Consider the following 102,454-nt stretch of genomic DNA (forward strand, 5'->3'; position numbering starts at 1 on the left):
TGGTCGAACTGGGGATTCACCCCGTGGCCGGGGCGTGCGAAGTCGGGCTTGTTGACGGTGTCGGCATACTTTTCGTCGGTCTCGGTGTAGAAGTCCAGTGCCTTGGTATCGGCGCCGACACAGAACTGATTACCGCCGCCGGTGAGGACCACGGCCCGAACGGCGGGATCCGCATCGAGGGTTGCCATGGTCCAGCGGAGCTCAGCATTCATGCGGGACGTCCAGGAGTTGCCACGGCCAGGGCGGTCGAGCCACACCGTGGCGACACCATTCTCGCGGATTTCGTAGCGGGTGACCTTGAGGTCCATCGCGCTGTCCTCTCGTGGGTGGAAGTGGTCGATCCGGGGCCCTGGTGTGGTGCAGGCTTGACAGGTTTGCCCACGTCACGTGTACACCGGCCAGGCCAGGAACGATCAGGGTTCGTATACTTCGGCGTCGGCGAGCCACATACGGTGGACCCGACGTGTGTTCAGTTCAAGCGCGGCGGCGACGTCGCGGCATCGAATGTGTCGAGCAAGGTGCGAGGGCTGCGCGGGTCACCGGTGTGCTCACCCCGGGACGAGCACTGCCTTCACGATTTTGCCGGTCTCGGCGTCGTCGATGGCTTGATTGATCTCGTCGAGGGTGTACGTGGTGATCAGCCGGTCCGCTGGAAATCGTCCCTGCCGATGGAGGTCGAGCAGAACAGGGATGAACTCCTCAGGGCGGGTATCACCCATTGCCACGCCCGTGATGGTGCGACCGGTGGAAAGAAGGCGCGTCATATCTGTCGAAAGCTCTGTTCCCCTGGGGCCTACACCCAGAATTGCGCAGGTCCCCGTGGGCGCCAGACAGTCGATCGCTTGTGCCGCCACCGCTGGTACCGCGCTCGTCTCCACGCTGTAGTTCACACCCGACGGTGCGACAGACCGGAGGGCCTGCATGACGTCCCTTCCATCCGAGGCGTCGATCGTGTGTGTAGCACCTAGTTCCTGCGCCAAGTCCAGCCGAGAAGGATGGACATCGACAGCGATGATGGTGGTACACCCGACGACCTTGGCTGCCATGACAGCCGCTAGTCCCACCGCTCCGGCACCGAAGACTGCGATGCTGGACCCCACTGGTGGAGCTAGTCTGTTCATGACGGTTCCGGCGCCTGTTTGAAGTCCGCACGCGAGCGGACCCGCCACAACGAGGTCCGCGTCCGCGCCGACCTTTACCACATTGCGTTCGGTCGCAACCGCATGAGTGGCGAAGGACGACTGCGCGAAGAAGAATCCGTGCACAGATCCGTCTCCGTGTAGAGCATTGGTTCCATCCGGTCTGCTCCCGCCCGTCGTCCACGTCGCGTGATCGACGCAGTAGGCCGGGTGCCCGCTTGCGCAGTAGTGGCATTCGCCACAGTGCCAGTAGGTCATTACGACGCGATCCCCGGGGGCAACCTTGGTGACCGATTTGCCCACGGCGCGGACGATGCCGGCACCCTCATGTCCGAGAACGATCGGCAAAGGCACAGGCATCCACTGGTTTCGGACTGCCACATCGGTGTGGCAGAGCCCGACGGCCGACACCTCGACGAGTACCTCATCGGATCGTGGGTCGTCGAGCGTCAGTTCCTCGAGTGATAACGGTGCCTCCTTCTCTCTCGCCACGGCGGCACGGATCCGCAACATGAATACTCCTTCCGATGAGGGGCAGAACCTGAAGTGGTGCCGACCTACTGCTTGTGTAACCAGCGATCGCTCGCGTAGATGGACTTGTATTCGGTGTAGGCCTCCAGTGCTTCGGGGCCGAACTCGCGGCCGAGGCCGCTGTCCTTCATCCCACCGAACGGCGCACCGGGGTCGAGGGTGTAGTAGTTGATCCCAAACGAGCCAGTCCGTACGCGTCGAGCGATCTCGAGCCCGCGGGTCTCATCTTGTGTCCAGACGGAGCCGCCCAGCCCGTAGCTGCTGTCGTTGGCGATCCGGACTGCGTCGTCGTCACCGTCATAGGGGATCACCACGATGACTGGACCGAAGACTTCCTCCCTGGCAATGGGATCCGAGTTCGAGACACCGGAAAACACGGTGGGTTCGACGAACCACCCACGCGCTTGATCAACTGGCCTACCACCCCCTGTCACGAGGACGGCACCTCCAGAACGTGCACCATCGATGTGTGCCAGCACCCGGGAGCGGTGCACTGCACTGACCATCGGCCCACAGGTCACTTTGGGATCCAACGGATTTCCGAGCACGAGGTTGCGGGCATGGTCGGCGACGACATCGACGATCTCGTCATATCGACTACGCGGAGCGAGGATTCGGGATTGAAGCGCGCAAATCTGACCGTTGTTGCGGAAACTCGAATCCGGCAGGCCGGCGGCGAAGACATTCAGGTCGGCATCGTCAAGGACGATCGATGCTGATTTGCCGCCGAGTTCCAATGTGCACGGTCGGATCAACCGACCGCATTCGGCACCGATTGCTCGCCCCGCCGCCGTGGAACCGGTGAAGGCTATCTTGTCGACGGCAGGGTGTGAGACGAGTGCCGCACCGGCGTCGCGATCGCCTGGCACAATGTTGAGCACTCCACCCGGAATCCCGGCCGCGCTCGCCGCTTCTCCGAACGCGAAGGCGTCCAGCGCGGTTTCGGGCGACGGCTTGAGGACGATGGTGCACCCCATCGCAAGTGCCGGCGCGATCTTCATGACCGCCAGCGTCTGCGGCGAGTTCCACGGCGTGATCGCACCCACCACACCAACAGGTTCTCGTCGGACGATGGTCGAACCGCGCAGACTGGCACGGACATCCTCGGTCTCCGCGTCCGCCACCAAGTTGGCGTACATCCGAAGCGTCGCCGCCGGGCCGGATCCATTGGCCACCCGCGACAGCGTGATCGGCATGCCGTTCTCTCGGCTGACCAGGGTGGCAGTGTCGTCGGCGCGGGCCTCGAGTTCGTCGGCGAAATCAAGCATCAGAGAGGCCCGCTCGGTCGCGCTCATGCGACCCCAGGGGCCGCGGTCCAGAGCGTTTCGTGCCGAATCCACTGCACGCCCGATGTCACGCCGGTTTCCCAGGGGAGCCCTACCGATCGTCTCCTCGGTGGCGGCCTCGATGACCTCCACCGAATCCGTGCTGTCGGCCGGCACCCACTCGCCGTCGACATAGAGAGATTTATGCTCGATCACCGGTAACCCTCCAGAAGCGTGCCGATCGGCATCGCATCGTCCCGGGTGAATCCGGCCTGACGGAACCAGGAGGCCTCGCGTTCGACCTGCCGCGCGGCGAGGCTCGCCATGAGGTCAGCCGCCGATGAATCTCCTCCGGCACGCCGGCCGCTCAGCTGCTGATAGAGACGCTCGGTGAGCACCTTCATCCGACGCGTCTTTTCGGTGATCACGTGAAGCGGGGTTGCTGCCTCCGTGGCACTCGGCCCGTCCTCATTCAGAATGTCGATGACGTCGCGCTCGTCCGACGCGATCATCTGGGCGAACGCGGTGAGGGTCGTCCGGTAATCCTGATACTCGACCACCGCGTATCGATACTCGTGTTCATGGCATTCGATCAGGGACCCGAGGGTGGCATCGATCAAGAGGACCTGCTCATGGGCGAAGTGCGCGCTTTCGGGCAGTGCGGGTACCACGGTCTCGGTGAGCCTGCGTCGAATCGCTTCAAGTTGCTGAGTAACGGTCGGAATCATGCGGAAACTCCAGATACGAGTCGGTTGAGTTCTTTCGAGAAATACGCGCCCAGACCTGGATAGATGAAGTTGTACATGACATCGAGCTGGGTCATCCGCAGGTCTGCATTGCGTGGGGCCGTTCCGATCAGCGAGATCACTGACCAGTAGAGCGCATAGACCATGTAGTAGTTCAGGCGTTCCCGGTCGACTGTGAGCCCCGAGATCCGCTCGTAGTCTGCGATGAATTGCTCCGTTTCAACCAGGCCCGAATTGAGGAACTCTCCTGATTCCCCCACCGAACCCCATGCGGGGAGCATGGCGTATGCAAGATCGGAATGGCGGTCACCCAGATAGCAGAGTTCCCAGTCGATTACGGACTTGATCTCGCCGCTGTGCTCATCGAAGAGGAAGTTCCCGTTTCGGTAGTCACCGTGCAGCAACGACACTTGATCGACAGGCGGCCGGTTTCGCCAGAGCCACTCCCGAGTAAGTGTGATCGTCGGATGGGGTTCGAAGGCATCCTCGTCCCACGCCCGGTCCCAGAAAGTCAACCGCCAGTCCAGGGCTTGGGTCGTCTGGGCACTCGGAATATCGAATCCCTCGAGATCTGCACCAGACCAGTCGTAGGCGTGCAGGTGGGCGAGGTGCTCGACGAACTGAGGGGCGAGCAATTTCTGCAGCCTCGGGCCGTACACCGTGCCCAGTCCGGTGGCGAGGGGAACGGCATCGGTTGGTGCAGAGACCCCCTCGGCGAAGCTGGTGATCATCGCAGGTGAGCCGAAGTCGTCCGAGCCGGGGGATATCCAGTATGCCGTCGGAACCGGCAGCGCCGACTTCACGGCGTTCAGCATGGAGAACTCACGCTGGACATTCGTCTCACAGCAAGCCCCGTGGGACTTGATCCGGAGTACGAGCCGCTCGGATCCTCCGCCACGGGACAGGCGGAACGAGTAGCACTCGTTTGCACCGCCACCGGACAGCTGAACGACGTCGGTGACCTCGAACTCCTCATCGAGGCGGTTGCGGAGGAAGCGAGTAATTCGTACCTCGGCCTCTTCGGGGGTGATCCCGGCTCGACTTCGTGAGCCCAGGGCGCGGCGGCGTGCCCGTTCGTCGAGTAACTCGTGCAGGTTCCTTTCGATTGCATCCTCACCGGGCGCTTCGTTGCCGTGACGAAGACCTGCCGGCAGTTCGGTCTCGAGTTTCACAGTTTTTCTCCTCATTGTGAAGGGGGTGCGGTCAGACTTCTTCCAAACTCCGATTCGACGTATTCATTCCGAAGAATCCCATCGTGATCGCGAATACCAGAGCGCAGACTGCCATGTAGGCGAAGACGGGAGCGAATCCGAAGCCGTTGTAGATACCGGCTACGAGGAACCCCTGGGCTAGGCCGGCAACGCGTCCCATTCCGTTTCCAATTCCTGCACCCAGGCCGCGAAGATTTGTCGGGAAAATCTCCGGAGCATAGGTGTAGAGAACCGACAGTGCGACGTACGAGAACGCCGTCAGCAGAAACCCTGAGATGACGATCAGAATGAGACTGTCCACGACAGCGAAGGCGAGAAGAAATACCGCGACGAGTACCATGCTGACCGCGCCCACTCTACGGCGTTCAAATTTGTCGATGATGGGGTACGCCAGGAAGGAGCCCGGGACGCTTGCCAGCGACATCATAAACGCTATGTGCAGGGCCTGCGTTTGGGGAAGCCCGCGCTCGACGAGGAGGGTCGCTACCCATCCGTTGAAGCCGTAGTTGATCAAAATGAAACAGATCATGCAGACGGAGAGAACGATCAGTCGGCCAATATACTTACGAGAGAACAACTCCGACACGCGGCCGGTGGGTACCGGTTCGGCTACGACAACCTCGGGGAGTTCCCCTCCAGTTTTGCGTCGCGCCTCGTCCTCGAGCTTGCCGATCAGCGTCTCGGCTTCGACCTCTCGCCCATTATCGATCTGCCATCGCACAGACTCGGGGAGGACGCGCATGCCGATCAGACTTCCGATGATTCCCAGACCTCCGACCACGAATACCCAACGCCACATTCCGGGACCCATTGATATAACGATGCTGGAGATTCCTGCAACGGCCGGAATTCCTACACAGCCAAAACCGAGGAGGAGGGCTTGATAGCGACCTCGCAGATGCTTTGGGTACATTTCACTGACAAACACAAGCAATACGCCGGTCATGGCCTGGAGCCCCACTCCCGTGAGGACACGGAAGGCACCGAGAAACATCACATTTGGCGAGAGGGCTGCCGCCAAGGAGAAAACCGAGTAGAAGACAACAGCCGATAGTATTATCTTCCGCCGACCTAGCCGGTCGGCCAGTCTCCCTCCTAGCACTGCACCGATCATCATGCCTACAAAGGTGACAGACGAGAGAAGCCCGATCGTAGAGATAGATAGTCCCCATTCGGCCCGTAGAGCAGGTGCCGTGTAGCCGAGCATTGCGGCATCTAATGTGTCGAAGAAGAAGAAGAAAGCAAGGAGAACCATCCACTTTTTGTGTGTGGCGGTCGCAAGCGGCAGTCGATCAATTCGGGCTTTGAGAATGGCAGTCGAGTCTTGCTGCCAGGAGGTCGAAGTAGTCATATCGCCTGCATGCATCCTTATCCGGTCCGATCTGGGTGATCCGTTCATCGGGTCCTCCTGATGGTTGGGGTCCCGGTTGTTCAGCAACACTTGTGGTTCCTGAACGTCACTTGACTGAGTAGTGACCTTCCCGTTGCGCGAAGGCGTTCTTGGTGCCGCTCCGGCTGCGCTCTCGCAGGAAGTTGAATTCGTCCTCTTCGAATCTGAGGTTCGTGCCCAGGGTGTGCCCGACATATCCGCGAGCGAACTGCTCGCTTCCGCCCAGACTCTCCATCGCCTGCTGCCACATGGCCCGTCCCGTCACCAAGGCATCTCTGGGATGCTGGGCGATCCGCTCGGCCCATGCTTGGACGGTGCCCTCGAGGTCGGCCTCCGGCACCGACCGGTTCACCGCCCCGAATCGCTCCGCATCCCGGCCATCGAATTCGTCTCCGAGCAGGAGGATCTCGCGGGCCCTCTTCGGCCCGTACTTGAGGATCTGGGTGTTCAGATGCCAAGTGTTACCGGCCAAGCCCAACCGTTGCTCGGCGTGACTGAATCGGGCAGTGTCTGCGGCGATGGCGAGGTCGACCAGTTCCACGAGGTACATGCCTGCACCGGTGCACACACCTTGGACCTGCGCGATGACCGGCTTGAGCGAGAAGTGGAATGCCTTGTAGTTCTCCCCCAGTTTGCGATCTCGCGAAAGCCGGGATCGTTGACTGGGGCGGCGCGGCTTCGTTCCGTCAGCGCCCGGTTCGAGTCCGTAGGACTTGGCGGCGTCGTTGTAGTCGTGTCCGGAGCAGAAGGACCGTCCGTTTCCTTTGAGGATGATGACCTTGACGTCGTCGTCGTCCTCCAACTCGTGCAGTTTCTCGACCAGCAGATCGAGATCGGCGAACCGGAGGGCGTTGTGCTTCTCGGGACGGTTCATGACGAGTTTGGCAACCGGTCCCTCGCGCTCTACCAGGATGGCATTGCTCATCGTTTGTATCCTTTCATCGGCGTGTTAGGAGACGGTTGTATTGATGTGAGGATCTCCGCCGCCTCGTCAACAATCCTGGGCAGGTATTCCGCGACCGTGACAACGTCGGAGATACCGCTGGCAACCTGCCCCATCAGCACGAGTCCGTTTTCGGTGTCGCCCTCGATTTGGGCGCGCCGCATTGCGGCGATCTTCTCGGCCTGGGGGGTGGTGCCGGTCCGCATCTTCTCCGCGGCGGGGTTACGTAGCATCCGGCACGGCCCGAAGACGCCGTCGATCAACAGGTCGTCACCTTCCTGTGCTGCGACGAGGGCGTCCCGGTAGGCGGGGTGCCATTCGGTGTTGTCGGTGGTCGCCGCGAATCGGGTACCGAGAGCGACGGCGTCGGCGCCGAGACAGAGCGCGGCGGCCAACCCGCGGCCGTCTCGCACGCCTCCGGTGAGCACGACTGGCACATCGACCGCGGCGGCGACGTTCGGAACGAGCACGAAGGTGTGCATACCGCTGGCCGGTGCGTGCCCGCCCATTTCCGAACCGGCGGCAATGACGACGTCGACGCCAGCTTCGACCGCCTTCACGGCATGCCGCGTGGCACCCACCTTGTGTTGGTGGATCATGCCCTCGTCGTGGATCCTCGCGGTCAGGCCGGCGGGGAATCCGGCAGAGGTGGTCAGAACGCGCAACCGGCTTGCGATCCCGGCATCGCCCCGTCGTGCCGCGAACACCGCGTCGAGATAAATGCGCGCGAATGTCGCGATCCCACCGTTACGGTCGTGGCCCACCGGGATGTTCACCGCGAACGGGGCGGAGGTGCGGGTCGCGCATTCCTCGATGCTGCGGCGCAGCTCGGCTGCGGCCGCATGAAGGTCGCCGTCCGTTCCAGGCACGCTCACCGTGCCCAGACCGCCCGCGTTCGACACCGCCGCGGCCAGTCTGGTGGTCCCGAACGGGCCCATCCCTTCCTGAACTACCGGGTGCCGGATACCGACCAGATCTGTGTAGCGGTTGGCGAGGGGACCGCGCACTTTGTCACTCATCATGTGCCTTTCGCGTCGGCGCAGCACCGGCAGAGGGTGTGGCGGCCCATGCCGGAAGAATTGATCCGCCCACTCCGCATCGCTGCCACTCACCAAGGGTAAATAACTTCGTGACACGAATCATAGTTCCCGTACTATTACTCTTGATGAGTTCGCTGTCAAGAGGTCATTCACGGACCCCCTGATGGATTTACCAACCTCGAGGAGACATACAGGTGACGCTGATGGATAGTGACCCCCACACCGAATCCGACCCTCTGTCCATTCCGGGCCTACTAGGCCGGAACCCCGCCGCCCTCGAGTCCACGGAGATCGCAGCAGCAAGTCGCCCCCCGCTGACCATGATCGGCAATCGGCTGCGGGAAACGAACGCCAATGCCCCCCTCGGCCCCGCGCAAAGTTTGGTGTTGAGCCAGCTCACGGCCGCTGATTCGATGCCGATCACCGAACTGGCGGCCGCCGATGGCCGCGCAATTTCGACCATGACCGAAATCGTCGGTCGACTGGCCAAGGCCGGATGGGTCGAGAAGCGCGAGGGCCTCGAGGACCGCCGCCAGGTCCGGGTCGCGATCACCGCGGCAGGCCGGCGCATCCTCGAGGAGAACCAGCAATTGCGCAACCAGACACTCGCCGAGCGCATCTCCACCCTGGCCGACCACGAACGCGTCGCACTCGCCGCCGCGCTCCCCGCCCTGTGGAAAATCGCCGACATCGATCCCGAACTGTGGCCCCGAGTTCATGGGCGCACCGTCAAGCGCCCCCGCCGACAGGCGGAACCCATTCACCAGGAGCGACCCGCCGACAGAATTTAGTTCGTCCCCCTTGACAGTTACGGCGATCACATTCACTCTTGAAAAATGGTTCGCGTAACGAAGCAACCCACTGAGGTTGCAACACCGCCCCGTCCACTTGATTGGCTGTCCGGCATCCGGGTCGTCGAAGTTTCGACCGGGGTCGCGGCACCGCTGACCGGCCGGATCCTCGCCGAACTCGGCGCCGAAGTGATCAAGGTCGAATCCCGCGCCAAGTTGGACGTCAACCGGGTGCGGGTGCCACGAGAGGAAATGTCGGGGCTCGCCGACCCCGAGACGTTGCGATTGGAAGGCTTCGGCCTACTCCACGAAGCGAGTGCCAGTAAGCGCAGTGTCACGCTGAACCTGAAGACCGAGGCCGGCCGCGACTTGTTCCTGCGACTGCTCCGCGAAGCGGACGTCTTCGTCCAGAACTTCGCACCCGGCTGGCTCGAACGACTCGGCCTGTCCATCGAAGACCTGTTGCATCAGTGCCCCCGCCTGGTGGTGTTGTCGGCCACGGGTTACGGCCAGACCGGTCCGCTGTGCCAGCAACGCGCATACGCACCGATCATGAGTTCGCTCGCCGGACTGGAGGGCGTGATCGGATATGAGGACGGCGCGGTCGTCGGAGCGTCGGCGACCGCGATGGCCGACCTCAACTGCTCATTCTACGGCGCCTTCCTCGTGCTCGCCGCCCTCAACGGACGCACCCGGACCGGTGGTGGACGGCATCTCGATCTCTCCCAGACCGAGGCATGCGTCGCACTGCTCGGTGAGGCCATGGTCGAGTACGCAACCACAGGAAAGGCGCCGGGACCCACCGGAAACACCACCTCCACCGGTCGCCGCGAAGTGGTGCCGTGCAGCGACGGCCGGTGGGTCGTCGTCGATGATGCACCCGAGGGCGATCTCGTCTCCACCCGCCCCGACGCGGTTTCCAGCGAGGAATTGGTTACCCAACTCCAGTCAACGGGAATCGCCGCGACGCCGGTACTGACCCCCCAGGAGGTATTGCAGGATCAGGCTTTCCGGGATCGTGGGCTCTTCCAGGAGGTCGAACATCCCGTCCTCGGCCCCTTGATTACGACCAGTATTCCGTGGCACCTCGACGGCGCTGTCCCGCGTGTTCGCTCGTCGTCACCGTTGCTCGGCTCGGACACCGAAGAGATCATGACCCAACTTCTCCGTGTCGCCTCCGAGGACTTCGATCGTCTGACCGCTGAAGGAGCGTTTCACTGATGTACGACTCAATGGCCGGAGTAACGGTCCTCGAGCTTTCCGGTACGCGGTCCGCGGCTTTTACCGGCAAACTTCTCGCCGATGTCGGCGCGACCGTTGTGCGCATCGATACCTCCGAGCCCGACCCGTATCTCGACATCCACAAGCTCGCCAGCACGAGCGCAGTCACCGACCTCCTTCCTGGTGCCGAGGTGTTCCTCACCGATCTCGACGACGAAGCATTGAAGGCCCAGGGTGTATCACTCGATACCCTCCGCCGCGACTACCCTGCGCTCGTCGTCACCGCCCTGTCACCGCTGGGCCGCACCGGTCACCGAGCCGACTGGCATGCCAACGAGATTGCGATGCAGGCGATGTCCGGTCTGATGCACGTCACCGGCTATCCGGACCGCGAGCCGCTCGCCGCCCCGTACGCGCTGGGGGCCTTGCAGTTGGGGATCAGCGGGGCGGGGGCCACCTGCGCGGCGGTGCTCCGTGCCCGCCGACAAGGCACTGGTGCCATGGTGGAAATCAGCGGCGCCGAAGTACTGGCCTCCTACGTACGCATCTACGGTGCCGTCGGCGAGTACTACGGAATCGAGCTCACCCGAGCCGGCTATCGAGCACCGGGATCCGGCGGGCGCTACCCCTTCGGAATCTTCCCGTGCAAGGACGGGCACGTCGCCCTCATCGCCCGAACCGCCCCCGAGTGGGACCGGTTCGTCGAGATGATGGGTTCACCGGAGTGGGCCTCTCTCCCCCGATACACCGACGCCCGGGCGATGGCTATGGACTACCCGGATGAAGTCGATGAACTTGTCATCCCGTGGTTGACGAGCCACACCCGCGACGAACTTCTGGATTTGGCTCAACAGCACAAGGTTCCGATGGCCCCCGTCCGCCGAGTGGACGAACTCACCGACGACATTCAGATGCAGCACCGGAACTTCTTCGAGACCATCACACTCGCCGACGGCACCCCCGCTACGGTGCCCGGCCGGCCCTGGGTCGAAACCTGCGCGCAAACACCCTGACCTTTGTAGACGGGTACCGAACCCGACCGGGCTTGCCCGACCAACCGCCTCTCTCACTACCGCCGACGCGTCGAGCCGACTCGGGTCCCCAAGAGGAAAACCCAGAGGAACAATGACTACTCCGCTCTCTTGGCAGCAAGACACTGCTGCAGTTCTCAAAGCCCGAATCGATCGACTGCCGATAGCGACAGCCACACACAAGAAGTGGATGACGCTTCTCGCCTTCTTCTTCTTCTTCGACACCATGGATGCCGCCATGCTCGGATACACGGCACCAGCGCTCCGAGCCGAGTGGGGACTGAGCATCTCCACCATCGGGCTCCTCTCGTCAACCACTTTCGTCGGCATGATGATCGGTGCCGTGGTGGGAGGGAGATTGGCTGATCGTGTGGGTCGGCGCCCGATAATCCTAGGCTCCGTTGTCTTCTACTCGGCGTTCTCGCTGGCTACAGGCCTCGCACCGAACGTGACCTCTCTCGGCGTCTACCGCGCGCTCACCGGACTGGGGCTCCAGGCGATGATCGGCGTTCTACTTGTCTTTGTCAGCGAAATGTATCCAAAGCATCTCCGAGGACGTTATCAAGCACTCCTACTTGGATTTGGATGCATCGGAATTCCTGTGGTTGCAGGCCTCGCTAGTTTTCTTATTCCGATGGGCCCTGGAATGTGGCGTTGGGTATTCGCAATCGGAAGTGTGGGAATCATCGGAACCTTGGTCGGGATGCGCACTCTTCCGGAGTCGGTGCGCTGGCAGGTCGATAACGGGCGAGCGGCCGAAGCCGAGGGGCTGGTCGACAAGTTGGAAGCCGAGGCTCGACAGAAAACCGGAAAGGAACTCCCTGAGGTAGTGGTCACCGAACCGGTCCCCGCCGGGCGAGTGTCCGACTTGTTCACCCGTAAATATTTGGGACGGCTGATCACGCTTTCCGTATGTATGAGCTGTTTCGTGCTGATCAATTACGGATTCAACGGCTGGGTCGCAACCCTTCTGATGGAACGCGGGCTTTCCCAAGAACAGTCAATGCACGCTGCCTTCATCATGTCACTGGCAAGCGCCCTGGGCGCCTTCCTGGTGTATCCGATCATCGACAGGTTTGAACGCCGCGTGGTGGGGTCAGTGTGCATGGCGCTTGTCGCGGCCCTTCTTACGCTCTTCGCCTTCTCGGACAATGCCACCGTTACCGTCCTATCAGGATTCCTGCTGACCGCATTACTTTTCGCTGCACTATCAGTTCTCTACACATACGCACCGGAGGTATTTCCGACCAACCTGCGTGGATTCGGCGCAGGAATCGCAAACGGAACGGGACGCGTCGCCGGCCTGGCCCAGGGGTTCGTCGTAGCGGCCATATTCACTAGCTTCGGCTTTTCGTCAGTATTTCTCTATTTGGCTGCTTGCGCCCTCGTATTCGCAAGTTCACTGGGATTATTCGGAGTGAAGACATCGAATCGAAGCCTAGAAGAAGTCTGACACGGTTCCCAAATCACCAGAGGTGATAATTCATAAAAGCGGCACGCCGCTTCCGGAGGAGTACCCGTGATCGAGCATAAATCTCTCTATGTCGACGGCGAGTGGGTGCCGGCCGACAGCACGGATTCGGTCGAGGTTATCGAGGCCGCCACCGAGGAGGCGATCGGTTGGGCTCCCCTGGGAAATCGGCGTGACATCGGGCGTGCGGTGGAGTCGGCACGAAACGCTCTGGACCGCGGCCCCTGGGGTCGCATGAGCGCGACCGATCGGGCCTCTCTGATGCTTGATTTCGCCGGAGTGTACGAACTGGCTCGTTTGGGATCAACTACTAAACCCTCGACCCCGGTGCGCCGTTCGGTGGGATGAAAAACAGGCCTAGTCCGCGAGTCGACCCCGAAGCACTGGAGGCATACACCGAATACAAGTCCATCTACGCGAGCGATCGCTGGCTACACAAGCCCTGGACTCGATTTGTGTAGCGAGCCCTAAGGGCTATGAAGATTGGTTCAGTTTCACTGTTGAATAGGAGAACGAAATGACCTCAAATGGACGGCTCGCGGGAAAGGTGGCGGTCATCACCGGAGCCGCGCGCGGCCAGGGGCGCAGTCATGCACTTCGCCTCGCAGGCGAAGGAGCGGACATCATCGCGGTGGACGTGTGCACCGATTACGGAACAACGGATTACCCGATGTCCACCGCGGAGGATCTGGAGCAGACCGTCAAGGAGGTGCAAGCTCTCGGAAGGCGGATCGTCAGCCACACCGCCGACGTCCGAGATCTCGAACAGCTCAGATCCGCTGTCGATCACGGCGTCGCCGAACTCGGGCGGCTCGACATAGTCGTCGCAAATGCCGGTATCTGCATACTCGCGACCTGGGACGAGGTCACCCCCGAGGCGTGGGAGGACGTCATCGATACGAACCTCACCGGCGCCTGGAACACAATGGTTGTCTCAGCACCACATCTGATCTCAAATGGCGGCGGATCAATCGTTTGCACGGGTTCTACCTGTGGAGTCAAGGGCCTGCCTTTCTTTGCCCCCTATGTAGCGTCCAAGCATGGGTTGGTCGGCCTCACGAAAACATTGGCCAACGAACTTGCCCAGCACAACATTCGGGTCAATATTGTGCACCCGGCGGGTGTCGCCACGGACCTCACGAGTGGGCTGGCACGCATAAGTGAGCTCATCGATTCCAACCCACGGTTCGGGGGAACCTTCATGAATGCGCTTCCAGTCGAACGACTCGCAGCAAATGACATCAGCAACGCGGTCCTTTTCCTCGCGTCCGACGATGCCCAGTTCGTGACCGGCACCGAGCTTACCGTGGACGCAGGGAATACCAACTTCTAACTCTCACTGCTCAGTTTTGGCGTAGTACCCCTGGTTCAGCTCGATGTAGACGACGTCCAGGCTCGCCGCACTCCCTGACTGCGCCGGTCCGGCACGTCGCCGTGCGGGCAGGGGGTAGGTGGCCGACGGTGCCGTCAGGGAATATTACGGGTTCGAGCTCACCCGCGCATGACATCGAGCACCCGGCTCGGCTCGTCGGATTGGCTCACCGGAGTGGACCACCTCCCCGGTACACCCACGCCCCGGCAATGGCCATAGGCAACGCGAGCCGAACCGCGCTCAGCCGATTGTCCGGCTGACCACCCTGATCTCGGTGCTCAGACAGCGGCCGGACATGACTGCTGCGGGTCCACAAGGTTCAAGATGCTGTCCGGCCACGGCGTCGCTCGAGAGTCGGTAGGGAGGACATGCACGGAGGTGAACGTTCCGTGGGCGGCACGAGCGCGAGGTTGTCCGTCGAATTCTTCTCCGTAGACGTCGAATTCGAATGTGATAGAGCTTCGTCCCACTGCGCGTATGCGGACTGTTGTGGTGACCTGCTGGCCGAACCAGAGCTTCGATGTGTAGTTCACAACTTGCTGAACTCTGGGCATGCTCGGGAAGTGCTCGAGCAAACCCACATGGCGGTACAAGCGGACCTCACAGGCCTCCACCCATCGCAAAATCGATGAATTGTGGTGATGCCCTGCAGCATCGGTGTCGGACCACTCGACCATCGTTGATAGTGTCGCCGATCGTGGCGGGAACTGTCTGTCGGTGCCGCTGCTGGTCACGGACGCTCCTCCGTTGCGGACAAGAATGTGCCTTGCCCTGAGGTCAGGACGCGGCCCGACAGGGTCTGCACGGCAGCGTTTACTGTGGTGATCCGTCGGCCCCGACGTTCGGCCGTGGCACGAAGAAGCACCGTGGCGTCAACGGCCGGAACGATGGGCCGCTGATAAGTCAGAGTGAGGTCGAGCAGTTCCGGAACCCCAGGTGCGCGTTGAGTCCCGGAGTGCCGACGAGGGCTCGCATGGCGTGGTCGATCAGGCTGATATGAAGCCCACCGTGGACGATGCCGTGCTTGTTACACAGCGCCGCGGGAAGTTCCGCGGTCAGTGTCGATGTTTCTTCGTGCCGGACCGACGCGGTGATGCCGAAGATCTCGTCCAGGGACGGTAAATCCGGGACCACATTGGTCCGGACGGCAGAGTCCCTCACGAGCGGGGCCGAGGGCCCAGGCGGGGGCTGTCCGGGAACAACGAGGAAGCGCGCAGTTCCCACAGCGATATCCATGCCATCGGGCCCGCGGAGGCGAACGCTGCTCAGACCGGTTCGGTGGTCGGACGAGATCGTCTCTCCGTGCGCCGTCACCACGGCCCCAGGCGCGGGAACCGCTCCCACAGCATCGAGACGCAGGTCAACTGTTCGCACGTCGAATCCCTGCGCGAACAGTCGGCCCAGAGCCTGCGCCGCAGCGGAATCCGCCAAGATGCCCAACCAGCCCAGCGGTATCTCCGGCGCCGAGTCGAACCGCGGAAGGACCATCGCAGCCGTAGCCCAGTCCTCGCCGCGGGCCGTCACTCGACAGCCGGTGAGAATTTCAGCTGGGTGCCGCGGTTCGTGTAGACCGATCTCGAAGTCACGCGGTTCGAGAGACAGCGACGTCACAACCGGTTCCTTTCAGAAGGGGGAGAGTGGTAGCGATCGGTTCGGCCACACGCCGCCCTTTTCTAATATTCTACAAATACCTTTCGTTAGTCAAGTTAAATGTAGAATTTTTACTCGCTGGCCACATCGCCGGCCGGAGCCGCCGCCCGGAGCACGGGTTGAACCCGATGGAAACCCGGCCGTCAGCCAGCTTCTTCCGCGGCCCAGGCCTCCCACTGAGCCTGGGCTGCGTCGTGCCAGCGCGCATGGCCTTCGATGAAGGCGTCGACCGCGCACGTCGCAGGCCAGTCCGAGGGCAATAGCGACGCGGGCAGGACAGGATCGAGGAAGGGAAAACGGCGCCACTCATGGACGAGTGCCACCTGAGCCACAAATGTCTCCGCCGGGGTCAAAGGCGCCATTCCCGCGACCCAAGTAGTGAAGTCGCGATATTGTGCCGCGAGCTCGTCGAGTGTCCAGGCCGCAGAGATCAGGCTTTGAACGTCCTCGACGGGAACCCAGCTGCCGATCCAAGCAAATGCGTTGGATCGAAGACCCAATTCTTCGAGGACCCCGAGGACGGCGCCTTCCTTGTCGGCGTCCGGGATCACCCAGAGACCAGGTGCCGGCGATCCCATGCCAAGCCATGTGAGCTGCGTCCGCAGACGGTGGCGCAGACTGCGTTGAACCTCGGGCACCGCGACGTTCACGACCAACCACCGGCCGTCCCAGCTCCGGTCTTCACGCAAGAATCCGTAGATTCGGTCTGCACCGTCGCGAAGCAATGTGGCACCCCGCTCGGTCAGAGACCACCGCACGCGTCGGCCCGAGCGCTCCGACTCGAGCAGACCCTCCTGCGCCATACGGGAAATCGCCTGACGAGCAGCTTTGTGCTCCACGCCTATTGCAGCGAGGGCGCGCAGCAGCGTCGAGGTCCAGACCGCTTGCCGTCGCGGACCGACGAACTCGCCCAGAATGGTGAGCAGAGCGGACCTCGCACTGGTCGAGGCAACTCCGAGCGGGCGAGCACCCACGGCAACGTCCAGGGGCGCCGCATCCGAATCGGGATACCGGACGTCAGTCATGCCTCACCTTCCCACGTTCCCAAGCCTTCAACTCAACCGCTCACCGCGCCAGTCGCCGAAGACAAGAGCCTCCTCGACCGGTCGACAGTTCCTAATGTACAAACCGACAAGCGCCATAGTCGCAGCTCGGCACGGTCGCGCGCTGTGATCCTGCCATGCACATCGAAGCATTCCAACGAGTACTTTCTACGTATCTATTACGTGTCGCAATGCTTATGTTGACTATCGGGCTCGTGCGGACTTACTGTGATTCACACAACTTCGGCCTACCTGGGTGACGTGACGCACCCCCGAGGTAGGCGCTCACACCTCGAGTACGTACACCGGTGTCGACCAGAACAGAGCTCTGCTCGACCAGGGTCCCCGAAAGGATCAGCGCCATGAGAAGCGACACCTCCATTGACATGGCAGAACGATTGACCGCCGCGTCTGCGCCGATCTCGCGGTACCGCTGGGTCGTCCTGGGTCTGTGCTGGCTGGCACTGGTACTGACCTCGGTCGACCGGTCAACATGGGGACCCGCATCAGTATTCGTCGGCGAGGACCTCGGGGTCCCCCTGGCAAGCCTGGGCACCTTCGCAACCGCCTACTACATCGGGTATGTCCTGTCGAACGCTGGCAACGGCTTCCTCACCGACTGGGTGGGTGGGCGCGCGATCGTCACCACCTCCCTGATCGGGGCCGGCATCTTCATGATGATCTTCGGATCGACGACCTCGGCGTCCGTCGGCATCGCGGTACAAGCAGCTGTCGGACTCTTCGCCGGCGCCGACTACGCTGCAGGCGTCAAACTGATCACCAGCTGGTTCCGCCCCGAAGAGCTCGGTAAAGCCATGGGCATATTCCTGTCCGCGACATCCATCGGCGTCGTGGTCGCGAACTCCACCGTCCCGATGCTGATCGAGCACTTCGCCTGGACGACGTCCTACCACGTCTTCGGCGCCCTCTCCGTCGTCGCCGGCGGCATCTGCTGGATGTTGCTCCGTCCCGGCCCGGTCGACTTGCGGGCCGAAGCCGCGGAGTCCAGCGCCACCGGCGCGGTCATCATGACGATCCTGCGCAACCGCAATCTCATGCTCGTCGCGGTAGCAGGCTTCGGCGGATGCTGGGGAACCTACGGCTTCATCACCTGGTCGAACACCCTGATGATCAAGGGACACTCGGTAACGCCCGCAACCGCAGGCTTCATCGTTGCGCTCTTTGCCGCACTCGGCGTATTCGGCAAACCCCTCATCGGCATTATCTCGGACCGTTTCAACGGCGCACGCAGAGTTCCCGCCATGATCGTCCTCGGATGCTTCGCGGTTACCCTGCTCATCTTCGGCATGCTCAGCACTCCGCTCGGCTTCCTGATCGCGGCCCCCTTCCTCGGACTGTCCGCGTACTGCTACCTGCCCTTACTCGTGGCACTGATCCCGCGACTCGTGTCAAGCCATGTCGTGGGTTCCTCCGCCGGCGTCTCCAATGCCTTCTGGAACATCGGCAGTGTGCTCGTCCCGATCACGGTCGGAGCCGTGTTCGCGGCATCGGGTAAGTCCTTCCTCGCCGCGTTCGCGACGCTCGCCGCCGGGCCACTCGTGGCAGTCGTCGCGTTGTGCTTCGTCAACGAACGACCTGGCTCGGTGTCCGTCGTCGTCAACCGCAACGCTTGACCGCAGGCCTGTCACAGGGTTCCGTCCACTGAATCGCGCAGACAACTATAGTTACGATGGCGACGGGTTGTATGCCGCCCGGATATGAGGGGCGCGTACAACTCTCATCGGGTCACAACTTATGCACCAGTGTCCGAAACAGGGCTTGGGGTGACGGCCCGGCTCCTTCCCGGCCGGCCCAGCAAGGCCCCCACCAGCGGTCCAGACTCAACGATGCAGTGCAAACCCGTCAGCACGCAACGAAGTCCGATCCTCAGCCGCTCCGCGTCGGTAACCGCAAAAGGAGACCGGGCGGTCGTTCCTACGTATTTCATGTGAGGACCCGTCCACGAGTCTCTGGCATCGGTCAGGAACTCGTGCAGGTCGATATCGTGGCAGTGGTCATCGCGTGGTCCTTCCTCGAGTGACTTTGGACGGTCTCTCACAGAGTCACTCGATGGCCGCCGTCATTAGGCTACGACACGCCGGTCAGAGCCGAATCTGATTATTACACCACTGTTTTGGACGCAACCCCGTCGCCTTCGCCTTCCTCATCCCTGGAATGCTCCCGCTCCGACGAGCGGTAGCGCCGTCGTCATGGCAGCGGCCCTGGGTGAGCACCATCCGATGAATGATTACCTTTAAGCTCCCGGTTCCCGGTGCGCGAGAGCCGATGTCGAGCACCGTTCGACGACCGCACCGGTAACGGTGCGGTCGCATTGCTCCGAGCGAACGCATCCTTCGTATGGAAGCGGTAAGGCCGGCGGTCTCGCCGACAAACTTGGATGCCGCGAGGGCGCCGCAGTCGGGTATTGCCAGCAACGACTATAGCGGCACGGTAGTCCCGCGGGGGGTGATCTCGGTGGCGATTTCGTCGGTCTCGACCGTGACGCCTCTACTGAATTCGCCGCGAGCACTTACCACCCGCCGCATCGCCGGCACCGACGACCCGGATCACCCGCTCCTTCGCAAACTCGTGCTGCCGACGCTCGAGTGCCGTTCCCGCACTCGACCCCGACCGCGCACTGGCTCGCCGACACACTGTGAAACGCGGGACCGAGAAACGGGCGGGATCAACTGGGCGTATGACCGACCCGCTGGCAATGGCGATGGCCGCGCATCTCATCGGCCAGCGCGAGTCGGCCGTGCCGCAGCGACCACGTGGGCCTCCGCAGCTATTGACATTGACGTCAACATCAACACATACTGTGACCGTGACCACAAGCGAGGCGCAGGAACGGGCGCGGTCGGCGCGTAAGGACAACGACGGCCCCCGCCGCCGCGAACTCCTCCGCGCCGCGAGCGCCTGCTTCGCCGAACTCGGCTACGACCGGACGACCGTCGAGGTGATCACCACCCAGGCCGAAGTGTCGCGGGCAACGTTCTACGCCTACTTCTCGTCGAAGGACGAGGCGTTCCACGCCGTCGCCGCCGACGTGTGCGAGGAGTTCCTCGAGTCGCAGCACGTGGAAGGACCGGCGAGCGAGGACCTGCGAGAGGTGCTGCGCACCACCACCAAAGCGTTCGTGGAGGCCGTGTATGCCAACGGACGCGTCCTCGAACTGATCAGGCACCGCGCCCGGCTCGACCCCGAGGTCGGCCGAAGCTGGACCACCGTGCAGACCCGGCTCATCCGCCGCTACACCCGGTTCATCGAGCGCATCATCGCCACGTGTGACGTCACGCCGTGCGCGCCGCCCGCCCGCATCGCGCAGACCCTCGCCGACGCCCAACTCGCGGGCGCCGCCCGACTGGTGGACGCGACGGCCCGCGAACAACGCCGGTACACCGCCGACCTGACCGCCATCTCCGAAAGACTCATCGGCTTCGCCTAGCAACGACCATCCGCACAGAATCGGGAGTTCGGTATGCCCACTTCGCCTTCGAGTGACCCCGCGGCCCTGGAATTGGCCCTCGCCGAGATACGCGAACTCCAGGACGCCGCGTGGCCACCGCAGGTACCGCGGACAGTCGAGTACCCGATCGAGGGCCGCACCGTGATCGACTACTTGCGGCACTGGGCGACGGCACGACCGGAGACGGTCGCGATCGACTTCTACGGGCGTGCCATCACCTACGCCGAACTCGACGAACTGTCGGACCGCTTCGCCGGCTGGCTCCTGCAGCGGGGCGCGGCCGCCGGCGACCGCGTCGGCGTCCATCTCACCAACTGTCCGCAGTTCCATGTCGCCTTGCTCGGGATCCTGAAGATCGGCGCCGTCCACGTCCCGATCAACCCGTTGTTCCGGGAGCACGAACTCGCGTACGAACTCGACGACGCCGGCGTGGAGATCCTGCTGACGCAGGATTCGTTCGCACCCATGGTCGACTCCGTGCGCGGCCAGACCGCGTTGCGGCACGTCGCGATCACCGCCCTGTCGGACCTGCTGCCCGCCGAACCCAGCGTCGCACCGCCGTTCCCCCTCACCTCCGCACCCACCGATTGGGTGGAGATCGTGAACTCCCCACGCGCCGAACCGATTCCGATGGAGCCCGACGCGTTGGCGGCACTGAACTACACCGGAGGCACCACCGGGATGCCGAAGGGCTGCGAACACACGCAGGCGCACATGGTCTACACCGCCGCCACCGCGACACTGGCCGGCGGCAGGCAGGTGGGCGAGGCTCCCCCGGTGGTCCTCGGGTTCCTGCCCGTCTTCTGGATCGCCGGCGAGGACTTCGGCATCCTGTATCCGCTGATCAACGGCGGCACCGTCGTGCTGCTCAACCGCTGGGATCCGGAGGCCGCGGCGACGCTCGTCGAAAGTCGTGGTGTGACGTCGATAATGGGGACGGTCGACAACTATGTGGAACTGATGGATCTGCCCGGCTTCACCGAACGGGACTTCTCCACCCTGGACAACGCGATGGCCGTGTCGTTCGTACTCAAGCTCGACCCCGCGATTCGCGGTCGTTGGCGCGACGCCACCGGTCACGTGCTGCGGGAGGCCAGTTACGGAATGACGGAGACGCACACCGCCGACACCATCACGCTCGGTTTCCAGACCGACGACGAGGATCTGCTCAGCGAGCCCGTGTTCTGCGGACTTCCGGTTCCGGGCACCGACGTGCTGATCGTCGACGAGGCCGGGGCACCGGTGCCGGTGGGGCAATCCGGACAGATCATCGTGCGCAGTCCGTCGCTGCTCACCGGTTACTACGGCAAACCCGACGCCACCGTTGCCGCGCTGCGCGACGGATGGCTTCAGACCGGCGACGTCGGCAAGCTGAACGACAAAGGCGCACTGCACTATCTGGCGCGCAACAAGGAAATGATCAAGACCAATGGAATGAGCGTGTTCCCCTCCGAGGTGGAGGCACTGCTCATGCTGCATCCCGACATTCAGTCGGCCGCGGTGGTTCCGAAGCCCGATCCGGGCAAGGGTCAGGTACCGTTCGCGTTCGTCCAGCTCCTCCCCGACCGTCAGGTCTCGGGTGAGGAACTGCGGGAGTGGGCGGCCCGGAACATGGCCACCTACAAGGTCCCCACCGTCGAGGTGCTCGACGCCCTACCCATGACGGCGACCGGGAAGGTCCGCAAGGCCGACCTGTTCGCTCTGGCCGAGGAGTACAAGTGATCCTGCTGGTCGCCAATCGTGGCGAGATCGCGCTCCGCATCATCCGCACCGCCGAGGAGATGTCGGTCGACACCGTCGCCGTCTACGCGGAGGACGACGCGGACAGTCCCCATGTGCGCGCGGCGACCGAAGCGGTCGCGCTCCGCGGTGCCGGCCCGTCCGCCTACCTGGATACTCCGGCCATTCTCGACGCGGCCGCGGAGTTCGGTGCCACCGCGGTGCATCCCGGCTACGGATTCCTCAGCGAGAACGCCGAATTCGCACGCGCCTGCGCCGAGGCCGGGCTTGCCTTCGTGGGTCCGAGCCCCGAAGTGCTCGACATCTTCGGCGACAAGTCGTCGGCACGCGAGGCCGCCGTGGCCGCGAAGGTGCCGGTGCTCGCCGCAACGAACGGTCCCACCGACCTGGACGGCGTCCGCGCGTTCTTCGCGGATCACCCGGGCGGGATCATGATCAAGGCGCTCGCGGGCGGCGGCGGTCGCGGCATCCGTGGCGTCCGCAGTGCGGACCGAATCGAGGAGGCGTACCGGCTGTGTGCGTCCGAGGCGCAACTCGGATTCGGCAACGCGGCACTGTTCGCCGAGGCACTTCTCGACGGCGCCCGGCACATCGAGGTGCAGGTGGTGGCGGCACCGCAGGCGGGCGTGACGCGGGCCCTGGCCGTCGGTGACCGCGACTGCAGCATGCAGCGCCGCCACCAGAAGCTCGTCGAGATCGCCCCCGCGCAGGGGCTCGACCCGGGACTGCGCAGCGAACTGCACGAGGCAGCGACCCGACTGTGTGCCAGTGTCGGGTACCGGGGACTCGCCACCGTCGAATTCCTGTTGTCCCGCAACGGCTTCGTCTTCCTGGAGGTCAATCCCCGAATCCAGGTGGAGCACACGGTCACCGAGGAAGTCACGGGCCTCGACCTCGTCGCCGTGCAGATCGACATCGCCCGGGGAGCCGACTACGGGGAACTGTCGCTGCCCGACGGGATCAGCGCCATGGGGCTCGACACGTCGGGCACACACGCTGCCGCGCGCGGAATCGCCATCCAGGCCCGGGTGAACATGGAGACGATGCGCCCCGACGGTCAGGCCGTCCCCGCCGCGGGCACCCTGTCCGTCTTCTCCCCGCCGACGGGACCGGGTGTCCGCGTAGACACCTACGGGCGGCCCGGACTGTCACCGAGCCCGCGGTACGACTCGCTCCTCGCGAAGGTGATCGTGCATTCGCGGGGCGCGTCGTTCTCGGCCGCGGTGCGCAAGGCGGATGCGGCGCTCGCCGAGTTCGTCGTCGAGGGCGTCCCCACCAATATCGGCTTCCTCCGGGCGATTCTGGCGGATCCGGGCTTCGCCGACGGCGTCGTCGGCACCGACCATCTCGCCGAGCGGATGAGTGCGCTCGTCGACGCCGCCCAGGTGCACCAGCCGGCGGAGGTGGCGTCGGAGGCGCTCGAGTTGCGGGCGGGTGAGGACGTGCTGCGCGCCCACCTGGCCGGGACCGTCGTGGAGTCGACCGGCGAAGGTGCGGCCGTCGAGTCCGGTGCCCAACTCGTGGTGCTCGAGGCCATGAAGATGCAGCACGTGATCGCCGCCCCCGCGGGCGCGGTGGTCGAGCGGAATCTGGTGTCGCCCGGGCAGACCGTCAACGCCGGCGACCCGCTGATCGTGATCCGCCGCACGGGGTCGGACGCCGGTGACGTCGCCGACAGTGCAACCGATCTGGATCGTGAGCGCGCGGACCTGGCAGAGATCCGGCAGCGACACGAGGTGACCCTCGACGCCGCCCGGCCCGCCGCGATCGCGAAGCGCACGAAGCTCGGGAGGCGCAGCGCACGAGCGAACATCGACGATCTGGTCGACCCCGGCAGCTTCGTCGAATACGGGCCCCTGGTCCTGGCCGCGCAGCGCAGCCGCCGCTCCGAGCAGGACCTGATCGAGAACACCCCCGCCGACGGTCTCGTCGCCGGGCTCGCCACCGTCAACGGTGACGTGTTCGGTCCGCACGACGCCCAGGCGGTGGTGCTGTCGTACGACTACACGGTGCTCGCCGGAACCCAGGGCATGCGCAACCACGCGAAGACGGATCGGGTGATCGAACTCGCCGGCCGCAAGCAGGTCCCGGTCGTCCTGTTCGCCGAGGGCGGCGGCGGACGGCCCGGCGACACCGACGCCGGCCCGGCAGCGGGATTGGACCTGAACACCTTCCGGTCGCTGGCGGCGCTGAACGGGAAGGTTCCGCTGGTGTCGGTCGTCTCCGGACGCTGCTTCGCGGGCAACGCCGCCCTCGCCGGAGTCTGCGACGTCCTCATCGCCACCCCCGACGCGAACATCGGCATGGGCGGCCCGGCGATGGTGGAGGGCGGCGGACTCGGTGTGTACCGGCCGGAGGACATCGGTCCCGTCGACGTGCAGCGGCGCAACGGCGTCATCGATCTGCTCGCCCGGGACGAGGTGCACGCGGTCGAACTGGCGAAGAAATACCTGTCGTACTTCCAGGGCGCGCTTCCCGAGTGGGAGGCACCCGACGAGCGGCTGGCACGCCACGTCGTCCCGGAGAACCGGTTGCGCGCCTACGACGTTCGCAGTGCCGTGGAGGCCATCGCCGATGTCGGCTCGGTCCTCGAACTGCGCCGCGACCACGGCGTCGGCATCGTCACCGCACTGATCCGGGTGGAGGGTGCGCCGTACGGGCTCGTCGCGAACAGCAGCCACCACCTCGGCGGCGCGATCGACGCGGTCGCGGCGGACAAGATGGCCCGCTTCCTGGAGCTGTGCGAATCGTTCGGCCTGCCGGTCGTCTCACTGTGTGACACACCGGGATTCATGGTCGGCCCCGACTCGGAGAAAGAAGCCACGGTTCGCCGGTTCGGCAAACTGTTCGTCGCGGGCGCGCGGATGACCGTCCCGTTCGGGACCATCATCCTGCGCAAGGGGTACGGCCTCGGCGCGATGGCCATGGCGGGCGGCTCCTTCCACGCGTCCGAGTTCACGGTCGCGTGGCCGACCGGCGAGATCGGGGCGATGGGACTGGAGGGCGCGGTGCGGCTCGGATTCCGGAAGGAACTCGAGGCCATCGACGACCCCGCCGAGCGCGACACCGCGTTCGCGCAACTCGTCGACGCCGCCTACCAGCACGGGAAGGCCCTGAACGCGGCGACGATCTTCGAACTCGACGACGTGATCGACCCGGCCGACTCCCGTGCCTGGATCGTGCGCCTCCGGCGCCCGTGAGTACTTATTAACCGCGGGACGTTAATAAGTACTCACGGGGGCGAAGCCCACAACGGCCCGGCCCGAGTAGGTGCCGGCTCGCACCTGGTCGATCACCGAGACGACGTCGGCGATCGGAACGTCGTGGGTGATCGATTCGAGCCGGGACGGTGCGAGGTCGGACGCGAGACGGCCCCACAGCCGACGTCGCTGCTCGATCGGGTACTGCACCGAGTCGATCCCGAGCAGGCTGACACCGCGCAGGATGAACGGCAGGACCGTGGTCTCCAACTTCGGTCCGCCCGTCAGCCCACTCGCCGCGACCGCGCCGCCGTACTCGATGGTGCTGAGCACATGTGCGAGAGTGGCGCCGCCGACGCAGTCGACTGCGGCGGCCCACTCGGCCTTGCCGAGCGGGCGCGGCTTCGTGTCGGGCTCCGGGAGGCGTCCGATCACCTTGCTCGCACCCAGTTCGGTGAGCAGTTCCGCCTTCTCCGGCTTTCCGCTCGACGCGACCACCTCGAAGCCCGCCGCCGACAGCAGGTCGACGGCGACGGTGCCGACGCCGCCACTCGCGCCGGTCACGAGCACCGGACCGTTGCCCGGCTCGACGCCACGGGACAGCAGTGCCTCCACGCTCATCGCGGCCGTGAAACCGGCGGTCCCGATCGCGGCGGCGGTGCGGGTGGACATGCCGTCGAGTTTCACCACCCAGTCGGCCGGGACGCGGGCGAACTGCGCGTACCCGCCGTGGCGGGCGGTGCCGATGTCGTAGCCGTGGGCGATGACCGTGTCACCGACGGAGAACTCCGGCGACTGCGACTCGACGACGGTGCCTGCCACGTCGATGCCGGGCACGATGGGGTACTCGCGGACGACTCCGCCCTTCGGCGTGAGCGCGAGCGCGTCCTTGAAGTTCACGCTGGAGTATTCGACCTGGATCGTGACCTCGCCCTGCGGCAGGAACGACTCGCCGACCGTCTCCTGGGAGAGGCCGATGGCGCCCTCGTTCTCGCGAGCGATCCAGGCGGTGAATTCCTTCATCAGCTTGCTCTCCTGACCTCGGGGGTGCGTGGAGACCATCATGCGACAGCCGTGCCCCGCAGACGAGGCCGGGGCGAGAATCCCGGGATCAGAACCGGAGGAGCACCTTGCTCGACGAGGACGCATCCTTGGCCGACGCGAACGCGGTGAGCGCATCGGCGACGTCGTACTCGGCCGTGACGATCGGATCCACCACCAGCGAGCCGTCGGCGAGGGCGGCCACCACCTCGTCGATCTCGTCGTTGAACCGGAACGAGCCGACCAGATCCAGTTCCCGGGTGATCGCGATCGATACGGGTACCGGCTGATCGCCGGAGGGAAGCAGTCCGACCATCACGACCCGGCCGCCGCGTGCCGTTCCGTGTATCGCCGATGCCAGACCCCGATGGTTGCCGGAGCATTCGATGGTGACATCTGCTTCCACCGCGGCGACGGCGTCGGCGTCGGTGGCGGTGAGGGTCGCGTCCGCGCCCACGGCGCGCGCGATCCTCAGCGGGTACTCGTGCATGTCCACCGCCGTGATCTTCCCGGCACCCGCTCGCTTCAGTACCGCCACCACGAGCGCGCCGATGGGTCCGGCACCGATGACGAGGACCGACCGGTCCTTCACGTCCCCTGCCCGCGCGACCGCGTGCCACGCCACGCTCGCCGGCTCGGCCAGTGAGGCCAGACGAAGATCGAGACCCTCGGGAAGAACCCGGAGCATGCGAGTCGGGACAGCGACGTGGCTGACGAACAGCCCGTCCGCGTGCGGAAAATGTGCCGCGCTGCCCAGGTACGTGCATCCGGGGGAAATATTGGGGCGATCGGCCGGATATTTCGCGCTGTCGCCGCCGGGCGTCGCGGGATGGATGGTGACGGGAGTGCCGACGCCGGGACCGCTTCCGTCCGTCGCGCCGATCAGCACCGTGCCGGACGCCTCGTGTCCGAGCCGCATCGGTGCGCGGAGGATCGACTCGCCGGCGGCGCCGTGCTGCCAGTAGTGGAGATCCGATCCGCAGATCCCGCCGTAGGCGATGCGGATCACCGCTTCGTCCGGCTTCGGTGCGGCGATCGGCACCTCCTCCACGCGCAGGTCCTGCGCACCGTGGGCGACGACCGCCTGCGCGTGCGTCGGAACCTCGACGGCTTCGGAAGCGGTGGTCGGGCTGGTGTTCATCGGTGAAGTCCAGTTCTGTCGGAGATCGGAGCTTGTCATCGGGTGACGGGTTCCGCGGAGGTGAGGAGGCCGAGTTCGTCTCGTCGGGGCATGCCCTCCCAGTCGCCGGACACGGTGCACGCGAACGCCCCGACCGTGACAGCGGTTGTCAGCCGGTCGGCGGGTGCCACGCCGGCCAGGCGTTCCGCGAGGTAGCCGGCGACGAAACCGTCTCCGGCCCCGACGGAGTCGACCACGCTCACCGGCACCGCGGGCAGGGCGTACGTCTCTCCGTCGATGATCGCCAGGCACCCCTGGTCTCCCAGTTTCAGGATGCTCTCGCGTGGTCCGAGGTCGCGGACACGGGCAACGAGTTCGGCGGGGGTGCCCTCGCCCACCGCGATCGCGGCCTCGTCCTCACCTGCGAAGACGATGTCCGACAACGCGATCAGCTCACGGAAGACGGGACCCGCATCGTCCGGCGACCACAGCGCGCGGCGATAGTTGAGATCGAACGACACCGGAATGCCCAGCGCGCGTGCCCGTTCGACGCAATGCAGAGTGGCCTTCCTGGCGGAGTCGGACAGGGCGGGGGTGATGCCGGTGACGTGCAGCAGGGACGCCGACTCGAGGCGGTCGTCCGCGATGTCCGACGTGGTGAGCCGCGACCCCGCGCTGCCGGTCCGGTAGTACCAGACACGGGTGGCGGTGGCGGTTCGCCGCTCCTTCACCATCAGTCCGGTCGGTGCATCCGGGTCGCGGATGACGTCGGCGGTGATTCCCTCGGCCCGGAGTTCCCGTTCGATCAGGTCGCCCAGGCTGTCCTGGCCGACACGTCCGATCCAGGTGACGTCGACGCCGAGTCGCCGCAGTGCGATCGCGAAGTTCGATTCGGCGCCGCCGATTCCCAGGTGGAGCGTGGACGCGTGGGCGAGCGGTCCGGTGTCCACCGCCCTGGTGAGGGCCATCGTCTCGCCGAAGGTCAGCACCGTCATCGCGCGACCTCCAGTTCGGCCACGACGTCGCCGAGGCGCCGGCATCGTTCGGCCAGCTGCCCGAGGTCGCCACCGCGGAGTGCGTCGCCGATCAGCGGGCCGCCGAGGCTGACCGCCACCGCTCCGGCCGCGATCCACGCGGGGACGTCTTCGATGCCCACCCCACCCGACGGGACGACCTGGATGTCGGGGAAGGGCCCGCGCAGGTGCCCGATGTACTCCGGTCCGACTACCGACGCCGGGAACAGCTTCACGGCGGTCGCACCGGCGTTCCATCCGTTCCACAGTTCGGTCAGGGTGAATCCGCCCGGGTAGATCGGGACTCCCGCATGCACGGCCGTGGCGATGACCTCGAGGTTGGTCGTCGGCGTCACGAGGAAGTCGGCACCCACGTCGAGGGCGGCGCGGGCCTGGTCGACGGTGGTGACCGTTCCGACGCCGATCTCGACGCCGTCGGGTGCGTCGCGCCGGATGCTGCTCAGGGACTCGAGGGCGCCCGGCGTGCTCATCGTCAGCTCGACGGCGCGCACGCCGTTCTCGGCGAGGACGGTCACGACGGGGGCGTACCGGTCGGCGTGCGCGGCGCGCAGCACCGCGATGACAGAGGAGGTCATGCCGCCGTCACCTCGCGGTCGGTGGCGTTGGCGGCCAGCGTGAGGTCGCGGTCGCGGGTTTCCGGCGCCATCGTCGAGGCGATCAGAACGGTCACGGCCATCACGATCATGTAGACGGCCACCGGGATCCAGGACCCGGAGAACGCCGTGACGAGGGCCGCACAGATCAGCGGTGCGACACCGCCCCCGAAGATCGAGGCGAATTCACGGCCGAGAGTGACGCCGGCGTAGCGGTAGCGGGAGCCGAAGATCTCCGGGAAGTAGCTCATGGTGACACCGACGGCGCCCTGGCAGGCCAGGATGAAGCCGACGATCATCGCCATCGTGATCAACAGGTGTGAGCCGGTGTTGAGGGCCAGGAAGGTCGGCACCGGCAGGATGATCAGAGCGATCACGATCGAGATGTACACCGGCTTGCGGCCCACCCGATCGGACAGACGACCGAACCCGTACGCTGCGATGCCGCCGCAGATGGCCCCGACCAGGAGCACCTTGGGAATGAACGTGGGGTCGACGTGCACGTCGTTCTTGAGGTACGACGCCATGAAGACCTGGTACGTGTACGACTGCGCACTGATGCCGATCGTCATGAACATGACGATGAACAGCGGCTTCTTGCCGTTCGCGAAGATCTCCTTCACGGGCGTCTTCGGAACGTGGTGCTGCTCCTTGAGTTCCTGGAACACCGGGCTCTCGTTGAGCTTGCGACGGATGACGAATGCGGCGACGGTGACGAACAGACTGCTGATGAAGACGAGACGCCAGCCCCAGGACAGGAGCTGCTCCTCCGGCAGGAGTTGCGCGGCGATCCACGCGACTGCGCCGAGCGCCGTGCCCAGCGCGGCTCCGGTCATCACCAGGGCGGCGAGCCGACCTCTCCTGCCTATCTGCGCCGTCTCCGTCAGAAGGGTTGCACCACCGGACTGTTCGGCTCCCGCGCCGAAGCCCTGGAAGAACCGGCACGCGACGAGGAGAGCGGGCGCGAGCAGCCCGACCTGACTGTAGGTGGGCAGCAGGCCGATACCCAGTGTCGCGCCGCCCATGAGCATCAGGGTCGCGACGAGAACCCACTTGCGGCCGAGACGCTCTCCGTACCGCGAGAAGAACAGGCCGCCGAGCGGACGGGCGAGAAACCCGACGGCGTAGGCGCTGAAGCTCGCGAGGACGCCCGCCGCCGGCGAGATGTTGGGGAAGAACAGGGTGTTGAAGATCAGCGCCGAAGCGGTGCCGTAGATGACGAAGTCGTACTGCTCGAGCGTCGTGCCGATGAGCCCCGCCCACGCCGCCCGGCGGACCGCCGACGGGTCTGCCTGGGGTGTACCGCCTGCGCGGCCGGGAGTTTTCGGGTTCACCGTGGGGTCGAGTGTAGTGTCCATGGATTCCTCCATTGGTGGTTCCCGGAAATGTCCGGGCAGGGGTGAGGGAGTCAGATGGTCGCGCTGGACTGCAGCGACGTGATGGTCCCGAGGTCCGGGACCGGGTCGGATGCTTCGCCGGCGGCGACTGCCGGACCGTGGCGGGCAATGATGTCGACGAAGTCGGCGATCCGCGAGACGAACTCGGTGTGCGAAGCGAGAGTGCTGGGAAACAGGCCTCCGTCGACGAAGACGGAGCGAACGAATTCTGTAGTGGACGCGGCGTTGTCGGCCATTCCTGCCAGGCGCGGTCGAGCGGGGTCGGTCATGGATCGTGGGTGGGGGCCGGGATCGAACCCGGGCAGCGGGGCGATGCAGCAGAGGTATGCCGCCACCGTGAGAGACAGGTATTGCGGCACGGTACCGCGGCCGAGGTGTTCGAGTGCCGGGATCGGGATGCGCTGCGCCAGCTTGACCGATCCGTCGGAGCCGACCTGCGAGGTGCGATGTCCCAGAGCGGTATTGGACCAGCGCGAGAAGAGCTGCCGGATGTAGTCGTCCGTGTCCACCGATTCGGGAACGGTGACCGTCGGCAGGTACTCGTCGCACAGGATGCGCCGTGCTGCGGCCTCGACGAACGGCTGCGCCACGGACTCGGGGATGGTGGCCCGCCCGTCGAGTGCGCCGAGATAGGCGATGAGTGAATGCGTCCCGTTGAGCAGTCGGACCTTCATCAGCTCGTACGGCTCCACGTCGTCGGTGAACAGCGCGCCACCGTGCTCCCAGGCGGGACGGCCGGCAGCGAACCGCTCCTCCATGACCCACATCGTGAACGGCTCGGCGGGGACGGCGATCGTATCGCGCACGCCGAGGTGTGCCAGTGCCGCCTCGTTGTAGTGGTCCGAACCGGAGGGCACGATCCGATCCACCATCGAGTTGGGGAACGTCACGGACGAGTTCATCCAGGACAGCAGGTCGTCGCGGAAAGGCGGCGCGAAGGTGCCGACGAACTCGCGTACGAGCCTCTCGGTCTGGCGCCCGTTGGACAGCAGGTTGTCGCAGCTGAGGATAGTCACCGGGGCGGCGTGTGTGCTCGCCCGCAGGGCCAGTCCGCGGGCGATCTGCCCGATCGTGGTGCGGGGCGTCCGCACCCCGGCGAGGTCGCGGCGAACGGCGTGGGAGTCGAGGTCGAGGGAACCGGTCTCGGGTGACACGGTGTACCCGTGTTCGGTCACCGTGATCGTCACGATCTTCGTCGCCGGGTCCGCGATCGCGTGGACGACGGACTCCGGGTCCTGTTCGGCCACCAGGGTTCCGGTGTGCGAACCCGGGACGCTCACACGAGAGCCCTCCGGCGAGATCTCGACGACGCTGTACAGGAGGTCCTGTGCGTTCATCGCATCGGCGACGTTGCGCGAGCGGTTCGCGACACCGAGAATGCCCCACGGTCCGGGTTCGCGTTCCATCGCGAGCGCGGTGTACACCGCCTGGTGCGCGCGGTGGAAGTTGCCGAGGCCCAGGTGCACGATCCCGGTGCCTTCCGGCACCCGCCGGTGGATCAATGCCGCAGCGGGAACATTTCGGCGCGAGAGCGTCGGTTCGGACATGCTCGTCACCAATCCGTCATGGAGCCGTCGCGGCGCCGGGCGACCGGAAGGTAGGCCTGTTCGTACGGATACTGCTCCGCGAGTTCCTCGTTCATGCTCACTCCGATACCCGGAACGTCGCCGGGGGTGAGGTGCCCGTCCGAGAACGACCACGCGTGGGGGAAGACCTCGCTGACGAGCGGGTCGTAACCCATGTACTCCTGGATTCCGAAGTTCGGCGTCGCGAGTCCGAGGTGCAGGCTCGCACCCAGCGAGATCGGTGACACGTCCGACGGGCCGTGCGGTCCGCCGCGAACCTGGTACACCTCGGCGAGCGCGAAGATCTTGCGGACGTGGCTGATTCCGCCTGCGTGGACGATGGCCACCCGGATGAAGTCGATCAGCTGTTCGGTGATCAGGTGCTGGCAGTCCCAGATCGTATTGAAGACCTCCCCGATCGCCAGGGGTGTGGTGGTGTGGTTGCGCACCAGACGCAGCGCATCCTGGTTCTCGGCCGGCGTGACGTCCTCGAGCCAGAACAGGTCCACGTGTTCGACCGACTTCCCCAGCCTCGCGGCCTGCTGCGGGGTGAGCCGATGGTGGGCGTCGTGCAGCAATTTGAGTTCGGGGCCGACGTGTTCACGAACGGCTTCGAGGATCCGGGGTGCATGGTTGAGATACGCGTCGGTGTCCCACACCTCCTCGGCCGGGAGGGCGCCCCGGCTCGCGGGCTCGTAGCCCTCGGCGCCCTGGTGCACGCCGTACACCGAATCCAGTCCGGGAACCCCGGACTGCACTCGAATCGCCTGAAAGCCCTTCTCGCGCTTGGCGTCGACGGAATCGAGCAGCGCGGGCGCGTCCCACCCGGTCGCGTGGGTGTAGGAGAGCACCCGGTCGCGGACGGCACCGCCGAGCAGCTGGTAGACGGGCTGGCCGAGGGTCTTGCCCTTGATGTCCCAGAGGGCGACGTCGACGGCTCCGATCGCGGCCATGGTGACGGGTCCGCGCCGCCAGTACACACCGCGGTAGAGGTATTGCCAGGTGTCCTCGATCCGCGCCGGGTCACGCCCGATCAGCAAGGGCGCGACATGGTCCCGGAGATACGACGCGACGGACAGTTCCCGGCCGTTGAGCGTGGCGTCACCGTAGCCGACGACGCCGTCGGCCGTGGTGATCTTCAGGGTGACGAAGTTGCGGGTGGGGCTGCAGACCAGCACGTCCGCGGAGATGATCTTGTCGGTCATGCTCGTGATCCTTTCGAGCCGACGGCGGGAGCGACGACGTTGCGCAATTGCTCACCGCGGGCGAGCCTGGTGATGTTGCCGGCGATGTCGTCGACGCGGCCGACGAAGGTCTGTTGTGAGACCCCGGAGGAATGCGGTGTCATCAGGATGTTGGGGAGTTCGGAGAACGGCAGAGCGCTGGGCGTCCCGCGACCGTCGGGGCCGGGATAGTCGTACCAGACGTCGATGGCCGCAGCCGCGATGGACGCCGAGGACAGTGCGTCGAACAGTGCCTGCTCCTGGACGAGAGGCCCACGGCCGACATTCACCAGCACACCGTCGCTGCCCAGTGCGCGCAATTCCTCGACGCCGATCATGCCCCGCGTCCGGTCGTCGAGCGGTGCGGACACCACGACGACATCGGATTCGCCGAGGAGACGACCGAGCTGGGAAACGTCTGCAGCCCAGTCCAATCCCATACTCGGCGCGTCGACGTTGCCACGACCGGTCACGGCCGTTCCTGCCGCACCGAACGCTCGGAACAGATTCCACGTGGCGTGGCCGATATGGCCGAACCCCACGAAGCCCACTCGTGCGCCCTGCAGCGAATTCGACTGCGTGAGACGGTCGTCGTAGACCGAGGTCGCCCAGACACCCTGCCGGAGTGCCTTGTCCTGGGCCGCGAAACCGCGCCGGAGCATCACCGCGGCCGCCACGACGTACTCGGCGATCGACTTCTCGTGATGGAAGGTGTTCGCCACCAGCACGTCCGGCGCCAGGGCGTCGAATGCAACGTTGTCCGTGCCTGCGCCCGCGACGTGGACGAGACGCAGCTGCTCTGCAGACGACGCCATGGGCGGTGTGAACTTTCCCCCGACGTAGACGTCGGCGTCGCGCAGATCCTCGATCAGGGCGGCCTCGTCGAAGCTGCCGTGCCAGGACAGTTGCGCCTCGTCGGGAACTGCGGCCTCGAGCCGGGATCTGTGCGGAATCAAGTTGCTGTCGGCAACAACGATTTTCATCTAGCGGCTCTCTTTTCCGGGGCGGAACACCCGATCGTGCGCCGGTCCGGCCGAAGCACGGACGACCAGTTGAGTGGGGAGATGGATTTCTCGGACATCGGAGTCCGGCTCGTTCGCGCGCTGGAACACCAGGTCCAGACTCAGCACGCCGGCTCGTGCCATCGGCACGTTGATGCTCGTGAGGGCAGGGCTGGCGAGTTCGGCCAGCGGCGAGTCGTCGATGCCGATGACGCTCAGGTCGGCCGGCACCGAGAAGCCCATTGCGCGGACGCCGTTCATCACTCCGATGGCCATCGGATCGTTGTGTGTGATCACGGCGCTCGCGCCCGTCGCGATCACGCTCGCGGCCGCGGCATGGCCGCCCGCGAGGGTTTCCTGCTGCCAGCCGAGCAGACTCAGCTGCACATCCCGGGTCTTGCAGAATTCCTCGACCGCGGCGACGCGACGCTGGTTCGACCAGGACTGCGGCGAGCCCTGGACGTAGGCGAGGTGCTCGTGCCCGAGGGCGACGAGGTAGTCGACGGCCTGGCGAATTCCGTCCTCGGAATCCGCCACGATGCAATCGCATTCGGGTGACGAGCGGTTGACCAGCACCAAGGGGGTGTCTCCGGCGAGCTGCACGATGTCCGATGCGGGCAGCCGCGGAGCGCAGACCACGAGCGCGTCGACGCGACCCTGCAGCTCGCCGAGAACCTCACGCTCACGGTCGGCGCTGCCGTCGGTGTCGGTGAGGAGCACCGTCTGGCGCCGGTGCCACCCCTGCGCCTGCGCCGCCTTCACGAAGCTCGCGAACACCGTGTGCCCGATGTCGGGCACCACGACCGCGACGGTGGTGGCGGTGGGGCGCACGACGTCGTTGCGGGTCGGTGACGCCGCCCGGTAGCCGATCTCGTCGGCGACCGCGATGATTCGCACGAGCGTGTCCGGTCCAATTCGGTCCGGGGCACTGAACGCCCGTGACGCGGTGGACAGGGATACCCCTGCGCGTTGTGCGACCTCGGTCAAGGTGGGTGCCACGGTGCTACCGCCTCGCTGTTCGTTGTGACTGCCGACACACACTATCCATCGCCTTGCGCAAGATTGTCAATACTTGCGCAAGACTTGCGGCAACCGTGAGCGTCCTGCGCGTTCACACGTCCAGGAGCGACAGCTGCTGGTCGGATTCGAACAGCGCGGCCCGATCGAACGTCGACGTCGAGGCCAGGAGTTCGTCCGCGCCGGTACGCGCGGCCAAGGCGTCGAGCGCGACCTTCACCTGCTCGGCGGTGCCGTGAACGGAGGTCGCGATCGAGGCGTCGACCTGCTCCTGCAGCCGCGGAGTCCACGCCTGACCCCGGATGTCCGCGACCGATTCGAGCGGCGGGAACTCGCCGGTCCGGCTGGACTGTGCCAGCGCCCACGACTCCGGAAGCAGCAGTTCGCGGGCCCGGGCTTCGTCCTCGGCGATCATGACCTCGAGCGAGACGATCACGTACGGGGACCGATGTCCCGCGGACGGGACGAAGCTGTCGCGGTACCGGTCGAGTTCCGGAACGCGGGCGCCCGACCCTCGGAGGATCGGCCCACCGACCACCACCGGTAGACCCGCCTTCGAGGCGAAGTCGAGCCCGCGCCGGGTGGCGAGAACGAACATCGGCGGTGGGCTGGTCACGTGGGGCCGGGCCGTCACGGCGCCCTTGCCGTCGAGGTAGCTCCGCACCTCGTGGAGGTCGTCGGCGAACGTGTCGGGGGCGTTGCGATCGCGCCGCAGTGCCTCGCGCACCGGCTTGGTGAACCCCAGCGACCGTCCGACGCCCAGGTCGATCCGGCCCGGATACATCGCCTCGAGCATCAGGAACTGCTCGGCCACCACGAGAGGCTGGTGATTCGGCAGCATCACCCCACCCGAGCCCAGCCGGATCCGGTCGGTGCGCGCGCCGAGGGCCGCGAGCAGCACCGGCGGCGACCCACTCGCGATGCCCGGCACGGCGTGATGCTCGGCCACCCAGAACCGATGGAACCCGAGCTGCTCGGCGCGCACAGCCCGCTCGATCGTCCCGGTCAGCGCGGCAGAATCGGGCGCACCGCGGCGCGTGCGGGACCGGTCCAGAATCGAGAGCTTCACCTCCGAGGCAACGGTCCGTCGGCCGACGGTATTTCCTCACCCCGTCCGCAGTCGGTGGAGGAGTGTGCCCGCTTCGCTGACATACTGACCGCCGCAGGATCCACGATCGCCGGGAGGTCAATGGTGAGCAGCACAGGGACTATGTCGTACTCGCTGGACGTCACGTCGCGGTCCGCAGCGCAGATGCGGGAGTGCGCAGAGTTCTTCAGCGAGCCCGAGCTGGCCCACCTGCCCACCGCCCGCCTCGCGGACGCGCTGGAGTCGCTGGCCGAGACGGGCCGCTACGAGCACACCGTGGAGGAACTGGAAGTCGGCTCGCAGCTGGCGTGGCGCAATCACGCCCGCTGCGTCGGTCGCAAGCACTGGCGCACGCTGAAGCTTATCGATGCCCGGCACGTCACCACCGCGGACGAGATTGCGGAGGCGTGCTGGGAGCACCTGCGGGTCGCGACGAACGGCGGCGCCCTGCGCTCGGTCATCACGGTCGGTCCCCTACCGCTGGCGGACGGACGCGAGTACAAGATCGTCAGCCCGCAGCTCATCCGGTACGCCGGCTACCGCCACGCGGACGGGACGGTGACCGGGGACCCCGCCCAGGTCGGAATCACCGAGGCGGTGACGAAGATGGGGTGGCGGGGCGCAGGCACGCCGTTCGACGTGCTGCCGCTGCTGGTCAGCACCCCCGACGAGACGCTGCGCTGGTACGAGATTCCATCCGAGCTGGTGCTCGAGGTCGAGATCGAGCACCCCGACTACGCCTGGTTCGCCGATCTCGGTCTCAAGTGGCATGCCGTGCCTGCCGTGTCGAACATGCACTTCTCGGTCGGCGGGCTGACCTACCCACTCGCCCCGTTCAGCGGCTGGTACGTGAGCACCGAGGTCGGGGCCCGCAACCTCAGCGACCAGGATCGCTACGACATGCTGCCGGCCATCGCCGACCGGCTGTGCCTGGACACGACGTCGGAACGAACGCTGTGGCGCGACCGCGCACTGGTCGAGCTGAACCGCGCCGTGATCCACAGTTACCGGCAGGCCGGTGTGCACATGGTCGATCATCACACCGTCGCGAAGCAGTTCATCAGTCACGTCGAACGCGAAGAGTCACTCGGCCGGAAGTGCCCGACGGACTGGTCGTGGATCAACCCGCCGATGTCGGCGGCGCTGACCCCCACGTTCCACCGGCTCTACGACGCACCCGACATGGATATCCGTCCGAACTTTCTCCCGGCCGCCAGCTCGGGTTGCCCGATCTCCGGTCAGCCGCGGTAGGGCTGGGCGACGCCCCAACCCCAATGCGGGACGGGCGCGTGCTCGACCACCTCGGCGCCGGGGCTCGAGTTCTGCAGCGCGAGCCTGGTCCCCCACTCGACGTATGCCATGAAGGCCGAGCGGAATTCGGGATCGGACGGCAACTTCGCGTCGTCGGCGGCGAGACTCATCGTCGCGGCGAAGCGGTGCCGCTGCTCCGGGCTGATGCCCAGACCGATGTGGTGTCGCAGCATCCGCTCGTAGCCGCCGAGCCGGTCGGTGTAGCCGGGTGGACCGCCGAACACCTCGCACCACCAGAGTGTCACGTTGCGGCGATGCTCCTCGTGTACTCCGCCGGGGAACATCGGGGACAGCAGTTCGTCGCGCTCGACCCGGTCGTAGAAGGCGTCGATCAGCCGCCGGAACGACTGCTCACCGCCCGCCCATTCGAACAGGGACGGTGTTTCCTGATCGCTCATGGGAGCTCCTCATCTCCGTCGTCTCCATTACAATACACATCAGTATTGGATTGAAACGAGGTTCGAACATGACCGTTACCGGGCGCAGCCGCGACACCGACATCGACACTCGCGTGCTGAAAGTGGCGGGCAGGCAATTGTCCCGGGCCGGATACGACGCGATGTCGATCGCCGCGATCGCCGCGGAGGCCGGCACCACCCGGCAGGCTCTGTACCGGCGGTGGGCGTCGAAGTCGGAGCTCGCCGCGGCCGTCGTGGCGCAGTTGGCCGACGAACAGTCGGGGCGGTCGTCGGCCGATCCGTTCGGGGATCTGGTGCGGGAGCTGACCGACTTCCAGCGCGGGGTGTCGCGGAGCGGCCGGTTGTCGTTGGTCGGCACGATGCTGCAGGACACGACGGACACCGACGTCCGCGCGCAGTACCGCGCCCGGGTGGTGGCGCCGCGCCGGCGCCGCATCCGCGCAATCCTGGACCGCGCCGCCGAACTGAAGCTGATCGACGCGGACGCCGATCTCGACGTCGCCGTCAGCATGGCCACCGGCAGTTGGTACGGCCGGGCGTTGGCCGGTGATCGCCCACCCGCCGACTGGCCGGCCCGGACCGCGACACTGATCTGGCGGGCCGTCGGCGGGGTGCCGCCGACCTGACGCGGTTGCTACGCCGTCGACGCGTTCGTCGACCGCCGGTCCCCCATGTTCCGTGACATCAGGACACCGGCGAGGAGGAGAACGCCCGCGACGGCGATGAACCAGCCCGTGCGGTGCAGTCCGTCGTCGCCGACGACGTGACCGGCGGTCGTCTGTAGTACGACAGCCGACAGGTTCGCCCCGATGTACTGCACGGTGCGGTACATCCCGATCGCCGTGCCCACCTCCTCGACGGACGTGACCGAGCTGATCAGATTCTGATTGCCGATGTTGTTGAATCCATTGGGTATTCCCAGTACTGCGGCGACGAGCAGGAGCACGACGATCGGGGCGGTGCTGCTCTCCACGGAGGCCAGAAGCAGGCCACCCACCAGGAGCGCGCACGTTCCCACGGTGAGCGTTCGGCGCACCCCGTACCGCCGGTACGTTCGCGACGCCAGCAGCGTGGAGCCGATGCCGACCACCGCGACGGGCAGCATCGTCAGACCCGCTTCGGTGGCGCCCATTCCGCGGGAGTACTGCAACCACTGCGGGATTCCGAAGAAGACACAGTAGAACGCCGTGTAGGTGAGGAGGGTGCGGGCGAGTGTCGCGCTGAGCGCACGGTTTCGGGCCAGGGCCCGAACGTCGATGAACGGTTCGTCCGCCCGCCGTTCCCATTGAACGAACAGGGCGAGCACCAGGGCCCACACGGGGATCAGCCACCACACGGGATCGGTGGTGAGCGACAACAGGAACAGCATCGTCGACGAGACGAGCGCGAGGAACAGCAGGACCCCGGCCACGTCGAGCGCGTGCAGCAGTTGCCGACCACTGACCGACACACCGCCGATGAAACCGACCTTCGCGAATTTCGTGACCGCCACCGCGCTGAACGCGACGATCGGAAGGTTGATCCACATGATCGACTGCCAGCCGAACGCCCCGACGAGCAATCCGCCGAGCGTCGGGCCCAGCGCCACGACCGCCTGGCTGCAGATCGCGAGCGTCGTGATCGCGGTGCGCGGCTCCGCGCCGTGCCGCTCCGCATACCCGCGGATCATCGTCATGGCGTTGGGATACTGTGTGGCGGTCCCGATTCCGACGAGAATGCGGGAGAAGATCAGCCAGCCGACACTGGGCGCGAGCAGACCGGCCACGGAGCCCAGCGCAACCAGGGCGAGGCCGCCGAGGTACACCTTGCGGGCGCCGAGCAGCGCGCCGAGTTTCCCGGCCATCGGGGCGGTGACGGCGGTGGCGATGTAGAGCGCCGAGATCACCCACGTGATCCCGGACGAGGAGCCGAACTGGGCGGCGATGCCGACGATCGCCACCGCGATCATCGACGAGTTCAATGGTTGGAGGATGCTGCCGGTGGCGACGGATCCGCTGACCCGGAACGGTACGGACGGGGACTTCTGCGCGAGTGCGGTATCGGCGACGGTCGCGCTCACGAGTTCATCAGTGACTCCTGCTGCGGCGCCGACTCGGGCGTTCCGGCGAGTCGGCGGAGCAGCCGTCCGGCGATGAAGAGCAGGTCGCGCTCGGCGTCGGTGAATTCGGCGGCGAACGCGGCCGTCAGCCATTCGCTACGCCGGGATCGGTCGTCGACGAGGGTCTGCAACCCCAGCGCGGTGATCGCGACTATGCTTGCTCGCGCATCCTGGGGGTCCACGGTCCGGGAGACCATTCCGGACCCCTCGAGCATCGAGACGGTCCGTGCGATTGACTGCGGCGCCACTTGCTCGAGGTCGGCGAGAGCGCGCGCGCTCATCGGACCTTCCCGGTCGAGGTGCGCGAGGGCCTGGAGCTGCGAGGGCGTCAGCAGATGCCCGCCGCGCTGGGTGCGGATGCGCCGGGTGAACAGAACAACGTCCTCACGGAACCGATCGACCTTCTCGTCCATTTTTCGCCTCTCACTCGCAGTGCGTGTTCATTAGCCAGTCTAGCTGTTTTATTCCCGCGGCTCAAGCAGGGATTTCTGCGGCAAAGGGGCGACTCAGGCACGAAAATTAGTCAGCACTGCTGCCTAACTCATCGAGGGGAGGATCCGCGCGCGCGAATTCCTGCAGGTAGGGCACGCGCGGCAGGCGTCTCACAGAAAACTCCGAGACAATCGCTGGCAGTATGAGGACGGCGAGCGCTGACCCAGATCCGAAAGAAGGTGATCGTGACTCTTCGCACACGGACAGCCGGCATTGTTGCGGTGGTGGCCCTGACGTTCCTGGCCACGGCGTGCACTATCGGAGACACCGGCACGTCGGAAACCCCGACCACCTCACAGACCGCGCCCGCCTCGATTGCCGTCCCCGCTGCCGACGGGGCTCCGATCAATCCGACCACCCCGATCGTGGTCACCGCGACGGGCGGCAAGCTGACCTCCGTAACCGTCACGAATCCCGCGGAACAGAACACACCGGTCGCCGGGAGCCTCACGCCCGACGGCACGAACTGGACGAGCAGCCAACCTCTCGGCTACGGGTCCACGTACACAGTCGTCGCGGACGCGGTCAACCCCGACGGCGCCCCGGTCGAGCAGACGTTCACCGTCACGACGTTGACGCCGGGCAGCACCGCGTACGCGAACGTCGTCCCGGCACCCGAGGTGGTCGCCGACACCGGCATCGGCGTCGGCCAGCCGATGGTCTTCCAATTCACCGCACCGGTCGCGAACAAGGCCGAGGCGCAACAGCGACTGCACGTGACGACGACACCGCCGCAGCCCGGCGCCTGGTATTGGACCGACGACCAGAACGCACACTACCGAGCGGCGGCTTACTGGGCACCGGGCACCAAGATCCACATCGAGGCCGACGTCTACGGCGTCGATCTGGGCGACGGCGTCTTCGGCGCCGAGAACAACTCCGCCGACTACACCGTGCACGACTCGTGGGTCGCCAAGGCAGACGGCGCGAGTGAAATGCTCACCGTCTTCCACAACGGCGTTCAGGAAAACGCGATGCCGATGAGTCTCGGCTCCCCCGACCATCCCTCGCACGAGGGTCCGCACGTGATCTCCGACAAGCAGCAGAGCATCATCATGGACTCCTGCACGTACGGGGTCTGCGCGGGCGATCCCGACTATTACCGCGAGAAGGTCGATCTCAACCTGCGGATCTCCAACGACGGTGAGTTCGTCCACTCGGCGCCGTGGTCGGTGGGCGATCAGGGCAGCAGCAACGTCTCCCACGGCTGCGTGAACCTGGCTCCTGCCAACGCCCAGTGGATGTTCGACCATTTCGGTATCGGCGACGTCGTCGAGGTCACCAACTCGGGCGGACCGCTCCTGCCCGTGTGGGACACGTACGGGGACTGGGAGGTCCCGTGGGATCAGTGGCAGGCAGGTAACGCAACGGGATAGGAGGCGCTCGTGAATTCACCATCCGCGGAATGTGTCGCGCAGTTGAAGGCGGTTCTCCCGCACCGGGTTCATCTGCCGGACACGGACGACTACCGCAGCGCATTGGGCAGAGTGTTCTTTCCCGATGCCGCGAGACGCCGTCCGTCCTGCGTCGTCGAACCGGTGTCCGTGGAGGAGGTCTCCACCGTCATGAGGGTTACGCATCGGACGGGCGGCACCGTCACCGTCCGCGGCGGCGGGTTGAGTTCCAACTGCGTCGCCGACGACGCCGTCATGCTCGACCTGTCGGCGCACCTGAACACGGCCCGACCCGACGACGACCGGGTGGTCGTCGCCGGCGGCGCCACCGTGGGAGCCATGCTGGACGCCCTCGCACCCACCGGGCGGGTGGTGCCGGTGGGGATCGTCGGCCACGCAGGCTTCGGACTCGTCACCCGAGGCGGTGTCGGATACCTCACGCGCAGTCTGGGATTGACACTCGATCAGCTGGTCGAGGTCGAACTCGTGCTGCCGTCCGGCGAAGTCGTCCATCTGTCCGAAGCCAGCACCGGCGACGAGGCGGATCTGTGGTGGGCGGTCCGGGGTTGCGCACCGTGCTTCGGCGTCGTGACGTCGGCGGTGCTCCGGACCCACCCGGTAGGTCCGGTGTGGGTCGACCGGATGGTGCTCGGACTCGAAGCGCTCGCCACCTACTTCCGTGTCGCACCGACGCTTCCACGGGACACGACGATGGGCGCGGTACTCGGTTACAGCGCACTGTCTCCCGACGAACCCGTCCTCTTCGTGTACACCGCGTGTGCGAGCGGGGACGAATCCGCCATCGACCGCGCCCGGGCCGCCGCCACCACGGTCGCCGACGTGTCGGGCAGCGTGCTGTACCGATCGGAGATGTCCGGCACGTACCTCACCGGGTTACCCGAATTCGCGCCACCCGGCCCCGACGGCGAGGAACCGGAACCGATCCGGCTGCCCGAACCGGGCGAGCGCCGGGGGTCGTTCTTCGGGAAAGCCGTCTTCACCGGACCGACCCTCGACTCCGCGCTCGCGGAGGCTCTGGCCACCCAGATCCGTGGCGCGCCGACGCGGGAATGTCGTATCGACTTCCAGCACACCGGCGGTGCCCTCTCCGACGTCGGCGACGCCGACACCGCGTTCTGGGGCCGAAGCAGCGAGTGGAACATCCCACTCAACGCCATCTGGTCCGACCCCTACGACGGCGCCGCCTGCCTGTCCTGGGCGGGCGGCACCCTCGACGCGCTCGCGCCCCACACGATCGGCGTCTACAGCGTCGAACTGCGGCCCGGTTTCCCCGAGACCGGCGCCGAGATCGACGCGGCCTACGGCGGAAACCTTCGCCGACTACGAGAACTGCGGCAGAGGCACGATCCGATGGGGGTGCTCACGCACTATCCGCTCTGAGATTCGGAGGTGTACACACAATCGTCCACGGCAGCCCGACCGGCGAAACGTGCTGCAAGGAAGTCGATCGCACCCGGCGCTCCGGAGATCAGCGTGGTGTTGTGACTACCGCCGGGATACCGCACCACCTGCACCGCGCTACCCGCGGCACAGGACTGTCGAACGAAGTCGTCGTGGACCGTGACGGGCACCAGTTCGTCCCCGTCCGCGTGATAGCTGTAGATCGGCGCCCCGGCAGTGCCCACGGCAGGGCTGTTCTCCGCGAGAGCATCTCGTAATACCGGAACGTCGAAGGGGCGAGGGTCGACGGTGTAGTCGCGCAGCGACCGGAACGCGTAGGTCGCGATGAGATCTACGGTGCATGCCGCGCTGCTGGCCTGCATGGTTGCCCGGCCCTGTGTGGTGAACAGCTCGCTCAGGCGCATCTCGGGATACGCACGATCGATGCCGGTCACTCCACCGAAGGTGAGGCCGAAACCGTACCCGCCATCGACATTCCGCATGGTTGCCTCGAGGTCGGCAGGTAACCCGCCCAACGCTATTCCGTCCAGCCCCAGCTCGGGAGCATGGGTCTGCCGGAGGTGCGCGGCCCAGGCCGTGGCGAAGGCTCCACCGGAGTAGCCCCACAGGCCCGTCGGCGCGTTCACGTCCAGTCCTGCCGGGACGAAATTCCGCGCGGCGCGGATGCCGTCGAGAACCGCGTAGCCCGACTGTGGTCCGGCGAGAAACTCGGATTCCGGTCCTTCGTAGTCGGCGGTGACGACCGCCCAACCACGGGACAGCAGATACGCGATCATCAGTGACTCCGATGCGGCGTTCGACGTCGCGGCTCCGAGCCCCGCAGTCAGCGCGTAGGACGGTGCGCACCGAGATCCGAGACTGTCTTCCGCGGTTTGATAGGAGACAAGGGGTCGGGGACCATCGCCCGTCCACGGCGTTCTCGGGACCAGGACCGTGGCGACGTCGGCCACCGGTTCTCGGTGGGAGTCGAGCGACTTGTACAACAGTTGCCAGGAATCGACCGGTATCGGCACGCTCAACGCTGTCGCTGTTGCCGGCCGTGATCGCAGAATCGTCCCGTCGGGCTGCGCCTCGTAGCCGGCAGGCTCTTGGTAGAACGCGTCCTCGGACGGTCGCGGGATCTCGGCCACTGCAGGTCCAGCCACCGCGACCAGACCCGCACTCAACGCCGTCACCGCCGCAACCAGAAGGGGGAACCACCGCCGAATGCGCACGATAAACATGCTACCGTGCGAATGGTACGACCGAAAGGACTATCTGTGGACGCCGTGGTGTTGCGAGAGTTCGGGGAACCGGACGTCTTGAAGATGGAGTCGATTTCCGATCCCGTAGCGAGCTCGGGCTGGGTCACCGTCCGCCTCAAGGCGGCCGCACTCAACTGGCACGACGTCCTCGTCCGCCAGGGCAAGTATTCGTCACCACTGCCGCACGTACTCGGCGCCGACGGCGCAGGTATTCGCACCGACACGGGCGAGGAGGTTCTCGTCCTCCCGTCGCTGTGGTGGGGAGATCGTGACGCCGCGCCGAGCGCACAGTGGGAGATCCTCGGCGATCACCAACGAGGCACGTATGCCGAGTTGGTACGGGTTCCCGCTGACTGCGTCGCCCCCAAACCACGCGGGCTCAACTGGGAGCAGGCCGCCGCACTGCCTCTCGTCGGACTCACCACCTACCGCGCCCTGTTCACGCGCGGCCGTCTCGGTGCCGGCGAGAATTTGCTCGTCCTGGGCGCGGGTGGCGGCGTCGCGACCATGGCCGTCATGCTGGCTTCCGCAGTAGGCGCCAACGTCACCGTCACGTCCTCCTCGGCGGCCAAGATCGCACAGGCACGGGAACTCGGCGCGGCGAACGGCGTGCTCTACACCGACCCCGAATGGCCGGAAGATGCTCGCCGGCTCACCCCGGACGGTCAGGGATTCGATCTCGTCCTGGATTCGGTGGGGACCTGGGAACAGTCCATCGCCGCACTGCGGCCGGGTGGCCGGTTGGTCGTGCTGGGCGCGTCGCGTAACGAGCTCGCCACCCTCGACGTCCGGCCCTTCTACTTCGGCCAGTACGAACTGATCGGGACCACGATGGGCAGCCCGCGGGACTTCGCGGGGCTACTGACACTGCTGGACACCGAAACCGTCCCACCCGTACCCATCAGCGCGGTATTCCCGCTCGCAGAGGCAGCAGCCGCGCACAAATATCTCGAACAGGGAGCCGGGTTCGGGAAGGTCGTTCTCTCGCACGACTGACCGCGGTTCTATGATCTACCTCGACGCGGTTCGGTGACGACGAGAGGACGCCCAGTGGCGAGTGAACTCCCGACGCCGACCGACGACGATCGCCACGACGTGATCGACTGGATGCGAGCCGAATGGTCCCGGCGGCGTGATTCGGCCGATCTGGAGTTCGGAACCACGATGGCGTTGCTCCGTACGCACCAGTGGATCGTGCGCGCCATGGACCAGGAACTGCGCTCACTTCGCCTGTCGCGCAACGCCTATCTCATTCTGACGTCATTGCAACTGTCGGAGCAGCGAACTCGCACGCTCGGCAAGTTGAGCAAGTACCTCATGGTCCACCCCACCACCGTGTCGATGGCGGTCGACCAACTCGTCAAGGCGGGCCTCGTCGAACGCAAAGCCCACGCGACGGATCGCCGCACCGTTCTCGCAACCCTCACCCCGGCCGGCTTGGAGGTGGTCGAGGAAGCGAACGATCGCCTCGCCGCGGTGCGCTTCGGCCTGGCGCCCGTCGACACCGACACCCTGGAAGCGCTGATCGAACAACTGCAACACGTACGTCGCGCCGTCGGTGACGTCGAAACCGGGCACTGAGAACTACCGGACACCCTCTCGCGGTTGAGGTGTCGGACCCGGCCGCCGCATCCCCCACACAGTACGACGACCCGGCACACCTCTTGCCCCACTAGCTTTGACGCCCTACTATTCAAACCTAGAATAGTTCTCACGGGACGAGGAACGGGCCGTCCGGCTTCTCACTGCACGACAACGCTCCCTCGCCGTGATCCCCCAGCCGAGTCACGCACAGGAGCACACTCCGATGGTTTCATTCGCATTCACCGACGAACACGAAGAGTTCCGACAGACGCTCGCCGCGTTCAGCGACCGAGTCCTACTTCCCGGCTACCGCGACAGAGCCGCGTCAACGGACTTCCCCTTCGACATTCTGAAAAGGCTCGGCGACCTCGGATTGCTGGGCATCGGCCTGCCCGAACAGTACGGCGGCACGGGCACCGAAGACCCCGTTCTCCTCGGGATCGCCACCGAGACCCTGGCCTACGGCGACGTGAACATGGCATCGGCACCCGTCCAGATCGGTTTGGTCGCCTCTCAACTGGCGCTGTGCCGTAACGAGATCCAGGAGCGCTACCTCCCTCCCCTCATCAACGGTGAGCAGACCATCGCCATCGCGTTGACCGAACCAGGCTCGGGCTCCGATGCGAGTGCGCTGACCACCACCGCAACGGCAGTGGAGGGCGGATGGCGTCTGAACGGCGAGAAAACGGCCATCTCCTGGGCGATGAATGCCACTGCCGCACTTGTCTACGCGCGAGAGCCCGGATCCAGCCGTGCTCGGGGTGTCAGTTGCTTCGTCGTGCCGCTCGACGCGGAAGGCGTCACGGTCAGCCACATGCCAGGCATGGGCTGCCTTCCTCTGGGCTGGGGAGGCATTCATCTATCCGACGTCTTCGTTCCCGAATCGCATCTCGTCGGCGAACTCGGCAAGGGCTTTCACTCGGTTATGGACCACTTCGACTTCAGTCGAGCTGCCCTCGGACTGATGTGCCTCGGCGCCGCGAAACAGAGCCTGGAGGAAGCCGCCGCGTACGCGCAGCAACGAGAAACGTTCGGGCAGCCACTCTCCGAGCACCAGGGACTCGCATTCCAATTCGCTGAGCATGCAACCTATCTGGAAGGAGCACGCTGGATCTGCTACCGGGCGCTGTGGCTCCGGGAAACCGCCCAGCCGCACACGGCCCTGGCGTCGATGAGTAAGTGGTGGCCTCCCGTCGTGGCCAAGAACGCAATCGAGTTCGCCATGCGCGTACACGGAAACCTCGGGTACTCCACCGAATCGCCTCTGCAGCATCGCTACCGCGACGTCACCGCGTACCTCGTCGCGGACGGCACAGCCGAGATCCAGAAGCGCATCATCGCGAAGGACATCTTCGCCCGCGGCACAGTATCTCTCTGACCACATCACCCTGAAGGAGTTCACAATGGGAACGCATGAAATCTCACCGCCGAAAGAGCTGAAGGACAGCAGCGGGCTGATCGTCGGCGGCACGGCCGGGATCGGGCTCGCGACCGCCGTCGGCCTCGCTCAGGCCGGCGCACCGCGCATCATGGTCGTCGGGCGCAGCACGGAACGCGGACAGACTGCCGTCGAACGCATCTCGTCCTACAACTCGTCGTGCGAGGTGACCTTCCTGTCGGCAGACGCAACCACCGTCGACGGCGCCGCCCGTATCGCGTCCGAAGCCGAGCGGATCCTCGACGGCGTGGATGTCCTCGTGTCGACGACGGCCGCCGACACCCGACCGGAACTGTTCGCAAACATTCCCACCGACGACATCGCGCGCATCTTCAACCAACTCGCGCTCCCGTGCATGTATCTCGCGAGCGAAATCGTACCCCACATGACGGCGCGGAAGGGTGGCGTCATCATCAACGTCGCATCGGACGCAGCCAAGACCGCGACGCCCGGCGAGTCCGTGATCGGGGCGGCGAAGGCGGCGATCGTCATGTTCACCCGCACGCTCGCCATCGAAGCCAAGCGCAGCGGAATCCGCGTGAACGTCCTGACGCCGTCGCTGGTCACCGGCACCGGGTCGACCGGACGCATCACCTCCGACGGGTTCAGTGCCAAACTGTTCGCCAAGGCAGCACAGCAGGCCCACCTCGGCGTCCCCGAATCCGAAGACCTCGCTGCGCTCGCCGTCTTCCTCGCCTCCCCCGCCGCGCGCCGGCTGACCGGACAGGCGATCAGCGTCAACGGGGGAATCTCGGCGGCCTGAGAACTGCCTCCGAATCGGGGGCGAAACCCCTCGTCTGGGTGACGCACGGGTGCCGTTCATGCATGAGACTCGAGTCACAGCATGAACGGACACCGGGCGACCGCGCCGGTACGTCCCGGCGCTGTTGAGCCCACACCAGAGAGAAGGTTGATCATGACGACGGTCGAATCCGCCGACACCGCAACAATTCCCGATGAGATAGCACGGCAGATCGTTCTCGCCGAAGGACACACCGACGACGCGAAACTGTACGAGGCCTACCGGTGGCTGCGCGAGAACCGGCCGCTCGGGCAGGCACGCGTGGAGGGATACGACCCGCTCTGGCTGGTCAGCAAGCACGCCGATCTGATGGAGATCGAGCGACAGCCGCAGATCTTCAGCGCCGGCGGCGGCGAGAACAAGGGCTCGCACAACCCCATACTCGCCAACCAGGCGGGAGACGAATTCACGAAGCAACTCACCGGCGGAAGTCTTCGCATCCTGGACGCGTTGCCCTACCTCGATCCCCCGGAGCACTCCACCGTCAAGGATGTCGCGTTCGACTGGTTCCGGCCGGCCAACCTCAAGAAGTGGGAGGAACGCATCCGCGAGACGGCGAAGGAATCCGTCGATCGGCTCGTGTCCGGGAGCCAGGACCTCGACGCCGTACAGGAATTCGCGGTGTTCTTCCCGCTGCACGTCATCATGTCGCTGTTCGGTGTCCCGGTCGAAGACGAGCCGCGCATGATGGCACTGACACAAGACCTCTTCGGGGTCGCCGACCCGGATGCGACACGTGAGGACATCGAGAGCCTGTCTCCCGATGCCGCAGCACAGCAGTGGGCAGCGGCGATCTCCGACTTCTACGCCTACTTCGATGTTCTCGTCGAAAGCAGGCGAGCAGAACCACGCGACGATCTGGCGACTCTCATCGCGGTCGCGAAGGATGCCGACGGCGAGTACTTCCCCAAGACATTCGCCTACGGGTGGTTCGTCGCCATCGCCACCGCCGGCCACGACACCACGGCGAGCACCCTTGCTGGTTGCCTGCAGCAGTTGGCCGCGCGTCCCGACATCCTCGAGCGAGTACAGGGAGACCTCGGCTTGGTTCCCCACCTGGTGAACGAAGCCTTGCGGATCGTGTCTCCGGTGAAACAGTTCACCCGCGTCGCACTCACCGACTACGAACTCCGTGGGAGCACGATCAAGGCCGGCGACCGCCTGATGCTGCTGTTCCAGTCCGGTAACCGCGACGCCGACGTGTTCGACAACCCGGACACCTTCGACATCGACCGGCGTCCGAACAAGCAGATCGCGTTCGGCTACGGACCGCACATGTGCATCGGCCAGCATCTCGCCAAGCTCGAAATGAAGGTCATGCTCGAGGAACTGCTGCCCAAGCTTCATCGCGTCGAGGTGACCGGCGAACCCAAGATGATCCAGACCAACTTCGTCGGCGGATTGCGGCACCTCCCCGTCCACCTGACGTTCGCCTGACCAGGTGGTGCGCCGAGACGGAGATGACTCTCGGCGCACCACCTTCGAGTGAGAAAGTGCCCTCAGCGCATGACGAAAGTTACCTATCACCTGCCGGACGGGTCGACGGAGCACGTCGATGTCGAACCCGGCGAGACGCTCATGAACGCAGCGCTCCGCAACAACCTTCCCGGCATCGTCGCCGAATGCGGCGGCAGTTGCGCCTGCGCTACGTGCCACGTCCACCTCCCGAAGCAATACACCCGCTTCTTCGCCGAACCGACCGACGAGGAGACGGATCTGATCGCCTATCTCGACGCCGCGGACGACGAGTCCCGTCTCTCCTGCCAGCTTGTCGTCGCTGACAGCGAGGCCGAGATCCACGTCCGCGTCGCTGACAGCAGGTGAGGTCGTGACCACGCAGTTGCGCGGGAACACCGCGATGAAAGTCCGACACGCCTTCTACGTCGTCGCCGGGATCGCGGCGCTACTCCTGACCTGGCCGTTCGCGTTCGACTGGATGCGCGACGGCGGAAACATCCTCAACCCGGTCGAATTCTTCGGAGACGGAATCGAGCCGGGCGGCACCGGCGCTTTCCTGAGCATCGACATGCTGATCGCGTGGACGGTCTTCATCGTCTGGGTGCTCACGGACACCGCACGGATCGGCATGGGCCGGAAGTGGGGCGTGGTCTTCGTGCTCTTGTCCTATATCGGCGTCTCCATGGCGTTCCCGTTCTATCTCGTTGCTCGCGAACGCTTCCTGGCGCGCGCCGCCTACGGTCGACCGGACGCGTCGACACCGGACAACCCGGCGTCCCGTGTCGGGCGAGGCTAGGGACCAACCGAGGCCCCTACGTCGAGAGCTGCTCGACGTAGGGGCCTCGCCCCGTTCGACCTCCTACGACACCACTCGCCGCGCCTTCATGCCCTCGAAGACCGGTGCGACCCGAACTACGTCACCCGTCGTCGGCGCGTGCACCATCTGACCGTTTCCCAGATAGATCGCCACATGGCCGGGCCCTCCCGAGCCCCAGTTGCCGAACAACAGATCGCCCGGACTCGCGTCGGACAGCGGGACCTCGACACCGACGTTCCACTGGGTCTCCGACGTGCGCGGGAGGATGAGTCCGGCGGTCGCGTCGTACACGGCGTATGACGTCAGACCGGAACAGTCGAACCCTCCGGAGGACGGGCCCTTCACGCTGCCGCCACCCCATACGTACGGCAAGCCGAGATACTGCATCGCTGCCTGGACGATGCGACCACCCACACCCCCCGAATCACTTCGCAGGAGTTGCAGAACCGACGCGAACCGCTCCTCCGACGCACGGATCTTCGCGACATACGGCCTGGTTTGGTTCTCGTAGTCGTCAGTCCCTCTGGGCATTCCCCCGAATTGGCGTACCGCTCCGATCCCTGCGTTGTATCCGGCGAGAGTCAGGTCAAGGGTGTCGCCGGAGACGAGACCCTCCACCTTCCACTGATCGATCTCGCTATACATGTCGCACAACAGGTTCCCGGATGCCATCACAGAATCGGCGACTCCGAGAACGTCCGCCTTTCCATCGCCGTCGGCATCCTTGCCGTATCGCGCCCAGGTGCCCGGCATGAACTGTCCGGGTCCACGCGCACCCGACGGTGACAGCGGTGAGGTGACTCCGTACCGAAACCCGTTCTCGACGGAATACAGCGCTGCGAGAACGGGCGCGGTGATTCCCTCGCAGATTCCGCCCGCCTTCGTGAACCAGGGGACGAACACGGCGATCGAGCCGATCGGCATCGGACCGGCTGCGACGTTGCTGGCGACAACACCCTCCGCGCGCGGAATTAATTCCGGCACAGTGCTGTCGGCAACGACCGACTCCTCTGCAGACCCGACCACCTCGGGCTCCGCGGATGCCCCCGGCAGCGACTCGTCGATGCCGATATCAGGAGGAACCGCAATGACGGGTGGCGGCAGGAACGGCGCCACCGCGCTCTGGGCCGTCTCGGCAGCCGTGTCGACTGCCTGCCGAGCGGGCTCGCGGGAATGTTCGGGCAGCAATTCGATGTAGTCGTCGATGGTCACGTCGACGGCTGCCGCCTGATCCGCCACCGCGGAAATCTGCTGCATGGCGAAATCTTCTGCCGCATCGGGCATATCGGCACCCTGGACGATGCCGCCGATTGCGGCGGCGACCCCCATGATGAGCGCCGAAGGATCAACAGACACTGGTTCCTCCTGAGATGGGACATCGATCGAGATGATCGCGGAATGTGATTCAAGTCTCTCTTCATGCGTGCACTCGACGCGTCACACCATGGGGTGTTTTCGGTACTTCGTCGGGGGCATCGAGTTCCCGCGGCCCACCGACTGCCGGTCCTGCGTCGCCTCCGACACACGAGCCTCGGCTCCGCGTGGAGAAGTTTCACAGGGGGACAGGACCCCTCGTGTGCCGTAGTCCCATCGGGGGTAAAAGGGGGGAGATTGGAGCGAACTTGCCGCTCATCCCTGTTTCCAGAGCTTGTGATCTACCTAACATCGCACCTACGCAAGTGATGCCCGTCCTCGGGCGAACACCTGAAATGAGGAGCAGTCGTGCAGATCACCGCCGCCGTAGTCCACGAAGTCGCGGGCGACTTCGCCATCGAGACCGTGTCTCTGAGCGAACCCGCGGAACACGAAGTCCTCGTCGAGATCGCCGGCGTCGGTCTCTGCCACACCGATCTGGCCGTCAAGGAGGGCCATCTCCCGTTCCCCCTTCCGGGCGTCGTCGGCCACGAAGGTAGCGGCACGGTCGTGAGGGTGGGATCGGGAGTCACCAAGGTCGCTGAAGGCGACAAGGTCGCCATCAGCTTCAACAGTTGCGGCCAGTGTGCCCACTGCGGGAAAGGCGAGCCTGCGTACTGCCACAACTTCATGGCGTTCAACTTCGGTGGTGTGCGCCCGGACGGCAGTTCGGCACTCAGCGTGGGGGACGTCTCGCTCGGCGGCAACTTCTTCGGGCAGTCCTCCCTCGCGACACATGCCATCGCTCATGAACGCAATGTCGTGAAGGTCGCAGACGATGCCCCTCTCGAACTCGTCGGTCCGCTCGGCTGTGGAATCCAGACCGGCGCAGGCGCGGTGTTGAACTCTCTCGACATCGCTCCAGGATCTTCACTGGTCGTCGTCGGCGCGGGTTCGGTCGGCCTGGCGGCCGTGCTTGCCGCCGTGGTCCGCGAGGTCGGCGTGATCATCGTCGTCGAACCTCACGAGTCGCGGCGCGAGCTCGCGCTGTCTCTCGGCGCGACCCACGTGGTCGATCCTGCGGACGGTGCCCTCTCCGAACAGATTCGGGCAGTCGTGCCCGACGGCGTCGACTACGCGATCGACACGACGGCCCTACTGCCCGTGCTGGACCAGATCCTGCAGTCACTGGGTGTCCGGGGCTCCCTCGGCCTGATCGGGGTCCCCGCCGACCCGACCGCCACAATCCCGATCGGCATGATGTCGACGCAGCTGTTCGGTCTGACGATCCGCGGGATCGTCGAGGGGGATGCCGACCCCGACACGTTCATTCCGTACCTTCTCGATCTGCACCGACAGGGCAAATTCCCGTTCGACAAGTTGATCACGACAATGCCGTTCTCACAGATCAACGAAGCTGTGGCCGTGCAGCATCGAGGTGAGGCCGTGAAGGTCGTCCTCGTCCACGAATGATGACCCGCTCCGCCGTATCGGATGCTCCGAAAACAATGAGGAAGGCCGTTCGATGTCAGTTGATCTGAAAGCCCGCCCGTCGAGGGCGAGCGCTGTCAGGAAAGGCATCCAGGTCGCGCCGACGGCCGTCGGCGCGTTCTACGCGACGTCGATGGAGACGTTCCGATGCATGTTCAAGCGCCCCTTCCACGCTCGCGAATTCGTTCAGCAGGCGTGGTTCATCGCCGGTGTGTCGATCATGCCGGCGCTGCTGATGGCGATTCCCTTCTGCATGATGTTCGTCTACCAGATCAATATTCTGCTGGCCGAGATCGGTGCTGTCGACCTCAGCGGGGCCGGCGCGGGTGTCGCGATCATCCGTGAAATCGGGCCGGTGGTCACCGTTCTCGTGGTTGCCGGCGCCGGTTCTACGGCGATCTGCGCCGATCTGGGTTCGCGAACGATTCGCGAGGAGATCGACGCGATGAAGGTGTTGGGAATCGATCCGATTCAGCGCTTGTGTGTGCCGAGGGTGCTGGCGTCGACTCTGATCGGGATGTTTCTCAATGGTCTGGTGTCTGCAGTCGGGTTGGTGGGCGGTTACTTTGCGACGGTCTACATGCAGGGTGCGTCGCCGGGGCAGTACGTCACGGCCATCTCGATCCTCACGGGACTGCCCGACTTCCTTGTCAGTGAGGTGAAGGCGGCGGTGTTCGGCATGCTTGCCGGTCTCGTCGCGTGTCATCTGGGACTCAACGCGAAGGGCGGACCCAAGGGAGTGGGAGACGCCGTGAACCAGACCGTCGTGTTCAGCTTCCTGCTGCTCTTCCTCGCGAACTCGGTTATCACCACTCTTGCGCTGCACTGACAGCGCTCAACACCTAGCCGCACAGGCGGCTGTCAACGGGAGAATTCTGTGTCGAAAGCTACTCGGGCCGCCGGGGCGAGACCACAAGTTGCCGGGCTCGCGCTCCGCGCGGTCGGTGCACCGGTTGGTCATCTGGAGGAGATGGGCAGGCAGCTCCACTTCTACAGCCACGCCGTCACCTCGATCCCGCACACAGTTCGGCGTTACCGCAAGGAAACGATCCGGCTGCTCGCCGAGGTCAGCATGGGTACCGGTGCCCTTGCGGTGATCGGGGGAACCCTGGTGGTCATCTCGCTTCTCACCACCGCGGTCGGCTACGAGGTCGGCCAGCAGGGAGCGACCTCGATGGGCCGCATCGGAATCGGTGCGCTGTCCGGATTCATCTCTGCATTCTTCAATACCCGGGAGGCGATTCCCGTCATCGCCGGCATCGCGCTGACCGCAACGGTCGGTGCGGGTTTCACCGCGCAACTCGGTGCGATGCGGGTGAGCGAAGAGATCGACGCCATGGAGACCATGTCGATCCCGTCGCTGCCGTACCTGGTGACCACTCGCGTCACAGCCGGGGTCATCGCGGTGATTCCGCTGTATGCGGTGGCGTTGTTCGTCGGGTACGTGGCCACGCAATTGGTCACCGAGTACCTCGGTGAGGCGAGCGGAACGTACCAGCACTATTTCAACGTCTTCCTCGTGCCGAGTGATGTCGCGTGGTCGATGGTGAAGGTGCTCGCGATGTCGGTGGTGGTGATGTGTGTGCACTGCTACCACGGCTACAACGCGAAGGGCGGGCCGGCGGGAGTCGGTGTCGCGGTCGGACGTGCCGTGCGCACATCCCTGATCTCGATCATGGTCATCGACCTTCTCGTCGGAATCGCCGTCTACGGTGGCTCCGCCGGCGCCGTGAAAGTGTCGGGCTGACATGGGTGGCCATATCGAAGAGCGGAGCCGCCGCGTCTACGCGCTCCTGGGTGTGTGTCTGATCGCGTTGATGGCAATCGCGACCGCAGTGTCTGTCGGCATCTACCGCGGATTGTTCCATTCGACCGTCCCGGTCACGCTGTACTCGGTGCGGTCAGGGCTGATGCTCGAACCCGGCTCGGACATCAAGATGCGCGATGTCGTCGTCGGCCGGGTGTCGAAGGTACAACTGGTCGACGACCGGGCCGAGATCATCATGGACATCGACGAGAGCCGAACGTCGGCGATCCCGGAGAACATCACGGCCGTGATCGATCCGACCACATTGTTCGGACGCAAGTTCGTCACGCTGGTGCAACCGGAACATCCGTCGGCGACTACCGTGTCGGCGGGGTCGGTGGTTCGGGGCACCGGTGTGGCCACCGAGGTGAACGATCTCCTCGATTCGCTGGTGACGGTGCTGCGGACCGTGGAGCCGCAGAAGGTCAACGGGACGTTGAATGCGTTGTCGACCTCGTTGCAGGGCCGCGGGGACCAACTCGGCGACATGATGGTCGAGCTCGACGCCTACTTGTCCGAGTTCAACGGCAGCCTTCCCACGTTGCAGCGCGATCTGGTCAAGGGTGCGGAGGTCTCCGACGTCCTCGCCGACGCCGCTCCGGAGCTGCTGCGGACCGTCGATCATGTGAGTACCACCGGTGACACGGTGACCGAACGGGAACAGCAGTTGAGCGCCTTCCTGCTCAGTTTCAGCGGATTCGGCAACAGCGGACGAAGCTTCTTCGAGGCCTCAGGCGACCCCCTCGAGAAATCGCTCGATGCGCTGGAGCCGACGACGGCACTGCTCGCCCAGCATGCGCCGATGTACCCCTGCTTCCTGGCGAGCATGGATCAGACCAACAGGTACCTCGAGCGCACCGTCGGCGGTAGCGATCAGGCCGGGCTGAACATTCTCGGCACTCTGCTGATGGGTGATCCGCCGTACACGTACCCGGAGAACGCGCCGAAGAACGGTGCGGACGGCGCACCGCGGTGCTACGACCCCGCGCAGGCACCCGGCCATACCGACTTCGACGACGGCAGCAAGGCCTACCAGCCCGCGCACGGAATCGAAGATCTGATCGGTAACCCAGTCGCGCAGTTCATGTTCGGAGGTGCACGCTGATGACGAAGGCACCGGGAATAAAGTTGCTGATCTTCGTCCTGGTTACGTCGTTGACGGGATTCGGTGTGGCGACGGTGGTGGGCAATATGCGCTTCGGCAGCACGAACACCTATCAAGCCGTGTTCTCGAATGCGTCCGGACTGGGCAACGGCGAAGACGTCAAAGTCGGTGGTGTGCCGATGGGAAAGGTGAAAGAGGTGGAGTTGGCCGGAGACGGCACGGCAGTGGTGTCGTTCTCCCTCTCCACGGAACGCCCGCTGACTGCGGGGACGACGGCGCGGATCAAGTACAAGAACCTGATCGGTGACCGTTACGTGGAGCTCTCGAACGGGCCCGGTGCGATCGGAGCGCTCGACGGCCCGATCCCACTCGAGCAGACCACGCCGGCGCTCGACCTCGACCAGGTGGTCAACGGCTTCCGGCCCCTCCTACAGGGTCTCGACCCGGATCAGACCAATCAACTGTCCGCCTCTCTGATCGAGGTACTGAACGGCCAGGAAGCAAGCATCGGACGCCTGGTGACTCAAATCGGCACCCTGAGCAACACATTGGCGGACCGGGATCAAGCGATCGGTCAGGTGGTGAGCAATTTCAACACCGTGGTCGGGACCGTGAACAATCGCGGTGACCAGTTCTCCGCACTGATCGACCAACTCCAACGACTGGTCGCGGGCCTCGACGGCGACCGTGACCTGATCACCAACTCCCTGGTGAACATCGACCATGCCACGGACAGTCTCGCAGGAGTTATCGACCAGAATCGGCCGGCGATTGCGCAGGACGTGGTCGCGCTGGGCGATCTCGCGGGCAACCTCAACGCGAATACCGACACCCTGAACATGGTGCTGTCCACGCTGCCCGAGAACTACCGCCTCATCGGCCGCGTCGCGGGTTACGGAAGTTTCGTGAACTTCTTCGTCTGTGGTCTCGCTATCAAGTACGCGCCCGGGCCAGGTGGACTCACACCGATGTTCAAGGCCCCCGCAGAAAGGTGCCAGTGATGGCTCAGAAGTCATTCCTCGAGCGCGATGCGTTCCGCATGGGCCTGATCGGAACAGCCGTGCTGATCGGAGTCCTGTTTCTTGCGCTCAACTTCAACTCGATCCCCGGCATCAACAGGGCCACGAATTACCATGCCGAATTCGCCGATGCCAGCGGCCTCGCAGTGGGTGACACCACGCAGATCGCCGGCGTGAAAGTCGGAGAGGTGAAGAAGCTTTCGATCGCCGATGGAAAAGTCGACGTGGAATTCGACGTGGACAGCGGTGCGGTCGGGCTCGGTGAGGACGCGACGGCGGCGATCAAGGTCGAAACTGCTCTCGGTCGGCGGTACGTGGAGATCACTCCGGGACGTCACGGCGAACTCGCCGACAACGCGACCATCCCGCTGGCCCAAACCAGCTCCGGATACGACATCACCCGGGCGCTCGAGGAGGTCACCGACAAGGTGTCGGAGACCGACACCGTCAACCTGTCCGGCGCACTCGAGCAGGTCTCCTCGGTTGAAGACGAGCTTCCGCCCGACCTGCGGTCCTCTCTCGACGGCCTGTCCCGCCTGTCCGACACGGTGGCGAGCCGCGACGACGAACTGCGTCAGCTGCTCTCGGGTGCCGCCGACGTGTCCCGGATCCTCGCGGACCGAGACGTCCAGGTCGCCACGCTGTTCGGCCAAGGGCAGTCGCTCTTCACCGCACTGAACAGCCGGGCGGACACCATCCATCGCGTGCTCGTGCAGTCACGTCAGGTGGCCGATGCACTCACCGGGCTTTCCCGCGACAACGCAGCAACACTCGGACCCACTCTCGATCAGTTGAAGACTCTGGTGGCCACATTGAACAGCAATTACGACAACATCAACGCATCGCTGACCGGCCTCGAACGGTTCGCGAAGCAGGTCGGCGAAGCGGTGGGCAGCGGTCCGTTCTTCGGGGTGCTCCTCCACAACATCGTTCCCGCCAACCTCTCCGGGCAGCTTCCGGGGAGCTTCGGGGGGCCGCGCTGATGGCATCGGTACGTGAGATGGCACGGGCACTTCCGGCGAGACTGCTCGCCGTGGTGATCGCGGTCGCCCTCGTCGGGTTGCTGACCGCCGCCTGGATCCAGAATCACTCCATCAACCACGTCACGGCGTATTTCCGGAACACCACCGGCATGTACGTCGGGGACCGGGTGATGATTCTCGGTGTCGAGGTCGGCCGCATCACGACGATCGAGCCGGACGGTGAGCGGGTCCGGGTGGAATTCGACTACGACAACGAGTACGACGTCCCCGCCGACGCGAAGGCGGCGGTGGTCGCCCCGACTTTGGTCACCGGTCGCTACATCCAACTCGCACCTGCGTACTCGGGTGGGGCGACCCTTTCCGACGGTGACGAGATTCCCCTCGACCGGACCGCTGTCCCGGTCGAGTTCGACGAGATCAAGAAGCAGGTGGTCAAGCTCAGCGAGGACGCCGGCCGCACTCCGGAGCATCCGGACGGTTCGCTCAATCGCTTCGTCAGCAGCACCGCCCGGACACTGGACGGGACGGGCACAGCGCTGCACGATTCCCTCACCCACCTCTCGGACGCCGCCACCACCTTGAACGCGAGCGGCGAGGATCTGTTCGGCACCGTCGAGAACCTTCAGAAATTCACCACCGCCCTCGCTGCCAGCGACCAGCAGATCCGGGCGTTCAGCGGCGAACTCGCAGACGTGTCGGGGCTCCTCAATGCCAACCGCACCGAACTCGACGCGGTGCTGAGCAGCATGCTGACGACGTTCCAGGAAGTCACGAAGTTCATCGAGGACAACCGTGGCGCGCTGGTCGACAATGTCGGGCAGCTCGAGGACATCACCCGGTTACTCGTCGACCGCCAGGACACCCTGATGTCGATCCTGCACTCCGGTCCGACGGCACTGTCCGACTTCTACAACATCTACGATTCCGACGCCAATTCGTTGACTGGCGCGCTCGCTGTGCCTGAGATGCCGGACCCGCGCTCGCTCATCTGCGCACTCTTGACCACGGTCGATGCTCCGGGCGACGAATGCAACACGGCTGCGGGCGCTTTCGCGGCACCATTGGTCAACGCCGCGGTGCGGCAGGCGATACCGGCAGCGGTTCCCGCCCCACTCCCCCCGGGGACCACGCCGGGCGCTCCCGCACCGAATGATCCCGTCGCCTCCATCACCCAAAGTCTGCAGAACCTCATTCTTCCGGAGGGACCACGATGACGAACTCTCTGCGGAGATCGGCGCTCACGGCGACCATGCTCGTCGCCGTCGTGGCCGGGGCGGCCGGCTGCCGATTCGACGGAATCAATTCGATCGGGCTGCCCGGCAACGCGGTCGGAGGCGACGCCCACGAGGTGACAGTCGAGCTGGCGGACATCCAGAATCTGGTCGGAAACTCACCGGTGAAGGCCGACAACGTCATCGTGGGAAACATCAGCCACATCACGGGTGACAACTGGGGCGCCAAGCTGACCCTCGAGCTGGATCCGGACGCAGAAATCCCCGCAAACGTCAGCGCCAAGCTCGCGCAAACCAGTGTGCTCGGCTCCCAGTACCTCGAGCTGACCGTGCCGCCCGGTACGGAGGCTGTCGGCAGACTCGCCGACGGCGACGTGATCCCCCTCGCCCGCACCAGTCAGTACCCGTCGACCGAAGAGGTGCTCTCGGCACTTGCGCTCGTCCTGAACGGAAGTGGCTTGCAACAGATTCGCACCGTGACCTCCGAGCTCAATCACGTTCTGGGTGGCCGGGAGGAATCGCTGCGCAGCCTGTTCGGCAACCTCGAAGAGTTCGTCGGCGGTGTCGACCAACAGCGCGACGACATCGTCCGGGCGATCGACGGACTGGACCGCCTCGGCGCTGAACTCGCCAGTCAGAATCAGACGATCGACCGGGGGATCACCTCGATCCAACCGGCACTGCAGGTACTCGACGAACAGCAGAAACAACTCACCACGATGCTGAACGACGTGGGACGGTTCGGTGAGGTCGCCACCGAGGTGCTCGAGAGCAGCCGCGACGACCTCGACGCCAATCTGCGGTCGCTGCAGCCGGTGTTGTCGCAGCTCGCTGCGGCCGGCGACCACCTCCCGGAAGCGTTGAAGATCGCGGGAACGATCCCGTTCCCGGTGACAACCACTCAGCGCGCCGTCAGGGGCGACTACATGAATCTCTTCCTCACCCTCGACGTCAGCGCCGAGACGGTTGGCGGCAAGGTCCTCGGCAGCATCCCCCTCGACGAGCTCGCGGGACTGAACCCTGCCCGCCAGGCCGTGGATCCTCTCCTGGCACCCACCGGTGCAACGACATCCGGCCGACCCGCGACGTCCGCACCGCAGAACGGAGCACCACGCTGATGAGATCGAAACTCGTTCGCTTCCAACTCATCGTGTTCACAGTGGTGGCAGTTCTCGCCGTCGGCAACGCCGCAGTCAACTACCTCGGGTTGAAGAGGGTCACCGGGATCGGGATGTACACGATCACGGCCGAATTCGATCGCGCCGGAGGCCTCTACGTCAATTCCCTCGTTACCTACCGCGGCGTCGACGTCGGCGTCGTGAAGTCGATCGACCTGGGCCCCGATCGGGCGTCCGCAGAATTGCAGCTGGATTCGGACTTCGCGATTCCCAGCGACAGCCAGGCATTCGTCCGCAGTGTCTCGGCCATCGGCGAGCAGTACCTGGACGTGGTTCCGGCGTCGTCCGAGGGTCCCTTCCTCGCGGATGGTGATGTGATCACGAAGGAGAACACCGAAATCCCGGTGCCTGCCTCCGAGGTCGTCGACAAGGTGAACGTGCTCCTGTCGGAGCTGCCCAAGGACGATCTCCGAGTCACCGTCGACGAGGCCTACACCGCCTTGGACGGCGCCGGACCGGCCCTGTCGCAGCTCATCGACTCCTCGCGGCCCTTGATCGAACTCGCGCAGGCGAAGATCGGCACCACGAGGACCCTGCTCGACGACGCCGAGCCCGTCCTCGAGGCCGGAATCGACTCGCGGGCAGACATCGCGAGCTTCTCCCACGATCTCTCCTCGTTCTCCGAGCAGTTGGTGATGAGCGACTCGCAGGTCCGCGGTGTCCTCGACAACGGATCACAGTTCTTCGACACGGTCAGCGGCACACTCGACGACGTCCGACCCACCGTTCCGCTGCTGCTGGCGAACCTCCAAACGGTCGGTGAGGTCGCGCGAGTGAACATCCCGGGTATTGAGCAGATCCTGGTGATCTACCCGGCCGTGTCGGCATCGATCAACTACATGCACCGGGGAGTCCAGGGCGAGGACCGGGTGTACGGTCAGGGCGCCCTCGACGTCAAGCTCGGCAACTCCGCGAACCCGCTCCCCTGCACCGAGGGTTACCAGGAAACGCAGCGTCGCGACCCCAGCGATGTCAGCGCGATCCCCGCACCGGAGAATTCGTACTGCAAGCTGCCGCAGGCCGACCCTCGGGTCGCACGAGGGGCACGGAACATCCCCTGCGCGACGAATCCTGCGGTGCGCACCGCGGAAATCGCGAACTGCCCTGGGGGTCTGCCGTCCACCTGGCCGGAAATGCTGGCCCGGCCCGGCCAACCGTACGTCCCGCCGTCGACCGACACCGGCGCTCCGAGCACCGGACCGATCTCGACCCCGCCGACCCCGGACGCCACCGAACCCGGGACCGCCACGCCGGCCTCGTGGACGACCCCGCAAGGCTTCACCGGTAGCAACGGATCCCTCAGCGTCCCCTATGACCCGGTCACCGGAAACTTCCGGGCACCGAACGGCGATCTCTACTCGATCGCCAGCGTTTCTGCACCACACTCGAAGGAGGAATCAACATGGCAGGCACTTCTGCTCCGGTAGAGGTCGAGACCCACCTCGACCAGCCCAGCCTCGACCGACCCGGGGACGACGTCCCGGCGACGACAACCGACTCCGAGGAGCGGGTACCGACGCGCGGATTCCTCATCGGCCTGGCCGCGACCGCGGTGATCGCGATCGCCGCCCTCGTCGTCGGCGGCGTCTCGTGGACCAACCTACGCACCGAACAAGCCGCACAGTCCCGAGGCGAGCAGGTCCTCGAGACGGCGCGGCAGGTGGTGGTCAACCTCGTGACACTGCGGCATCAAAGCGTGGACGAAGACATCCAGCGCGTCGCGGACGGCACCACAGGACCGTTCCGGGACCAATTCACCAGCGCATCGGGAAGTTTCGGTGACGTATTGAACCAGGGCCAGGTCGAGTCGACCGGTGAAGTAAAGGAAGCCGGACTCGTCGAGTCCGACGACGACCACGCCGTGGTCCTCGCCGCCGTGACCTCCACGGTCAAGAACACCGAGGCACCCGACGGCGAGATCCGCGTCTACCGCATGAAGGTCTCGCTCGATTCGGTGGACGGCAACTGGCTCGTCTCAGATGTGGAGTTCGTAGCATGAGAAACACACTCACCCGGATCCCCGAGGCCATAGCCACCTGGTCCTACGCGCGTCGACGAGCCACCCGCTACCTCGCCGTGCTTCTCGCCGCCGCACTGGTCGCGGTCGCGGCCGCCATCACCCTCCAGGTCCACGATCACCGCCAGATCAACAGCGCGGAGGCACAGGCGCGTGAACGCGCCACTCAGCTGGTCGCCGACGTGTTGTCGTACGACTTCAACACCATCGACACGCATTTCACCGACGTACTTCCCAGTCTCGGTGGCGATCTCCGCGGCCAGTTCGACAGTGTCGGCAAAGAGGTCATCATTCCGTCGGCGAAACAGCGCCAGGTCGTCACCTCGGCGACCGTCGTCGAATCCTCCATCGTGTCCGCGTCGAAAGACGCGGTGATGCTGCTGTTCTTCGTCAACCAGTCGACCACCAGCACCGACAGCGCCGCACCGAAGTTGGACGGAAGTCGCGTGCGGGTCGGCATGACCGAGCAGGAGGGTACGTGGGTCATGACGGAGATGACTCCGGTCTGACCGCTTCCCCGAAAAGCAGGGATCAGTCGATGTTTTCGCAAACCTAGGAGGTAGTCGTGGGAGTCGAGGTATCCGTCGAGGGACTGACCAAGTCGTTCGGCTCACAGAGAATCTGGCAGGACGTCACGTTGACCCTTCCCACCGGTGAGGTCAGTGCGTTGCTCGGGCCGTCAGGTACGGGTAAGTCGGTGTTCCTGAAGTCGCTGATCGGTCTGCTCCGCCCGGAGCAGGGCTCGATCGTGATCGACGGCACCAACATTCTCGAGTGCTCGTCCAAGGAGCTCTACGAGATCCGCAAGCTGTTCGGTGTGCTGTTCCAGGACGGTGCCCTGTTCGGCTCGATGAACCTGTACGACAACGTGGCGTTCCCGCTGCGCGAGCACACCAAGAAGTCCGAGTCCGAAGTCCGCAAGATCGTCATGGAGAAGATGGAACTCGTCGGCCTGCTCGGAGCCGAAGACAAGCTGCCCGGCGAGATCTCCGGTGGTATGCGCAAGCGCGCGGGCCTGGCCCGGGCACTGGTGCTGGACCCGCAGATCATCCTCGTCGACGAGCCGGACTCGGGTCTGGATCCGGTGCGTACCACCTACATCTCGCAGACGTTGATCGACATCAACGCCGAGATCGATGCGACGATCCTGATCGTCTCGCACAACATCAACCTCGCCCGCACGGTGCCCGACAACATCGGCATGCTGTTCCGCCGGCAGCTGGTGATGTTCGGCCCCCGCGAGGTGCTGCTCACCAGCGACCAGCCGGTCGTCAAGCAGTTCCTGAACGGCACCATGATCGGCCCGATCGGCATGTCGGAGGAGAAGGACGAGGCCACCATGGCCGCCGAGCAGGCCATGGTCGACGCCGGCCACCACGCCGGTGGTGTCGACGACGTCGAGGGCATCGTCCCGCAGATGAAGGCGACGCCGGGGATGCCGTTCCGGCAGGCCGTCACCCGCCGCCAGGAACGCGTCCGCGACATCATGCACACCCTGCCGGAGAACGCACAGATCGCAATCCAGGAAAGCTTCGAGGAGAGCTTCGGCCCCTACGACGACACCGAGGATTTCTCGATCTACGAAGAACCCCTCGAATCCGTGTGATCCAACTTCCCAGTTCACGACTCGGCAACAGAAACATCCAGATCAACGAGAGGAACCCGTCATGACGACGAACAACAACGCCTTCTTCATCGGAGGCGAATGGCATGCGCCCACCTCGAGTGGCGTGATCACGGTGGTATCGCCCAACGACGAACAGGTGGTGGGCCACACCCCCGATGGCGCCGAACCCGACATGGACGCCGCCGTGGACGCGGCACGCCGGGCATTCGACGATCCGACCGGGTGGTCGCAGTGGGAACCGGCACGGCGAGCGCAGGCGCTGGGACGCCTGGCAGATGCGCTCGACAAACGGGCCCAGGAGATGGTCCAGGCGGTGAGCTCACAGAACGGCATGCCCGTCGCGGTCGCGGAGAAGCTGGAAGCGGTTTTCCCGCAGATTCTGCTCCGCTACTACGCCGGCCTGATCGAGAACGACTCCTTCGAGGAGACGCGGCCGGGTCTGCTCGGCGGATCGACTCTCGTGACCAAGACCCCGATCGGCGTCGTCGGCGCGATCGTCCCGTGGAACTTCCCGCAGGCGCTCGCCGCGTTCAAATACGCTCCTGCCCTGGCTGCCGGGTGCACGATCGTCATCAAGCCGTCCCCCGAGACGGTCCTCGACAGCTACGTTCTCGCGGAAGCGATCGAAGAGGCGGCCCTGCCGGCGGGCGTGATCAACATCGTGCCCGGTGGTCGCGAACTGGGCGCGTACCTGGTCTCGCATCCCGGCATCGACAAGGTGGCGTTCACCGGGTCGTCGACTGCCGGCCGCAACATCGCCGAAGCCTGCGGCCGACTGCTCCGGCCTGTCACGCTGGAACTCGGTGGAAAGTCGGCGGCGATCATCCTCGACGACGCGAATCTGGATCTCGCCACCGTCGGCGAACAGCTGTTCGGCGCGACCATGTTGAACAACGGCCAGGTCTGCTACCTCGGCACCCGCATCCTGGCACCGCAGTCGCGCTACCAGGAAGTGGTCGACACGTTCAGCGCTCTGGCCGGGTCACTGACCGTAGGGAGTTCCCTCGACCCCGCCACGATGATCGGACCGATGGCCAGCGTCCGGCAGCGCGACCGGGTCGAGTCCTACATCGCGAAGGGCAAGGGCGAGGGCGCCCGGATCACGGTCGGTGGTGGACGCCCCGCGGACCTCGAGAAGGGATGGTTCGTGGAACCGACCATCTTCGCGGACGTCGACAACAACTACACGATCGCCCAGGAGGAGATCTTCGGCCCCGTGCTGTCGATCATTTCGTATCGGGACGACGAGGACGCTGTCCGCATAGCCAACGACAGCGACTTCGGTCTCGGCGGCACCGTCTTCACCGCCGATCACGACCACGGGGTTGCCGTCGCCCGGCGCATCCAGACGGGAACCGTCGGCATCAACGGCTACCTTCCCGATCCGACGGCGCCCTTCGGGGGAGTCAAGGCCAGTGGTCTCGGACGCGAACTGGGACCGGAGGCCCTGTCCGCCTACCTGGTGCCGAAGTCGATCTACCTGTAAGGGTCTGTGCGGGTGCGGCGCTCGCGGCGCACCCGCATCGCTCCACGCACCACTCATCCCAATGGGGTATTTCCCTCACCTCGAAGGATGAGAACGCGTCCGATTCATACCTATCCCCTCTCGGTCGGCATTATGGTTCGACCAATCACTTTGGCCTGTCTCCTGTCGAGGAGAGGCACCTGAAAGCAAGGATCCGCACATGGATGTCATGGAACACGCGGGCGCGATTCTCCCCGAGGACCGCTACAGTGCGAGCACCCTCGAGGCGTTCCGATCGAACGGGTACTGGCGCGACGAGAGCCTGGCCGAACATGTGGATCGCTGGGCGATGATCGACCCGGACTTCGTCGCCGTCACCGACGGATACGGAACTCTCACGCGCGGTGAACTTCGAGCGCAGGCGTACCGTCTCGCCGCGTCCCTGCAGAAGCTCGGTGTCGAGCGCGGTGACCGCGTTCAGGTCCAGTTGCCGAACTGGAACGAGTTCGTGGTCATCTACGTGGCGCTCGCCCGGATCGGGGCCGTCCTCGTGCCCACCATGCCGGTGTACCGGCACGACGAGGTGCGGTACGTACTGGAGCACTCCGGAGCCAAGATCTCCTTCGTCACCGAGGAATTCCGGAAGTTCCGGTACACGGACATGCTGGCCGAGGTGCGTGCCGAAGTGCCCGGCCTCGAGCACGTCGTTGTTGTGCGCGGGACGGCAGGCGCCGGCGAGATCGTCTTCGATGAGCTGATTGCCGGCAACCATGTACCCGGCGACGACGAACTCGGACCGCCACCGCCCGCGGATGCTGCCCACGCCATCATCTACACATCGGGAACCGAGTCGCGCCCGAAGGGCTGCCAACATACCTTCAACACACTGTCTTTCACCGCTCACGGACTCGGCGGGCAGGTTATGGGCCTAAACCCCGACGACGTGATGTTCATGCCCTCCCCCGTCACCCATGCGACAGGACTGGCCGTGGGTGTGGCGACACCGTTGCTCCTCGGAAGTGGGATCCACCTTCTCGACGTGTGGGAGCCCAACGAGGGACTCCGGCGTATCGCGGAGTTCAAGACGACAGTGAGCATGGCCGCGACACCATTCCTCCAGATGGCACTCGGCGCCATCGATGCCGGTGCCGACCATGACGTCAGCGCGATGCGACTCTGGGTCAGTGCCGGCGCACCGATACCCGAAACACTTCTGCGGGAATGGAAGACGGCACTACCCGACTGCACACTCCTACCGGTATACGGCAGTAGCGAAGGGCTACTGGTGACGGCAGTGCGTGTAGACGACCCAGTCGAGAAGGTGCTCTCTTCCGACGGGCGGGCCTTCGATGGTGTCGATCTCGAGATCCGCGACGAAGAGGGTGCTGTGGTTCCGGCGGGCGAGGAAGGCCAGATCTTCTACGGAGGCCCGGGAATCTTCCTCGGATACTGGCGCGACCCCGAGCGCACGGCCGCGTCGGTCGACGCACGTGGGTTCCTCTCCTCGGGTGACCTCGGCCGCGTCGACAAAGACGGCTACCTCCGAGTCACGGGACGGATCAAAGATCTCATCATCCGCGGCGGCATGAACATCTCGGCACGGGAGGTGGAGGAACACCTCCTGGCACATCCGCACATCATCGCGGCGGCAGCTGTGTCCATGCCCGACGTGCGTCTCGGCGAGAAGGTGTGCGCTTTCGTCGTCGCCAACGGCCCCGCACCAACTCTGAACGAACTCGCCGACTTCCTCCGAATCGAGCGCAAGGCCATGGTGCAGAAGATTCCCGAGAAGCTGGTTATCGTCGATCAACTCCCCACCACCGCGACCGGGAAGATCCAGAAGTTCCTTCTCCGAGAGCAAGCGGCCGAACCGGTTGCCGACGCCTAGGTCCTGTCAAGGGCACAACGCCGCCCCCATTGCCGAGGCAACGGGGGCGGTATTCGTCTACGTGGTGAGGCTGTCAGCAACGCACAAACTTCGGTGGCCGCGATGGTCTGGCTGCGCGCGTGGGACTTTCGTGGAACCTGTTCATCGTTGACCGGTGATCGCGAGATAGCGGTAGATCGCCTCGGACCGGTTCATGGCGCCCAGCTTGCGAAGTATCTTCTTGACGTGCGTCTTCACCGTGAAGATGCTGATGACGAGCTCGTTCGCGATCTCGGCGTTCGATGCGCCCCGGACCAGCAACGTGAACACCTCGCGCTCACGAGTCGTCAGCGATTCCAGCGCAGCGGGATTCAGATCGCCGTGGGACGTACCGGGCAACGACGAGACCTGCTCGGCCGAGGTCTCGTCGAGAAAGCTGACATCCGCGTGTTCGAGAAGCTCGGCTTCGCGGGCTTCCTGTTGCAGGCGTTGGACTATCACATTCTTCTGTTCACTGAGGCGGTCGGCCAGCATCGCCCGTTCGAACAACGTCCCGAAACCGCGGGCATATGCCCCGAGCGTGTCCCGGACCACAACGTTCACCGGGTCCCCGGAAGGTCGACTGCCGTGCACGAGACCGATGACACCGGTCGAAACGGTGATCGGGGCAACCACATAGGAGTCGGCGGCAAGCATCTGCACGACCTCGTCACTCGGCCGAACGTCGGCGTTCGGCCCTGCGAGTACCGCGGATCGGGTCTCGCACGCCCGGCTCTCGGCTGATTCGAAGCCGAGGGGTAACGCCTGTAAAGAACTCAGGTCCCCGTCCGACCTCGTCGAGCTGTGGAGTTCGAGCGCAATCCACGTGCCGTTGTGTACCTCGGACAAGAGTATTCGGTCGAGTTGCGCTGCGTTCGCAGCCTCGAAGCAGATTCGTTTACGAAGACCGGCAACGGACTCCGAGCCGCGTAACCGCCGGATCGCGCTGGCGAACTCGGCGGGTTGCACGGCGTGACCCGGACCTTCGTGCACCGTGCGAATCCGCATGCGCGTCTCCTGAAGGTCGACGATGAGGCGACCGAGCGCTCGTTGCTGCTCGGGGCCGAGCTCGGGGAACTTCGACAGAGCAGATTCTGTGGCCTCGTCGAGGAGCGCCATCTGGGTGCCGAGCGAGACAACGCGGATCTCGTGGGAGCGGGGGCCGACGCCGTAGTCGTCGCGCAGCCGATCGAGGAGAACGATGACCGCGTGTGACAACTCGCGGTCGGTCGTCGACCTGACGGTGGCTCGCCCCTCCGTCTTCCCTGTCATCTCGCTCGTCGGGCCTGACTCGAGTAGAGGGCCGTCGCCGCGGCACGAGTCGGTGCGTGCAGCTTCTTGAGCACGGCTTTTACATGCGACTTCACGGTGCCCTCTGAGATGACCAGTGCCTGCGCAATCTGATTGTTGGTGGCCCCGGTTGCGAGGTGGGACAGGATCTCACGCTCCCGGACGGTCAGCATGCTGTTGATTTCGAGCACCCGGTTCTCTGCCGGCTCGTCGGTGGAACCGTCGACCCTTGCTGCAGCCTGATGAGAGAGAATCGCATCCGCCTTCGAGATCCGGTCCAGCATCGTCTGGGTTGCGTCGAACGACTCCTCGACCCGGGCCCGCTGCAGTTGGATTCGGTGCTTCAGCACCGCTTGTTCGTAAACGATGGCCAGAATGGTCGCGAAGGTGTCCAACCGATCTCGGTCGTCCGGATCGAGAACATCCACCGACCCTGGCCGATCGGCGTGGAGCAGTCCGATGACCTTGCCTCCGGACATGACGGGCGCCGCGACGTACGCCGACGTCCGAGATCGACTGACGATCTCCCTGTGCGTGCGGTCGTCGTCGGCTGGGGCCGCGACCAGCGCGGGAACTCGGCGTCGGACCAGCTCGGTTTCCAAAGGCGCTTCAGCCAGGGACAACACCGCAGAGTCGACGTAGTCGGAGAAGTCGAGAGGTGAGCCGTCGAGCGCGGGCTGCAGATAGAGGCGGCGGGGCTGCCACAGAGAACCGGAAACAGCTGAGATCATCGAGCGTGCGAAGGGTAATTGTGTACACACCACCTCCGGCGCCGCCTCGATGATCTGTCTCGGGGGAAGTCCCCGGAGCGTCACTGCAGCGTCGTGCACCTCGCCCAGCTCCGCGATCCGGCGAATCGCCTCTGTTCTCGCGATCTCCTCCTGAAGACGTTCGATGTCGACGAGAGCCTGGCAAGCGTCTCCGATATCGGTCTCGGCGAGCTGCCCCTCGGTCAGCGCGTCGACAAGGCGACGTCGTGTTGCTCCGAGCGACCCTGACAACGTGGGAGAGCCGAGACCGGCGTGGTGATCGTGGTCGACCAGCAGCTTCCTGGCCATACCGATACACTCAGCCGCTTGCTGCACGAGATCCGCTTGATCAGGATCCATTGACGTCTTCGTCCGGCTCACTTCTCGTCACACCTCCGGCCGCATTGGCACACCACTCGACATGATTGTTGTGACTGGCATCACTCTGCAGTCTAGCCCAATCGCCTAACTATAGTCCAATGGTATGACCGATTAGCTCGACCGCGGGCACGCTGATCTACCCTGAGTACACGGCAAATGCCTTGTTGGAGTTGAAGACGTCAGTCACCACGAGGTCGGACCACTCCCGGCGCAGGCCGAGCTCCTCGACCGCACCGAGCATGCAGAACCAGTTGAGAATTTCGTGCTGGCCGGCGTCGACGACCTCTGTGCTGGTGTAGTTGCGCATCAGCGCGAAGTCGTCTTCCAGCAGCGCCTTGTAGATTCGCAGGTCGGCTTCGGTATCGGGACGCATATGCCACAGCTTGTCGGCCAGGAAGGCGTGCGACCAGCTCGAGGAGGCGACGAACGCCACCCTGAGATCGCGGTCGCGGAAATGTTGCGCGACCGCTCGACCTACTTGGAAGCACCGTGCCGGCGTCGGGCCCGAGGGGTCGAGGACCTCCGATTCGATGTCGGCGAACCTGGCCAATCCACCTTTGCGCGCGATGGCGTGCTGCCCATAGCAATTGACCGTCATCGGGATGAAGGGGTATGACATCTCGGCGCCTGCGTTGGCGTAGTCGAGGAACAATTGCGTGTTCAGAATGGCGTGCGGAAAATGTGCGGCAGTGCGCTTCTTGTACGAGTAGGCCATGTCGAATCCGCGCTCGATCAGGCCGTCGGCGAGTTGTCTGGCTCCCGACGCGTCACCATGCATCACGATCTCGAAATCGTCCGGCTTCCCCCAGAAGTTCGGACTGCCTCTCTCGTTCATCACCTCGAAGGCGGGCACCTCGAGGTCTCCGTAGGCGAGCACGCAGAACGGTGGCACCACCTCCTCGCGAAAATTCTCGTACTGGTCGTCGCCCCACACCACGACGACGTCGGGGGCGAACTCGTCGACCGCGTCACGCACGCGAGCCAGATTCGCCACCAACTCCGCACGATGCGCCGCTGCGGCAGCGGTTCCACCGTCGTCGGACCACTCGCGACGCATACGGTCCGGCCAGTGGGCCGGGTCCTTCTCCTCGACGGGTATGTCCGGGTCGGTGAGAGTCCATCGCAGCAGACCTGCCATGTGCTCGTCGGTTCCCGCCAACAGCGGGTAGTGGGTCATGCCGAGAGCGAGGAAGTCTCCCATTGGCCGTCCTTTCTGAGGTGGCGCCTCGGCGCCGTCACACGCGCCGGGGGTATCGCTCCCCATCGTGTGACGTGCACGCGCCACACGCACAGCAAGTTCCAGTGCCCGGAACGCGGCGTCAGTCGTCGAACGGAAAGAGATCGGCCCTACCCTGGGCGAGCATCTGGGTGGTGTCACGGCAGATGCGGTGAGCAGTCAGTTTGACGGCGTTGATCACCGACTCCGAGACCTCCTTCGCCGAGTCGAACTGAACGGCGACGGCACCCATCGGACGGCCCTTGATCAGCACGGGCGCGGCGATGTTACCCAGACCCAGAACCACACCATCCTTCTGCACGGCAACTCCCGCCACCCGAATGTGCTTCAACTCGTGGCGAATTTGGACCGGATCCGTGATCGACTTCGGCGTCAGTCCGACCAGAGGTCCGGCCAGCAGTTCGGTGAGTTCCTCTTCACGCAGATGCGCCATCATCGCCCGGCCCATCGCGGACAGGTGCGCGGGGATCCGGGTGCCTACCTCCCCTATGGGTCGCGCGTGGTTCACCGCGAACAGCGCCTGCAGCACTACGACTTCGTTGCCCCTGAGGACGCCGAAGTGGACGGATTCCTTCGACCAGGCCTGCAACTGCGCCAAGTGCGGCAGCGCAACCTCGCGCATTCCGTCCACCGGCATGGAAGAAACCAGCCGCAACAGTCGGATGCCGAGCCGGTACCCCGCGCCGTGCTCCTCGATCACCGCCAGCTCACCCAACCGCTGCAGCAATCTGTGCACCGTCGACTTGGGCAGGCCAGTCTTCCGGCTGATCTGTGTCAGGGTCAGAACCCGATCACGCTCGTTGAACGCATCGATGATCGAGAACGCCTTCGCCAGGATCGAAGGCGGGGAACTCCCCGCACCGCAGTCGTCCTGCTTGTCTTGTTCCATGTGCATCATCCGGGCCTCCGCAATCTTCGCTCCACCGACCCCGCGGGAAAACTGCTGTAACGGCGGTCACAGCGCGCTGACATTCAGGGTACGTGCCCGCCGATCGGTTCCAGCCCCCGGAACAACAGCGGCCGCAACCGCACCGAGCCCCTAACGTTTCCTCCGTCCGGCTTGCCCGACGACGCGGGCAGGCCGGACGGAACAAGCCACGGTTGCGCGCGAAAGGAGACCCACGTGGTTCCACCCGGCACCATCGATGTGCATGCGCACTACTTCCCCCGGGACGCACCCCCTGCCGACGTCATCGCAGGTTTTCCGCGAGCACCCCGATTGGTGCTCGATTCTCCCGTGGAGGGACGGCTCGTCCGCGGATCCGAAGACTTCCGCGCCGTCCGGGGCGCCCTCTGGGATGTGCCGGCGCGCTTGGAGGACATGGATCGCGCGGGCATCGGGGTTCAGGCGATTTCTCCTGTTCCGGTCACCCTGGAGTACGGCGCCGCGCCGGCACCCTTCGCCACCTACTGCCGGTGGATGAACGAGTCCATCGCCCGCGCAGTGGAAGACGGCGATGGCAGGCTCATCGGAATCGGAACAGTTCCCCTCTTATCTCCTCGTGACTGCCTATCCGAACTTCACTACCTATCCACGGTTCTGGGACTGCGGGCGATCGAGATCGGTACCCGGATCAACGGGATGGAATTGGACGACCCGGCACTCGAGTACTTCTTCGATGCGGTCGACGGTCTCGGACTCGCGGTAATCGTCCATCCCGTTGGCGGCGGCGGTGGCGCGGTGCGCCGTTCGGGGTTCACTTACGACTTCGGACTGGGGATGCCCTCGGATACCGCGTTGGCGGCTACCGCGCTTGTCTTCGGCGGGGTGCTGCAACGTCATCGACAACTACGCATCGCAATGGTCCACGGGTGCGGCACCTTCCCCTGGGCATACCCGAGACTTCGCCTCGGCGCCCACTTGGCCGCCACACACGTCCCAGACGATCTGGATCGCCTCGTATCACGTCTCTACGCAGACACATTGGTCTTCGACCCGGGGCTCCTGCCTGCATTGGTACACCGCTTCGGCCCGAACCAGGTCCTACTCGGCAGCGACCACCCCTTCATCCCCGGCCAACCTGGAGATGGATTGGCGGACTTGAACTCTGCGACAGAGCAGTTGCCGCCCGGTACCGTGCCGAGAATCCTGCGCGAGAATGCTCTCGAATTTCTCGGACTGCCACGCGGCACACTCGTCACCGACCATTTCTCACCGATAAAGGAAGATCACCATGGCACTCACTGCTGAAAATCTCGTCGACGTTCCCGGCTTGGCCAGCCGTTGGGTCCGACTGGCGAACGGCGCCCGCGCCCACTACATGACCGCCGGCACCTCGGGCCCCGCCGTCATCCTGCTCCACGGCGGATTGCCCGGCTCCTCCGGCCTCGCGGGATGGCGATTCATGGCCCCGTACCTCGGCGAGAACGGTTTCCGCGTCTATTGCCCCGACATGCCCGGCTTCGGTCTGTCGGACACCCGTGACGAGTATTGGCCGGACGGCATGGAGTCCTTCGTCGACTTCATCGACCAGTTCGCCACCGCACTGTGCCTCGACGAGTTCCACCTCGCAGGCAACTCCATGGGCTGCATGAACACGGTCAATTACACGGTTGCACACCCCGACAAGGTCAAGAGCTTCATTCTGATCGCGGGAGATGTCGGCGACGTGGTCCCGGAGCACTTGACCCCGCCGGCGGGCGAGTTCCGTCTCACCGCCTACGACGGCACACGCGACGGAATGCGCACGATGATGGAGGCGATCATCCATCGCGGTGAGGCCATCAGTGAAGATCTGATCGACATGCGTTACCTCTCCGCAAGGGACCGGATGGACGCGCACGCGAAGTTCTGGCCCACTCTCTTGCAGTACCGGCGGATCACGGACTGGACGGACGAGAATCGCGCCGCCCGTTTGGTAACCAAGGGGCGCCTCGACCGGTTGAGCACTCCGGGGCTCTACCTTTACGGCCGCCAGGACATCCTGACACCGGTCGAGTGGGGGTACGTCCAGGAAGACCACCTGCCCAATGTTCAGTTCTTCTATCCCGACGAGTGTGGCCACCAGGGCCAGACCGACCGACCGGACCTGTTCAACCCGGTCTTTCTCGAGTTCTTCCGCGACGGGAAGGTTTCCGGAGATCTCGCCGACGCCGCCGGCGTCTCCGATCGCCGACCCGAACTGCCACTGATCAATCGCTCCCTGGTCTCTGCCTGATTCTCTGACGACAACCGATGGCCGACGCCGGAATCCACGATCCGGCGTCGGCCATCGGTTGTTTCCGCCTCCGCGAACCTAGGAAGTGTCCGATGTCCCGACCGCGGTCCGTGCCGGCCGAGATGTCCCCAACTGCTCCGGCAGAATCGCTGCGAGCCGGTCATTCTGACCGGCACTGGTTTTCACCCTGTGCGGCGATGTTCGTGGTCGCTTGGGGCGGCAATCAGTTCACTCCGCTGCTGACCATGTATCGGGCGGAACGCGGATTCAGCGAACTCGCCGTGAACACACTGCTGTTCGCGTATGTCATCGGCCTGATCCCCTCGCTCCTCCTCGCGCATCGGCTGGCGACCCGCTGGGGCACCCGGACTCCCCTGGTGCTCGCCGTACCCGTCAGCGCGCTGGGTTCGATCCTGGTCGCGGCCGGGTCACACAACCCCGCGCTGTTGTTCGCCGGGCGAATGTCGACCGGCGTGGCGCTGGGGATCGGGATGGTGATCGGCGGGCTGGCGCTCGACTCGCTGACGACCACACCCGGCCGTGCTCCACGCGCGTCGGCGATGAGCCTGACGAGCGGCTTCGCGATGGGTGCAGGTGCCGCGGGCGCCCTCGACCAGTGGGCTCCCGCGCCCACCACCGCGCCTTTCGTGCTGCACGGGGTTCTCTGTGCCGCCGCCGCCCTGCTGATCACGCGACCGACGACGTACAGCGCGGTGCGGGCTCGGCCAGAACCGTTGAAGGGGAATCGAACAGCACTTCCCCGCGCATTCCACCTCCTGGTGATACCCGCGGCACCGTGGATCTTCGGCGCCCTCGGCATCGCTTACGCGGTGCTCCCGCCCATCGTGGCGCCTCAGCTGGAAGGCTTCGACACGGCGTTCTCCGGACTGCTGTGTCTACTGAGTTTGGGACTGGGCTTCGTCGCGCAGCGACTCGTCGGGCACACCGCAGAGCGATCGGGCCCGGTCCGCAGGATCGGACTGACACTCTTCGTGGCCGGCACGCTCGCCGCCGCCGTTGCCGCCGCAACAACGTCGATCTGGCTGGTCGTGGTCGCGGTATCCGTGCTGGGGATCGGATACGGATTGACGTTGGTCGGATGCTTGCGTGACTGCGAGCGATTGGCCCCGCCCGGCCGGCTGGGGACGATGACCGGCCGGGTCTACTGCCTGGGTTACCTGGGGTTCGGACTACCGACGGCGATCGCATGGCTGCACAGTTGCTATGCGATCGGCACGCCTGCAACGTTGCTGGGCGTGGCGTCGGCAGCCGTCGCTGTCAACGTCGCAGGTGCCGTCATCCTGCGGATCCTGCCGCGGACGCGCATCGGTCGACGCTAGCCGGTCCATCACAGTGCCCGAGCCGATACGCTCGCGGCGTCCTGCGTGCATACTCGCCGACTCGTCACCAATTCGCGGTTCCAGCGGCCGGAACTGCGCACCACCTGGGCGTGATACGTGGCTACGTTTCGACTATGTCCTTCTTGATCGTCGGCGCCTCGGTTGCAGGCACCAGAACAGCAATCGCATTGCGGCAGCGCGGTTTCGCCGGGCGTATCGTGCTCCTGGAGAGCGAGGAGCACTGGCCGTACGACAAACCGCCTCTGTCCAAGGACCTCCTGGCCGAGGGGCACGTCCCGGATGTTCCGCGGCTCCTCACACCGGAGCTCGCAGCGGAGTTCGCCCTCGACGTCCGGCTGGGCGTGCGAGCCACCGCTCTGGACCCGGTACGGCGGGTGGTGATCACCCACGCCGGCGAGCAGATCTCGTACGAGCAGTTGGTGATCGCTACCGGAGCTCACGCACGCACCCTTCCCATTCCTGCCGTGCCGGCGGGGGTTCACACGCTGCGTACGCTCGACGACGCTACGGCTCTGAGAGAAGCTCTCACCGGCGGGCCGCGGGTGACCGTGGTGGGCGCAGGCTTCATCGGCGCCGAATTCGCGTCCGCGGCGCGGGGGCGCGGCCTCGACGTCACTCTGATCGAGGCACTCGAGATCCCGATGAGTCAGGTTCTCGGCGACGAGGTCGGACGCGAGATCTCGTCGATCCACGCATTGAGCGGTGCCCAGCTCCTCGCCGGAGCGCGGGTGGAGCGTTTCCGCGGCAGCGAGCAGGTCGAGGGGGTCGTCCTCGCCGACGGAACTGAGGTACCCGCCGACCTCGTTGTCGTCGGCGTCGGCGCAGTACCGAACACGCGCTGGCTCGAGGACAGTGGGCTTCCCATCGACGGCGGGGTGCACTGCAGCGACCGCTTCGAGGTCGAGGGGTTCCCGTCGATCTTTGCCATCGGCGACCTCGCCCTGCGTCGACATCCGCTGCTGGGCGTCCGGGCACGAATCGAGCACTGGACCAACGCCGGCGAACAGGCCGATGCGGTCGCCGCGATCGTGACCGGTGCAGAACCCCCTGCACCACAGCTTCCGTACGTGTGGTCGGACCAGTACGGCTCCCGGATCCAGATAGTCGGGAGGCCCTCGCTCGGTGAACTCGCCCATCGCGAGGGTGCGATCGCGGAGGGCCGATTCCGTGCCGTCTATACCGACGCCGACCACAACCCGATCGCCCAGGTCAGCGTCAACGACCCCAGAGCAGTCGCTGCGTTCCGCAAGAACCACCGTCGCGGCGGGAGTCTCGCGGACCTCGTCGGCGAACAGACACCCGCCCGATAAGAAAGGCACCCATGCGTCAGATCCAGCACTTCAAGGGTGGTCCGGACAAGATCCTCCACATCGAGACCGAGGGTTGCAAGGTCAACGTGATCATCGGGACGCACGACCTCAGCAACGAAGTCTTCACCACCGTGGAAATCCTGCCCGCCGAACCGGACGACGGCGGACGGAACTGGATGGCAATCGGCCCCACCGCCGTGCTGGTCGTCCCGGCCACCGGCTCCGATCCCGACAGTTGGCTCTTCCGGGACCTCACCACGACCGACCGCAGCGTCGCCGACCACCACTAACTCACGCCGCCGGCGCGGCCCGCACTCACCAGAACGGATCAGCCCCATGACCGCAGAGCAATTCATCATCGACGACCGCGAGAGCAACCTTTTCCGGGTCAACCGTGAAGCCTTCACTTCCGAGGACGTGTTGCAGCGCGAGCGAAAAGAGATCTTCGACAAGACGTGGCTGTACGTCGGACACGAGTCCGAAATTCCCGGCAAGAACGACTTCCAGACCCGGGACGTCGGCGGCCGACCGGTGATCTTCAACCGGGACCGCAACGGTGACGTCCGGGTGCTGCTCAACACCTGCCTGCACCGCGGGTCCTCCGTCTGCCGGCACAGCTCCGGCAATGCGAAGATCTTCACCTGCTTCTACCACGGCTGGGCATACCGGAACTCGGGCGAGTTGGTCAATGTGCCCGGCAATGAGGACTACAAGAGCGAGCCGGCAGCCGTGTACAAGGGTCTGCAGTCTCCGGCGCAGGTGGATTCCTACCGGGGGCTCTACTTCGTGAACTTCGATCCCGACGCGCCTGATCTGCTGACGTATCTCGGCGAAGCCCGCTATTTCATCGATCTGGCAGCCGATCAGTCCCCCGAAGGCGTCGCGATCCTGGAGGGAACCCACAAGTACTCGCTGAAGGCCAACTGGAAGCTCCTCGTCGAGAACAGCATCGATGGATATCACGCCAAGTCCGTTCATCACACCTACTTCGAAATGATGATGGAACTCGGCGCCACACCACCGATGCTGGGCAAGGAGACCGTCAACGGTGTGGCGCCGGCCGGTATGGGTACCGAATTCCCCAACGGGCACGCCACATTGATGTATCCGGCCAACGGACTCCCCCTGGCCACCGACAGCGTCAAGCAGACGCTCGCCGGTCTGCGGTCGCAGGCCGAACAGTCCTTCGGTGAGAACTATGCCAACGCGATGTTCGGCTTGGCACGAAATTCGGTGTTCTTCCCCAGCCTCATCCTGATCGATCTCAGCTTCGGTTTGACGCTGCGCACATTCCACCCGGTGAGCCCATCGGAAACGCTCGTCACCGGTTGGCAGATCATCCCCAAGGGTGTCGACGAGGAGTTCGTCAGGTACCGCATCAACAATGCGCTCACCTTCTGGGGGCCCGCGGGTCTCGCGACCCCCGACGATGTCGAGGCACTCGAACAGGCGCAGAAGGGGTTCGGCGCACGCGGCGAGGTCGGCTGGTCCGACGTGTCGAAGGGTATGGGCAAGCCCGTGCCGGCGGCCAACGACGAACTGCAGATGCGGTCCTGGTGGCGGGAATGGAACCGGCGCATCACCGGAGAGCAACTCCCCACCGAAGGCACGTCCTTCATTCCCTTCGACAAGCAGGCTGCCGATGCCTGACCTCGTTCGATAAGCCTCCTATCCGCCAGTCACCTCAGAAGGACACCCCTATGACTTCCGTGTCAGAGACACCAACCATCACGACGCGTAACGCCGTCGAGGAATTCCTGTTCCACGAAGCCGGCCTCATCGATGAATGGCGACTCGAGGAGTGGCTCGACCTGTTCACACTCGACTGCACGTACGAAGTGCCCGCCACGGACCGGCCGGACGCGGACCCCGGTCTCACGTGGTCACTCATCCACGACGGCCGCACCATGCTCGAGCAGAGGGTGATTCGCCTCAAGAAGCCGGAGGCGCATGCCGAATTTCCCCATTCACAGACCAGTCGGATCGTCGGCAATGTGCGAATCCTGACACAGAACAACGAGTCGATCTCCGTCACAGCCAATTTCATCATCAACCGCGCGAAAGCCGGCAAGTTCGACACGTACGTTGGCCGCTACGACTACGACTTGGATCCTCACGGTTCCTCCTTCCTGATCCGCAGGAAGCGGGCCGTTCTCGCTCACGACATGCTCAATCCCCAGGGCAAGATCAGCTTCATCATCTAAAACGAATCAGATCGTTCGACACCCACGAATTGGCACCGCCGACAAATCGGCGTTCCCGCATCCGCGCTTTACGAGAGGTCCGACCATGGCACCGGAAACGTCAACCGAAGCACTGATCTTCGCGTGCAACGAGGAGGATCTGGCCGACGGCGAAACTCTCCGCTTGGAAGCCGCAGGTGGGATCGCCGTCTATCGCGTCGATGGTGAGTTCTTCGCGACATCCGACTCGTGCAGTCACGAGAAGTGGTCGCTCGGCGAGGAGGGCGAACTCGAAGGGCACGAGGTGCTCTGCACGCTTCACATGGCCCGCTTCGATGTCCGTACCGGAGCACCGCTGTGTTTTCCCGCGGTGCTGGCATTGACGAAGTATCGGACCGTGGTAACCGACGGTCGGGTGTACATAGCACCGAACGAAAACTGAACATCCTCGCGTCGAGCGAATCCCATCGGAAGGTAATACCCCACATGAACAGGTTCAAAGGCCGGACTGCGGTTGTCACCGGGGCCGGTAGCGGCATCGGCCGCGCCATCGCCGTGCGACTCGCCGACGAGGGGGCGGATCTCGTCCTCGGAGACCTCAGTGCGGACGCGGTGGAGGCGGTGGCCGAGCACCTTCGGCCCGGCAACGCGGCGTCGGTGACCACGGTCGTCGGAGACCTCTCACAACGTGAGGACGCCGCCGACCTCATCCGACGGACGGTCACGGAACGCGGCGCGGTAGACGTGCTGGTGAACTGCGCGGGCGGTGGCGTCATCCTTCCAACGTTCGACCACACCGAGGAAACTTTGCGGGCCACCATCGACCGCAATCTCTGGACGACCCTGTACACCACTCTAGAAGCGCTGCCCCACATGGTGGACGCCGGTTACGGCCGGATCGTGCACATAGGAGCGGAATCCGTGCGCAATGGGCTGTACCGGCACGCGATCTACAACGCCGCAAAGGGTGGGGTGCATGCGTTCGGTACCGGGCTCGCACGAGAGTTCGCAGACGCCGGAATCACCGTGAACACGGTCGCCCCCGCGTGGATCGAGACACCGGAGGCCGCAGCCAAATTGGCGTCCGCAGCCCCTGAAGCGAAAGAGGACATGGCGGTCTTCGGCGCCCAGATGCGCAACCTCATCCCGATGGATCGACCGGGGACCGTCGAAGAAGTCGCGGCCACAGTAGCCTTCGTCGCTTCCGAAGAGGCTTCCTACGTAACCGGTCAGGTGATCAGCGTGAACGGTGGCAGTTCGATGCTCTGACCACGGTTTGTCCGGTGTACGAAACGATTACACAACTCGACTGTCGAGGATTCGAATGGCCACCCGCTCTCCACGCACACACACTCGTTCTGCGGCCGTTGCCGCGGCAGATCGCCTCACCGAGGCGGCCACTGCTGCAAGACCGTGCCCCCCGATTCGGGATCTGCTCGGCACCGACGACATCGACGCCGCCTACGCGGTCCAGCAGCGGTTGACCGACCACCGCGTCGCGGCCGGCGCGACGATCACCGGCCGCAAGATCGGCCTGACCTCCCCCGCCGTGCAACAGCAACTCGGGGTGGATCAACCCGATTTCGGTGTGCTGTTCGCCGACATGGACGTGTCTTCTCTTGCCGAGGTGCCCAGCGGCCGGTTGCTGCAACCGAAGGCCGAGGCCGAGATCGCGTTCGAACTCGGCGCCGACCTCGTCGACGGCGACCTCGACCTCGCCCAGGTGCGGGCCGCCGTCGCCCGTGCCGCGGCAGCATTGGAGATCGTCGACTCCCGCATCGCCGACTGGGACATCACCATCACCGACACCATCGCCGACAACGGTTCCTCAGGCCTGTACGTTCTCGGCGAAACATGGCTCGCCCTCGACGCATTCGAACCCCGCGACGTTCAGATGCGGCTGTTCTCCGGCGACGAACTGGTCTCCGAGGGCACCGGCGCCGCCTGCCTCGGCGACCCCCTCGAGGCGCTCGCCTGGCTCGCCCGCACCGCCCGCGACTACGGCCAGCCCCTGCGCGCCGGCCAGGTCGTATTGTCCGGGGCTCTCGGCCCCATGGTCCCCACCCCACCCGGCACCGTCATCCACGCCGAACTGACCAGCCTCGGCACCGTGACCGCCACATTCTCGAAGGAGAACTCATGACCGACACCCCAAAGATCAAGGTCGCGATCATCGGATCCGGCAATATCGGGACCGACCTGATGATCAAGGTCCTCCGCAATTCCGACATCCTCGAGATGGGAGCGATGGTCGGCATCGACGCCGCCTCCGACGGTCTCGCCCGCGCCGCCCGGCTGAAGGTGCCCACCACTGCCGACGGTGTGCAGGGCCTGATTGCCCTCAACGGCTTCGCCGACATCGACATCATCTTCGACGCCACCTCCGCCAAGGCCCACCAGGCCAACGCCGCAGCGTTGGCCCCCTACGGCAAAAAACTCGTCGACCTCACCCCCGCCGCGATCGGCCCCTACGTCGTGCCCCCGGTCAACCTCGAACAGCACCTCGACGGCGACGCCGACAACGTCAACATGGTCACCTGCGGCGGCCAGGCCACCATCCCCATGGTCGCCGCCATCTCCGCCGTCACCCCCGTCGCCTACGCCGAGATCGTCGCGTCCATCGCCTCCAAGTCCGCCGGACCCGGCACTCGCGCGAACATCGACGAATTCACCGAAACCACCGCGCACGCCATCGAACAGGTCGGCGGCGCCGCCCGCGGCAAGGCCGTGATCATCCTCAACCCCGCCGAACCACCCCTGCTGATGCGCGACACCGTCCTCGCCCTGATCGGCGACGCCGACCACGACGCCATCCGCGCGTCCGTCACCGAGATGGCCGCCCGGGTCGCCGAGTACGTCCCCGGCTACCGGCTCAAGCAGGACGTCCAGTTCACCCCGATCCCCAACGGCGAACCCGTGCACACCCTGCTGCCCGACGGCGCCGGCCCGGTCACCACCAAGGTGTCGATCTTCCTCGAGGTCGAGGGCGCCGCCCACTACCTGCCCGCCTACGCCGGCAACCTCGACATCATGACCTCCGCGGCCCTGCGCACCGCCGAATCCATCGCCCGACGCATCCAGACCACGATTCCCGCGGAGGCCCGCTCGTGACCACCCCCCAGCCCCAGCTGTACATCCAGGACGTCACCCTGCGCGACGGCATGCACGCGGTACGGCACCGTATCGAACCGGACGACGTGGCGAGGATCGTCTCCGCGCTCGATGCCGCCGGTGTCGACGCCATCGAGGTCGCCCACGGCGACGGCCTCGCCGGCGGCTCCCTGAACTACGGGCCCGGCTCGAATACCGACTGGGAATGGATCGAGGCCGCCGCCGACAACCTCACCCACGCCACCCTCACCACGCTGTTGCTGCCCGGCATCGGCACCATCGCCGAACTCGAGCACGCCTACAAGCTCGGTGTCCGCTCCATCCGCATCGCCACCCACTGCACAGAGGCAGATGTGTCCGCCCAGCACATCGCCAAGGCCCGCGACCTCGGCATGGACGTCTCCGGGTTCCTGATGATGAGTCACATGGCCCCCGCCGACGACCTGGCCAAGCAGGCGAAGCTGATGGAATCGTATGGTGCGCAGTGTGTGTACGTCACCGACTCCGGTGGACGGCTGACCATGAACGGCGTCCGCGACCGGGTCCGCGCCTACCGCAACATCCTCGACCCGAACACCCAGATCGGCATCCACGCCCACGAAAACCTCTCCCTCTCGGTCGCGAACTCGGTGGTCGCCGTCGAGGAGGGCGTCACCCGCGTCGACGCCTCCCTCGCCGGCCACGGCGCCGGCGCCGGCAACTGCCCACTCGAGGCATTCGTCGCCGTCGCCAACCTCCAGAACTGGAAGCACCGCTGCGACCTGTTCGCCCTCCAGGACGCCGCCGACGACCTCGTCCGACCCCTCCAGGACCGGCCCGTGCGCGTGGACCGCGAAACCCTCACCCTCGGCTACGCCGGTGTCTACTCCAGCTTCCTCCGCCACGCCGAAACCGCCGCAAAGCAGTACGGCATCGACGTCCGCACCATCCTCCTCGAAGTCGGCAAACGCGGACTCGTCGGCGGACAAGAAGACATGATCACCGACATCGCGCTCGACCTGACCGCCGCGCCATGACCATTCTCGATACCACCACCGTTAACGCCCTCTGCGCTCGATAGGTCACCGCGTCTTTCGAAATATGCTCAGCAGAGACGACTTTGGCCAGACTGTGGTCCATGTCGAGGTCGGCGAGCAGGAGCACTTCGAGGGCAACGTGCTCGTGAGCGGTGGCGGTGGGTGGATGGCCTGAAGGGAGGCGAACCAGCCGTTCGACCGCCCGGGCCTCATGGTGACTTCTGCGGAATCCGTCCACCCCGGAACCGAGTTGGCCGGCGACGACGAAGGCGTCACCGAAAGCGGACAGAGAGGATGTCAGGGCACGCGTCGGGTCGGAGTGACAGTGCCCACGCTCGATCGCCTGCAGCCCGGCAGGGATCACCAGGGATACGCCGTGGTCACAATGCCGTAGCACCTGGTCAACGACTCTCCAGCTCAACCTACGGGTCGCCGAAGGGTGCCGTACAGGAAGGCATGGCCGCGTTCGGAGGAGCGATCACGGCACTTCACACACCGCTAAGGACCTGCCGACACGAAGGGCCTCACACCGAGGATCCGGGGTGGGGCCCTTCGTGTTCGTGACGGGATTTTCGGCGTCTTTGGGGGTAGGGCAACTGCTGGTGGGCGCTGAGCTACCGCCGATCGGTTCTTCTGCGGTAGTGACGAGATGTCAACCTCCCCCGCCGACTCGATGGCGTCTGCCGGCTCGGTGCACACCTACGCGCAGCACAGCACAATGTGAGCCTATGCGAATCTGTCGGACGACGGTGTGTACCGCCGGCCGGTGCGCCCCGCCTGCACGCGGGAGATCGCGGGGCAGGGCTATCGCAGGGATTTCGTGTCTCGGTGTTGTGCTCAACGAGACAGCCGGCCCCCCGGGGGGGCGCTGTGGACGTCTATCGCGTGGTGTCAGAGGCAACGGGACTGGGGTCCATGAAGATCAGGTACTCGGTCACCTTCTTGTGCTCGACGCGGGTGCGCGTCACGGCCGGGAGGGTGAAGGATTCACCGTTCTGCAAGGTGTAGGTGACCTCCACCCGAAGCGCGGCAACGTTGCCTTCCGACCATTCTTCGACGATCTCGTGGCGCATCGACGCCACCGAGGTGAGGTACTGCGCTACCCAGGATTGGATCGCGCTCCTGCCGACGACGGGGGCGTTGTTCCCCATCCGGAAGACGCAGTCGTCGGAGAAGTAGTCGAAGAACGCTGCGATGTCGGTGTCGGCGGCTTCGAGCAGTTTGCGGGTGGTCTCGACCTCGGTCGTGTCTGTGGTCATCGCGGACTCTCTTTCTCTGGTGATGTGACGGAAACGGACCCGGGAGTGTGTGGGGTCGATCTGGATTTGAGACGGGCACGATCGGGAGAGCCGTCTGCAGCTCCTCACGCCCAGTGCACGGTCTCTGCGGGGTCGAGTCTGGGGAGACGTGCGGCGAAGACCTCGCCCATCTGTGGCCGGATGGGCAGCCCCGGGAAGGTGATCGTGAAGTCCACTGTCTACCTCGCGAATTGCGGCGACGGGAGCTGACGTCGTCTTCTCACGGTTGACCTCGTCCAGGTGCTCGAGCAGCCTGCGGCGGGCGTCGTTGGTGCGCACGAATTGCACGCGCAGCGGTTGGGAGTTCGCGGCCGTCGGCGCCCAGCGGCCCATTCCCAGATCTGCGCGAGTTCGCCATCGCCGACCGGGGTCGATGCGAAGTTGTTGACTGTTCGCGCTCCCGCGAACAGCAGGTCGCTGGCCGCGTCGTCGAGGCGTTCGATCGTCGGGTTACTGCTCACCTGTGTGTCTTCTCGTGATCTTGCGCCGGTCGATGCCGATTCACCGAGTTGCCCGTCTCGTTGCTGCTCGATGATCGCATCGTTCATTGGGCCGGCTGAGTTTCGGCGGTGATTGGAGCGGAGCGGTGATCGGACGCTGAGCAATTGCTCGACTGCTCATCCCGAGCCCCGGGCGGGCGGGCTGCGGCCGAGGCTCGGGGTGAGGGGTAGCAACATCCGGTTACAGGAGCGGATCGGACACGGGAAGGTCGAGGGTGAACCGGCCGATCGTTTCCGATGCCGTGTCGATATCGAGGAAGGCGTGCACGGACAGCACGGACAGGTCGCGGAAGAACCGCTGGATCGGTGCCGAGTTTCGGTACCCGTCGCCACCGATTCCGCGCACCATGTCGTTGAGGGCGTTACGGGCCATATCTGCCAGATATGCCGCCTTGAGCTTCATCTCGGCACGATCGCGGGGGTCGGACTGCTCGGGCCGCTGTGCGGTGAGGCGTTCGAAGAAGGCGTCGAGGAGGGTTTCGGCGGCGTCCGCGGCGGCCACCGCCCGGCCGAGCCGCATCTGGGCGGCCTGTTTGCCGGAGGCCTTCTCCTGGCTGATGGTTCCCTGCCGCTCCCGAGTGCGCTGGACGAACGCGTCCGCCGCGCCACGCAGCGCACCGACGACGACCGGGGTGACCTCGGCCATCGCGAACGGCAGGAAGGGCAGGTGGTACATGGGGTTGGGGTGGATCAGCTGCCCGGGAGCGGCGCCGGCGAGGGCGAGAGCGAACGGACCGGTGCGGTAGTCCGGGACGAAGACGTCGTCGACACTGACATCGTTGCTGCCGGTGCCGGACATGCCGGCGATGTACCAGGTGTCGAGGATCTTGACGTCCTCGCGGGGCACGAGGAACCACAGCGGGGTAGGGGCGCTTCCCTCCTCGAACACGACGCCGGCGAAGGTGAACCATTCGGCGTGCACCGAGCCGGAGTTCCATGCCGTCTGCCCGGTGATGCGGTAGCCGCCGTCGACCTTCTGCACCTGCCCCAGGGGAGCCGCGGTACCGGCGGTGAGGGTGTAGGGCTTGTCTGCGAACACTTCTCGTTGTGCCTGCTCGGTGAAGATGTTCATTCGCCAGGCCGCTCCGATGTAGAAGGAGGTGACCCATCCGGTCGAGGGGCAGGCCGCGCTGATGGTGCGGACGATCTCGGCGGCGACGTCGAGTCCGAGTTCGAGTCCGCCGTAGGCCTCGGGTGTCAGCGTGGCCAGGATTCCCGAGTCGACGAGGTCGGTGATCGTCTCGTCGAGGGGAGCACGATTCTCCTCGGTTTTCTGTGCGCGTTCGGCGAAGGCCGGTACCAGGGCGTGCACCCGGTTCATGAGTTCGGTGCGGGTGATGTCCATTGTTTCCTCCGGTGCGTGGGGGGTGGCTGTCTTGGTGCTGTGGGGTGCGAATCGGCGCAGCTCAGGGCATGCGGGGACCGCGCCTGTGATGTGCGGGTGCTGGTTGGTGTGCGTGTCGCGTGCGGCACGGCGGGTAGCTGTCAGCGGACGTTGTTCTCGGGGTCCGGGCCGGCGACCAGTGTGAGCCCGTACCGGTCGGCGAGGATTTCGGCGTCGTGTCGATCACCGACACTGGTGGGGTCGCCGATGCCTTCGAGGTCGGCGAACACCGCTCCCGAGTACTGGGCTGCGGCGGCGTCGGTGAGTGCGAGGGCGAGGGCGGCGGTGGTCAGGTGCCTGCGAAACTCTGTGGGTGTCACGCGAACCGGCACCAGGTGTCCGGGCCGGGTGAGGTCGCCGGGGTCCGTGGTCGGGTCGGCGAGGATGCGGGCGGTGTGCGCCCGGTCTGCTCCGGAGATCCCGGTGGTGACGCCGACAGCGGCGTCGACGGTGACACATTGCCCGTGGCCGAGCGTGGACGTGGCCCGAACCATGGGGGTCGCTTCCGGGAGGACGAGACGGTCGCAGATCCGTTCGTGCAGCGCCACCTGCAGAAATCCTGTGGTGTGGCGGATCAGGAAAGCCATCTGCTCGGTGGTCGCGGCGCCGGCGCACCCGACGAGCACGAGGCGGCGATGATGGCTGAGGATGATCGGCTCGCCGGCGGCGAGGGTGCGGCTCCCGGCTGCGATCGTCGACCATGACCGTTGGTGCGAGGCGCGGGGCGCGAACAATGTTGTCATGGCGTGCGTTCCTTCTGCGAAAACCTGTGCTGCGGGCTATTACTCTGGTCGCTGCTTGACTGAGGTGGCCGTGCTATGCGGACTCCAATGCCGAGTGCGTGCCGAAGACGCGGCGGTGGTACGTGAGCGGATCGCCGTAGCTGTTTTCTGCTGCGACGACGTTGCCGAGCACGACCAGATGGTCGCCGCCCCCGACGAAGTGGTCGACGTGACAGGCGATCCACCCGGCGGCGCCGGCGATTCGGGGGAGGCCATGGTCGACTTCCCACCGGACGCCGTGGAACTTGCCTATTCCACCCTTCTTCGCGAACTCGAGCGCGGTGCCTTGTTGGTCGCTGGCCAGCACGTTCAACCCGAATTTCTTCGATGCAGTGATCAGCTCGAGTGTCTCCGATCCCTTGTCCAGGGAGACCAGGACCATCGGAGGTGTCATCGACAGGGAGGTGAAGGCGCTGACGGTGGTGCCGAAGGGCAGACCGCCGTCCATGGAGGTCACCACGGCGACCGGGGTCGCCACGTGTGCCATCACGTCCTTGAACGTTTCCTGGACAGGACTCAAGGGGGTGTGCATCGTAGACTTCCTTCTGTCGACTGCGGTTCTCACCGCGGATCCCGGCGGATGGACGGTGTCCGGTGGCTGGCCTCCAAGGCCCTCCCGATCACCGGGGCTGGTGTGTCCTACACCACAAGTAGAGCGCATGAGGTGCGTGGTTCGCACTACCGCAGAACCCAGGGTTGCTGCCGACTTTTGGTTTCTGAACCAATCGGTGGCGGGTTCGACCTATCGACCTGCGATCGCTACCACGGAGCGATGGGGGCGCCTCGAAGCCACTCGTAGATGCGGAGCGCGGCCCGCAGGTCCGTGGCCGACCCGTCCGAAGGTGTGCACAGACTCAACGCCTTCTGCACACGATAGGTCACCGTGTTTTTCGAAATATGCTCTGCCGAAGCAACTTTGGCGAGGCTGTGGTCCATGTCGAGGTAGAGGCTCAGGGTCGAACGCAGATCGGCCATCCGGGGGTCGTCGTCGGCGAGCGGGCCGAGCAGGCGGGAGGCGAACTGCACTGCAGCTTCCGGGTCGGCGAGCAGGAGCACTTCGAGGGCGATGTGCTCGTGAGCGGTGGTGGTGGGCGGATGGCCCACCCGCAGGCGAACCAGCCGCTCGACCGCGCGGGCCTCGAGGTGACTTCTGCGGAATCCGTCCATCCCGGAGCCGAGTTGACCGGCGACGACGAAGGTGTCGCCGAAGGCGGGCAGGGAGGATGTCACGGCACGGGTCGGGTCCGGGGTGACGGCGCCCCACGCCCAGATCGCCTGCAGCCCTACCGGGATCACCAACGATGCCGTCGGTGTTCCCCAGTGCCGAAATACCGGGTCTACGACGGCCCGCAGGTCGTGGCTCGCGTGCGGGCCACTCCAGGCGATGAGGGCTACGTGGTGGCCGTCGAGGGGGTAGCCGAGGGTCTTTTCGGCGTGGGCAGACTCGATGGGGTCCGCGGCGATGATCTTGGTGACGAGATCGAGCCGCGCCGCCGATACCCCCGCGGCCCACGCACTCTGCTCTTCGAGGAAGGCCGCGGCGGCCACACCTGTGAAGTCGTCGAGCACCTCGAAGAGCAGCAGGGAGATGCGGCGTAGCTCGGTGCTGCTCTCGCTCGGTGCGATCAGGCGGGTCGCCGCGTCGAGTAGGGCCGCCGCCAGCACGGCGTACCCGACACGGATGGCCCGGAGCAGATCGTTGAGCTCCATACCCCGGCGGGCGAAGTCGACGGCGATCTCCTCGACCTCGGCACTGGCCAGCGAGGTCTCCGACTCGCCGATACCGGCGACCAGCGTCAGGGCCCGCAGCGCTGTCGAGGTGGTCGCCCGCCGCAACGCATCCGGAGGTGCCACCCCGTCGCCCAGCGCGGGGACTTTCCGGGAGATCGTGGTGGCGATGTCCTGACCGACTTCGACGGCCCAGGTCACCGCGCCGTCGCCGAGCACGGCGCGAATCCGTTCGGCGTCCGGGCTGAGCCACTCGCGCTCCGATTGCCGGGCACGTGTTCCCGAGAGTTCACCAGTCCAGTGCGCCACGCGACATCCTTCCGATCCACCTCAACGGTACAGCCAGCACACCAGCTGTTTTGGGTTGTAAACCAATTTCTGTCGAAGTTCCTGTTCCCCAGCCACTGGCCAACCCCGGCGGAATTTCGTGAAATGGAAAGGCCCCATTACGTGACGGGGACCACAACGAAGGTCTACGGCACCAGGGCGGTGCGCTCGCTGTTATCAGCTATAGCAGGTCTGTCAGGTACGACACATGCCGCCGTCGAACGGACATCCGGTAACCGGGTTTCACCTACCCCCTCGCGGTCGCCGACCGCGAGAATCGAAGGAGTCAACGATGACCGCCACCCCCAAGTTCGCACACGTCGTATTGCAGACCAGCCGGTTCGAGGAGATGCGCGACTGGTACTGCACGGTGTTGGACGCGCACGTGGTCTACGAGGGCCACGGTTTGTGCTTCATCACCTTCGACGAGGAGCACCACCGGGTCGCCCTGCTCGGTGCCCCGGTGCAGCTCGAACCGCGTAATCCCGCAGCGGCGGGTATGCACCACACCGCCTACACCTTCGGCACCCTCGAGGATCTGCTCGACCGGTACGACTCGTTGAAGCAGAAGGGGATCGAGCCGAGGGTGCCGATCCAGCACGGGGTGACGACGTCGCTGTACTACCAGGATCCGGACGGAAACTTCGTCGAACTGCAGATCGACAACTTCACCACACCGGACGAGGCGACGGCCTACATGAACGGGCCGGAGTACGGCAACAACCCCGTCGGGGTGTCGTTCGTACCAGAATTGATGCGGGAAGCACTCGTGCAGGGCACCCCGATCTCGCAGATCACCACCCACTCCTGGGCCCTGCAGACCAGCCCCGACCTGCCCGACCCGATGGCGGCGTTGACCAGCTGACCTCACTCGAGTTCACGCTCGGCCCGACAGGTCAGCACTCCGATCGATCACCGAAGGACTTCTTTCATGCGTGTAGCAAACCAAGCCGGCCGGCTCCAGATCGTGGCAGACGGCGTCGCCGTCGACGTCGAGACGGCCAGCGGGGGCCGCTTTTCCGCCGAACCCCAGCAGATTTTCGACCGGTGGGACGAGTTCACCGCATGGGCACGCACTGCGGACTTCGCCGACGGGGTACCGGTGGACGAGTCGACGCTGCACGCTCCGGTTCCCCGGCCCGGCCAGATCTTCGCCGTCGGCGTCAACTACGCCGACCACGTCGAGGAATCAGGGCTCACCCTACCCGACGCCCCATTCGTGTTCACCAAGTTCCCCGCCTCGATCACCGGGCCTTACGACACCATCGAACACCCCGGCGGGTCAGTCGATTTCGAGGTCGAACTCGTGGCGGTCATCGGCAAGGAAGCCCGCAACGTTCCCGCCTCCCAGGGCTGGGACCACGTGGCCGGGCTGACCCTCGGCCAGGACCTCTCCGAGCGGGACCTGCAGCTGTCCGGTCCCCCGCCACAACAGTTCAACCTCGGCAAGTCGTTCGCCGGATTCGCCCCGCTCGGGCCGGTGCTCGTGACGCCCGACGAATTCGCCGACCCCGACGACATCGAGATCAGCACGATCCTCTCCGGCGAACTGATGCAGAAGTCGCGGACCCGGCACCTGATCTTCCCGATCCCGGTCCTCGTGTCCTACCTGTCCTCGATTCTGCCGTTGCGCCCCGGCGACCTCATCTTCACCGGCACCCCCTCGGGAATCGGATTCACCCGCGACCCGAAACGGCTCGTCGACATCGACGACGAACTCGTCAGCCGCGCCGAAGGTATCGGCGAGATGCGGCACCGCTTCACCTCCACCGATCGCCCGCACCCCCTCACCACTGTTTCCAGGAGCACTCACCATGTCTGACATCACCGTCCCCGTACTCGTCGTCGGTGGAGGCGGCTGTGGCCTGACCACCTCGATCCTCCTCTCCGAGCACGGCATCGATCACCATCTCGTCGAGCGGCACACCGGCACCTCCCACCTGCCCAAGGCCCACTACCTGAACCAGCGGACGATGGAGGTGCTGCGCCAGGTCGGTGTCGCGGACTCGGTCTACGACGTGGGCACACCGCCGAAGAACATGGGCACGACCCGGTGGGTCACCTCCCTCGGCGGCGACGGCGAACTGGACGGGCGCACCCTGTACACCCTCGACGCCTTCGGCGGTGGACGACTCGAGAGTGAATACGCCGTCGACAGCCCGTGCCCGTCCACCAACTACCCGCAGATCCGACTCGAACCGCTGCTGCGCGAGCACGCGGAGAAGAGGGCACCGGAATCGATCCACTTCGGCCGCGAACTCGTCTCGTTCCAACAGGACGCCGACGGAATCCACGCCATCATCCTGGACTGTGACACGCAGGAGACCTATACGGTCCACGCCCAGTACATGGTCGCCGCCGACGGCGGCAAAACCGTCGGCCCCGAACTCGGAGTGACGATGGAGGGCCCGACCGGGATCCTCGACATGGTCAGCACCCACTTCACCGCGGACCTGTCGCAGCACTGGGAGGACGACGTCCTGATCACCTGGCTCCTCAACCCCGAGGGCGCCGGTTCCTGGAACAGCGGCGCGATGGCCGCCATGGGGCCCACGTGGGGCAAGCACTCGGAAGAATTCGTCCTGCACTTCACTTTCCGCCCGGACGATCCCGCCCGGTTCGACGAAGACGCCATCGTTCCCCGCATCCGGGAACTGCTCAGACTGCCGGACCTCGAAATGAAGATCCACAAGGTCAGCCACTGGATCCTCGAGGGCGTGCTCGCCGACAAATACCAGGTGGGCCGCATCTTCCTCGCCGGCGACGCCGCCCACCGACACCCGCCCACCACCGGGCTGGGCCTGAACACCGCCATCCAGGACGCCCACAACCTGGTCTGGAAGCTGGCTGCGGTCGTTAAAGGCGACGCCGCCCCCGCCCTGCTCGACACCTACGAGCCCGAACGCCGCCTCGTCGGCATGCGCAACGTCGACTGGGCCATGTTCACCTTCCTCAACCACATGGTCATCGACGCCGGACTCGGCCTGATCCCCGGGCAGCCTGTCGAAGCTCAGGTCCAGGTATTCCGGGACTACTTCTCCGACACCCCGATGGGTGAAACCCGCCGAGCGCGTGCGGCCGAGGTGATCAGTACCCAGCGCGCCGAATTCCAGGCTCACGACCTCGAGATCGGCTTCGCCTACCGGGACGGGGCACTCGTCCCGGACGGCACCGAGGCACCGCCCCGAGACCCGATGGGCCGCACCTACTTCCCCACCACCCGTCCCGGGCACCGCCTGCCCCACGCGTGGATCGAGCACGACGGCCGGCAGATCTCCACCCACGACCTCACCGAGAACAATGCTCACTTCGTGCTCATCACCGCCGTGGACGGTGCCGCATGGTCCGACGCCGCCCGACTGGCCAAGGACAAGTTCGGTGTCCAGATCAAGGTCGCGCAGATCGGCGACGGCACCGACTACACCGACCCCACCGGTCGCTGGAGTGAGCTCCGCCAGATCGACGACACCGGGGCGATCCTGGTCCGCCCGGACAACCACGTCGCCTGGCGCAGCACCGGTACCAGCGTCGACGCCGCCGACGAGCTCATCCGCGCACTCGGCACCGTGCTCGCACGCTGACGGCGGGAGCCACTGGAAAGGACGCACGACAATGACCGCGCCAGGACGTGAAGTGTTGTGGACGCCGCCGCCCGGGCGGGTCTCGGCCTCGAACATGAGCCGATACCAACGCTGGCTCGCTACCGAGAGGCAGGTCCCCACCACCGACTTCGACTCGCTCTGGTGCTGGTCTATCAGTGACCTCGAGAAGTTCTGGCTCTCGATCTGGGAGTATTTCGACGTCATCGCCTCGGCGCCACCGCACACGGTGCTCGCCGACCCGCGGATGCCCGGTGCTCGGTGGTTCCCCGACGCCCATCTGAACTGGGCCGAAAACCTGGTCCGCCATGCCGACCATGCCGGGCCGGCAATCATCTCGGTCGACGAAACCGGTACCACCGGGGAACTCTCGCGGGCCGAGCTGGTCGCGCAGGTTGCCAACCTCGCCGCGCACTTCCGCGAGATCGGAGTGCGGCCCGGCGACCGGGTCGCCGCGATGCTGCCGAACATCGCGCCCACCGTCGTCGCGGTGCTGGCCGCGGCCAGCGTCGGTGCGGTGTGGTCATGCTGCGCACCGGATTTCGGTGTCAAAGGACTGGTCGACCGCTTCGCGCAGATCGAGCCGACAGTGCTGATCGGGGTGGACGGCTACCAGTTCAACGGCAAGCGCATCGACCGCCGCGACGTCTTCTCCGCCCTGCTGGACCAGCTCCCGAGCGTGCGCCACGCCATCGTCGTCGACAACCTCGGCCTCCCCTTCGAGGGTGAGTACCGGCAGAGTATCGCCTACTACGCCGACCTCGTCGTCGGGGACGCCGCACCACAGTACGAGCAGGTGCCATTCGATCACCCGTTGTGGATCCTCTACAGCTCCGGCACCACCGGCCTTCCCAAGGGCATCGTCCACTCGCACGGCGGAATCCTGCTCGAAGCCCTCAAGGCCAACGCGCTGCACTACGACCTCGGCCCTGCGGATCGGGTGTTCATCGCCGCGAGCACCGCCTGGGTGGTGTGGAACATGCTGGTCGACGTCCTGGCGGTCGGCGCCACGGTGATCACCTACGACGGCAGCCCCACCTACGGCCGGCCCGACCGCCAATTCGAGGTCTGTTCTCGATACGAGGCAACCAGATTCGGCACCGGTGCGGCCTATCTGACGCTGTGTGAAAAAGCCGGCACACAGCCCGGTGCCGACTTCGACCTGTCGAGCTTGCGGTCGATCATGTCGACCGGTTCCCCGCTACCGGACACCACCTGGCGGTGGATCTACGACGCAGTCAGCGCGGACGTGCACCTGGGGTCGGACAGCGGCGGCACCGACGTGGCCACCGGATTCATCGGTGCCAATCCGCTCTCCCCCGTTCGCGTGGGGGAACTCCAAGGCCCCTACCTGGGGGTCGATGTGCAGGCCTGGAACGAGGCCGGTCAGGCGGTCGTCGGCGAGGTCGGGGAAATGGTGATCGCCGCGCCGATGCCGTCGATGCCGATCCACTTCTGGAACGACCCCGACGGAAGCCGCTATCGGGAAGCCTATTTCGAGGTCTACCCCGGAGTGTGGCGGCACGGCGACTGGATCAGCATGGAAGCCGACGGCGGTTGCGTGGTCCGCGGGCGGTCGGACTCGACGATCAACCGCGGCGGTGTCCGGATGGGGTCGGCCGACATCTACCAAGCCGTCGAAGCGCTTCCCGAAATCGCCGAGGCACTGGTGATCGGCGCCGAACTACCCAACGGCGGCTACCACATGCCGCTGTTCGTGGTGCTGCGCGAAGAATATGACCTCGACGAGGCGCTCGTGGAGAAGATTCGCACCACGATCCGCCGGGAGACCTCGCCCCGGCACGTCCCGGACGAGATCATCGATGTCCCTGCAGTTCCCACCACCCGCACCGGCAAGCGGCTCGAGATTCCCGTCAAGAAGCTGATCCAGGGAGTGGCCCCCGAGATTGCAATCAACCGCGCCACCGTCGCCGACACTGCTGCCCTCGACTGGTACATCGACTATGCCGAACGCTTTCACCGCAACAGCGCGAGAGCGGCTGACCTGCTCAGGGAGCGATAGTCCCCTCGGAACAGCCCTGTTGCCCCCACGCAGCACTCGTAAACGAAAGAGAAACAATGAACAACGCCCTGTCAGTCGAACACGGGACCGCGAGCCCCGTCGCAGCAGCCGGCGGTTCGGTGGATCTGGAGACGCTCGAATCGATCCGGCAGCGGGTGTTGTGGTTGTCGACGTCGATGATCCACCACGCCAATCGGATCCGGCCGAACCCCAGCGGCCTGAAGGTAGGTGGTCACCAGGCGTCGTGCGCGTCGATGGTCTCGATCATGACCTCGCTGTGGTTCGAGCAACTCCAGCCGGGTGACCGGGTGTCGGTCAATCCGCACGCCTCCCCCGTTCTGCACGACATCAACTACCTGCTCGGTTAGCTCGACGAGAAGTACCTGACCACCCTGCGCGAGTTCGGCGGCCTGCAGTCCTATCGACCGTCCCGTGCCACCCAACCTCACGGGCCGCGGACGCGGCGCTTCCACGCACGGCTGCTGTGTCCGGCACTCGACGCACGACATCGCCCTACCGAGCGCCGGCCCTGGATCATCAGGTTGGCGGATCGAGGACCCGGACCGACCGCGGAAGCGGCTGTACCGCAATACCGCACGCCTCGCCGCCGCCGTGAAAGACTCCGGGCGCCGGCCCACAGGCCAGGACACCTCACCGCAGGGTGAGCGAGACAAGGCTACTCACACAACGACATCCGGTGAGATCACAGTCTCTGTGCCGACCCCTAGGGTCGGTACAGGAGTGCCGGAGCCGTCGAGAATTGATGGAACAGAAATGAATCGTCCTGGACTCGTCACCCGTCGGCCGGACCCGACTTCACTGTCGCCGAGGAGACGCCGGGCAATGTTGCGGGTCATCCTGCTGCCGTGGGATATCATCGAAAGCGCTGACCCGGTCCCGGTACCCGCGGTCGACGAGGTCGAGCCGTTTTTACCGGCTTGTATCAGCGCCCCCACTGAAACGGGAGACGATGGGCCCCACGCACAGTTGCTGGCGTTCCGACACATCGTCGATCGGAGCAGTCCCCCGATAGCGTTCGGCCTCGCACTCGATAGACAGCGCGCACCCGACGGCCCGCAACGCCCGTACGTCGGCCCCCCGGCCACGTGCCTGTCACTGTGGGAAGTACCCGGCAACGGACTGGTGCTGGCCTGCGAGGAACTCACCCCCGACCGCTCCGGCAGCCTGATCGACCGACACAATGCCCCGCTCCGCGACGGCGGTAGCCGAGAATTCTGGGCCGCCATCGAAGCACTTCTTCGCCCCTTCGGCCTGACGGCCGAGGCGAGCCCGATCGACGTCTTCCCGCGACTAAACACCCGACTACCCAGCTCCCGGGTCTACCGGCCGCTGCGCAGCCTGACAATTCGCGGCCGCCACCGGACCGATCGGGAAACCCTCGAGGGCCTGGTCATCGAGGTCCACACCGACGTGGTCGATACGGTACGGCGACTGGTCGATGAACCGGGCATCACACCCTGCGCGGGGGCCGCGTCCCGCTCCTGTCGTGGACTATTGCGCTGGCACCGGGTCCCGCTGATCGACAAGTCGTCCCGTCTTGGGTCGGGGATCGCGATTCGCGAGGACGCCCGGGCCCTCGTCGTCGACGTCGGCGCCACCGCTACCGGTCCCGGCTATCTCGGTCGGGGCACCCGTGAGATGCTCTACGGCCTCATCGGCTGGGTCGCCCTCCGCGCCCAGCACTCGGCGGACCACCGCCGCGTACTGTCGCTCCTGCGCCACCGCCGACGAGATCGCCGTCCTGCATACCGATCTCGGTAAAGCTCTGTGACAGTGCCGAAAGCAGTCTCCTGCCCCACGCTGTCGCCTCCGCCCGAGACCGACGGTCCACGCTCGTAGCGGTCGCGGCCGCCGGTGCGCTGTTCGTGACCTTGCTCCACGCGGCCATCGCGGCATCGCCGCAGCCGGATCTGCAGCGCTGGGCGCTCACCGTGGCGCTTGCCGCCGCGATCGGCGCTGTCGCCCTACTCGAGGTTGTCGCAGGTCGTCGTCCCTCCAGGACACTCCTGAAACCGCCACCGGTCGCGCCGCCACGGGCCTCGCCCGCCGTGACGCCTGTCAGGGACCTCGAACGTCGACGGCACGAGTCGATCTTCCCGTTCGAGTGAATTGTTCCGACGCGTGCGGTTCGCGGAAAGCCCCCCAGTCCCCGCCCGCGCGCCACCGCGTCGTCGTCATCGGATCTGGAGAACCGGCGCCGCCACGCAGGTGTGGCGCACCGCTCCGAGTACTGGTGGAATCAGTTTTAGCCATGTGCACACCACCAGCCTTCCGGGCCGCGAGCCTGCAGGGCACTACCGGCGCGCGGCACCGTCCCGGCGCACCACCGCGCTGACCTACCGTGATTTGGCTCCAATCCGGACCCTGTCCACCGCGGAACGCTGATCGGTCGACACCACTGCCGTCATTGCGAACCCGGACAGCCAGCATTCGACATCGCCTGCAGCGTCTGCGGCAGCGTCACCGGCGACGGGCACCGAACTGCTGGTCCACGTGTGGCGCCCGCTCAGCGGTGGCCGATGTAGTTAGCCTCCGCACCTTCGGGGGATGGAAGGTCGAACAAACGCGCCAGGACCTGGCTGGCAGGGTTGTTCGCCGGCATCGCGCTGTCTTCGGGCAGGGCTCCGCCCGAAATCATCAGACGGCCGATCCGAGCCATGATGATCGCGAGGCGGTAGGCGGCGAATCGTTCGTAGTAGTCGACATCTGCCGCACTGCGGCCCGTGAGCTCGCGATACCGCGCGATCACGGCGTCGCGGGCCGGAAGCCCTTTCAGCAGCGGAACTCCGATGCCTTCCGAGTAGTACCGCACGAAAAGAACGAACCACCCGAGGTCCAGCTGAGGGCTGGCAATGGTCGCCATTTCCCAATCGAGGACCGCAGCTACGGACTGGTCAGCGCCGAAGATGATGTTCCCCAGCCGGGCGTCGCCCCAACAAAGCACCAGCTCATCGTCGTGGGGACGGTGCTCCTCGAGCCATTCGTATGCCGCCTCGATGTTGGCGATCCGCCCGGACTCTGCCGTCCAGTCGTAGAACTGGCGCCACTCGGCGAGCTGGTGCGCGATCCCGGGCTCGCGGAGCTCGCTGTTGTGCAAGAACTCGACCCCGAGCACCTTTGGGTCGGCGTCGTGGAGTTCAGCCAGTGCGCCCAGCGCGTTGTCGAAGAGGCGTCCTCGGTCAGCAGGCGGGAGATCCACAACCCAGCCCTCGGAAACGAATGGCGGATCGTCCCCCGGGACCCGACCATCGACGCGGTCCATCACAAGGAACGGGCCACCCAGCAGCGCCGGATCGTCTTCGAGCCAGCGAACACGGGGCACCGGGACCGCGGTGTGCTCGGCAACTGCCGTGAGTAGCGCGAATTCTGCCGCCAGGTCGGGCTCCCGGAAGATCCCGGGGGTGGCGGGCGTGACTCGGGCCACAAGATCGAGCTCGCGGCGGCTCCCCTCCGCGTCGTAGCTGACCGAGAACAAGATGGTGGTCATCGACATTCCGGCCGAGGCTGGGATCGAGATCGTCGGGATCTCGATGTTCGACGCGCCGTCGAGCTTTTTCGACAACCAATGCGTCAGGGTGGTCCTGGTCGCGGTTTCATCCAAGTGGTTGAGCACAGCCATGGTGTGGTCCTTTGGTTCGTGCCGCGGACAGCGGCGCTGGGGGTCAGGGTCAGGGCGTCGACACGACGCCCCGGATTACTTGGCGGTGATGTGCGCGATGTAGTCCGGCGGCCAGAGGAAGTCGAGGTAGGCGGTGCCCGGTCGACCGCCGATCTCCCCTCGGACCATCGCTTCGACAAGAGTCGCGTTCGGATCTACGGGGAACGCGATGTCAGAGAACGTCTGGCCGGTCACCGTCGTCTTGCGACCCGTCTCGTCGACGACGCGCAGCTCCACCGTTTGCTGGACCCATCGTTCGTCGTAGGTGACCTCCCAGTCCGCGGAGTGGACTTCGGACCGGACGCCGTCGCGGTACACGTAGCCGGCGAGGTGCCTCTCGCCGTAGGCCTGAAGATCGAAGACGTGGACCGCCGTGTCCTCGGCTTGGCTTTCGAGCCACTTGTAGTGCTGCACGGCGCCCCAGTCCCGCGTTCCCCAGGAATGGTCGTGGTGGCCGAGTGCGTCGAACGGGATCGACCGACCGTCGATGCGAAGCCGGCCGAATACCCGACCGCTCTGCTCCATACGGTCGTCGGCAAAGTACGACGGGCATCCGCTCGGGGCCTCGGAGTAGAGGTACCGCTCGTGCATCGGATGGAATTCGATCTCGACGTCGATCCGATCGCCCGCGAAGCTGACCGTCGACCCCTCATTGCTGGGCTGCATCGAGGCGGACAGCGGACCGACCGTCCACGCGTCGAACCCCTGGTCGGCTGGGACCGGGATGCCGTCGGCAATCTCGAAGATGGCCGATCCATCGGGGTTTCCGCCGTAGATCCACGCGGCACAGCCCGCGACGCTCCGCGCGTCGACCCAGGTGTAGACGAGGCCGGCCAGTCCTTGATCGGGCAGTTTGACGTTGTAGAGGAACGATTCTCGCGCCACATCCTCCGGCCGGAGGGTGTGGCGGGCGAAGTGCTCGGTCGACGTGACGGTGGACGCCATGAGTCTCCTCGGTTGGTTCGGGATAGTGTCGTCGGCGACGGCGGGAGCGCCTTACCGGTCGGGCCTCGTCCGTGTGACGGGGCCCACTCCATCCTTCACACGCACTCCGCCGTCCGACAATCGCTCGCCGAGCTAAGCGACCGCTCGCACGTTGGTGCCGCAGTGGCGTGCCGGCTCGCTTAAGCGTGCACGGACCCGCGCCTTACTCTCAACGAGATAACGATCTTTGTCCCTATGCGCCAGCCAGCGCGTGGTCAATCAGCAGCGCCACCTCGACCTCGGTGCGATGCCGATCAACCGAGTGACCGAGCAGTTCCTCGGTTCGCGCGAGCCGATAGGCGACGGTCTTGGCGTGCACGGACAGCCGTGCGGCCGTCTGCTTCTGGCTACCTCCGGTCGCAAAGAACACGCGAAGCGTCTCGCGGAGCCTGGCGGTCGACTCGTCGCGCGCGCCGAGGAGCCCGAGGTGCTCGGCGGCGTAGCGACGCGACCGATCCGCGTTTCCGGCGACGAGGACGGCGGCCAACTCGACCTCGCAGTGCTGTGTAACCCCCGTCAGAGCCGTGGGACGCAGCTGCACCGTCCGGAGGGTCTCCAACGCCTGCGCATGAGATCGCCGGAACCCCTGAATTCCTGAAGCAGCGGCCCCCATCCCGACGACAACGCCGTCGGTAGCGGCGGTGGCTACAGCGCGCAGCACCTGGGGCGTCGGCGACACATCCCACCCGAGCCACACGAACCACCGACCGTCCCCGCCCGTGTGCGTGAACGCGCGGACCGGACTGGCTGCGGCGACCAGGTCACCGAGCGCCTCCCGAACGTTCGCTGACGCCGCGGCCGGAGCAAGTACGAGCGCCACATGGTAGCCGTGGACGTCGTACGCGAGCTCGTCGGCGGCAGCACGCTCGTCGGCCGCCGAGCCATCTAGAAGGGCAGCCAACGCGGCCTGACGCGTCCGCGGTCCTGCCTGCTGATCACCGCGGTTCGGGTAGAGCCCCCGGTGCCGAGTCACGAGTTGTTCACAGGCACCGTCGATATAGGCGAAGAGCCGCTTCGACGAGTATCCGAGAACACTCGGGACCAGCGCAGACTCGGTCTCCCGCTGAACGTACGTGGACCAACGCTCCCAGACCGCGGCGTGCCCGGCACGAAAGGCTCGCAACACCGTAGCCAGGTCACCTCCTGCCGAGATCGTGCCATGGAGGGTCCGAAGAGTCGCCGCCGGCGGCTCGATCGCGGTCGGCACCGCGTCGAATGCGAACATCGAGAGAATCGCTCCAATATTGTGCTCGGTGCTCTCCCCCAAAGCTGCGAGGGAATCAGGAATATCGAGGGGGGCCACCTCGGGCACCGCCTCGACCACGGTTTTCGTCACGTCGGCGGCGATCTCGGTGGTGTGCCTCAACAGCGCCCGTGCCAACCGTTGGACCTCGGTGCCCGCCGCCGCGACCGCGAGCTCTGCCGTGTTGACCACATCCGGCATGGCTTCCGACTGCATGTGGACTTCCTCTCGGGCGGCACGGGTGTCGGTTTCAGGAGTCGGCTGCACGCTGACCTGCGTCGTTTAGCAGGGTATAACCGACTGACGACTCGTTGGATATCAGAAGTGCTGCTCACGAGATAGGGCCCGTGCGGGCCGTTGCAGTCACGAACGAGGACTGGAGGCCTCACCGCTTGCCGTTTGGTCCAATATTAAGTCCACGTTAACCCTCTGACAAGAGGGCTCTGCGGGTGATTTCCATCGCGGGGCGGTAGAACTCGACGTTGACACTGCAAGGAAGGTGGAGAGCGAAGGGGGTCTGCGTGTTTCTCGGTCGAGCAGATCCGGAACGGAACGGTCGGGCCCGCTTTACCCGGCCAGCCCATCGGGGACCAGTCCTGCACAGATTCGACACTGTCGGGACCGTCCCCGTGTCACTCATGATTTGTGCGGGGTGACTGCCGAAAACGGCGCGGTGGGAGTTACTCGTCCTCGCTGAGTTCGGCGAGGCCGGGAACTTCATGGCGCACCCCCTGGATCGTGGCGCCGGTAGCGCACTGCCAGGGCGCTCGGACCTGCCCGCTGGTCGCCGACGAGGAAGGGCGGCACTCTGCGCACCACGACCGCGTGGCGCGAGCGCGGGATTGTGAGCGAGCCAACGCTAGCCCGACACGAAGATTATCGATAATCTAGATCGGGGTTCGAATGACCCATCCAGTCGGCGTGGTTTGCGAACCGACGCGCGGCGGGACCCTCTCGTGGCCGATCTCCCGCCCGACGGCATGCGCCCCGACACCCGCACGATTCCCGATTACAGGAGCTAGCCCCAATACCGTTTATTTATGGCGAGGGCACGGAGTCGCCCGAGAGGACGAGCGGTCTGCGGTCTACGCAGGGCGCGTTGCGGTGGTGCGGGTGCT

The 102,454-nt window shown here is 65.3% G+C and carries 92 protein-coding genes and 1 pseudogene; 55 read left to right on the forward strand and 38 right to left on the reverse strand.

Going from position 1 to position 102,454, the window contains the following annotated elements; all coding sequences use genetic code 11:
- From ACFWAY_RS25540 to ACFWAY_RS25560, 5 genes are all read right to left on the reverse strand, one after another.
- On the reverse strand, positions 1-308 hold a 308-nt coding region (locus ACFWAY_RS25540), incomplete at its 3' end, for an enoyl-CoA hydratase-related protein (protein WP_378512629.1).
- A gap of 240 nt (positions 309-548) precedes the next feature.
- A complete protein-coding gene (locus ACFWAY_RS25545) occupies positions 549-1,649 on the reverse strand; it encodes an NAD(P)-dependent alcohol dehydrogenase (RefSeq protein WP_378512630.1) in 1,101 nt (366 codons plus the stop codon).
- Positions 1,650-1,696: 47 nt separating this feature from the next.
- Entirely contained in the window at positions 1,697-3,151 is a 1,455-nt protein-coding gene (locus tag ACFWAY_RS25550; RefSeq protein WP_378512631.1) for an aldehyde dehydrogenase, read from the reverse strand.
- A complete protein-coding gene (locus tag ACFWAY_RS25555) occupies positions 3,148-3,663 on the reverse strand; it encodes a hypothetical protein (RefSeq protein ID WP_378455035.1) in 516 nt (171 codons plus the stop codon). The genes ACFWAY_RS25550 and ACFWAY_RS25555 overlap by 4 nt, the downstream gene beginning before the upstream one ends.
- Positions 3,660-4,625: a phosphotransferase family protein gene (locus tag ACFWAY_RS25560; RefSeq protein WP_378459131.1), complete on the reverse strand. Its 966-nt coding sequence runs from the start codon at positions 4,623-4,625 to the stop codon at positions 3,660-3,662. Before ACFWAY_RS25560 ends, ACFWAY_RS25555 begins: the two co-directional genes overlap by 4 nt.
- Between ACFWAY_RS25560 and ACFWAY_RS25565 the strand changes: the two genes are divergently transcribed.
- Positions 4,536-4,730: a hypothetical protein gene (locus ACFWAY_RS25565; protein ID WP_378455088.1), complete on the forward strand. Its 195-nt coding sequence runs from the start codon at positions 4,536-4,538 to the stop codon at positions 4,728-4,730. The genes ACFWAY_RS25560 and ACFWAY_RS25565 overlap by 90 nt on opposite strands.
- Positions 4,731-4,884: 154 nt before the next feature.
- Here the strand turns inward: ACFWAY_RS25565 and ACFWAY_RS25570 are convergent, their stop codons facing one another.
- Genes ACFWAY_RS25570 through ACFWAY_RS25580 form a run of 3 tightly spaced genes read right to left on the reverse strand, consistent with a single transcriptional unit; the run spans position 4,885 to position 8,244 of the window.
- Entirely contained in the window at positions 4,885-6,333 is a 1,449-nt protein-coding gene (locus ACFWAY_RS25570) for an MFS transporter (RefSeq protein ID WP_378455034.1), read from the reverse strand.
- A gap of 16 nt (positions 6,334-6,349) precedes the next feature.
- On the reverse strand, positions 6,350-7,207 hold the full coding sequence (locus ACFWAY_RS25575; protein ID WP_378455033.1) for an enoyl-CoA hydratase/isomerase family protein: 858 nt from the start codon (positions 7,205-7,207) through the stop codon (positions 6,350-6,352).
- A complete protein-coding gene (locus ACFWAY_RS25580) occupies positions 7,204-8,244 on the reverse strand; it encodes an NAD(P)H-dependent flavin oxidoreductase (protein ID WP_378512632.1) in 1,041 nt (346 codons plus the stop codon). Before ACFWAY_RS25580 ends, ACFWAY_RS25575 begins: the two co-directional genes overlap by 4 nt.
- Before the next feature lie 224 nt (positions 8,245-8,468).
- Here ACFWAY_RS25580 and ACFWAY_RS25585 point away from each other — a divergent pair, with 224 nt between their 5' ends.
- From ACFWAY_RS25585 to ACFWAY_RS25610, 6 genes are all read left to right on the forward strand, one after another.
- Positions 8,469-9,056 carry a MarR family winged helix-turn-helix transcriptional regulator gene (locus ACFWAY_RS25585; protein ID WP_378512633.1) on the forward strand — a complete coding sequence of 196 codons (588 nt, stop codon included), beginning with the start codon at positions 8,469-8,471 and terminating at the stop codon, positions 9,054-9,056.
- A 45-nt stretch (positions 9,057-9,101) separates the two neighbouring features.
- Positions 9,102-10,277 carry a CaiB/BaiF CoA transferase family protein gene (locus ACFWAY_RS25590; protein WP_378455030.1) on the forward strand — a complete coding sequence of 392 codons (1,176 nt, stop codon included), beginning with the start codon at positions 9,102-9,104 and terminating at the stop codon, positions 10,275-10,277.
- Entirely contained in the window at positions 10,277-11,290 is a 1,014-nt protein-coding gene (locus tag ACFWAY_RS25595) for a CoA transferase (protein WP_378455029.1), read from the forward strand. The genes ACFWAY_RS25590 and ACFWAY_RS25595 overlap by 1 nt, the downstream gene beginning before the upstream one ends.
- 208 nt (positions 11,291-11,498) lie before the next feature.
- Positions 11,499-12,761, forward strand: a complete 1,263-nt coding sequence (locus ACFWAY_RS25600) for an MFS transporter (protein WP_378512634.1) — start codon at positions 11,499-11,501, stop codon at positions 12,759-12,761.
- Positions 12,762-12,827: 66 nt separating this feature from the next.
- The gene (locus ACFWAY_RS25605; RefSeq protein ID WP_378512635.1) at positions 12,828-13,127 is read left to right on the forward strand and encodes an aldehyde dehydrogenase family protein; all 300 of its coding nucleotides are present in this window, start codon (positions 12,828-12,830) and stop codon (positions 13,125-13,127) included.
- 169 nt (positions 13,128-13,296) lie between these two features.
- The gene (locus ACFWAY_RS25610) at positions 13,297-14,112 is read left to right on the forward strand and encodes a mycofactocin-coupled SDR family oxidoreductase (protein WP_378512636.1); all 816 of its coding nucleotides are present in this window, start codon (positions 13,297-13,299) and stop codon (positions 14,110-14,112) included.
- Positions 14,113-14,429: 317 nt separating this feature from the next.
- On the opposite strand, the gene ACFWAY_RS25615 is transcribed toward ACFWAY_RS25610, so the two are convergent.
- The 3 genes from ACFWAY_RS25615 to ACFWAY_RS25625 form a co-directional block, all read right to left on the reverse strand.
- Positions 14,430-14,828 (reverse strand): acyl-CoA thioesterase, encoded by a 399-nt coding sequence (locus ACFWAY_RS25615; protein ID WP_378455084.1) that lies wholly within the window; start codon positions 14,826-14,828, stop codon positions 14,430-14,432.
- A gap of 226 nt (positions 14,829-15,054) precedes the next feature.
- Complete coding sequence (locus tag ACFWAY_RS25620) at positions 15,055-15,762, reverse strand: PaaI family thioesterase (protein WP_378512637.1); 708 nt, start codon at positions 15,760-15,762, stop codon at positions 15,055-15,057.
- Between the two features lie 182 nt (positions 15,763-15,944).
- The gene (locus ACFWAY_RS25625) at positions 15,945-16,826 is read right to left on the reverse strand and encodes a PaaX family transcriptional regulator C-terminal domain-containing protein (protein ID WP_378455024.1); all 882 of its coding nucleotides are present in this window, start codon (positions 16,824-16,826) and stop codon (positions 15,945-15,947) included.
- 380 nt (positions 16,827-17,206) lie between these two features.
- Between ACFWAY_RS25625 and ACFWAY_RS25630 the strand changes: the two genes are divergently transcribed.
- The 4 genes from ACFWAY_RS25630 to ACFWAY_RS25645 all read left to right on the forward strand — a co-directional run bounded on the left by ACFWAY_RS25630 (position 17,207) and on the right by ACFWAY_RS25645 (position 25,253).
- Entirely contained in the window at positions 17,207-18,478 is a 1,272-nt protein-coding gene (locus tag ACFWAY_RS25630; protein WP_378512638.1) for a nitrate/nitrite transporter, read from the forward strand.
- 1,187 nt (positions 18,479-19,665) lie between these two features.
- Positions 19,666-20,292: a TetR/AcrR family transcriptional regulator gene (locus ACFWAY_RS25635; protein ID WP_378455022.1), complete on the forward strand. Its 627-nt coding sequence runs from the start codon at positions 19,666-19,668 to the stop codon at positions 20,290-20,292.
- Positions 20,293-20,325: 33 nt separating this feature from the next.
- Complete coding sequence (locus ACFWAY_RS25640; protein WP_378512639.1) at positions 20,326-22,035, forward strand: AMP-binding protein; 1,710 nt, start codon at positions 20,326-20,328, stop codon at positions 22,033-22,035.
- Positions 22,032-25,253, forward strand: a complete 3,222-nt coding sequence (locus tag ACFWAY_RS25645) for a carboxyl transferase domain-containing protein (protein ID WP_378512640.1) — start codon at positions 22,032-22,034, stop codon at positions 25,251-25,253. Before ACFWAY_RS25640 ends, ACFWAY_RS25645 begins: the two co-directional genes overlap by 4 nt.
- Before the next feature lie 21 nt (positions 25,254-25,274).
- Here ACFWAY_RS25645 and ACFWAY_RS25650 read toward each other — a convergent pair whose 3' ends face one another.
- The 10 genes from ACFWAY_RS25650 to ACFWAY_RS25695 form a co-directional block, all read right to left on the reverse strand.
- Positions 25,275-26,276 carry an MDR family oxidoreductase gene (locus ACFWAY_RS25650; protein ID WP_378455019.1) on the reverse strand — a complete coding sequence of 334 codons (1,002 nt, stop codon included), beginning with the start codon at positions 26,274-26,276 and terminating at the stop codon, positions 25,275-25,277.
- 88 nt (positions 26,277-26,364) lie between these two features.
- On the reverse strand, positions 26,365-27,435 hold the full coding sequence (locus tag ACFWAY_RS25655; RefSeq protein WP_378512641.1) for an L-idonate 5-dehydrogenase: 1,071 nt from the start codon (positions 27,433-27,435) through the stop codon (positions 26,365-26,367).
- A gap of 35 nt (positions 27,436-27,470) precedes the next feature.
- The gene (locus tag ACFWAY_RS25660; RefSeq protein ID WP_378512642.1) at positions 27,471-28,409 is read right to left on the reverse strand and encodes a sugar kinase; all 939 of its coding nucleotides are present in this window, start codon (positions 28,407-28,409) and stop codon (positions 27,471-27,473) included.
- Positions 28,406-29,023 (reverse strand): bifunctional 4-hydroxy-2-oxoglutarate aldolase/2-dehydro-3-deoxy-phosphogluconate aldolase, encoded by a 618-nt coding sequence (locus ACFWAY_RS25665; protein ID WP_378455016.1) that lies wholly within the window; start codon positions 29,021-29,023, stop codon positions 28,406-28,408. Before ACFWAY_RS25665 ends, ACFWAY_RS25660 begins: the two co-directional genes overlap by 4 nt.
- Positions 29,020-30,399, reverse strand: a complete 1,380-nt coding sequence (locus tag ACFWAY_RS25670; RefSeq protein WP_378455015.1) for an MFS transporter — start codon at positions 30,397-30,399, stop codon at positions 29,020-29,022. Before ACFWAY_RS25670 ends, ACFWAY_RS25665 begins: the two co-directional genes overlap by 4 nt.
- Before the next feature lie 50 nt (positions 30,400-30,449).
- Positions 30,450-31,985 (reverse strand): mannitol dehydrogenase family protein, encoded by a 1,536-nt coding sequence (locus ACFWAY_RS25675; protein WP_378512643.1) that lies wholly within the window; start codon positions 31,983-31,985, stop codon positions 30,450-30,452.
- A 5-nt stretch (positions 31,986-31,990) separates the two neighbouring features.
- Positions 31,991-33,208 (reverse strand): D-mannonate dehydratase ManD, encoded by a 1,218-nt coding sequence (gene manD / locus ACFWAY_RS25680; RefSeq protein ID WP_378512644.1) that lies wholly within the window; start codon positions 33,206-33,208, stop codon positions 31,991-31,993.
- A complete protein-coding gene (locus ACFWAY_RS25685; RefSeq protein WP_378455012.1) occupies positions 33,205-34,209 on the reverse strand; it encodes a 2-hydroxyacid dehydrogenase in 1,005 nt (334 codons plus the stop codon). The genes manD and ACFWAY_RS25685 overlap by 4 nt, the downstream gene beginning before the upstream one ends.
- A complete protein-coding gene (locus ACFWAY_RS25690) occupies positions 34,210-35,226 on the reverse strand; it encodes a LacI family DNA-binding transcriptional regulator (protein WP_378512645.1) in 1,017 nt (338 codons plus the stop codon).
- A 112-nt stretch (positions 35,227-35,338) separates the two neighbouring features.
- Complete coding sequence (locus tag ACFWAY_RS25695; RefSeq protein WP_378512646.1) at positions 35,339-36,313, reverse strand: LLM class flavin-dependent oxidoreductase; 975 nt, start codon at positions 36,311-36,313, stop codon at positions 35,339-35,341.
- Between the two features lie 141 nt (positions 36,314-36,454).
- Between ACFWAY_RS25695 and ACFWAY_RS25700 the strand changes: the two genes are divergently transcribed.
- Entirely contained in the window at positions 36,455-37,582 is a 1,128-nt protein-coding gene (locus ACFWAY_RS25700) for a nitric oxide synthase oxygenase (protein ID WP_378512663.1), read from the forward strand.
- Here ACFWAY_RS25700 and ACFWAY_RS25705 read toward each other — a convergent pair.
- Positions 37,570-38,040 (reverse strand): group II truncated hemoglobin, encoded by a 471-nt coding sequence (locus ACFWAY_RS25705; protein ID WP_378512647.1) that lies wholly within the window; start codon positions 38,038-38,040, stop codon positions 37,570-37,572. The two genes, ACFWAY_RS25700 and ACFWAY_RS25705, sit on opposite strands and share 13 nt — an antisense overlap.
- Positions 38,041-38,108: 68 nt before the next feature.
- Here ACFWAY_RS25705 and ACFWAY_RS25710 point away from each other — a divergent pair, with 68 nt between their 5' ends.
- Positions 38,109-38,687 carry a TetR/AcrR family transcriptional regulator gene (locus ACFWAY_RS25710; protein ID WP_378455008.1) on the forward strand — a complete coding sequence of 193 codons (579 nt, stop codon included), beginning with the start codon at positions 38,109-38,111 and terminating at the stop codon, positions 38,685-38,687.
- An 8-nt stretch (positions 38,688-38,695) separates the two neighbouring features.
- On the opposite strand, the gene ACFWAY_RS25715 is transcribed toward ACFWAY_RS25710, so the two are convergent.
- Both ACFWAY_RS25715 and ACFWAY_RS25720 read right to left on the reverse strand, forming a co-directional pair.
- Positions 38,696-40,120: an MFS transporter gene (locus ACFWAY_RS25715; RefSeq protein WP_378455007.1), complete on the reverse strand. Its 1,425-nt coding sequence runs from the start codon at positions 40,118-40,120 to the stop codon at positions 38,696-38,698.
- The gene (locus ACFWAY_RS25720) at positions 40,117-40,572 is read right to left on the reverse strand and encodes a MarR family winged helix-turn-helix transcriptional regulator (RefSeq protein ID WP_378512648.1); all 456 of its coding nucleotides are present in this window, start codon (positions 40,570-40,572) and stop codon (positions 40,117-40,119) included. Before ACFWAY_RS25720 ends, ACFWAY_RS25715 begins: the two co-directional genes overlap by 4 nt.
- 258 nt (positions 40,573-40,830) lie before the next feature.
- Here ACFWAY_RS25720 and ACFWAY_RS25725 point away from each other — a divergent pair, with 258 nt between their 5' ends.
- Both ACFWAY_RS25725 and ACFWAY_RS25730 read left to right on the forward strand, forming a co-directional pair.
- Positions 40,831-42,027, forward strand: a complete 1,197-nt coding sequence (locus ACFWAY_RS25725) for an Ig-like domain-containing protein (protein WP_378455005.1) — start codon at positions 40,831-40,833, stop codon at positions 42,025-42,027.
- 9 nt (positions 42,028-42,036) lie between these two features.
- Positions 42,037-43,446, forward strand: a complete 1,410-nt coding sequence (locus tag ACFWAY_RS25730) for an FAD-binding protein (protein WP_378455004.1) — start codon at positions 42,037-42,039, stop codon at positions 43,444-43,446.
- Here ACFWAY_RS25730 and ACFWAY_RS25735 read toward each other — a convergent pair.
- Positions 43,434-44,690, reverse strand: a complete 1,257-nt coding sequence (locus ACFWAY_RS25735) for a lipase family protein (protein WP_378455003.1) — start codon at positions 44,688-44,690, stop codon at positions 43,434-43,436. The genes ACFWAY_RS25730 and ACFWAY_RS25735 overlap by 13 nt on opposite strands.
- 36 nt (positions 44,691-44,726) lie before the next feature.
- Between ACFWAY_RS25735 and ACFWAY_RS25740 the strand changes: the two genes are divergently transcribed.
- The 7 genes from ACFWAY_RS25740 (at position 44,727) to ACFWAY_RS25770 (ending at position 50,789) form a co-directional block, all read left to right on the forward strand.
- Complete coding sequence (locus ACFWAY_RS25740; protein ID WP_378455002.1) at positions 44,727-45,707, forward strand: zinc-binding alcohol dehydrogenase family protein; 981 nt, start codon at positions 44,727-44,729, stop codon at positions 45,705-45,707.
- A gap of 54 nt (positions 45,708-45,761) precedes the next feature.
- Positions 45,762-46,292: a MarR family winged helix-turn-helix transcriptional regulator gene (locus tag ACFWAY_RS25745; RefSeq protein WP_378512649.1), complete on the forward strand. Its 531-nt coding sequence runs from the start codon at positions 45,762-45,764 to the stop codon at positions 46,290-46,292.
- 226 nt (positions 46,293-46,518) lie between these two features.
- On the forward strand, positions 46,519-47,673 hold the full coding sequence (locus ACFWAY_RS25750) for an acyl-CoA dehydrogenase family protein (RefSeq protein WP_378455000.1): 1,155 nt from the start codon (positions 46,519-46,521) through the stop codon (positions 47,671-47,673).
- Positions 47,674-47,698: 25 nt separating this feature from the next.
- The gene (locus tag ACFWAY_RS25755) at positions 47,699-48,496 is read left to right on the forward strand and encodes an SDR family NAD(P)-dependent oxidoreductase (RefSeq protein WP_378512650.1); all 798 of its coding nucleotides are present in this window, start codon (positions 47,699-47,701) and stop codon (positions 48,494-48,496) included.
- Positions 48,497-48,649: 153 nt separating this feature from the next.
- Positions 48,650-49,972 carry a cytochrome P450 gene (locus ACFWAY_RS25760; RefSeq protein WP_378512651.1) on the forward strand — a complete coding sequence of 441 codons (1,323 nt, stop codon included), beginning with the start codon at positions 48,650-48,652 and terminating at the stop codon, positions 49,970-49,972.
- A 69-nt stretch (positions 49,973-50,041) separates the two neighbouring features.
- Complete coding sequence (locus ACFWAY_RS25765) at positions 50,042-50,359, forward strand: 2Fe-2S iron-sulfur cluster-binding protein (RefSeq protein WP_378454997.1); 318 nt, start codon at positions 50,042-50,044, stop codon at positions 50,357-50,359.
- Between the two features lie 4 nt (positions 50,360-50,363).
- The gene (locus ACFWAY_RS25770; RefSeq protein ID WP_378454996.1) at positions 50,364-50,789 is read left to right on the forward strand and encodes a DUF2834 domain-containing protein; all 426 of its coding nucleotides are present in this window, start codon (positions 50,364-50,366) and stop codon (positions 50,787-50,789) included.
- Positions 50,790-50,852: 63 nt separating this feature from the next.
- Here ACFWAY_RS25770 and ACFWAY_RS25775 read toward each other — a convergent pair whose 3' ends face one another.
- Entirely contained in the window at positions 50,853-52,166 is a 1,314-nt protein-coding gene (locus ACFWAY_RS25775) for an NlpC/P60 family protein (RefSeq protein WP_378454995.1), read from the reverse strand.
- Between the two features lie 366 nt (positions 52,167-52,532).
- On the opposite strand from ACFWAY_RS25775, the gene ACFWAY_RS25780 reads away from it, so the two are divergent.
- The 14 genes from ACFWAY_RS25780 (at position 52,533) to ACFWAY_RS25845 (ending at position 67,975) form a co-directional block, all read left to right on the forward strand.
- A complete protein-coding gene (locus tag ACFWAY_RS25780; protein WP_378454994.1) occupies positions 52,533-53,636 on the forward strand; it encodes an NAD(P)-dependent alcohol dehydrogenase in 1,104 nt (367 codons plus the stop codon).
- A gap of 52 nt (positions 53,637-53,688) precedes the next feature.
- Positions 53,689-54,483, forward strand: coding sequence for an MlaE family ABC transporter permease (locus tag ACFWAY_RS25785; RefSeq protein ID WP_378454993.1), 795 nt, complete (start codon positions 53,689-53,691; stop codon positions 54,481-54,483).
- Positions 54,484-54,624: 141 nt separating this feature from the next.
- Entirely contained in the window at positions 54,625-55,401 is a 777-nt protein-coding gene (locus tag ACFWAY_RS25790; RefSeq protein ID WP_378455082.1) for an MlaE family ABC transporter permease, read from the forward strand.
- A 1-nt stretch (position 55,402) separates the two neighbouring features.
- Positions 55,403-56,566, forward strand: a complete 1,164-nt coding sequence (locus ACFWAY_RS25795) for an MCE family protein (protein WP_378454992.1) — start codon at positions 55,403-55,405, stop codon at positions 56,564-56,566.
- Positions 56,566-57,567, forward strand: a complete 1,002-nt coding sequence (locus ACFWAY_RS25800; RefSeq protein WP_378512652.1) for an MCE family protein — start codon at positions 56,566-56,568, stop codon at positions 57,565-57,567. Before ACFWAY_RS25795 ends, ACFWAY_RS25800 begins: the two co-directional genes overlap by 1 nt.
- Positions 57,567-58,568 (forward strand): MCE family protein, encoded by a 1,002-nt coding sequence (locus ACFWAY_RS25805; RefSeq protein WP_378454990.1) that lies wholly within the window; start codon positions 57,567-57,569, stop codon positions 58,566-58,568. The genes ACFWAY_RS25800 and ACFWAY_RS25805 overlap by 1 nt, the downstream gene beginning before the upstream one ends.
- Positions 58,568-59,782: an MCE family protein gene (locus ACFWAY_RS25810; RefSeq protein ID WP_378454989.1), complete on the forward strand. Its 1,215-nt coding sequence runs from the start codon at positions 58,568-58,570 to the stop codon at positions 59,780-59,782. The genes ACFWAY_RS25805 and ACFWAY_RS25810 overlap by 1 nt, the downstream gene beginning before the upstream one ends.
- Positions 59,779-60,918, forward strand: a complete 1,140-nt coding sequence (locus ACFWAY_RS25815) for an MCE family protein (protein WP_378454988.1) — start codon at positions 59,779-59,781, stop codon at positions 60,916-60,918. Before ACFWAY_RS25810 ends, ACFWAY_RS25815 begins: the two co-directional genes overlap by 4 nt.
- Positions 60,918-62,405, forward strand: coding sequence for an MCE family protein (locus ACFWAY_RS25820; RefSeq protein WP_378512653.1), 1,488 nt, complete (start codon positions 60,918-60,920; stop codon positions 62,403-62,405). Before ACFWAY_RS25815 ends, ACFWAY_RS25820 begins: the two co-directional genes overlap by 1 nt.
- Entirely contained in the window at positions 62,381-62,977 is a 597-nt protein-coding gene (locus ACFWAY_RS25825) for a hypothetical protein (protein ID WP_378454986.1), read from the forward strand. Before ACFWAY_RS25820 ends, ACFWAY_RS25825 begins: the two co-directional genes overlap by 25 nt.
- Entirely contained in the window at positions 62,974-63,504 is a 531-nt protein-coding gene (locus ACFWAY_RS25830) for a hypothetical protein (protein ID WP_378454985.1), read from the forward strand. The genes ACFWAY_RS25825 and ACFWAY_RS25830 overlap by 4 nt, the downstream gene beginning before the upstream one ends.
- A gap of 56 nt (positions 63,505-63,560) precedes the next feature.
- Positions 63,561-64,601 (forward strand): ABC transporter ATP-binding protein, encoded by a 1,041-nt coding sequence (locus tag ACFWAY_RS25835; RefSeq protein ID WP_378454984.1) that lies wholly within the window; start codon positions 63,561-63,563, stop codon positions 64,599-64,601.
- Positions 64,602-64,662: 61 nt separating this feature from the next.
- The gene (locus ACFWAY_RS25840) at positions 64,663-66,108 is read left to right on the forward strand and encodes an aldehyde dehydrogenase (protein WP_378454983.1); all 1,446 of its coding nucleotides are present in this window, start codon (positions 64,663-64,665) and stop codon (positions 66,106-66,108) included.
- 199 nt (positions 66,109-66,307) lie between these two features.
- Complete coding sequence (locus ACFWAY_RS25845) at positions 66,308-67,975, forward strand: AMP-binding protein (protein ID WP_378512654.1); 1,668 nt, start codon at positions 66,308-66,310, stop codon at positions 67,973-67,975.
- A 141-nt stretch (positions 67,976-68,116) separates the two neighbouring features.
- Here ACFWAY_RS25845 and ACFWAY_RS25850 read toward each other — a convergent pair whose 3' ends face one another.
- The 4 genes from ACFWAY_RS25850 to ACFWAY_RS25865 all read right to left on the reverse strand — a co-directional run bounded on the left by ACFWAY_RS25850 (position 68,117) and on the right by ACFWAY_RS25865 (position 72,548).
- A complete protein-coding gene (locus tag ACFWAY_RS25850; protein ID WP_378454981.1) occupies positions 68,117-69,265 on the reverse strand; it encodes a response regulator transcription factor in 1,149 nt (382 codons plus the stop codon).
- Positions 69,262-70,341, reverse strand: a complete 1,080-nt coding sequence (locus ACFWAY_RS25855; protein WP_378454980.1) for a response regulator transcription factor — start codon at positions 70,339-70,341, stop codon at positions 69,262-69,264. Before ACFWAY_RS25855 ends, ACFWAY_RS25850 begins: the two co-directional genes overlap by 4 nt.
- Before the next feature lie 208 nt (positions 70,342-70,549).
- Positions 70,550-71,614, reverse strand: coding sequence for an extradiol ring-cleavage dioxygenase (locus ACFWAY_RS25860; RefSeq protein ID WP_378512655.1), 1,065 nt, complete (start codon positions 71,612-71,614; stop codon positions 70,550-70,552).
- A 118-nt stretch (positions 71,615-71,732) separates the two neighbouring features.
- On the reverse strand, positions 71,733-72,548 hold the full coding sequence (locus tag ACFWAY_RS25865) for an IclR family transcriptional regulator (protein ID WP_378512656.1): 816 nt from the start codon (positions 72,546-72,548) through the stop codon (positions 71,733-71,735).
- 225 nt (positions 72,549-72,773) lie between these two features.
- Here ACFWAY_RS25865 and ACFWAY_RS25870 point away from each other — a divergent pair, with 225 nt between their 5' ends.
- From ACFWAY_RS25870 to dmpG, 12 genes are all read left to right on the forward strand, one after another.
- Positions 72,774-73,841, forward strand: a complete 1,068-nt coding sequence (locus tag ACFWAY_RS25870; RefSeq protein WP_378455482.1) for an amidohydrolase family protein — start codon at positions 72,774-72,776, stop codon at positions 73,839-73,841.
- On the forward strand, positions 73,825-74,808 hold the full coding sequence (locus ACFWAY_RS25875; RefSeq protein ID WP_378455483.1) for an alpha/beta fold hydrolase: 984 nt from the start codon (positions 73,825-73,827) through the stop codon (positions 74,806-74,808). Before ACFWAY_RS25870 ends, ACFWAY_RS25875 begins: the two co-directional genes overlap by 17 nt.
- 197 nt (positions 74,809-75,005) lie before the next feature.
- Positions 75,006-76,148 carry an MFS transporter gene (locus tag ACFWAY_RS25880; protein WP_378512657.1) on the forward strand — a complete coding sequence of 381 codons (1,143 nt, stop codon included), beginning with the start codon at positions 75,006-75,008 and terminating at the stop codon, positions 76,146-76,148.
- 134 nt (positions 76,149-76,282) lie between these two features.
- Positions 76,283-77,479 carry an NAD(P)/FAD-dependent oxidoreductase gene (locus ACFWAY_RS25885; RefSeq protein ID WP_378455485.1) on the forward strand — a complete coding sequence of 399 codons (1,197 nt, stop codon included), beginning with the start codon at positions 76,283-76,285 and terminating at the stop codon, positions 77,477-77,479.
- A gap of 11 nt (positions 77,480-77,490) precedes the next feature.
- Positions 77,491-77,769 carry a hypothetical protein gene (locus ACFWAY_RS25890; protein WP_378455486.1) on the forward strand — a complete coding sequence of 93 codons (279 nt, stop codon included), beginning with the start codon at positions 77,491-77,493 and terminating at the stop codon, positions 77,767-77,769.
- 46 nt (positions 77,770-77,815) lie between these two features.
- Positions 77,816-79,129 (forward strand): Rieske 2Fe-2S domain-containing protein, encoded by a 1,314-nt coding sequence (locus ACFWAY_RS25895; protein WP_378455487.1) that lies wholly within the window; start codon positions 77,816-77,818, stop codon positions 79,127-79,129.
- A 50-nt stretch (positions 79,130-79,179) separates the two neighbouring features.
- Entirely contained in the window at positions 79,180-79,683 is a 504-nt protein-coding gene (locus tag ACFWAY_RS25900) for an aromatic-ring-hydroxylating dioxygenase subunit beta (protein WP_378455488.1), read from the forward strand.
- Between the two features lie 85 nt (positions 79,684-79,768).
- Entirely contained in the window at positions 79,769-80,104 is a 336-nt protein-coding gene (locus tag ACFWAY_RS25905; protein WP_378455489.1) for a non-heme iron oxygenase ferredoxin subunit, read from the forward strand.
- Between the two features lie 44 nt (positions 80,105-80,148).
- A complete protein-coding gene (locus ACFWAY_RS25910) occupies positions 80,149-80,931 on the forward strand; it encodes an SDR family NAD(P)-dependent oxidoreductase (RefSeq protein WP_378455490.1) in 783 nt (260 codons plus the stop codon).
- Between the two features lie 55 nt (positions 80,932-80,986).
- Positions 80,987-81,805 carry a 2-keto-4-pentenoate hydratase gene (locus tag ACFWAY_RS25915; RefSeq protein WP_378512658.1) on the forward strand — a complete coding sequence of 273 codons (819 nt, stop codon included), beginning with the start codon at positions 80,987-80,989 and terminating at the stop codon, positions 81,803-81,805.
- A complete protein-coding gene (locus tag ACFWAY_RS25920; protein ID WP_378455492.1) occupies positions 81,802-82,773 on the forward strand; it encodes an acetaldehyde dehydrogenase (acetylating) in 972 nt (323 codons plus the stop codon). The genes ACFWAY_RS25915 and ACFWAY_RS25920 overlap by 4 nt, the downstream gene beginning before the upstream one ends.
- Positions 82,770-83,789, forward strand: a complete 1,020-nt coding sequence (dmpG, locus tag ACFWAY_RS25925) for a 4-hydroxy-2-oxovalerate aldolase (RefSeq protein WP_378455493.1) — start codon at positions 82,770-82,772, stop codon at positions 83,787-83,789. The genes ACFWAY_RS25920 and dmpG overlap by 4 nt, the downstream gene beginning before the upstream one ends.
- 878 nt (positions 83,790-84,667) lie before the next feature.
- On the opposite strand, the gene ACFWAY_RS25930 is transcribed toward dmpG, so the two are convergent.
- The 5 genes from ACFWAY_RS25930 to ACFWAY_RS25950 form a co-directional block, all read right to left on the reverse strand.
- Complete coding sequence (locus ACFWAY_RS25930; RefSeq protein WP_378455494.1) at positions 84,668-85,048, reverse strand: nuclear transport factor 2 family protein; 381 nt, start codon at positions 85,046-85,048, stop codon at positions 84,668-84,670.
- Between the two features lie 720 nt (positions 85,049-85,768).
- Positions 85,769-86,932, reverse strand: coding sequence for an acyl-CoA dehydrogenase family protein (locus tag ACFWAY_RS25935; RefSeq protein ID WP_378512659.1), 1,164 nt, complete (start codon positions 86,930-86,932; stop codon positions 85,769-85,771).
- Between the two features lie 140 nt (positions 86,933-87,072).
- On the reverse strand, positions 87,073-87,714 hold the full coding sequence (locus ACFWAY_RS25940) for a 3,4-dihydroxy-2-butanone-4-phosphate synthase (protein ID WP_378455496.1): 642 nt from the start codon (positions 87,712-87,714) through the stop codon (positions 87,073-87,075).
- Positions 87,715-87,787: 73 nt separating this feature from the next.
- Positions 87,788-88,285, reverse strand: coding sequence for a flavin reductase family protein (locus ACFWAY_RS25945; RefSeq protein ID WP_378455497.1), 498 nt, complete (start codon positions 88,283-88,285; stop codon positions 87,788-87,790).
- A 227-nt stretch (positions 88,286-88,512) separates the two neighbouring features.
- Complete coding sequence (locus ACFWAY_RS25950) at positions 88,513-89,790, reverse strand: PucR family transcriptional regulator (protein WP_378455498.1); 1,278 nt, start codon at positions 89,788-89,790, stop codon at positions 88,513-88,515.
- A 310-nt stretch (positions 89,791-90,100) separates the two neighbouring features.
- Between ACFWAY_RS25950 and ACFWAY_RS25955 the strand changes: the two genes are divergently transcribed.
- The 7 genes and pseudogenes from ACFWAY_RS25955 to ACFWAY_RS25985 all read left to right on the forward strand — a co-directional run bounded on the left by ACFWAY_RS25955 (position 90,101) and on the right by ACFWAY_RS25985 (position 97,559).
- Positions 90,101-90,673 carry a VOC family protein gene (locus ACFWAY_RS25955; RefSeq protein WP_378455499.1) on the forward strand — a complete coding sequence of 191 codons (573 nt, stop codon included), beginning with the start codon at positions 90,101-90,103 and terminating at the stop codon, positions 90,671-90,673.
- 66 nt (positions 90,674-90,739) lie between these two features.
- Positions 90,740-91,630 carry a fumarylacetoacetate hydrolase family protein gene (locus ACFWAY_RS25960; protein ID WP_378512660.1) on the forward strand — a complete coding sequence of 297 codons (891 nt, stop codon included), beginning with the start codon at positions 90,740-90,742 and terminating at the stop codon, positions 91,628-91,630.
- Positions 91,623-93,389 carry an FAD-dependent oxidoreductase gene (locus ACFWAY_RS25965; RefSeq protein WP_378512661.1) on the forward strand — a complete coding sequence of 589 codons (1,767 nt, stop codon included), beginning with the start codon at positions 91,623-91,625 and terminating at the stop codon, positions 93,387-93,389. The genes ACFWAY_RS25960 and ACFWAY_RS25965 overlap by 8 nt, the downstream gene beginning before the upstream one ends.
- A gap of 31 nt (positions 93,390-93,420) precedes the next feature.
- A complete protein-coding gene (locus ACFWAY_RS25970; RefSeq protein WP_378455502.1) occupies positions 93,421-95,430 on the forward strand; it encodes an acetoacetate--CoA ligase in 2,010 nt (669 codons plus the stop codon).
- A gap of 56 nt (positions 95,431-95,486) precedes the next feature.
- Positions 95,487-95,876, forward strand: a pseudogene (locus tag ACFWAY_RS25975) (pyruvate dehydrogenase); the annotation flags it as partial.
- A gap of 397 nt (positions 95,877-96,273) precedes the next feature.
- Positions 96,274-97,212 carry a hypothetical protein gene (locus tag ACFWAY_RS25980; protein ID WP_378455503.1) on the forward strand — a complete coding sequence of 313 codons (939 nt, stop codon included), beginning with the start codon at positions 96,274-96,276 and terminating at the stop codon, positions 97,210-97,212.
- 104 nt (positions 97,213-97,316) lie between these two features.
- On the forward strand, positions 97,317-97,559 hold the full coding sequence (locus tag ACFWAY_RS25985) for a hypothetical protein (protein WP_378455504.1): 243 nt from the start codon (positions 97,317-97,319) through the stop codon (positions 97,557-97,559).
- A gap of 398 nt (positions 97,560-97,957) precedes the next feature.
- Here ACFWAY_RS25985 and ACFWAY_RS25990 read toward each other — a convergent pair whose 3' ends face one another.
- The 3 genes from ACFWAY_RS25990 to ACFWAY_RS26000 all read right to left on the reverse strand — a co-directional run bounded on the left by ACFWAY_RS25990 (position 97,958) and on the right by ACFWAY_RS26000 (position 101,552).
- A complete protein-coding gene (locus tag ACFWAY_RS25990; protein WP_378455505.1) occupies positions 97,958-99,070 on the reverse strand; it encodes a phosphotransferase family protein in 1,113 nt (370 codons plus the stop codon).
- Positions 99,071-99,145: 75 nt separating this feature from the next.
- Positions 99,146-100,054, reverse strand: a complete 909-nt coding sequence (locus ACFWAY_RS25995) for a hypothetical protein (protein WP_378455506.1) — start codon at positions 100,052-100,054, stop codon at positions 99,146-99,148.
- Positions 100,055-100,286: 232 nt separating this feature from the next.
- Complete coding sequence (locus ACFWAY_RS26000) at positions 100,287-101,552, reverse strand: PucR family transcriptional regulator (protein ID WP_378512662.1); 1,266 nt, start codon at positions 101,550-101,552, stop codon at positions 100,287-100,289.
- Positions 101,553-102,454: the final 902 nt, after the last annotated feature.

It is taken from the genome of Rhodococcus sp. NPDC059968, assembly GCF_042738615.1.
Taxonomy (GTDB): domain Bacteria; phylum Actinomycetota; class Actinomycetes; order Mycobacteriales; family Mycobacteriaceae; genus Rhodococcus_F.

Excerpts from the sequence above, each read along its gene's own strand:
- ACFWAY_RS25965 (WP_378512661.1), top strand. The coding sequence starts at position 91,623 with ATGTCTGACATCACCGTCCCCGTACTCGTCGTCGGTGGAGGCGGCTGT.
- ACFWAY_RS25735 (WP_378455003.1), bottom strand. The coding sequence starts at position 44,690 with ATGTTTATCGTGCGCATTCGGCGGTGGTTCCCCCTTCTGGTTGCGGCG.
- ACFWAY_RS25785 (WP_378454993.1), top strand. The coding sequence starts at position 53,689 with ATGTCAGTTGATCTGAAAGCCCGCCCGTCGAGGGCGAGCGCTGTCAGG.
- ACFWAY_RS25660 (WP_378512642.1), bottom strand. The coding sequence starts at position 28,409 with ATGACGGTGCTGACCTTCGGCGAGACGATGGCCCTCACCAGGGCGGTG.
- ACFWAY_RS25905 (WP_378455489.1), top strand. The coding sequence starts at position 79,769 with ATGGCACCGGAAACGTCAACCGAAGCACTGATCTTCGCGTGCAACGAG.
- ACFWAY_RS25940 (WP_378455496.1), bottom strand. The coding sequence starts at position 87,714 with ATGACAACATTGTTCGCGCCCCGCGCCTCGCACCAACGGTCATGGTCG.
- ACFWAY_RS25885 (WP_378455485.1), top strand. The coding sequence starts at position 76,283 with ATGTCCTTCTTGATCGTCGGCGCCTCGGTTGCAGGCACCAGAACAGCA.
- ACFWAY_RS25765 (WP_378454997.1), top strand. The coding sequence starts at position 50,042 with ATGACGAAAGTTACCTATCACCTGCCGGACGGGTCGACGGAGCACGTC.
- ACFWAY_RS25720 (WP_378512648.1), bottom strand. The coding sequence starts at position 40,572 with ATGGACGAGAAGGTCGATCGGTTCCGTGAGGACGTTGTTCTGTTCACC.
- ACFWAY_RS25935 (WP_378512659.1), bottom strand. The coding sequence starts at position 86,932 with ATGGACATCACCCGCACCGAACTCATGAACCGGGTGCACGCCCTGGTA.
- ACFWAY_RS25830 (WP_378454985.1), top strand. The coding sequence starts at position 62,974 with ATGAGAAACACACTCACCCGGATCCCCGAGGCCATAGCCACCTGGTCC.
- ACFWAY_RS25675 (WP_378512643.1), bottom strand. The coding sequence starts at position 31,985 with ATGTCCGAACCGACGCTCTCGCGCCGAAATGTTCCCGCTGCGGCATTG.
- ACFWAY_RS25840 (WP_378454983.1), top strand. The coding sequence starts at position 64,663 with ATGACGACGAACAACAACGCCTTCTTCATCGGAGGCGAATGGCATGCG.
- ACFWAY_RS25685 (WP_378455012.1), bottom strand. The coding sequence starts at position 34,209 with ATGAAAATCGTTGTTGCCGACAGCAACTTGATTCCGCACAGATCCCGG.
- ACFWAY_RS25810 (WP_378454989.1), top strand. The coding sequence starts at position 58,568 with ATGGCATCGGTACGTGAGATGGCACGGGCACTTCCGGCGAGACTGCTC.
- ACFWAY_RS25755 (WP_378512650.1), top strand. The coding sequence starts at position 47,699 with ATGGGAACGCATGAAATCTCACCGCCGAAAGAGCTGAAGGACAGCAGC.
- ACFWAY_RS25825 (WP_378454986.1), top strand. The coding sequence starts at position 62,381 with ATGGCAGGCACTTCTGCTCCGGTAGAGGTCGAGACCCACCTCGACCAG.
- ACFWAY_RS25845 (WP_378512654.1), top strand. The coding sequence starts at position 66,308 with ATGGATGTCATGGAACACGCGGGCGCGATTCTCCCCGAGGACCGCTAC.
- ACFWAY_RS25900 (WP_378455488.1), top strand. The coding sequence starts at position 79,180 with ATGACTTCCGTGTCAGAGACACCAACCATCACGACGCGTAACGCCGTC.
- ACFWAY_RS25790 (WP_378455082.1), top strand. The coding sequence starts at position 54,625 with ATGGGCAGGCAGCTCCACTTCTACAGCCACGCCGTCACCTCGATCCCG.
- ACFWAY_RS25595 (WP_378455029.1), top strand. The coding sequence starts at position 10,277 with ATGTACGACTCAATGGCCGGAGTAACGGTCCTCGAGCTTTCCGGTACG.
- ACFWAY_RS25930 (WP_378455494.1), bottom strand. The coding sequence starts at position 85,048 with ATGACCACAGACACGACCGAGGTCGAGACCACCCGCAAACTGCTCGAA.
- ACFWAY_RS25630 (WP_378512638.1), top strand. The coding sequence starts at position 17,207 with ATGAGAAGCGACACCTCCATTGACATGGCAGAACGATTGACCGCCGCG.
- ACFWAY_RS25585 (WP_378512633.1), top strand. The coding sequence starts at position 8,469 with ATGGATAGTGACCCCCACACCGAATCCGACCCTCTGTCCATTCCGGGC.
- ACFWAY_RS25610 (WP_378512636.1), top strand. The coding sequence starts at position 13,297 with ATGACCTCAAATGGACGGCTCGCGGGAAAGGTGGCGGTCATCACCGGA.
- ACFWAY_RS25615 (WP_378455084.1), bottom strand. The coding sequence starts at position 14,828 with ATGGTCGAGTGGTCCGACACCGATGCTGCAGGGCATCACCACAATTCA.
- ACFWAY_RS25990 (WP_378455505.1), bottom strand. The coding sequence starts at position 99,070 with ATGGCTGTGCTCAACCACTTGGATGAAACCGCGACCAGGACCACCCTG.
- ACFWAY_RS25710 (WP_378455008.1), top strand. The coding sequence starts at position 38,109 with ATGACCGTTACCGGGCGCAGCCGCGACACCGACATCGACACTCGCGTG.
- ACFWAY_RS25960 (WP_378512660.1), top strand. The coding sequence starts at position 90,740 with ATGCGTGTAGCAAACCAAGCCGGCCGGCTCCAGATCGTGGCAGACGGC.
- ACFWAY_RS25915 (WP_378512658.1), top strand. The coding sequence starts at position 80,987 with ATGGCCACCCGCTCTCCACGCACACACACTCGTTCTGCGGCCGTTGCC.
- ACFWAY_RS25555 (WP_378455035.1), bottom strand. The coding sequence starts at position 3,663 with ATGATTCCGACCGTTACTCAGCAACTTGAAGCGATTCGACGCAGGCTC.
- ACFWAY_RS25850 (WP_378454981.1), bottom strand. The coding sequence starts at position 69,265 with ATGACAGGGAAGACGGAGGGGCGAGCCACCGTCAGGTCGACGACCGAC.
- ACFWAY_RS25955 (WP_378455499.1), top strand. The coding sequence starts at position 90,101 with ATGACCGCCACCCCCAAGTTCGCACACGTCGTATTGCAGACCAGCCGG.
- ACFWAY_RS25815 (WP_378454988.1), top strand. The coding sequence starts at position 59,779 with ATGACGAACTCTCTGCGGAGATCGGCGCTCACGGCGACCATGCTCGTC.
- ACFWAY_RS25820 (WP_378512653.1), top strand. The coding sequence starts at position 60,918 with ATGAGATCGAAACTCGTTCGCTTCCAACTCATCGTGTTCACAGTGGTG.
- ACFWAY_RS25800 (WP_378512652.1), top strand. The coding sequence starts at position 56,566 with ATGACGAAGGCACCGGGAATAAAGTTGCTGATCTTCGTCCTGGTTACG.
- ACFWAY_RS25650 (WP_378455019.1), bottom strand. The coding sequence starts at position 26,276 with ATGAAGGAATTCACCGCCTGGATCGCTCGCGAGAACGAGGGCGCCATC.
- ACFWAY_RS25880 (WP_378512657.1), top strand. The coding sequence starts at position 75,006 with ATGTTCGTGGTCGCTTGGGGCGGCAATCAGTTCACTCCGCTGCTGACC.
- ACFWAY_RS25895 (WP_378455487.1), top strand. The coding sequence starts at position 77,816 with ATGACCGCAGAGCAATTCATCATCGACGACCGCGAGAGCAACCTTTTC.
- ACFWAY_RS25910 (WP_378455490.1), top strand. The coding sequence starts at position 80,149 with ATGAACAGGTTCAAAGGCCGGACTGCGGTTGTCACCGGGGCCGGTAGC.
- ACFWAY_RS25860 (WP_378512655.1), bottom strand. The coding sequence starts at position 71,614 with ATGGGAGACTTCCTCGCTCTCGGCATGACCCACTACCCGCTGTTGGCG.
- ACFWAY_RS25655 (WP_378512641.1), bottom strand. The coding sequence starts at position 27,435 with ATGAACACCAGCCCGACCACCGCTTCCGAAGCCGTCGAGGTTCCGACG.
- ACFWAY_RS25590 (WP_378455030.1), top strand. The coding sequence starts at position 9,102 with ATGGTTCGCGTAACGAAGCAACCCACTGAGGTTGCAACACCGCCCCGT.
- ACFWAY_RS25920 (WP_378455492.1), top strand. The coding sequence starts at position 81,802 with ATGACCGACACCCCAAAGATCAAGGTCGCGATCATCGGATCCGGCAAT.
- ACFWAY_RS25665 (WP_378455016.1), bottom strand. The coding sequence starts at position 29,023 with ATGACCTCCTCTGTCATCGCGGTGCTGCGCGCCGCGCACGCCGACCGG.
- ACFWAY_RS25575 (WP_378455033.1), bottom strand. The coding sequence starts at position 7,207 with ATGAGCAATGCCATCCTGGTAGAGCGCGAGGGACCGGTTGCCAAACTC.
- ACFWAY_RS25760 (WP_378512651.1), top strand. The coding sequence starts at position 48,650 with ATGACGACGGTCGAATCCGCCGACACCGCAACAATTCCCGATGAGATA.
- ACFWAY_RS25980 (WP_378455503.1), top strand. The coding sequence starts at position 96,274 with ATGTTGCGGGTCATCCTGCTGCCGTGGGATATCATCGAAAGCGCTGAC.
- ACFWAY_RS26000 (WP_378512662.1), bottom strand. The coding sequence starts at position 101,552 with ATGCAGTCGGAAGCCATGCCGGATGTGGTCAACACGGCAGAGCTCGCG.
- ACFWAY_RS25795 (WP_378454992.1), top strand. The coding sequence starts at position 55,403 with ATGGGTGGCCATATCGAAGAGCGGAGCCGCCGCGTCTACGCGCTCCTG.
- ACFWAY_RS25600 (WP_378512634.1), top strand. The coding sequence starts at position 11,499 with ATGACGCTTCTCGCCTTCTTCTTCTTCTTCGACACCATGGATGCCGCC.
- ACFWAY_RS25945 (WP_378455497.1), bottom strand. The coding sequence starts at position 88,285 with ATGCACACCCCCTTGAGTCCTGTCCAGGAAACGTTCAAGGACGTGATG.
- ACFWAY_RS25995 (WP_378455506.1), bottom strand. The coding sequence starts at position 100,054 with ATGGCGTCCACCGTCACGTCGACCGAGCACTTCGCCCGCCACACCCTC.
- ACFWAY_RS25875 (WP_378455483.1), top strand. The coding sequence starts at position 73,825 with ATGGCACTCACTGCTGAAAATCTCGTCGACGTTCCCGGCTTGGCCAGC.
- manD (WP_378512644.1), bottom strand. The coding sequence starts at position 33,208 with ATGACCGACAAGATCATCTCCGCGGACGTGCTGGTCTGCAGCCCCACC.
- ACFWAY_RS25865 (WP_378512656.1), bottom strand. The coding sequence starts at position 72,548 with ATGATGCACATGGAACAAGACAAGCAGGACGACTGCGGTGCGGGGAGT.
- ACFWAY_RS25855 (WP_378454980.1), bottom strand. The coding sequence starts at position 70,341 with ATGGCCAGGAAGCTGCTGGTCGACCACGATCACCACGCCGGTCTCGGC.
- ACFWAY_RS25700 (WP_378512663.1), top strand. The coding sequence starts at position 36,455 with ATGTCGTACTCGCTGGACGTCACGTCGCGGTCCGCAGCGCAGATGCGG.
- ACFWAY_RS25805 (WP_378454990.1), top strand. The coding sequence starts at position 57,567 with ATGGCTCAGAAGTCATTCCTCGAGCGCGATGCGTTCCGCATGGGCCTG.
- ACFWAY_RS25625 (WP_378455024.1), bottom strand. The coding sequence starts at position 16,826 with ATGACTGACGTCCGGTATCCCGATTCGGATGCGGCGCCCCTGGACGTT.
- ACFWAY_RS25750 (WP_378455000.1), top strand. The coding sequence starts at position 46,519 with ATGGTTTCATTCGCATTCACCGACGAACACGAAGAGTTCCGACAGACG.
- ACFWAY_RS25580 (WP_378512632.1), bottom strand. The coding sequence starts at position 8,244 with ATGAGTGACAAAGTGCGCGGTCCCCTCGCCAACCGCTACACAGATCTG.
- ACFWAY_RS25890 (WP_378455486.1), top strand. The coding sequence starts at position 77,491 with ATGCGTCAGATCCAGCACTTCAAGGGTGGTCCGGACAAGATCCTCCAC.
- ACFWAY_RS25705 (WP_378512647.1), bottom strand. The coding sequence starts at position 38,040 with ATGAGCGATCAGGAAACACCGTCCCTGTTCGAATGGGCGGGCGGTGAG.
- ACFWAY_RS25970 (WP_378455502.1), top strand. The coding sequence starts at position 93,421 with ATGACCGCGCCAGGACGTGAAGTGTTGTGGACGCCGCCGCCCGGGCGG.
- ACFWAY_RS25670 (WP_378455015.1), bottom strand. The coding sequence starts at position 30,399 with ATGGACACTACACTCGACCCCACGGTGAACCCGAAAACTCCCGGCCGC.
- ACFWAY_RS25640 (WP_378512639.1), top strand. The coding sequence starts at position 20,326 with ATGCCCACTTCGCCTTCGAGTGACCCCGCGGCCCTGGAATTGGCCCTC.